The sequence below is a fragment of the Treponema sp. OMZ 798 genome (assembly GCF_024181385.1).
Classification (GTDB): domain Bacteria; phylum Spirochaetota; class Spirochaetia; order Treponematales; family Treponemataceae; genus Treponema_B.
The window spans coordinates 1845359-1960701 of sequence record NZ_CP051305.1; the positions used below are offsets into that span (position 1 = coordinate 1845359).

General features: G+C 37.6%; 93 protein-coding genes, 2 tRNA genes and 2 pseudogenes (1 of these 97 cut by a window edge). 14 read left to right on the forward strand and 83 right to left on the reverse strand.

From position 1 onward, the window contains the following. The 8 genes in view from E4O07_RS08615 to E4O07_RS08650 are tightly spaced (at most 54 nt apart) and all read right to left on the reverse strand, a layout consistent with a single transcriptional unit that may run on beyond the window. Positions 1-1733 carry the 5' portion of a hypothetical protein gene (locus tag E4O07_RS08615; RefSeq protein ID WP_253685043.1) on the reverse strand. The gene continues 217 nt to the left of window position 1, outside the view, so only the first 1733 of its 1950 coding nucleotides appear in the window; its start codon is at positions 1731-1733; the stop codon falls past the left edge of the window. Between the two features lie 11 nt (positions 1734-1744). Next, on the reverse strand, positions 1745-2158 hold the full coding sequence (locus tag E4O07_RS08620) for a J domain-containing protein (RefSeq protein ID WP_253685044.1): 414 nt from the start codon (positions 2156-2158) through the stop codon (positions 1745-1747). 3 nt (positions 2159-2161) lie between these two features. Continuing rightward, positions 2162-3301, reverse strand: coding sequence for an N-acetylneuraminate synthase family protein (locus E4O07_RS08625; protein ID WP_253685045.1), 1140 nt, complete (start codon positions 3299-3301; stop codon positions 2162-2164). 54 nt (positions 3302-3355) lie between these two features. Continuing rightward, on the reverse strand, positions 3356-4588 hold the full coding sequence (locus tag E4O07_RS08630) for an EAL domain-containing protein (RefSeq protein ID WP_253685046.1): 1233 nt from the start codon (positions 4586-4588) through the stop codon (positions 3356-3358). Positions 4589-4636: 48 nt separating this feature from the next. Continuing rightward, positions 4637-4987: a NusG domain II-containing protein gene (locus E4O07_RS08635; protein ID WP_253685047.1), complete on the reverse strand. Its 351-nt coding sequence runs from the start codon at positions 4985-4987 to the stop codon at positions 4637-4639. Beyond that, complete coding sequence (locus E4O07_RS08640) at positions 4971-5882, reverse strand: patatin-like phospholipase family protein (RefSeq protein ID WP_253685048.1); 912 nt, start codon at positions 5880-5882, stop codon at positions 4971-4973. The genes E4O07_RS08635 and E4O07_RS08640 overlap by 17 nt, the downstream gene beginning before the upstream one ends. Before the next feature lie 36 nt (positions 5883-5918). Continuing rightward, positions 5919-6668, reverse strand: a complete 750-nt coding sequence (locus E4O07_RS08645; RefSeq protein ID WP_253685049.1) for a glycerophosphodiester phosphodiesterase — start codon at positions 6666-6668, stop codon at positions 5919-5921. Positions 6669-6686: 18 nt separating this feature from the next. After that, positions 6687-7295, reverse strand: coding sequence for a LemA family protein (locus E4O07_RS08650; protein ID WP_253685050.1), 609 nt, complete (start codon positions 7293-7295; stop codon positions 6687-6689). A gap of 249 nt (positions 7296-7544) precedes the next feature. Here E4O07_RS08650 and E4O07_RS08655 point away from each other — a divergent pair, with 249 nt between their 5' ends. Continuing rightward, positions 7545-8228 (forward strand): NYN domain-containing protein, encoded by a 684-nt coding sequence (locus tag E4O07_RS08655; protein ID WP_253685051.1) that lies wholly within the window; start codon positions 7545-7547, stop codon positions 8226-8228. Between the two features lie 33 nt (positions 8229-8261). On the opposite strand, the gene E4O07_RS08660 is transcribed toward E4O07_RS08655, so the two are convergent. From E4O07_RS08660 to E4O07_RS08785, 26 genes and pseudogenes are all read right to left on the reverse strand, one after another. Further along, complete coding sequence (locus E4O07_RS08660) at positions 8262-9098, reverse strand: ABC transporter permease (RefSeq protein ID WP_253685052.1); 837 nt, start codon at positions 9096-9098, stop codon at positions 8262-8264. Beyond that, positions 9095-10159, reverse strand: a complete 1065-nt coding sequence (locus tag E4O07_RS08665) for an ABC transporter permease (RefSeq protein ID WP_253685053.1) — start codon at positions 10157-10159, stop codon at positions 9095-9097. Before E4O07_RS08665 ends, E4O07_RS08660 begins: the two co-directional genes overlap by 4 nt. After that, positions 10156-11694 (reverse strand): ATP-binding cassette domain-containing protein, encoded by a 1539-nt coding sequence (locus tag E4O07_RS08670; RefSeq protein ID WP_253685054.1) that lies wholly within the window; start codon positions 11692-11694, stop codon positions 10156-10158. The genes E4O07_RS08665 and E4O07_RS08670 overlap by 4 nt, the downstream gene beginning before the upstream one ends. A 24-nt stretch (positions 11695-11718) precedes the next feature. Next, a complete protein-coding gene (locus tag E4O07_RS08675; protein WP_253685055.1) occupies positions 11719-12756 on the reverse strand; it encodes a BMP family ABC transporter substrate-binding protein in 1038 nt (345 codons plus the stop codon). A gap of 604 nt (positions 12757-13360) precedes the next feature. Further along, complete coding sequence (locus tag E4O07_RS08680) at positions 13361-14029, reverse strand: hypothetical protein (protein WP_253685056.1); 669 nt, start codon at positions 14027-14029, stop codon at positions 13361-13363. 103 nt (positions 14030-14132) lie between these two features. Next, positions 14133-14735 (reverse strand): hypothetical protein, encoded by a 603-nt coding sequence (locus E4O07_RS08685; protein WP_253678249.1) that lies wholly within the window; start codon positions 14733-14735, stop codon positions 14133-14135. 4 nt (positions 14736-14739) lie between these two features. Further along, positions 14740-15114 carry a hypothetical protein gene (locus E4O07_RS08690; protein ID WP_253685057.1) on the reverse strand — a complete coding sequence of 125 codons (375 nt, stop codon included), beginning with the start codon at positions 15112-15114 and terminating at the stop codon, positions 14740-14742. An 892-nt stretch (positions 15115-16006) separates the two neighbouring features. Then, positions 16007-16333 (reverse strand): annotated as a pseudogene (locus tag E4O07_RS13510) (RHS repeat-associated core domain-containing protein); the annotation flags it as partial. Positions 16334-16471: 138 nt separating this feature from the next. Further along, positions 16472-17326 (reverse strand): ankyrin repeat domain-containing protein, encoded by an 855-nt coding sequence (locus E4O07_RS08700; RefSeq protein ID WP_253710342.1) that lies wholly within the window; start codon positions 17324-17326, stop codon positions 16472-16474. A gap of 446 nt (positions 17327-17772) precedes the next feature. Beyond that, complete coding sequence (locus E4O07_RS08705; RefSeq protein ID WP_253685060.1) at positions 17773-18426, reverse strand: hypothetical protein; 654 nt, start codon at positions 18424-18426, stop codon at positions 17773-17775. 118 nt (positions 18427-18544) lie between these two features. Further along, on the reverse strand, positions 18545-18784 hold the full coding sequence (locus tag E4O07_RS08710; RefSeq protein WP_253730552.1) for a transposase: 240 nt from the start codon (positions 18782-18784) through the stop codon (positions 18545-18547). 247 nt (positions 18785-19031) lie between these two features. Then, entirely contained in the window at positions 19032-19427 is a 396-nt protein-coding gene (locus E4O07_RS08715) for a transposase (protein ID WP_253730553.1), read from the reverse strand. Positions 19428-19809: 382 nt separating this feature from the next. Continuing rightward, on the reverse strand, positions 19810-22095 hold the full coding sequence (locus E4O07_RS08720; RefSeq protein WP_253685063.1) for an RHS repeat domain-containing protein: 2286 nt from the start codon (positions 22093-22095) through the stop codon (positions 19810-19812). A 69-nt stretch (positions 22096-22164) separates the two neighbouring features. Further along, a complete protein-coding gene (locus E4O07_RS08725; RefSeq protein ID WP_253685064.1) occupies positions 22165-22641 on the reverse strand; it encodes a hypothetical protein in 477 nt (158 codons plus the stop codon). Positions 22642-22655: 14 nt separating this feature from the next. Next, complete coding sequence (locus E4O07_RS08730) at positions 22656-24722, reverse strand: RHS repeat domain-containing protein (RefSeq protein WP_253685065.1); 2067 nt, start codon at positions 24720-24722, stop codon at positions 22656-22658. Between the two features lie 62 nt (positions 24723-24784). Continuing rightward, positions 24785-25354, reverse strand: coding sequence for a hypothetical protein (locus E4O07_RS08735; protein WP_253685066.1), 570 nt, complete (start codon positions 25352-25354; stop codon positions 24785-24787). A 10-nt stretch (positions 25355-25364) separates the two neighbouring features. Continuing rightward, entirely contained in the window at positions 25365-29654 is a 4290-nt protein-coding gene (locus E4O07_RS08740; RefSeq protein WP_253685067.1) for an RHS repeat domain-containing protein, read from the reverse strand. A 28-nt stretch (positions 29655-29682) separates the two neighbouring features. Continuing rightward, positions 29683-30240: a hypothetical protein gene (locus E4O07_RS08745; protein ID WP_253685068.1), complete on the reverse strand. Its 558-nt coding sequence runs from the start codon at positions 30238-30240 to the stop codon at positions 29683-29685. 1 nt (position 30241) lies between these two features. After that, complete coding sequence (locus E4O07_RS08750; RefSeq protein ID WP_253685069.1) at positions 30242-34384, reverse strand: RHS repeat domain-containing protein; 4143 nt, start codon at positions 34382-34384, stop codon at positions 30242-30244. A gap of 315 nt (positions 34385-34699) precedes the next feature. After that, positions 34700-35251, reverse strand: a complete 552-nt coding sequence (locus tag E4O07_RS08755) for a hypothetical protein (protein WP_253685070.1) — start codon at positions 35249-35251, stop codon at positions 34700-34702. Between the two features lie 166 nt (positions 35252-35417). Beyond that, a complete protein-coding gene (locus E4O07_RS08760; RefSeq protein WP_253685071.1) occupies positions 35418-36434 on the reverse strand; it encodes an IS5 family transposase in 1017 nt (338 codons plus the stop codon). A 42-nt stretch (positions 36435-36476) separates the two neighbouring features. After that, a complete protein-coding gene (locus E4O07_RS08765) occupies positions 36477-40172 on the reverse strand; it encodes an RHS repeat domain-containing protein (protein ID WP_253685072.1) in 3696 nt (1231 codons plus the stop codon). A gap of 138 nt (positions 40173-40310) precedes the next feature. Continuing rightward, the gene (locus E4O07_RS08770; RefSeq protein ID WP_253685073.1) at positions 40311-40646 is read right to left on the reverse strand and encodes a DUF3969 family protein; all 336 of its coding nucleotides are present in this window, start codon (positions 40644-40646) and stop codon (positions 40311-40313) included. Positions 40647-40679: 33 nt separating this feature from the next. Continuing rightward, on the reverse strand, positions 40680-42692 hold the full coding sequence (locus E4O07_RS08775) for an RHS repeat domain-containing protein (RefSeq protein ID WP_253685074.1): 2013 nt from the start codon (positions 42690-42692) through the stop codon (positions 40680-40682). Between the two features lie 196 nt (positions 42693-42888). Beyond that, on the reverse strand, positions 42889-43317 hold the full coding sequence (locus E4O07_RS08780; RefSeq protein ID WP_253685075.1) for a hypothetical protein: 429 nt from the start codon (positions 43315-43317) through the stop codon (positions 42889-42891). A gap of 1 nt (position 43318) precedes the next feature. After that, entirely contained in the window at positions 43319-44998 is a 1680-nt protein-coding gene (locus tag E4O07_RS08785; protein ID WP_253685076.1) for an RHS repeat-associated core domain-containing protein, read from the reverse strand. Between the two features lie 218 nt (positions 44999-45216). Between E4O07_RS08785 and E4O07_RS08790 the strand changes: the two genes are divergently transcribed. After that, on the forward strand, positions 45217-46233 hold the full coding sequence (locus E4O07_RS08790) for an IS5 family transposase (RefSeq protein ID WP_253685071.1): 1017 nt from the start codon (positions 45217-45219) through the stop codon (positions 46231-46233). 62 nt (positions 46234-46295) lie between these two features. On the opposite strand, the gene E4O07_RS08795 is transcribed toward E4O07_RS08790, so the two are convergent. From E4O07_RS08795 to E4O07_RS13515, 8 genes and pseudogenes are all read right to left on the reverse strand, one after another. Then, a complete protein-coding gene (locus E4O07_RS08795; RefSeq protein WP_253685078.1) occupies positions 46296-48893 on the reverse strand; it encodes a toxin TcdB middle/N-terminal domain-containing protein in 2598 nt (865 codons plus the stop codon). A gap of 25 nt (positions 48894-48918) precedes the next feature. Beyond that, positions 48919-49347, reverse strand: a complete 429-nt coding sequence (locus E4O07_RS08800; protein ID WP_253685079.1) for an immunity 26/phosphotriesterase HocA family protein — start codon at positions 49345-49347, stop codon at positions 48919-48921. 199 nt (positions 49348-49546) lie between these two features. Continuing rightward, positions 49547-49822 (reverse strand): hypothetical protein, encoded by a 276-nt coding sequence (locus E4O07_RS08805; protein WP_253685080.1) that lies wholly within the window; start codon positions 49820-49822, stop codon positions 49547-49549. Beyond that, entirely contained in the window at positions 49815-53330 is a 3516-nt protein-coding gene (locus E4O07_RS08810; RefSeq protein WP_253730555.1) for an RHS repeat domain-containing protein, read from the reverse strand. Before E4O07_RS08810 ends, E4O07_RS08805 begins: the two co-directional genes overlap by 8 nt. Before the next feature lie 94 nt (positions 53331-53424). Then, entirely contained in the window at positions 53425-53934 is a 510-nt protein-coding gene (locus tag E4O07_RS08815) for a hypothetical protein (RefSeq protein WP_253685082.1), read from the reverse strand. Continuing rightward, on the reverse strand, positions 53931-55331 hold the full coding sequence (locus E4O07_RS13450) for an RHS repeat domain-containing protein (RefSeq protein ID WP_305879945.1): 1401 nt from the start codon (positions 55329-55331) through the stop codon (positions 53931-53933). Before E4O07_RS13450 ends, E4O07_RS08815 begins: the two co-directional genes overlap by 4 nt. Positions 55332-55400: 69 nt before the next feature. Then, complete coding sequence (locus tag E4O07_RS08825; RefSeq protein ID WP_020963891.1) at positions 55401-55877, reverse strand: hypothetical protein; 477 nt, start codon at positions 55875-55877, stop codon at positions 55401-55403. Between the two features lie 599 nt (positions 55878-56476). Next, a pseudogene (locus E4O07_RS13515) lies at positions 56477-56755 on the reverse strand (RHS repeat-associated core domain-containing protein); the annotation flags it as partial. A 42-nt stretch (positions 56756-56797) separates the two neighbouring features. Between E4O07_RS13515 and E4O07_RS08835 the strand changes: the two are divergent. Both E4O07_RS08835 and E4O07_RS08840 read left to right on the forward strand, forming a co-directional pair. Next, positions 56798-57898, forward strand: a complete 1101-nt coding sequence (locus E4O07_RS08835; protein WP_253730556.1) for an ISAs1 family transposase — start codon at positions 56798-56800, stop codon at positions 57896-57898. 178 nt (positions 57899-58076) lie between these two features. Beyond that, on the forward strand, positions 58077-58679 hold the full coding sequence (locus tag E4O07_RS08840) for an ATP-dependent Clp protease proteolytic subunit (protein ID WP_253685085.1): 603 nt from the start codon (positions 58077-58079) through the stop codon (positions 58677-58679). Here the strand turns inward: E4O07_RS08840 and cbiB are convergent. The 9 genes from cbiB to rpmH form a co-directional block, all read right to left on the reverse strand. Next, positions 58638-59711 carry an adenosylcobinamide-phosphate synthase CbiB gene (cbiB, locus tag E4O07_RS08845; RefSeq protein WP_253685086.1) on the reverse strand — a complete coding sequence of 358 codons (1074 nt, stop codon included), beginning with the start codon at positions 59709-59711 and terminating at the stop codon, positions 58638-58640. The genes E4O07_RS08840 and cbiB overlap by 42 nt on opposite strands. Before the next feature lie 80 nt (positions 59712-59791). After that, positions 59792-60808 (reverse strand): hypothetical protein, encoded by a 1017-nt coding sequence (locus tag E4O07_RS08850; RefSeq protein ID WP_253685087.1) that lies wholly within the window; start codon positions 60806-60808, stop codon positions 59792-59794. Positions 60809-60818: 10 nt separating this feature from the next. After that, positions 60819-61898, reverse strand: coding sequence for a peptidylprolyl isomerase (locus E4O07_RS08855; protein ID WP_253685088.1), 1080 nt, complete (start codon positions 61896-61898; stop codon positions 60819-60821). A 26-nt stretch (positions 61899-61924) separates the two neighbouring features. After that, the gene (locus tag E4O07_RS08860) at positions 61925-62767 is read right to left on the reverse strand and encodes a DUF6675 family protein (RefSeq protein ID WP_253685089.1); all 843 of its coding nucleotides are present in this window, start codon (positions 62765-62767) and stop codon (positions 61925-61927) included. Positions 62768-62824: 57 nt separating this feature from the next. Then, on the reverse strand, positions 62825-63535 hold the full coding sequence (jag, locus tag E4O07_RS08865) for an RNA-binding cell elongation regulator Jag/EloR (protein WP_253685090.1): 711 nt from the start codon (positions 63533-63535) through the stop codon (positions 62825-62827). Positions 63536-63559: 24 nt separating this feature from the next. Then, positions 63560-65314 carry a membrane protein insertase YidC gene (yidC, locus tag E4O07_RS08870; RefSeq protein WP_253685091.1) on the reverse strand — a complete coding sequence of 585 codons (1755 nt, stop codon included), beginning with the start codon at positions 65312-65314 and terminating at the stop codon, positions 63560-63562. Between the two features lie 39 nt (positions 65315-65353). Further along, positions 65354-65575 carry a membrane protein insertion efficiency factor YidD gene (gene yidD, locus E4O07_RS08875; RefSeq protein WP_253685092.1) on the reverse strand — a complete coding sequence of 74 codons (222 nt, stop codon included), beginning with the start codon at positions 65573-65575 and terminating at the stop codon, positions 65354-65356. After that, complete coding sequence (gene rnpA / locus E4O07_RS08880; RefSeq protein ID WP_253685093.1) at positions 65572-65928, reverse strand: ribonuclease P protein component; 357 nt, start codon at positions 65926-65928, stop codon at positions 65572-65574. The genes yidD and rnpA overlap by 4 nt, the downstream gene beginning before the upstream one ends. Before the next feature lie 13 nt (positions 65929-65941). Further along, entirely contained in the window at positions 65942-66097 is a 156-nt protein-coding gene (gene rpmH, locus E4O07_RS08885) for a 50S ribosomal protein L34 (protein ID WP_044979600.1), read from the reverse strand. A gap of 294 nt (positions 66098-66391) precedes the next feature. On the opposite strand from rpmH, the gene E4O07_RS08890 reads away from it, so the two are divergent. From E4O07_RS08890 to amrS, 3 genes are all read left to right on the forward strand, one after another. Further along, complete coding sequence (locus E4O07_RS08890) at positions 66392-68095, forward strand: hypothetical protein (protein WP_253685094.1); 1704 nt, start codon at positions 66392-66394, stop codon at positions 68093-68095. A 164-nt stretch (positions 68096-68259) separates the two neighbouring features. Beyond that, a complete protein-coding gene (locus E4O07_RS08895; protein ID WP_253685095.1) occupies positions 68260-69369 on the forward strand; it encodes an L-threonine 3-dehydrogenase in 1110 nt (369 codons plus the stop codon). Between the two features lie 15 nt (positions 69370-69384). After that, the gene (gene amrS / locus E4O07_RS08900; RefSeq protein WP_253685096.1) at positions 69385-70272 is read left to right on the forward strand and encodes an AmmeMemoRadiSam system radical SAM enzyme; all 888 of its coding nucleotides are present in this window, start codon (positions 69385-69387) and stop codon (positions 70270-70272) included. Between the two features lie 28 nt (positions 70273-70300). Here the strand turns inward: amrS and E4O07_RS08905 are convergent, their stop codons facing one another. The 12 genes from E4O07_RS08905 to E4O07_RS08960 all read right to left on the reverse strand — a co-directional run bounded on the left by E4O07_RS08905 (position 70301) and on the right by E4O07_RS08960 (position 83684). After that, the gene (locus tag E4O07_RS08905) at positions 70301-70942 is read right to left on the reverse strand and encodes an MBL fold metallo-hydrolase (protein WP_253685097.1); all 642 of its coding nucleotides are present in this window, start codon (positions 70940-70942) and stop codon (positions 70301-70303) included. Positions 70943-70973: 31 nt separating this feature from the next. Next, on the reverse strand, positions 70974-72365 hold the full coding sequence (gene rpoN / locus E4O07_RS08910) for an RNA polymerase factor sigma-54 (RefSeq protein WP_253685098.1): 1392 nt from the start codon (positions 72363-72365) through the stop codon (positions 70974-70976). A 13-nt stretch (positions 72366-72378) separates the two neighbouring features. After that, positions 72379-73713 (reverse strand): TldD/PmbA family protein, encoded by a 1335-nt coding sequence (locus tag E4O07_RS08915; RefSeq protein WP_253685099.1) that lies wholly within the window; start codon positions 73711-73713, stop codon positions 72379-72381. Beyond that, on the reverse strand, positions 73710-75176 hold the full coding sequence (locus E4O07_RS08920) for a TldD/PmbA family protein (protein WP_253685100.1): 1467 nt from the start codon (positions 75174-75176) through the stop codon (positions 73710-73712). The genes E4O07_RS08915 and E4O07_RS08920 overlap by 4 nt, the downstream gene beginning before the upstream one ends. Positions 75177-75253: 77 nt before the next feature. Continuing rightward, on the reverse strand, positions 75254-75835 hold the full coding sequence (locus tag E4O07_RS08925; RefSeq protein WP_253685101.1) for a hypothetical protein: 582 nt from the start codon (positions 75833-75835) through the stop codon (positions 75254-75256). Then, the gene (locus tag E4O07_RS08930) at positions 75836-77113 is read right to left on the reverse strand and encodes an AAA family ATPase (protein ID WP_253685102.1); all 1278 of its coding nucleotides are present in this window, start codon (positions 77111-77113) and stop codon (positions 75836-75838) included. It abuts the gene before it with no gap. Between the two features lie 60 nt (positions 77114-77173). Further along, on the reverse strand, positions 77174-78625 hold the full coding sequence (purF, locus tag E4O07_RS08935; RefSeq protein ID WP_253685103.1) for an amidophosphoribosyltransferase: 1452 nt from the start codon (positions 78623-78625) through the stop codon (positions 77174-77176). A gap of 110 nt (positions 78626-78735) precedes the next feature. After that, complete coding sequence (locus E4O07_RS08940) at positions 78736-78906, reverse strand: hypothetical protein (protein ID WP_253677078.1); 171 nt, start codon at positions 78904-78906, stop codon at positions 78736-78738. 129 nt (positions 78907-79035) lie between these two features. After that, entirely contained in the window at positions 79036-80646 is a 1611-nt protein-coding gene (locus E4O07_RS08945; protein ID WP_253688133.1) for an ATP-binding protein, read from the reverse strand. A gap of 25 nt (positions 80647-80671) precedes the next feature. Then, positions 80672-81193: a DUF308 domain-containing protein gene (locus E4O07_RS08950; RefSeq protein WP_253685104.1), complete on the reverse strand. Its 522-nt coding sequence runs from the start codon at positions 81191-81193 to the stop codon at positions 80672-80674. Between the two features lie 86 nt (positions 81194-81279). Further along, positions 81280-82488: a DUF401 family protein gene (locus E4O07_RS08955; RefSeq protein ID WP_253685105.1), complete on the reverse strand. Its 1209-nt coding sequence runs from the start codon at positions 82486-82488 to the stop codon at positions 81280-81282. A gap of 8 nt (positions 82489-82496) precedes the next feature. Beyond that, positions 82497-83684: a MalY/PatB family protein gene (locus E4O07_RS08960; protein ID WP_253685106.1), complete on the reverse strand. Its 1188-nt coding sequence runs from the start codon at positions 83682-83684 to the stop codon at positions 82497-82499. 255 nt (positions 83685-83939) lie between these two features. Here E4O07_RS08960 and E4O07_RS08965 point away from each other — a divergent pair, with 255 nt between their 5' ends. Genes E4O07_RS08965 through E4O07_RS08975 form a run of 3 tightly spaced genes read left to right on the forward strand, consistent with a single transcriptional unit; the run spans position 83940 to position 86340 of the window. Further along, complete coding sequence (locus tag E4O07_RS08965; RefSeq protein ID WP_253685107.1) at positions 83940-84653, forward strand: DUF5058 family protein; 714 nt, start codon at positions 83940-83942, stop codon at positions 84651-84653. Between the two features lie 10 nt (positions 84654-84663). Then, positions 84664-85362, forward strand: a complete 699-nt coding sequence (locus E4O07_RS08970; protein ID WP_253685108.1) for a hypothetical protein — start codon at positions 84664-84666, stop codon at positions 85360-85362. Next, positions 85363-86340, forward strand: coding sequence for a dipeptidase (locus tag E4O07_RS08975; RefSeq protein ID WP_253685109.1), 978 nt, complete (start codon positions 85363-85365; stop codon positions 86338-86340). Between the two features lie 84 nt (positions 86341-86424). On the opposite strand, the gene E4O07_RS08980 is transcribed toward E4O07_RS08975, so the two are convergent. The 20 genes from E4O07_RS08980 to E4O07_RS09075 all read right to left on the reverse strand — a co-directional run bounded on the left by E4O07_RS08980 (position 86425) and on the right by E4O07_RS09075 (position 108642). Then, positions 86425-88872 carry a glycogen/starch/alpha-glucan phosphorylase gene (locus E4O07_RS08980; protein WP_253685110.1) on the reverse strand — a complete coding sequence of 816 codons (2448 nt, stop codon included), beginning with the start codon at positions 88870-88872 and terminating at the stop codon, positions 86425-86427. A gap of 15 nt (positions 88873-88887) precedes the next feature. Next, complete coding sequence (locus E4O07_RS08985) at positions 88888-89553, reverse strand: DUF4272 domain-containing protein (RefSeq protein ID WP_253685111.1); 666 nt, start codon at positions 89551-89553, stop codon at positions 88888-88890. A 70-nt stretch (positions 89554-89623) separates the two neighbouring features. Beyond that, positions 89624-90091: a GNAT family N-acetyltransferase gene (locus tag E4O07_RS08990; protein ID WP_253685112.1), complete on the reverse strand. Its 468-nt coding sequence runs from the start codon at positions 90089-90091 to the stop codon at positions 89624-89626. Further along, on the reverse strand, positions 90088-90333 hold the full coding sequence (locus tag E4O07_RS08995) for a DUF2281 domain-containing protein (protein ID WP_253685113.1): 246 nt from the start codon (positions 90331-90333) through the stop codon (positions 90088-90090). The genes E4O07_RS08990 and E4O07_RS08995 overlap by 4 nt, the downstream gene beginning before the upstream one ends. Positions 90334-90406: 73 nt before the next feature. Then, complete coding sequence (locus E4O07_RS09000) at positions 90407-91078, reverse strand: type II toxin-antitoxin system HicB family antitoxin (protein WP_371921973.1); 672 nt, start codon at positions 91076-91078, stop codon at positions 90407-90409. A gap of 40 nt (positions 91079-91118) precedes the next feature. Beyond that, positions 91119-91985: an Rpn family recombination-promoting nuclease/putative transposase gene (locus tag E4O07_RS09005; RefSeq protein ID WP_253685115.1), complete on the reverse strand. Its 867-nt coding sequence runs from the start codon at positions 91983-91985 to the stop codon at positions 91119-91121. Positions 91986-92313: 328 nt separating this feature from the next. Next, positions 92314-96588 (reverse strand): DNA-directed RNA polymerase subunit beta', encoded by a 4275-nt coding sequence (gene rpoC, locus E4O07_RS09010; protein ID WP_253685116.1) that lies wholly within the window; start codon positions 96586-96588, stop codon positions 92314-92316. 24 nt (positions 96589-96612) lie between these two features. After that, positions 96613-100116: a DNA-directed RNA polymerase subunit beta gene (gene rpoB, locus E4O07_RS09015; RefSeq protein ID WP_253685117.1), complete on the reverse strand. Its 3504-nt coding sequence runs from the start codon at positions 100114-100116 to the stop codon at positions 96613-96615. 148 nt (positions 100117-100264) lie between these two features. Beyond that, positions 100265-100654: a 50S ribosomal protein L7/L12 gene (gene rplL, locus E4O07_RS09020; protein WP_253677093.1), complete on the reverse strand. Its 390-nt coding sequence runs from the start codon at positions 100652-100654 to the stop codon at positions 100265-100267. Between the two features lie 116 nt (positions 100655-100770). Beyond that, positions 100771-101361 (reverse strand): 50S ribosomal protein L10, encoded by a 591-nt coding sequence (gene rplJ / locus E4O07_RS09025; protein WP_253685118.1) that lies wholly within the window; start codon positions 101359-101361, stop codon positions 100771-100773. A 2-nt stretch (positions 101362-101363) separates the two neighbouring features. Next, a complete protein-coding gene (gene rplA, locus E4O07_RS09030; RefSeq protein WP_253685119.1) occupies positions 101364-102044 on the reverse strand; it encodes a 50S ribosomal protein L1 in 681 nt (226 codons plus the stop codon). A gap of 1 nt (position 102045) precedes the next feature. Beyond that, positions 102046-102477 carry a 50S ribosomal protein L11 gene (gene rplK / locus E4O07_RS09035; protein ID WP_253677095.1) on the reverse strand — a complete coding sequence of 144 codons (432 nt, stop codon included), beginning with the start codon at positions 102475-102477 and terminating at the stop codon, positions 102046-102048. Between the two features lie 91 nt (positions 102478-102568). After that, positions 102569-103126 carry a transcription termination/antitermination protein NusG gene (gene nusG, locus E4O07_RS09040; protein ID WP_253685120.1) on the reverse strand — a complete coding sequence of 186 codons (558 nt, stop codon included), beginning with the start codon at positions 103124-103126 and terminating at the stop codon, positions 102569-102571. A 3-nt stretch (positions 103127-103129) separates the two neighbouring features. After that, positions 103130-103309: a preprotein translocase subunit SecE gene (secE, locus tag E4O07_RS09045; protein WP_002667596.1), complete on the reverse strand. Its 180-nt coding sequence runs from the start codon at positions 103307-103309 to the stop codon at positions 103130-103132. Positions 103310-103332: 23 nt separating this feature from the next. After that, positions 103333-103405, reverse strand: a tRNA-Trp gene (locus E4O07_RS09050). 46 nt (positions 103406-103451) lie between these two features. Continuing rightward, the gene (gene rpmG / locus E4O07_RS09055) at positions 103452-103622 is read right to left on the reverse strand and encodes a 50S ribosomal protein L33 (RefSeq protein WP_044977405.1); all 171 of its coding nucleotides are present in this window, start codon (positions 103620-103622) and stop codon (positions 103452-103454) included. A gap of 41 nt (positions 103623-103663) precedes the next feature. Further along, positions 103664-103736 (reverse strand) — tRNA-Thr (locus tag E4O07_RS09060). A 204-nt stretch (positions 103737-103940) separates the two neighbouring features. Then, complete coding sequence (locus tag E4O07_RS09065) at positions 103941-105350, reverse strand: hypothetical protein (RefSeq protein WP_253685121.1); 1410 nt, start codon at positions 105348-105350, stop codon at positions 103941-103943. Further along, complete coding sequence (locus E4O07_RS09070) at positions 105347-106486, reverse strand: HlyD family secretion protein (RefSeq protein ID WP_253685122.1); 1140 nt, start codon at positions 106484-106486, stop codon at positions 105347-105349. The genes E4O07_RS09065 and E4O07_RS09070 overlap by 4 nt, the downstream gene beginning before the upstream one ends. Continuing rightward, positions 106483-108642 carry a peptidase domain-containing ABC transporter gene (locus E4O07_RS09075; protein WP_253685123.1) on the reverse strand — a complete coding sequence of 720 codons (2160 nt, stop codon included), beginning with the start codon at positions 108640-108642 and terminating at the stop codon, positions 106483-106485. The genes E4O07_RS09070 and E4O07_RS09075 overlap by 4 nt, the downstream gene beginning before the upstream one ends. Before the next feature lie 176 nt (positions 108643-108818). Here E4O07_RS09075 and selA point away from each other — a divergent pair, with 176 nt between their 5' ends. From selA to E4O07_RS09095, 4 genes are all read left to right on the forward strand, one after another. Then, the gene (gene selA, locus E4O07_RS09080; protein WP_253685124.1) at positions 108819-110165 is read left to right on the forward strand and encodes an L-seryl-tRNA(Sec) selenium transferase; all 1347 of its coding nucleotides are present in this window, start codon (positions 108819-108821) and stop codon (positions 110163-110165) included. Between the two features lie 15 nt (positions 110166-110180). Continuing rightward, positions 110181-111809 carry an ATP-binding protein gene (locus tag E4O07_RS09085; RefSeq protein WP_253685125.1) on the forward strand — a complete coding sequence of 543 codons (1629 nt, stop codon included), beginning with the start codon at positions 110181-110183 and terminating at the stop codon, positions 111807-111809. Positions 111810-111811: 2 nt separating this feature from the next. Then, the gene (gene uvrC / locus E4O07_RS09090) at positions 111812-113722 is read left to right on the forward strand and encodes an excinuclease ABC subunit UvrC (protein WP_371921917.1); all 1911 of its coding nucleotides are present in this window, start codon (positions 111812-111814) and stop codon (positions 113720-113722) included. A gap of 859 nt (positions 113723-114581) precedes the next feature. Further along, entirely contained in the window at positions 114582-115334 is a 753-nt protein-coding gene (locus tag E4O07_RS09095; RefSeq protein WP_253685127.1) for a transposase, read from the forward strand. Positions 115335-115343 lie beyond the last annotated feature (9 nt).

A 115343-nucleotide genomic window follows, 5' to 3' on the forward strand; every position in this document is an offset into this window, starting at 1 on the left:
TTCCCTTCATTTGATTTTTTAAAATCCATATTTGCTTCATAAACCGGGAAACCGTCAGTGCGGCTTATAATAACCTGTATAACGGCAGCTTTAATAAGCGGATTTATATTTACCTCCCCGATAACACGCTCAAGATAATTTTGTGTACCGGCCTGCACTTTTATAAAGTCATCCTCCCTTATTCCCGATAGTTTATAAAATTCTTTATCCTCATCTATTCTTTCAGGCTTATTCTTTATATTTGAAATAAGGGATATATATTTATTTTCATTTTCAATATTATATAAAATAAATTCTTTTTTATTTTTAAGATGTAAAAACGGCGGATAGATTAAAACAAGAACAACAAAAACGCAGGTAATCAATGTTATCGCGCCTATAATTTTCAAGTGCATAAATTTTATCATCGGCCGTTCTTTTTTTAACTGCATAAATAATCTTATAAACATCAACATATATGGAAGGATAAACATTGCAGCCAATATATTATTAGCATAAAATAAAACATCAATAAGATTGTCTTTAATAAACAGTACATCCGAAAAATAATAAACCAATAATAAGCTATTTAAAATAAGAAACAGTATTTGAGCATATAGTTTTTGAAAGTGATAAGAAAAGAAAGATAAGATATAAATTTCCAAAACTAGAATTGCTAACGATAAATTTACTCTCGAAAAAATAAATATATTAAAAAAACAAACAATACTTGCCAAGTATCCGTATATAAATATATTATTAGGCAATTTTAAATATCTGTTTACATAGGCAAATAAAGAAATTATTATTGCAGCAAATAATAATTTTAATAAAATAGCCGTAACAGGCAGAAATTTAATGGAATCTTGAAAACCGAATTTAAATGAAAACATAAGAGTTGTCAGATACTCTCCTATGTATAGAGCAAATAAATTAATTATAAAAAAGAAAATAGGAACCCGCCACAAAAGAAGAAGGTCTCTTATATTTTTTTCTCTCCTTCTGCCGAATAAGAAACTGAATATAAAAATATAAAAAAGAGCGAATAAGGTTACTCCTATTACTAAAAGGACCAATGTCCTTTCACTTATAATTCTAAGACCCCAAATTTTTTTTACATTATAATGTTTATCCCATTCCGATGAAATACCTTGTGTGTAAGTATTTATTAAAGAGAGCAAAACAGGGCGTATATCGGCTCCATAAGATATCCTTATTGCAGGAATATCTTCCTTTAAATACTCTGTCAGCATATTATCACCGATAATGCCAAGACGATACAGAATAATATTATTATATTTAAAATCAACAGGAATATTTTGTTTTTGTAAAATTTCCTGTAAATCTTTTAACATCCATGAAGGCGAGGTCTTTTTTACAGCCCCGGCACTTAATACTGCTCTATCGGAAGGACCATCCGATAAAACAAATACAAGACTTGATTTACTTTCATTTATTTTTGAAATAAGTTTTTTTGTATTTTGAGATTCTATTATATCAATACTTTCAGGCAGTTCGGGAAAATCATTATCGGTGATTGCAATTATAACGCGTGTCTGAAAAAGCACATCTTTTAATTCTTTTGCAAAATTTTCTAAAAGATCTGTAGAAAAAGTTGACTCATTATTTTGATTCCTTGAAGCGGTAAACACAATAATGTTTTCGCTTTTAGGGCCCAGCTCATAAACGGTGTTTTCGGAATAGGCATCCTGTAAGAAAAAAAATAATAAAATAAAAAAAAGAATCCTTTTCAATTTATAATTCCTTATGAGTTTAAGTCTTTTTCCGATAAAATATTGCCTGTCTTAAACCAAGTTTCTATTTTACGATAAGAATTATTTATACGCCTTATTATCTTATTGGCTTCGGCCTGTTTTGCAGGCGAATCCTGAAAGTCAGGATGATGTTTTTTGATTAAGCGCTTCCATGATCTTTTACATTCATCAAGCGGTACTCCCGATAAAACATTTAAGACGGCAAAATCTTCTACAAGTTCAGGAGGAACAGGAACACGGTCTAATTCTTTATCTATCTTAGGCGGAGGCCGTCTTTCCATGCGGCCGCCCATTGTGCGGTAACGCCCGCTTGATCTTTGAGCAGCCGCTTCAAATGGATCTTCATCGGAGATAAGAGCATCCCGTAAAATATTTCCCATATCGTTATAATAATTCTTACTCATATCTTATTTCCTTTTAAGAAAATGTTCCATCAAAAGGCCTTCGCCTGACTTAACGTTTTTTTCTAAAACGGCTCCGATAAAATCATCGAACATATCAGGGGCCGCTCCCGGCGATAAGATTTTTTCCGTTCTCAAAATAGCAATATCCTTATCGCTTATTACATCCCCCTTTTTTAAATCTTGCATATAATGAATGGACCTATTTGTACGCCCGTAGTTTTTGCTTTCAGCCGGGCTTAATTTTTTTTCGCCGGAACCGATAACTTCATTTATAAGCTCTAAAGAATAGTTTAAGTTTTTTAAGTATTCTATAATCTCACCATAAGTTTTTTGAGACAAAGCTTTCAAAGTGCTGCACATCTTTTTGAACATTTCAGGCTCTAAAGCAACCGGATCATCCAAGCCCTTTTCCTTACGGGAAAGACAGATATGTTTTTCTATTATAAAACCGCCGGAAGCAAGCGTTAAGGACGGAACTAAAACAGGATCTAAAGAATGATCGCTTACTCCGCATGCAATATCGAAAACACGGCTCAAATTATCAACCAGGGAAATATTGTATTCTTTTTCGGGAGCAGGATAAGATGTAATACAGTGAAGGAGAGCTAAGTTCAGATTTTTATTTTCAGAGCGTAAAACATTTAAAGCTTTTTCAATATCTTTTAGAAGAGAAACTCCGCCGGATAAAATCATAGGGAAGTTAAACTTAGCACAGTATTTTAAAAGCTGCACATAATTAAGCTCAGGTGAAGCTATTTTTATAAAATCGGGTTTTAATTCGGCAAGCTCTGCAGCAGACCTAAGCCCGAAGGGGCTGGCCGAAAACAAAAGCTTTTTTGCCCGGCTATATTCTGCAAGCTCTTTGTAAAAAGCTATAGGAACTTCCAAAATTTTAAAACGTTCATAGAGAGGGATCCTGCCTGTAGGTAAATCTACATAACCCGTATTCGGGTGAAGAATTTCATCGGCATAAACAATTTGAAATTTTACGGCCCTTGCGCCGGCTTCCGCAGCCGCATCTATCAATTTTAAAGCCCTTTCAATAGAGCCGTTATGACTTGTTCCTATTTCGGCAATCGTGAGAGGATTTTTTACTGAAAAAATTTCCGAACCGAGTTTAAAGACTCCAGATTTTCCGCACATAATATAAAAAATCTTACATCAAATCTTAAAAAAAAACAAGAGAGCCTTATATTTTTATCCGGCATTTAAGCCTGATTCATAAAAGCATATACACAATATATATTTTCGATTTGGAATATTTTTTAAATTTACCGTAAAGGTACGGACGGGAAGCCTTGATACAATGGAAATATAAGCATCCGACAATAAATAGTTTTTTTCAGATGCAATAAACCTTGTTATATACCTATTTTCGATAATATTTAAACAATCCTCTTTTAACGAAAAGAGCGGATGGCGATTTGAATTCTCAAATTGAGCTTTTAATATTTTTTTTGTTACTTGTTTCCCTGCAAAATCAACCACAGATAAAGACTCAATCTCGGGATAAAGCTCAATAAAGTTTTCTAAACTATTTTTCATTCGGTCCAAGTCATCATAAACAAGATTATTTATGAGAAAATTCGACATTAATTCCATATTTGAACCTATGGACCTTTTTTTTGTGGAAGCCTCAAGTTTATATCTTTCAACCTTTGAAAGAATTTCGTAGGTTTTATCTTTTGCCTGATCTTCAAAAAACTTAAAATCACTCAGAGGCCGGCTTATTCCGAAACCTTGAAATAGTACAAGCCCTATATCGCAGCAACATTGAATCTCTTCAGCCGTTTCTATTCCTTCGGCTAAACAAACTGCTCCGGTCATATTTGCATACACATTAAGAGCAGTTACAATCGATTTTTTATAAAGGTCATCGTGAATATTTTGAATCAGACTGCGGTCGATTTTTATAATATCAGGATGAACATTAAGCAGCCTGTCTATATTTGATTCTTTAGAACCGAAATCATCCACTGCAATAACAAAACCTTGTTCACGGTATTTATTTACGGCCTCTGTAAGCAGGGCCATAGATAAAACCCTGGTTTCAAGAAATTCTATTCCGACTTCCCTAGGCTGAACCTTATTTTTATCCAATATATTCAAAAGAGCGTCATAGAAACTATCTTCCGTAGCGGTTTGGGCGTTTACATTTATGAAGAGAATTGATTTTGTGTTAGAACATGTCTTTGCAAAAATTTCAACAGCCTTTTTACAGCAAAGTATATCAAGCTCATAAATAAGATCTGCCTCAACAGCTGCTTTAAAAAGAGTTTCAGGCTCGATGATACAGCCGTCTATAGTAAGGCCCCGTGATAGAGCTTCTTCGGCAAATACATATCCTTTTTCGATGTTTATGATTGGTTGAAAAACGGTTTCGATTTTTTCTTCAGAAATAATTTTTTCAACATCAAAGAAATGACTCATTGCTATAAGATAATACTTATATAGTTTTTATTCAAGTATTATATGAGTTTATTTTTTTTCGACAGATAAAAAGACCTTATTCGGAAGGCAGGCATTCCAGTCGCCGTGTTTTTTTAATTTTGGAGCCGCTATACAGGTTTTATTTGAACACGTTGAACCGACAACAAAGGCTTCATTTTTTTCGATTCTGATACTTACAGGCCCTGTTTCACCCTCAACAGCAAAAGATATATCCGTATTCATAGGATATATCCAGTCGCCTTTTGGTGTCCGTACCAATAGATAGAGGGTAGAATTATCTGCAGAATATATAAAAAGAGCAATCGAAATTATAAATGCAGCAATTACGGCAAGTATTGCAACATCCAAGACTCTAATCTTATTAAAAAACTTTTTCACTTTTCAACCTTTTAGCAGTTTTTTTAGCCATACGTCTGCGGTTCAAAAAGCCTGGAAGTCCTTTTTGAAAAAATTCAAGGAGCTCTTTTTTATTATTCATGGTTATGGAGTATCCCATTTGAATTTGATAAAGAGGATCCGAAAAATCATGGGGAGCCATACCCGTATCAATATCAAGAATATGGGTTGGAGTATTGCGTACACTATAATCGGATCTTATCGAAGCTACCTCGAGACATCTTGTCAGAACTGCAATAGAAGAATCTATATCATCGTTCTTTATAACCTTAAAAGTTCCAAGAGTAACAGCCAAGATATTTTTAAAACCCTTTTCCTTGGCAATCCAAACAGGCGTATTATTTTTTACACAGCCGTCCACAAAAATTTTTCCGTTATGATTAAAAGGGGCAAAAAAACCGGGATAGGAGTATGAAGCCCTCATCGCATCGGCCAAAAACCCCTTATCAAAAACCGTTTCATTCCCGTCGGATAAATCCGTTGCATTACAATAGAAAGGAATTTTAAGCTGATCAAATGTTTGATAACATGAAAGCTTTTTAAAGAGGGTTAAACTTTTTTCGCCGGAATCGGCACCTTGATGAGAAATTAAATTATTTAAACCTGCTCCGATTTGCAAAAACTTTGTGAGCTTCGTAAGGCCGAAACCTAAATGAGATACATCCAGATAGTCGGTTAATTCAAAATCTTTAGAAAAGAAAGAAACCATCTCATCTACAGTCATGCCCGAGGCATAAAGCCCGCCGATAATTGCACCCATAGAACAACCGACAATACAACCAGGAAGCGGATATTCCAATTCTTCAAGAGCCTTAAACATTCCTATGTAGGCAAGGCCCTTTGCGCCTCCGCCCGATAAAACCAATGCCCATTTCATACTATAATTATATATCTATTTTTAAATTTATTCCAGCTATTTTTTAAGTAAATGTGAAATCTTGTCAGGATAATCCGTTATAATTGCATCCAAACCTGTGCTTAAAACTTGGGCATAGTCCGTTTGGATTGACCCGAACCATGCATTTACCCTAAGGCCTTCATTATGAAGCTCATCTACAAATTCTTTCGTAAGCCTATATGCAGGCGGATGATAACATTCTACGCCGTATTTTTTTAAATAAGCGGCAGGATGCAGATCCCACGAATCAACCAAAAAACCGCACACAATGGAAGGATCCAACTTTTTCATCCTCAAAAGACTTTCATGATTAAAGGAAGAAATAATACACTTTTCTTGAAGATTATATTTTTTTAAAAGAGCATATACTTTTTCCTCTATCCCCGGATATTCAAAGACACCTGTCTTTAATTCAATGTTGGAAATAATATTTTTATTCTTTATAAAATCAAAATACTCTTCAAGTGAAGGAATCTTTTCATCCAAGAGTTCAGCCGAATCCAATGACATTGAGCTTTTAAAATTTGCTGCGGCATTTATTTTTTTTAAGTCGACAAAAGAAAAATCCTTTACAAGGCCTGAAGCGTTACATGTTCTATCCAAGGTCTCATCATGGATTATAACGGGCACGCCGTCATAAGAGAGATGAACATCAAACTCTATTCCGTCAACACCTAAGTCCGCTGCTTTAGAAAAAGCAAGCATCGTGTTTTCGGGATATTGACTGCGAAAACCTCTGTGGGCAAAATTAAGAGTCTTACTCATAATAACGGCCTAACAAATTTAGAAGTTAACCTTGGGAGCAGTTGATGCCTGATCATCAGCCTTAAAATAAGCCTTCTCCCTAAATCCGTACATGTTTGCAATAATGGAACGCGGGAATTGTCTTATATAAACATTGTATGATTGGACGGCTTCGTTATATCTTTTGCGTTCAACTGCAATACGGTTTTCGGTTCCTTCAAGCTGGGTTTGTAAGTCCATAAAATTTTGGTTTGCTTTAAGCTCAGGATAGTTTTCGGTAATAACCAACAAGCGCTGTAAGGCGGCTCCAAGCTCGCTTTGAGCTTGTTGAAATTTTGCAAAGGATTCGGGATTATTTAAAACCTCATCGGAAACATTCATAACACCGCCGGCCTTTGATCTTGCTTCTGCAATATCGGTAAAAACCTTAGACTCATGTGCAGCATAGCCTTTTACGGTATTCACCAAGTTGGGAATTAAATCAAAACGTCTTTGATAAACATTTTCTACCTGACTCCACGCAGACTTTACATTCTCTTCTGCAAGGATAATGGAATTATATGTTCCTATAAAAAACCTATATAAGCCGAAACCTAAAACAAAAACAACAGCCAAAATAATCAATCCGGTTTTTAAACCCTTACTCATAACACCTCCATAAATATAAAAATAAGATATAATAATTTAACAAATTATAGACAAAAAGACAAGCTAGTTTAATATTGATATATTAGAGTAAATAGACAAAAACAATTTTATTTTTGCACTATATAATTTCAGTTTTTTATATAAATTTCCTTGACAAAATGACAATACTGTAGTAATATGATAATAGCTTAACGCAACACCCTTTCTTTCTTGAAGGGTAACGGACCGCTCATGTAGCGGTCTTTTTTTATGGGAGAAAAAATGTGTGTCAAAAAACGTGTGACTTTTTATGTTGATGGTTTCAATTTTTACTATGGATTAAGAAGATCTGAAACAGCCGATAAAAAATGGGGAAATGCATATTGGATCAATATCGTAAAGTTATTTCAAGGCTTCATATCAAATGACGAAGTTATTGAAAAAGTTATTTATTTTACCGCGACTCCATTGAATTCACAAAAAAGCAGCAGGCAAAGTGCATTTTTAAATGCAAATAAAATGTTAAATGGTGATCAATTCGAAATTGTTCGAGGTAAATATCTTGAAAAACATATACAATGCCCTTATTGTAACAGTGATATATCAAAACCTGAAGAAAAGAAAACGGATGTAAATATATCTATACGCATGATCAACGATTGTATAAATAAAAGCACAGATTCATTAGTCTTGGTAAGTGCTGATAGTGATTTAATCCCTCCGCTTGAATTAATCAAAGAAAATTTTCCGTCTATGAAAATAAAAGTGCTATTTCCTCCATCAAATTATAGTAATGATATTGCACATCTGCTTGCAGCATGGAATAAAAAACCTGTTTTGATGAAAAAAAGCTACAAACGATTTGAAAATTCCATTATGAATGATTGTATAAATAAAGATTCAAAAAAATATGAAATTCCAAAAGAGTGGAAATCAAAGCAAACCAAGCCCTGATAATATCTTTATTTTGGCATATACTGAATTTATTTATTTTTTTCTAACGGAAGGTGCTGCAATAAAAAAGATAAGAGCTACAAGATAAGGAAAGGATAATAAAATACCGGACGGAATTTTTACGGCACCCTGCATTATGTTCACGGCATATTCAGCCGCAGAAAAAAGTAAGACAGCTAAAGTGCATAAAAGAGGATTTTTATTTCCCAAAAAGATTGCAGCCAAGGCTGTCCAACCTCTTCCCGCACTTATATTGGGCGTGTAGGCGGCAAGACGGAACACAAGGGTTGATCCGGCGCAAGCTGCAAAAAAACCGGCAAGCGTCCATGAAAATATTTTATATTTATCGGGATTTATTCCGCGGGCAATTAAAACATTCGGAGCTTCTCCTGAAAATTTTAAATTTATTCCCTTGGAGCTGTATTTTAAAAATAAAAAGATTACAACAGCTAAAATTAAACCTGCAAAAAACGGATTAAGATTATTTACGGGATTAAGATGGGAAGAAATTTCAAAGTCTTCAAAGGAAAGCGCTCCGCCTTTTTTTAAAAAAAGCTCGGAAGCCCAAGGAACAAAGCCTGCTGCAAAGAGGTTTAAAGAAAGCCCGGTCAAAAAAGAATTGGCCCTTGTTTTAACGGTAAACAAGGCAAGCAAATAAAGAATAAGAGAGGTCAAAAGAATAGAAGCTATAAAACCTAAAAATGGATTACCGCTTATTATGGTTATAAGAGCGCAAAAAAATGCCGAGAGAATAACGGCGCCTTCCATAAAAACGGCAAGAGAGCCAGCATATTCGGTAAGAAGGGCTCCTAAACTTAAAAACAAAAGAGGTGCCGAGATTTTTAAGATAACCAAGACGGCTTCAATCATATTCCCTTCCTTTTTAAAAGAAGCATCTTAATGCGTGAAATATTTTTACTCAATCTTGAAGTCAAGCGCAGGCTTAACAAGTTTGCAGAAATAAAAAGAAAAACTACAGCCTGTAAAAATACGGCCGTATCAAAAACCAAAGAACCTGACATTACGGCAGCATCGGAAGCGCTTTGTATCCAAGAGTATAAAAAGGCTGCCGGGATAAGGGCAAAGAAACTATTCTTTGCTACGAGGGCAACGGCAAGGGCCGACCATCCCATTCCGGAAGAAAAAGATAAGTGACAGATATACCAAGTTCCCGTAATTGCAAAAAAACCGGTTAAACCGTGAAGACCGGCAGAAATTCCCATTCCTGCAAGAGGCGGAGCATAAACGGAAAAACCTGCAAACTTGGAAAACTCAGACGCCGTTCCTGAAAGCCGCAAACGGTAGCCCCACTTTGTTTTAGCAAAAAAAATAATAAAAAACAAAACCAAAATAATAGAAAACACAAAAGAAATATTCAATGAAGAAGGCGGCAAAAAAGTTTTAAGCTGAAAGGCTTCTTTTATTGGAGGCAGGGCCAGTAAATTACCCGATGTATCCCGCAAAGGATTACCGATAAGATAATTTACAACAGGCAGGATAGCCGCAGAAATTAAAAAAGAAGTTAAAAGCTCATCCGCATTAAATTTAATTTTTAAAAATCCCGAAAAAAGACCGATTAAGCTGCAAGCAAAAAAAACGATAAAGCCTGTAAGAACAAGCTGCACGATCGGCTCTGCCAAAGTATGCTGTAAAAGAATTCCGGTCAAAAGACCCGCAAAATATATTTGCCCCTCGCCGCCCAAATTAAAACAGCCGCATTTAAAAGCAAATAAGGAACCGGAGGCCGCAAACAACAAAAGGGATGTTTTGTTCAGCATGTTTCCAAAATACCAAACGGAAGAAAAGGGTTTTAAAAAAAATTCCGACAATGCTTCTTTAGGATTTTGCGAGCCCAGAGAAATAAAGATAATTATTACCAAGGTACCGAAAAAAAATGCAGCTCCCGAACTTAAAAATTTATACCTTCTCAATTTTCTTTTCCTAAAAAATAAACGGCATCAAAAGCATTTTTATAAGAAGCCGTATCGAATTCTTTTGTCAATATTACAATGGTTCGGCCTTGCTCTGCAAGAGCCCTAAACTTATTCATAAGAAGCTCCGTGCTCAAAAGATCCAAGCCCCATGCAGGTTCTGCAGCTATTATAATTTCAGGATTTTCTGAAAGACAGCGAGCCAATATCAAACGCTGGAGCTGTCCTCCCGACAGGGAACCGGCCAAACGGTTTTTATCGGCACTTATATTTTCAGCTTTCAATAAGGATAAAATAAATTCATCGGAATTCTTTTTATCAAAAAAATTATTTTTAAAACGGTAACAATTTAAAACTTCTTCAACTGTAAGATTTGCATCAGCGCCGCGTAAATTTCTATCAGATGGAATAAAACCTATTTTATTTTTTAGAAGAAGGGAGGGAGTAATTTTTTCGCAGTTAAAAACTTTTTTTTCATTTCCCGGATTTTCAATTACAATATTGCCTGTATGATGCCTTTTATTTATATCGGTATTCTTGGCGTCAGACATTCCCGAAAGAATATCTTCCAAGTATTCGATACCACTGTTAGGGAAGCCTACAATTCCGGTAATACTTCCGCATCCTGCTTTAACTTGAAAATTTTTTATTTCGTAACCGAAACCGGAATTAAAAGAAATACAAAAACCGAAACCGCACTTTTTTTCTTCAATATTTTTCTCATGAAGTTTTTGTATTTCTTCTTCAGATTTTAAAAATTTATCGCCTGAAAATATTTGCTTTTTTATAAAAAGTTCAGCCTCATCATTATTCCCTAAATCTTCCGTTAAAAAAGAGCCTTGCATTTTTCCGTTTTTTAAAACCGAAATTCTATCGGCAAAATTTAAAGCTTCTTCAACCTTATGAGTAATAAGCACAGTACCTATTTTTTCTTCGATACATGTTTTTTTTAATACCGAAAAAAAATCCTTCCGCTCCTTATCGGTAAAAACGGAAGCCGGTTCATCTAAAATTAAAAACTGAGGATTAGTATAAAGGGCAGAAAACATTGCAGTGTAAAATCTTTTATCTGCAGAAAGATTTTTTATCTTTGCATTTAAGTCCAAGTCAACATTCCATTTTGACTTTAAACTTTCTATTTTTTGTTTTTCGGCACGGAGGTTTATAAGGGATAAAAAGCTCTTCTGTTTTGTGCCAATCATTATATTTTCAAAAACACTTGCATTTGCGGCAAGACGAGGATGCTGATGAACAATTGCGACTCCTGCATTTAAAGCATCGTTAGGGGAGTTAAAATTAAAAACCTTATTCGCTATCTTGATGGAACCACTCGTCGGAGAAAGAAGACCCGAAAAAATATTTACCAATGTAGATTTTCCGGCCCCGTTTTCTCCGAGCAGGGCGTGAATTTCGGAAGTGTAAAATTCTATATTCACATTACTCAAAGCGGCATTTTTATAGACCTCGCCGGTTTGTTTGTTTTCCGTTTCATAGATCTTATAAATACCGCTTAACTCGGCCGTCGTCTTTTTCACTTCACAAAACCCAATTTTAAAAATTTATTTTATAGACAAGTCCAAAGAACCGTCAGCTATTTTCTTTAGCATTTCATCTTGTTTTTTTCTGATTTCTTCTGGGACGGTTTGCATATAAATTTCATCATCAGAAATAAAATTTACATAACCTTCTTTGATGCCCAAGGTAGAAGGGACTCCTTCTTTTAGCTTCCCGTCGATGAAGTTTAAAATCTGCTCATAGGCAAGCTTTTTTTGCTTCATTTCGGAACTTGAAATTACATAGCCCTTTGCTTTTGCATAGCCGTTATTATCGAACCAAGAAACATAGAAGCCCAATTCTTTTGCAGCGGCAAGAACTCCCTGATTTGCACCACCTGAAATAGGCATTATTACATCAGCTCCGTTTTTATACATTGCACGGGCAAGTTCGGCACCCTTCGCCGCATCATACCAGTTTCCTACGATTTTAAAATCAACGGTAAATTCGGGATCGGCAGCTTTGGCACCTTCAAGGAAGGCAGGCAAAATTATATTCATCATTGCAGGATATTCTTGCCCCGCTATAAGCCCTATTTTTTTTTCGGGATTTGCAAACTCCATCTTGCTTAAACTTACCAAGGCAGAAATATAGCCTGCTATATAAGCCTGTTCTCTTTGATTGTATCTAAAGGTAGTAATCATGGGTTTACCTTCGGCATAGGCATCCAAAAGCAAAAACTTTTGATTGGGAAATTGCTTTGAAATAGGAGCGATGATGCCCGGCATGGCGGGATTGGAAGAAACAATCAAATCATATTTTCCGTCCACAGCTAGGGAAGTAAGCTTCGTTCCCCATTCTGCCTGATTGGTTCCGGCTTCCAAAATCTTCAAGTTTACCTTTTTACCGGTTCCGATTGCAGAAGCAACAGCTTCTTCTACACCTGCAGCCAACATATCGTAAACCGGACTTTCAGCCCTGACACCGGGAACAAAAACCGCAATACCGATTTCTTTTTCTTTTTGTATATTTTCAGTTTTTGCACATGAAAAAAGGCTTAAAAGAAAAGAAGCAAATAAAATAAAATTAAAAATCTTTCTCATGGTTGACAATATAACAAAAAAGAGAAGATAGTGCAAGATAGGAAGAGTATTTTTATAGTTAGAATTCTAAGTCGAATCTTCATCTTGGTATCATCTTCGGAACAAATACAAGTTGCAAAAAATATTTATTATTCCCAACCGAGGTGATAATATAAAAAATCATTAGAACAAGCATAAAAGCCGTTTTACTGCGTATAAAATTCACTACTAAATATCTCCAATCCTATTTTTAATTTTCCAAATTGTCTCTTTTTCTTCCTATAAAAATATAATAATTAGTCCAAAAGAAAATTCATGATATTAATTAGTAATAAATAGTTTTGTTTTCATAACCAAAACCATTTATTTTAACAACGAACAAAAATCAGCTTTCATCAAACATATGATCATATGTCAATATTACAATGCATATTCCAAATTTTTTCATACCTTTTCTCCATTATTAAAATTGATTAGTCAAAATATTTACAATATTTTACTCCTCGCAGTTTATAAAATATTCCTATCTTCAAAACGACTGCTTAAAGGCCGGTCAATCGCTGTCCGAAAAATGAGATAGTTAGGTTGTGAATACAAATAAGGCTTTATTTTCATAATATTTTTCTCATGTAAGCAAATCATCCGACAACGATGTTTTAAAATAATTTATGTATAGTTTTTTAAAAGCATCTAACTGCTCTTTCGACATTTTTTTTAATACCCCTGAGTTAATTATTCGAATCATTATTTTTTTTTGTTCTTCTTCTTCTAAAGGCGAACTTTCAGTAAACGGAATGACCGATTTATTTCTTTTAAATTTCTTCCAATTTTCTATTATATGCTCCACATCACGAACATGCATAACCATACTTGATATTTGTAACAATGGATAACTTTTTTCAAAAAATAACCGTTTTTTACTATTGCAAAAACCCAATGTATCATTATAATAGCAATATCCTACACTTACAAGTTCGTCCCAATGTTTTTCAAGACCATTTAATAACCGTATTTGAAATTTATTATGAAAATGTCGATATAAAAGGCTTACAGAACTATCTGCTACCAAGGCTGTAAGCATCAGCCATGAATTTTCTACAGTTTTTTTCATATACCATGACACAACATCAGATGTATAGACTTCATCATATAAAATATAATCACTTAAAACTGATGGAAAAAACGCATTCGGTACTGCACGTGTAGGATATCCATCAACCATCACGATTGGCGTATCTTCCGTAACTTCCATCATTTTATCCGGAGCTTGTATTTTTTTTATAAAATTCTTCATAAAAACTATATTATGATTTTTTAACGGCCTTAATCTTTTTATAACTTCGTTATATGATCCGAATAATATGCTAGGTATTTTCATTTAAATATTCCTATATTTTTTATAATCTAGTGAATTTAATTCCACATATTGCAAACATATTTTCTTCAAATGTTTTTCCTTCTCCTATTCGATATAAAAGCCGATCCTTTTGTGGAACAAATTGATTAAAATAGTAATATAATTGCTTAGCCCACATATAAGTCTCAGGATTAGCAGTATCTCCATACACAATATTAGCATACTTTTTATTACATATACGCAAATAAAATGGTTGATTCATTCCTCGTATATCAGAATATTTTTTATGATTATTATTCGATATTAACCTTAGATTGATTTGTTTACTAATAATATGAAATTCATCTGAGGTCAATTTACCTATTAAATTATGTTGAGAGTTTGAATTAAAAAAAACAATACACTTTTCATAGTTTTTTGAAGCAACAAAAACAAGGTGCCAATAAAATTTATTATTATTTTCACTGATTCTTGCAGGAACACCTATTTCATAAAATTCCCATATATCATTACTATTAAAATAAGATTTAAAAAAGACATTTGCTTTATCATCATTAGCAATTAAATAAGGAAGATCAAACCCATGTAATACGTCAAAACATAGTATAAACATAATAATAATTAATGAATAATATTTTTTCATCGCATTATTCTCCACATTTCCATTCTTCTTTTAGTAGCATCTTTTGATCGTATAGGAATAATTTCACCACAGTATCATAAGCATGTGTTAATTCATGAGCAATAATTCCGACTGGATATAAGAGCGTACCTAAATCAATATACTTCACATCGGACGAAAAGTAAATATCAGAATCAATCATATAAAAGACTCTTCCTTTCCTTGCCATTAAGAATCCCGAACCTTTCTTATAACTTTTATTATTGCATAAAACATAAAAGTAAACAAGTATCGGTATAGCGCTTTTCATGGCTTTGCTTTCGCTTCGGTATCTTTCCGCAGAAATTGCTGTCCGAATGAGATAGTTAGGCTTTGGATAAATGCAAAGTTTTGTTTTCATTGCTTATTACTTTTCTTTTGCTTCATTTTTTTCGGACATATTTTTTCTCTCTTATTTAAGGCTTCAAAATTTTGATTTTCTATCTTTTTCCATAAACAATCCATAAATAATACTAATGGCTATGGTATAAATATATACAAAAAACTCACTATTATTCCTTCTGGGAAATATTAAAATAGCTCCTACCAGAATCAAAATAAATTCACAAATCTGTTTTAGTATATATATAATTTTTCTTAACTTCGTATCAGGATCATAGATATATAAAAATTTTCTATTAAATAACTCACCAAGCCATACTCCAAAAGAAACAAAGGTATATGATAGTGAAAATATAATTACTAACACTAATACTATATGCATAAGCAACACCTCACTAATAGTTTAAATTTTCGGTATGTGTAAGAATTGGCTTACCATCACTATCTTCTCTTTCACGTTTATAGATGTTGGTAGTTCTACTTCCGGAATTTTTTATACCTGAACTATCACTTACAACTTCTAACTCTGTATTTATTTCTATTTTCATTCCTGATTCATATCGTAAAATTTCTTTACTACCTATATAAAGACTGGCAATAGTTAAAGCACTCTTTATAGCTCCACTTAATATTGGGCCACCTATACAACCTAATATGCTTTTAAATATTAGTCCAGATGTTATCGCATAACCTATATCAGCACCAAAATTCATATCTTCTGCTAATTTATTACCAGTTTCAGTATCCTTAATCAAAAAAGAATAATTTATAGAATAATGCTCAAAAATTTTTCCATTTTCCATATAACTTGTATAACTTATGGTAGAAGTATACTTATATGCATCAGTTTCTGTATTAGTTATATTTATTTGAATGAAAGGCTCATCAATAGTGCCTTTACCGGAATGTTTAGTTTCTCTCCCATCCGGATCGGTATACTTAATCGGATTATATAGCTCGAAGCTGCGCTGCGAATCCCCCGCATAATGGTAAACATGTAAGTTTATAACATTAAACACGCCTCCCATACCCGGCAAGTTTTCATTATGCTTTTTAGCCTCATCGTTTACTGGTGCCTTGGGTATATAATCATTTAACGCCGGATCCCCACTTAACCACCTACTATACTTCGGATCAAGATACCTCGCTCCATAGTAGTATAATCCTGTTTCTTCGTCAAGCTCTTTCCCCGTAAACCTAAACGGTAACTTATCTAACCCTGCAGCAACTTCCTCTATCAGCCCTGCGGGCTGCTTTGCAAGGAAATTATTATACGTCGTCAAAAACAGCATAGCAGTTTTTGACTTGTAAGTCCACAACTCTATTTTTAGTAAGCATGTTTTTATTTTAATTTTATAATTTATATTATTTTATATTTAAAATTTTTCAAGCATTTCCTCATAATTATCAGGATAGGTATATTTTATATGATACTTCGTGCTGTCAGGAATAGGCGTTGCATAATAGTCGACACCCTGTCTTTTAAATTCGGCGATTATATCCTGTTTTAATTTATATTCTTTACTATCTAACGGAAATATCCAAGATTGCTCACGTAAGATATTTACTGGATATATTTTTTCTTGCCCTGGTCTATACAAATTCTTATCCCGCACAGGATCATAGCATGGTTTAGTTATATCAGCATGACATTCTGCTATAAGATAATGAGCAATGGTATATCTCTTCAACTGTAAAGCGAGACTTGCAGCAGTAGTACTTGCATTTCGCTGTGTATTGATATAGGCTCCATTATTAATCAGCAGCTCCACCAATTGCTTACTATCTCCCGTAGATATTGCATTCATTAATACAGTTATTTCGTCATAAGATTCTTCCAAATATGGAATATTCGGATCTGCACCAGATTTTAATAATAGTTCCGTATATTTAATATTTTCATTTATATCAATGCTTTTGTCTTTCCAGCGCTTGCCAACAGCTAAATACAGAGGCGTGTTATTCGATGCACGTTGCATAAGATCAGGATCAGCTCCGTTTTTAAGTAATATTTCTGCTGAATTATACTTACTGTTTGCAATTGCCCAATACAACAAAGGCGTACCATAAAGGGGCTCACGGTAATTTATCAATTCTTTGTGTTCAGAACAAATCTGATCTATTTTTTTTATATTTTGCGAATTAACTGCTTTTGCTAAATCCCATGCAGGAGTATCCTTAAAAATATTAACCGATATGGACGGATCAGCAGAATTAAATGAATTTCCCATCGAACCTATTATTTTTACACTTAGCCAACCTACCGTATATAGTGTTACAGGGTTAAAAATAATAATGAGACATATAAATGAACATAATAAAATAAAAATAATTTTTGAAGTATTATATTTCATATTTCACCGACATAATTATAAATTATTTTATACTCATTTGCAAGCTTTAAAAACATATCTTTTTTATTTTATTGCCCTATTTTTCTTAATTACGTTGAATTATATCTAATCCGCCAAAAGAAGATTGAAATCTTTTCTGTTTCTCCATTTCATAAGCACTATCAGTGAAAATAATGTTCTTTAATCTTAAACGATTTTTACTAAAAGACACAAATAACATCAGCCTTGTCTTTTTTGTCATTTCACAATCCCTCGACTTAGTTCTTATACTTTAACTAATATTGTCAATTGGCAAAAAAATTATTCTCCATATTGTTCAAAAATTAGTTAGTCCAAAACCAAATGTATCTGTTGTCGATTTTACTCTGTACAATATAGCCATTGTGATTATTTTTAATTCCCAAATTTACTAAGGACTCCGCATAATCCAAATAATCTTTCTCCTCAATTTTATTTAATATTTCATCGAGAGTTTCATTAGTGCCGTATATAACTTCTTGTTTATATAAGATATTATCTTTTGAAAAAATAGTACAACCTTTCTTTAACTCCGGATTAAAATATTCCATCAAATAGGCTATAACATAATCCTTTTTATTAACAATAAATTTTTCATCATCTTCAGTAAAATTTCTTAAATCAAAAATAAACACTTCTATTTTATCTCTGCGCCCGCCGATGAAAGGCTCATAAATATGTAAACACAAAAGCATTTCACATTCATAACCTACATAACTATAATTATGAGGAATACAAATATGATTATTTTTTTGAGGCGTTAGATTGAATTCTTTTATATCGGAATGATTATTATTTACAAACAACAGCTTTATTTTGTCGAAATCTTTTACAGAACTATAATTTCGCCATATAATTTCTCTTTTACTGCAACCTGAGAGAAATAGAATTATAGCAATCAAGTATATTTGTAACCCAATGATATTCTTTTTTCTTTTATGATAAATCTCCATACTCATAATATTTTGCTCCTCGCAGTTTATAAAATATTCCTATCGTCAAAACGACTGCTTAAGGGCCGGTCAATCGCTGTCCGAATGAGATAGCTAGTTCGTAAATAAACGCAACGGGATGTCTTCATATCTTAGTTATTTCGATTTTTTTTTTACTGTTACTGATTTTTTGTTTTTTACTAAGAGGTTTCCCTCTTGCTCCTCTTTCACAAATTTGCTCTTCTATTCCTTTCGCTTTTAAAATCCTGTCTATTTCTTCTCCTATATAGGCACTATCTGCGTATAATCTTTCATCTTCTTTTTCAATCAAATTTTTTAACTCTCTACTATCATGAACATTGGCTGCTGTTACCGTCGCTTTCAATATAAGCTTACTTTTTTATCTACTTTTATATGATCTTTATAACCGTAATAATTACGTTTATGCTTCTTTGTCCACCTCGCATCACAGTCTTTTTGCGATAATTTTGCCTTATTTTGTTTTTCTTGCCATTGTTCAGGGATTTTTCCGTTTTTGATTTGTTCATTTTCATCTTTGCTGTTATGCTGTATCGGAGCTACTATTGTCGCATCTATTATCGTTCCCTCTTTTCCTATTAAGTTATTTCTAGCTAATTCTTTTCCAAACTTTTCAAATAACTTTTTGATACTCTCGCTTCAATGAGTTTTTCTTTAAAAAGCCATATTGTTTTTGAATCGGGTACTTTATCTTTTAATTCCAATCCTAAAAATCTCATAAAGGATAGCCGATCGTTTATTTGATATTCCGTTTGATCATCACTTATGTTGTATAATTTTTGTAAGATTATTATTTTAAACATCAGTACATAATCGTATGCAGGTCTTCCGCCTAAACCTTTTGGCTCTTTGGTTAATGCTTTTTTTAATAGTGGTTTGAATATTTCCCAATTTATTTTTTCGTTTAATTTTTCAAGACTATCTCCTAACTTGCTTAATACTCTTAAACGATCTTCTTCATCAAATAAGTTATTAATACTATTTATCAATAACTCATCACTCCTATATTATCCGTAAATAAAAAAATGTACAAAAAGTAGCTGAAACTATTCCTAAACCAACAAAGCTCCACATATATCTATTAAAGCCTGCCGTATTAAAAATAATAAATAAATACACAACTAAATGTATAAAGCCTAAAGCAAGTATAAAAATTTGAAACCTCAAAGTATTTTTTATATAATTAAACAAAGTCTTTTTACCGCAAATAAGTATTCCAAAATGTATCATCAGCATACATGAATATATGAATAACATAAACAGTGTATCGTATACATTACTTTTATTTATTATTCCAAAAATAATTAAATAAATATAAGTAATCAACAAATAAATAAGCATCATATAAATATATTTTTTTGAACCGATCATTTACATCATTTCCTTAATCGTTTTTAATATTTGTTGTTTGATATCATCAGGGATTGAATCTAGATTTTTAATAGTATCAATAATTTCTTTTAGTTGTTCTGCGCTACGGCTTTTTTCTCCATGTTTAATAATTTTAAATCTTGCAAAGCCTATAAAATTGACACCTCCACCAATTATCCCTGCATTAATACCTGAAATTTCATTTGATTCCATATCAAAATTTATGCCAATACCTACACCTACATTAGCTTCTGTTCCTGTCAAACTCGCATTAAAAGAAATCCTAGTAGAACCTATACCTGGAAGGTCATCTATGTTTTTACCCTTAGTAACTGAATAAGAAGGAGTTAAAAAAGTATGAAGTTGTGCTTCAACACCTACACCAAAGCCGCCTGTCATAACAAGAGCAGAATTACCATTATCATCCCATGCTATTCCAATATTTAGTGAACCGCCAATGACAAGTTTAGCACCAACACCACCTAAAGTGAGTATATGAATATCCCGTCCATCCGGATCGGTATACTTTACCGGATTATTCCCAGCATAATGATACACATGCAAGTTTACCGTGTTGTATACCCCGCCCAGTCCCGGTAAGTTCTCATTATGCTTTTTCGCTTCATCGTCAATAGGAGCCTTGGGTATGTAATCACTCACTGCCGGATCCCCACTCAACCATCTTGAATACTTCGGATCAAGATACCTTGCCCCATAATAATACAACCCCGTCTCTTCATCAAGCTCCTTTCCCGTAAACCTAAACGGTAACTTATCCAACCCTGCAGCAACTTCTTCTACCCACAATTCTCCGTAGGGTGTATATTCTATATGTTCGTATTGTTTACCTTTCCAGTCAGTTACAAATTGTGCGCTTCCTAAGTGGTCGCTGTGGTAGTAATATCTTTTAACTTTTTGTTCCTCATTATCTCCCTGGTTATCCGTATGCGTCATCGCTGTTACAAGGCGGCTGTTACCCACAAATATGTGTTTGTGTACTCTTAAACCTTGAGGGTTATTTTGGTCTTGTGTCGGTATGTGTATCGTAAAAAAATTATTAAAATAAAGCGTTTCACTTCTTCCCTCGTCAGTGTATTTTAAGGCTCTTTGGCCATCTTCGCCGTATCGGTAGTGCACGGTAAAGTTTCGGTCACTTGATTTTGTTAATAGGTTACGCTCGTTCCATGTGTAGTTGCGCCTGTAGGCAAATAGGTCTTGCGGGTTTGACTGTTCCGTTTCTTTTGGTGCGTCAAGCCCGAAGCCGTAGTCTGCGCCATAAACATCTTGTTCTTCAAAGTATGAGTATGTAAATACAAACTCTTCTTCGTCTGTGAATGGACCGTCTTTTTCTGCCGTTATGTTGCCGTTTGCGTCATAGCGGTAATAGCGGGTTCCGGCTCTTATTAAACGGTGTGCATAAGCCGGGTCGTATTCGTAGTCGAGGCTGTAATCAAGTTCAGCTTTGGGGTATGAGTTCCCTTGAGAGCCGGGTATGTTTGTGGTGCTTAATTTTTCTTTCATGTTGCCTATGCCATCAAAGGCAAAGGTTTGTTTATATTTTGCAATGCTTACAGGTGTTGTTCCAGAGCTTTTTTTAGCCTTGTATTGGTTACTTGTACCCTCTACACCTATAAGCTGATACAAGTTGTCGTATGTGTAACTCTGATTTGTTTCATACGTGCTTGCGTCGTTATTATAACCTAGTACGTTTCCTACAGGGTCAAATGAGTACTTTATTTTTTGAAAGACGTCTTGAGTTTGGTTATTCTTTGTTTCTATCGAGTCAAGCCATCTTCTTTTCTCATCGTATTTGTATCTTGTTTCTACTCCGTTTCCGTAGCGTATGTAAACTCTTTGTGCGTGTTCGTCATCTTTTGAAAATATGCGGGCATCTCCTGCGTCGCTACGCAAAAATAAATGCTCGACGTATACCAGATACGCCTCCGCTTTATTTTTACTAGGCTCCTTGTATCTGCTCCACCTATTTTCAAAAGCCATTGTTTTTCCGCTTTCTACCGTAAGCGGAAAAACCTCCGATAAGTTGTTTTTATTTAATAATAACTTTCTTTTGGCGGACTGCTGCATTTTGTTTATTATTATCATAAAGAAAACAAAATGCGGCACCGCGCTTTTCAGAGCTCCGCTATCGCTTCGGTATCTTTCCGCAGAAATTGCTGCGGAAAGATGTACAGCAAAAGCAATTTTGATAAATTGCTTTTGCTCCCTTACAATCGCTGTCCGAGTGTTGATATGGTTAGGTTGGTTGAATAAATAACTAATCTTCATTTAAATAAGTCCTTTAATTTATTTAAATCCATATATCTTGACTTATCAAATAATTACTCAGAACAATGTTCAATTTTTCAATAAATCATTTCGCAAATCATATACAGTAATATCTTCATTTTTGATATATATGATTTCATCTTTAGTAATAATTTTATATTTAATATCATACTTTCCTATCTTTTTATTTTTTTTAATAAAATCAATTGTATATTCTTTATATGACCCCCAGGAAGCACTTGAAAACGGTATTTCGATCAGAAGCTCAATATCATGATTATTTATATCTCCTATTTTTAATGGAAATTCTCCATACCGGCATTTACCGATCAATATATAAAAATTATTATAAATATATAAAATTTTATTTCCTGAGCCATAATATAAAAGAGGTTCTTGGTAAGACAGTACAAGAATATTTTTATTATGATTAAATAAGACTATCTGTCTTGCAGAATCAAAAATATTTTTTGTATATATACAATATGCTATAAATATAAAAAATAAAAACACACTTATAATAAATAAAAAAACAATCCTTTTCATTATTCCACCTTCTTTTATTTTGACCTTAGGATGATATTATATCCATATAAACTTCGCGTATACTGATAGTCATTTTCTCCATACTTAGGAGCAGGGCCATACACACTTCCAAACACCTTATACATACCAACTCCCCAAAGGCCTTTAGCATGTAATGCCCCAGCACCTTTTTGAAAATCATCAAATTCCATACCAAAAAGAGCAGCATTCATTCCTGCTAAAATATTGCCAGCTTCTCGTAATGTTACATATTTACCGTGAAATAAAAAACCATGATATGAAAAACCTTCATGGCCAGGGTATTGTGTTTTTATATCAAATTCTTTATTAGGAAGAGATAATCTGAAGGTCTTATCTTTTCCATATGATTCCGCTTTTGCATGTAGATCATCAATATAAGCATCTATAGATTCTCCTAAGATCAATTTACCAACTGGTTTATTGGTATCGGGGCTAATAAAGGCATCCCAAAACAGAGTTTCACCAACTACTTTCCATGGATTTTCATTATCAATAACACTCTCTTTTGACAATGGTCCTTCAATATTTTCATAAACGCCATTCCCGCTCCATTGATAGATATTCAAATCTCCATCATTAATCACATTTCTAACTAGGCCATCTTGATCTATCCATGTAGATCTCCCATCTGGATCCACATACTTAATAGGGTTATTGCCCGCATAATGATACACGTGTAAGTTTACAACGTTAAACACGCCACCCATTCCTGCAAGTTTGGACGGATCCGTTCCCGAAGAAGGAATGTACTCACCTAATGCCGGATCTCCTGACAGCCACCTACTATACTTCGGATCAAGATACCTCGCTCCATAGTAGTATAAACCTGTTTCTTCGTCAAGTTCCTTGCCTGTGAACCTAAACGGTAATTTATCCAATCCTGCTGCTACTTCTTCAATCCATAACTCTCCGTAAGGTGTGTATTCTATATGTTCGTATTGTTTACCTTTCCAGTCAGTTACAAATTGTGCACTTCCAAGGTGGTCACTGTGGTAATAGTAACGCTTTGCCTTTTGCTCATCGTTGTCGCCTTGGTTATCCGTATGTGTCATCGCGGTTACAAGCCTTGAGTTTCCTACAAATATGTGTTTGTGTACTCTTAAGCCTTGAGGGTTGTTTTGGTCTTGTGTGGGTATGTGTATCGTAAAGAAGTTATTAAAGTAAAGCGTTTCGCTTCGCCCCTCGTCTGTGTATTTAAGAGCCCTCTGTCCGTCTTCGCCGTAGCGGTAGTGTACGGTAAAGTTTCGGTCGCTTGATTTGGTTAAGAGGTTTCGCTCGTTCCAAGTGTAATTTCTTCTGTAGGCAAATAGGTCTTGCGGGTTTGATTGTTCCGTTTCTTTAGGTGCGTCAAGACCAAATCCGTAGTCGGCACCGTATACGTCTTCATTTTCAAAGTATGAGTATGTAAATACAAACTCTTCTTCATCTGTAAAAGGTCCGTCTTTTTCGGCTGTGATATTGCCGTTTGCGTCATAGCGGTAATAGCGGGTTCCGGCTCTTATTAAACGATGGGCATAAGCCGGGTCGTACTCGTAGTCGAGGTTGTAATCAAGTTCAGCTTTGGGATACGAGTTCCCTTGAGAGCCGGGTATGTTTGTGGTGCTTAATTTTTCTTTCATGTTTCCTATGCCATCAAAGGCAAAGGTTTGTCTGTATTTTGCAATGCTTACAGGTGTTGTTCCAGAGCTTTTTTTAGCCTTGTATTGGTTACTTGTACCCTCTACGCTTATAAGCTGGTAAAGATTATCGTAAGAGTATGTTTGTTTTGTTTCATAAGTACTTGCATCATTATTATAGCCTAGGACGTTTCCGACAGGATCGAATGAGTACTTTATTTTTTGAAAGACGTCTTGAGTTTGGTTATTCTTTGTTTCTATTGTATCTAGCCAACGCCGTTTTTCATCTCCAATCTTTTTGCTGCATGGGCTTTTTCCAGGCGGTGTTTTTACGCTCTCGCTCCAAAAACCGCATTTGATTAAACACACCGCAAAAAGTATTTTTGCTTCAATCGCTGTCCGAATGAGATAATTAGACTGTTTAAATAAATGACTATTTTTCATAAATTAAAAATATATTATCCGCTAAATCGCTCATTAAAAAGTTACAAATAGAATGAATACAACTATACCGTCGGAATCCATCGCTTATAGCGCATTTCTTGTTTAAATGGAATATAATGATTATAATTTTTTTCCGTTCCATCTTTGTATATTATATCCATGTTTATATGTATTTGAATCTTTTTATCGATCTTCTCATCAAGAGGAATCTTTGAAAACCTAAAACTAAGTCCGTCTTTAAAAATACTTATTTTTTCATGGAGGAGATTTGGAATGTTGGGCGGATTATAAATTTCAGGGTCACCCTTTTCTAAGTATCTAATAAATGCAATTATAAATGGTAGAAGAGATTTTTTCTCACCCCCATATGAAATAATTTCCAGTTCCTTTATTCTGACATACTCTACTTTTCCTCCAGATGAACGATAAAGCACCTCAAAATGTATCCATAGGTCATACGGTGATTTCATAACTATACGAAAGAGAGAGTTATATGACGTAGGCATAAATTGCATATTTACAGAAGTTCCGCTATCTTTATCAGCAAATTCATATTTAGGATTATCCACTACATAATCAAAAAAGATCATCTTTGCGCCAATCAATACAATCGAAGTTAATAGTTTAAACATATCTAATCTCCTATTCCAAATTATTTTGTTTTATATAGTTTTTTACAAGGTTTTCAATTTCATTTTTTGCTTGATCTTTTGAAATCTTTCCCTCATCAAAGTCATTATAAATATTTTTTATTGAGTTTTCCAATTCAGTAGGCATTACTTGGTTATTTGCCGTTCCATTTCCCCACTTAAGCCATGGAGAAACATCTTTTACAGAATGTTTGATGACTCCCGAAACACCGCTGGGAGAGGCCTTATCAAAAGTCCCTTGATTCAGTGAATCAGTAACTAATTTACCATTAGAATCATAAACAAATTGGCATCCTTCAAATACCGTTCCTGTAGCACCTCTATAATCCTTATTGGAGCCTCGCGCACCTAACACAAGTCCTCCTAGTCTGTTCATTACTGTATCATCCCCAGACAAGTTATGAGTACCTGTATTCCCCCAGTCTGAAAAGAGTCCTAGCTTTACCAACTTATCCATAGTATCTCTATCTGAAGGTGCTAATCCTGCTTGATTGTCATTTCTTGCTAAATGCTCAGCCTTCGAAGGTCCTGCAGCATCAATAATACCTATTGTTAATAATAAAGCATTTACACCCCAAACCACAACAGCAGTAACTACTACAACAGATTCCCCATCCGGGTCAACATACTTCACCGGATTATTCCCTGCATAATGATACACATGAAGATTGACGGTATTAAACACCCCTCCCATTCCGGGCAAGTTCTCATTATGCTTCTTAGCTTCATCATTTATCGGTGCCTTGGGTATATAATCATTCAACGCCGGATCACCGCTTAACCACCTACTATACTTCGGGTCAAGATACCTTGCTCCATAGTAATACAATCCGGTTTCCTCGTCAAGTTCCTTACCCGTAAACCTAAACGGCAGTTTGTCTATTCCCGGTGCAGTCTCTTCAATCCAGAGCTCGCCGTATGGTGTATATTCTATATGTTCATATTGTTTACCGCGCCAGTCTGTTACAAATTGTGCACTGCCGAGGTGATCACTGTGGTAATAATATCTTTTAACTTTTTGCTCTTCGTTGTCGCCACTGTTATCGGTGTGCGTCATCGCGGTTACAAGACGGCTGTTACCTACGAAAATATGCTTATGCACACGTAAGCCTTGCGGGTTATTCTGGTCTTGGGTTGGTATGTGTATCGTAAAGAAGTTATTGAAGTATAAGGTTTCGCTTCGGCCCTCATCGGTGTATTTAAGAGCCCTCTGTCCGTCTTCGCCGTAGCGGTAGTGTACGGTAAAGTTTCGGTCGCTTGATTTGGTTAAGAGGTTTCGCTCGTTCCAAGTGTAATTTCTTCTGTAGGCAAATAGGTCTTGCGGGTTTGATTGTTCCGTTTCTTTAGGTGCGTCAAGACCAAATCCGTAGTCGGCACCGTATACGTCTTCATTTTCAAAATAGGAGTATGTAAATACAAACTCTTCTTCATCTGTGAAAGGTCCGTCTTTTTCGGCTGTGATATTGCCGTTTGCGTCATAGCGGTAATAGCGGGTTCCGGCTCTTATTAAACGATGGGCATAAGCCGGGTCGTACTCGTAGTCGAGGTTGTAATCAAGTTCAGCTTTGGGATACGAGTTCCCTTGAGAGCCGGGTATGTTTGTGGTGCTTAATTTTTCTTTCATGTTTCCTATGCCATCAAAGGCAAAGGTTTGTCTGTATTTTGCAATGCTTACAGGTGTTGTTCCAGAGCTTTTTTTAGCCTTGTATTGGTTGCTTGTTCCTTCTACGCTTATCAGCTGGTAAAGGTTATCGTATGTGTAACTCTGACTTGTTTCATACGTGCTTGCGTCGTTATTATAACCTAATACGTTTCCGACAGGGTCAAATGAGTACTTTATTTTTTGGAAGACGTCTTGGGTTTGGTTATTTTTGGTTTCTATTGTATCTAACCAACGCCGCTTTTCGTCGTACCTGTATCTTGTTTCTACTCCGTTTCCGTACTTTATGTAGACGCGCTGTGCGTGTTCGTCATACAGTATTTTATCGACGTAGGAGTATTCTGCCGTACCTTTTGATGAGGTCTTTACTCCGCTAACTCCACTTAGCTGTCCGCCTTTGTCGTAAGAGTAAGTTATTGTTTCTCCGTCGGGATACTTCATGCTTTGCATTCTTCCAAGGTAATCGGAGCGGTATTCAAAACTCGCCGTTTCAGGACTGCTTCCTGCTCCGTAGCGGTTTATGGTTCTTGTTTCGCTTACTACCTCGTTCAAGTTTCCGTAAGTGTAGTGAGTCTCTCCCGTTTCATCTTTTTTGTAGACTATTTGCCCCGCTCCATTTTGTCCCGGCGCTCCGTATTTATATTCTATGTCTTGGCTAAAAGGATAGTCTGTCTTTATTATGCGGTCAAAGCCGTCGTATTCATATCGTATTTCGGCAGCTTTGTTTTTTAATACCGAATCGGTTTCCGCTTGAACTCTTCCTTTATCGTCGTATATCCATTCTTTTTTGCCTGTGTCTTTGCTTTCTAAACTTATCCGTCGTCCGAGCATATCGTAGTTTACTGCCAATAGGTTATCTTTGGCATCGTAGGCTTTTAGCATTTCTCCTAGTACAGAGTATTCGTATCGGGCTTTGGTAAGTAAGGTATTGTTTTTGTCCAGCCTCTCTACTTCCCTAATGTTTCCTCTTGCATCTTTTTTACTTATGCTTACGTTTTCTTTTGGGTCGGTTGTTTTTGTTATTTGTAAAGAAGAATCTATCGAATACTCCGTTTTTTGTTTGTGTCCATCGGGCAGTATTGTTAAGATGTTCCTGTCTATATCGTCATATTCGTATTTTGTGCCGTTTCTTATCTTCGTAAAATCGTTTAGTTCGTAAAAGGATTCAAGGGCTTGATAAGAGTTTTTACTTGATAGTTCTTGTTCTAAATCTCCTCCGTAAAAGAAGGGCATTCCTTCTTCTATCTTTCGTCCTGCTTCATCATAGTTTATTGCACTTGAAATATTCCAGCCCGTTTGGGTTTGATCATTCGTTCCGTCGACATACACTTCTCCTTCTTTGGCCGTGTAGCTTATGCGTCCTAGACCGTCGTGAATTACTATTGTTTTCATTACACCGCTGTCTTTTGCTTCGGTGCTTATTTTGTTTTCGGTTACGGTGTACCAAAAGGAATCTTTTGGAGTAATGTATGTGTATTTTGCATAAGGAGTTTTTCCTGGTCCGATGATTTTTTCGGTGTCTTTGTCTCTTTCAAAGTCGTAGGGGCTTCTCACCTCTGTTACCCGTCCAAAGTTGTCGTAACTGTAGGTCATGAAGTTTCCTGCACTGTCTGTTTCTTCTACCTTTACCCCTAAGGCTGTATTCCATTTTATTGTGCTCGTGTAAGATTTATCTCCTTTAGAGCTTATTTCTTTTATTTCGATAGGGTATATGCCGTCAAGGTATTTGTATTCCGCTTTTTTACCTGTCGGGCTTGTTACCGCTTTTATGTTTCCTTCCTCTGTCCATTCTATGCGGTTTACAAGATATGCTCCATGAGATGTGTATTGTTTTAACTCCGTTAAGGTCCCTGTTCTGCTGTCGTATGCGCCCTCCCTTTTACGCAAAAGAGTTCCTGTCTTTCCGTGCAGGACATGTATTTTTTCGGGGTGGGCTTTAAAGTACGCTTCTTCTCTTCCGCCTTTCCAATATGTTATTTCTGCTATGATATCGTCGTTTGTGTTTGTTACCTCTCCCTTATCGTAAAGTTTTGTAACGTTGCCGTATTTGTCGTAGTCGTATTCGCTTTCGGTTTTTATTTCGTTGTAGTTTTCTCGTATTGTGTTAGTTTCTTTTTTTATTCTTGCATGGGGTGCTGTGTCTATCTCGTATTCTTTTATTGAGTATACTTGGTTTCCGTTTTTTATAGTTTCTTTTGAAAATATACACGCCGTCTGCGGCGTCGCTTCAAAAAAATTAATCCTCAACGTACATAAAGTACGCCTGCGGTTAATTTTTTCTCGCTCCTTGCATCCAACATGTCTATTTTCAAAAGCCATTGTTTTTCCGCTTCCTTTCGTAAGCGGAAAAACCTCCGGTAATATAATTCTATTTAGTAATAACTTTATTTTGGCGGACTGCCGGTATTTGTGTACTATCAATATTATGCAAAGGTACACAAATACCGGCATCGCGCTTTTCGCTCCAATCTTTTTGCTGCACTTGTCTTCACGGGCAAGGATCTTCCCTCCGGTCAGAGCTTGCTTTTTGCTTAAACAAACCGCAAAAAGGATTTTTGCTTCAATCGCTGTCCGGAGGAGAAAGAGATAATACATTTTTTTTGATACATAGTTCTTTTTCATATTTTTTCTGTTATATATTTAATAATCGTTATATTATTAGTGAAATTATAAAAAAAGGAGTAGCTATTATGTATTTCATAAAAACAATAAGTAAAACAAAGAAAAATAAATAAGTTAGTATAAGAAATCTCATTATTACATCTTTTTCTTCATTAATATTTTCATAAAAATAAAATTTCATAAAAACAAACCAGTATATTGAATATGGAATATTTATCAGAGAAGACCCCGACACCTCTAATAAAATTGATACGACAGGATTCAGAAACCATATAGCTAAACAGGCTTTTATAATTGTTATAGAAGCCAAATTATTTATCTTAAATAATTTTTTATTCAATAGTAATAATACAAGCAATAATATAGTAATCATAACTTTACGTAAAAAAATACTAAGAAAAATAAAAGTTAATTTATACCAATCTCCCTGTACAAAATGCAATAACTTTAATACAGCAGTTAAACAAGCGGGAAAAATAAAACTAGCCATAATAAATATTATAACAAACCAATACACCGCATATGTATTCATTTTTTTAATAGATAATTTATCAAGAACACATCCTTTTATAAAATTTTTTAACATACTAATAGTCTCCTAGCTTCAATTCATTTATCTTCTTTTTTATATCTGCAATTTCTATTTCTATATTATCTAACTCGGCTTTATTTGATGCATTTATAGCTTTCATCTCTCGTATTTCCATTAACTTAGTAAAAATAGAAGTATTTACTTCATTTCCAGTGGTTTGCATATTTTCAGCATAATAAGCATCTACAAGATATCCACTTAGTGCATCAACATCAATATTAATAAAAAAAGCAATTAGCATCATATTAAACGATCCACTATTACTCATAGCCGCATTGATACTATTATCAAAGATATCATAAAAATTAACGAAATCATTTATTTCTTTATAAACTGAATTAAATGCGATATCATATATTTCTCCTTTTTTTCTATTAATCTCATGATTAATTTTAATAATTTTATCTTGGACTTGATGTTTCATTTCAATATATTGATTTAAATTTTGCACTAAACATTTCCATTTTGCATTAAGTATTGCAGTCGCTGTCTGCTTCCCATCCGGATCAGTATACTTCACCGGGTTATTCCCCGCATAATGATACACATGTAAGTTTACCGTGTTGTACACCCCGCCCATACCTGCAAGTTTGGCCGGATCTGTGCCAGGAGAAGGTATATAATCATTTAACGCCGGATCGCCTGACAGCCACCTACTATATTTCGGATCAAGATACCTAGCCCCATAATAGTACAGTCCTGTTTCTTCATCCAGCTCTTTCCCCGTAAACCTAAACGGCAGTTTATCTAATCCTGCGGCAACTTCTTCTATCCACAATTCCCCGTAGGGTGTATACTCTATGTGTTCGTACTGTCTACCTTTCCAGTCTGTTACGAATTGTGCGCTGCCGAGGTGATCTGAATGGTAGTAGTACCGTTTTGCTTTTTGCTCTTCATTATCGCCTTGGTTGTCGGTATGCGTCATTGCCGTTACAAGGCGGCTATTACCCACAAAGATATGTTTGTGTACACGTAGTCCTTGAGGGTTGTTTTGGTCTTGGGTTGGTATGTGTATTGTGAAAAAGTTATTAAAGTATAAGGTTTCGCTTCGCCCCTCGTCTGTGTATTTTAAGGCTCTCTGTCCGTCTTCGCCGTAGCGGTAGTGTACGGTAAAGTTTCGGTCGCTTGATTTTGTTAAAAGGTTCCGTTCATTCCAGGTATAATTTCTTCTATACGCAAAAAGGTCTTGCGGGTTTGATTGTTCCGTTTCTTTAGGTGCGTCAAGCCCGAAGCCGTAGTCGGCACCGTATACGTCTTGTTCTTCAAAATAGGAGTATGTAAATACAAACTCTTCTTCGTCTGTAAAAGGACCGTCTTTTTCTGCTGTGATATTGCCGTTTGCGTCATAGCGGTAATAACGGTTGCCTGCTCTTATTAGGCGGTGTGCATAGGCAGGGTCATACTCGTAATCTAAGCTATAATCAAGTTCTGCTTTTGGATACGAGTTCCCTTGTGCACCGGGTATGTTTGTGGTGCTTAGTTTTTCTTTCATGTTTCCTATGCCATCAAAGGCAAAGGTTTGTCTATATTTTGCAATGCTTACAGGTGTTGTTCCAGAGCTTTTTTTAGCCTTGTATTGGTTACTTGTACCCTCTACGCTTATAAGCTGATACAGGTTGTCGTAAGAGTATGTTTGTTTTGTTTCATAAGTACTTGCATCATTATTATAGCCTAGGACGTTTCCGACAGGGTCGAATGAGTACTTTATTTTTTGAAAGACGTCTTGGGTTTGGTTATTCTTTGTTTCTATTGTATCTAGCCAACGCCGCTTTTCATCGTATTTGTATCTTGTTTCTACTCCGTTTCCGTATTTTATATACACTCTTTGTGCGTGTTCGTCATATAGGATTTTATCGACGTAGGAGTATTCTGCCGTACCTTTTGATGAGGTCTTTACTCCGCTAACTCCACTTAGCTGTCCGCCTTTGTCATAGGTGTAAGTTATTGTTTCTCCGTCGGGGTACTTCATGCTTTGCATTCTTCCAAGGTAATCGGAGCGGTATTCAAAACTCGCCGTTTCAGGACTGCTTCCTGCTCCGTAGCGGTTTATGGTTCTTGTTTCGCTTGTTACCTCATTGAGATAGCCGTACCTGTATCTTGTTTCTCCTGTTTCGTCTTTTTTATAAATTATCTGACCCGCTCCATTTTGTCCCGGCGCTCCGTATTTATATTCTATGTCCCGGCTAAAAGGATAGTCTGTCTTTATTATGCGGTCAAAGCCGTCGTATTCATATCGTATTTCGGCAGCTTTGTTTTTTAATACCGAATCGGTTTCCGCTTGAAGCCTTCCTTTATCGTCGTATATCCATTCTTTTTTGCCTGTGTCCTTGCTTTCTAATGCGGTTCTTCTTCCAAGCAAGTCATAGCTTACCGATAAAAGATTATTCTTTGCATCATATGCTCTAAGCATTTCTCCGAGGACGGAGTATTCGTATCGTGCTTTGGTTAATATAGTATTGTTTTTATCTAAGCGTTCTACTTCCCGTATGTTTCCTCTTGCATCTTTTTTACTTATGCTTACGTTTTCCAATGGGTCGGTTGTTTTTGTTATTTGTAAAGAGCTTTCTATCGAATACTCCGTTTTTTGTTTGTGTCCGTCAGGAAGTGTAGTTAAGATGTTCCTGTCTATATCGTCATACTCGTATTTTGTGCCGTTTCTTATCTTTGTAAAATCGTTTAGTTCATAAAACTGTTCTACACCTTGATATGATGAGATGGTTTTTAAATTGTTTTCTAAATCCCCTCCGTAAAAGAAGGGCATTCCTTCTTCTATCTTTCGTCCTGCTTCATCATAGTTTATTGCACTTGAAATATTCCAGCCTGTTTGGGTAGAATCGGCTGTTCCTTCGATGTATACTTCTCCCTCTTTTGCTGTGCAGCTTATTCTTCCTAAGCCGTCGTGGGTTACTATTGTTTTCATAACCGCCGTATCGTCGGCTTCCGTGCTTATTTTGTTTTCGGTTACGGTGTACCAAAAGGAATCTTTTGGAGTAATGTATGTGTATTTTGCATAAGGAGTTTTTCCTGGTCCGATGATTTTTTCGGTGTCTTTGTCTCTTTCAAAGTCGTAGGGGCTTCTCACCTCTGTTACCCGTCCAAAGTTGTCGTAACTGTAGGTCATGAAGTTTCCTGCACTGTCTGTTTCTTCTACCTTTACCCCTAAGGCTGTATTCCATTTTATTGTGCTCGTGTAAGATTTATCTCCTTTAGAGCTTATTTCTTTTATTTCGATAGGGTATATGCCGTCAAGGTATTTGTATTCCGCTTTTTTACCTGTCGGGCTTGTTACCGCTTTTATGTTTCCTTCCTCTGTCCATTCTATGCGGTTTACAAGATATGCTCCATGAGATGTGTATTGTTTTAACTCCGTTAAGGTCCCTGTTCTGCTGTCGTATGCGCCCTCCCTTTTACGCAAAAGAGTTCCTGTCTTTCCGTGTAAGACCTGTATTTTCTCAGGGTGTGCTTTAAAGTATTTCTCTTCACTCGCCCCCTTCCAATATGTTATTTCCGCTATGATATCATCATTTGTGTTTGTTACCTCTCCCTTATCGTAAAGTTTTGTAACGTTCCCGTATTTATCGTAGTCGTATTCGCTTTCGGTTTTTATTTCGTTGTAGTTTTCTCGTATAGTAGTAGTTTCTTTTTTTATTCTCGCATGGGGAGCTGTGTCTATCTCGTATTCTTTTATTGAGTATACTTGGTTTCCGTTTTTTACAGTTTCTTTTGAAAATATACACGCCGTCTGCGGCGTCGCTTCAAAAAAATTAATCCTCAACGTACATATAGTACGCCTGCGGTTAATTTTTTCTCGCTCCTTGCATCCATCATGTCTATTTTCAAAAGCCATTGTTTTTCCGCTTCCTACCGTAAGCGGAAAAACCTCCGGTAATATGATTTTATTTAGTAATAACTTTATTTTGGCGGACTGCTCAATTTTGTTTTTTAGCATTATGAAGAAAACAAAATTGAACACCGCGCTTTTTAGGGCTACGCTGTCGCTTCGGTATCTTTCCGCAGAAATTACTGCGGAAAGATGTACAGCAAAAGCAATTTTTATAAATTGCTTTTGCTCCCTTTCAATCGCTGTCCGAAAGATGAGATAGTTGGGCTGTGAACAAATTCTAAGTTTTGGTTTCATAATATTTTTAATACTTAGTTATTTAATTAAATAGTTTTTAATTTTACCTCCAAGTTTTCTGTATTTTGACAGCCGTAGTTTTATACTACCAAATCAAATCTAAACCATTTACACAATTTATTTTATTGTGTCATCAAAAATTTAATAAAACTTTCAATAATGCTATCAACATGAATATATTATACATGATGATGATAAAAATATAAGTATTTTTTTTATATAAATCTCTGAAAACCAGTGCTCTAAATATTAGGAATATACTTCCTATTACCATTAAGAATAAAAAAAAGAATATTTGCTCAATCATCATTTACCTCATTCAATTAATTTTTTTATAAACCTAATCTCTTCTTTTAATTCCTTTATTGCTTTATCATTCCATGAATATGATGTTAAACTTCCATCCCATGCAGTAGTAAATTCTACATCTCCTTTTTCTGTTAATTCTGTCATCCGAAATTTTGCAAATTTATATAATGCCGAAACATTTTCATGACTATTAGAGGTAAGTTCTCCACCAACTAATCTGTCTATTATTTTTTCCATACCTATCCCATTATTATCGGATAGTTGAGAATATATATCGTAAGCTGTTAATATCATTGAAATAGCACCAAGTACTTTTCCCGCTACTTTTAGAAATTTTGCATTGCTTCCCAAAAAATCAGCTACAGTTTTTGAACTTCCAGCTATAGAAGTTAAATCAATAAGATGAGAACCTATATTTTTTAATTTTTCTATACCGTCATTTGAATTAATTGTTTTAAATCCAAATATATAATTTATGCCTTTAGGAATAAAAGAACCAAATGGTATAAATCCATATGCAGCTTCAAAACTTCCTTCAATAACTGATAGTGAAGACATATAAATATATCTATTATCTGATACTTTAGGGCACCTCTAAAAACCTATTTTTTAGTGTACCTATTTATTATTTTAGTAGCTTTTTTATAAATTGTCTAGTGTAAAACTTGGATTCTTTATCTTAGTTCCCTTACTTTTCATTTTATTACCTATATGCTCCCTCATTTTATTTCTTTAGATAGCAATATCGACATAAGTTGTATGTTAAGTTCATCATTATTATCGAAAATGTTGCACGAGCTAATCCTATCGTTCTTACATATATACCTTTCATTGAGTTTGTCATAAAGCCAAATACATGTTCTACTCTCGCCCGTATTTTTGATTTTTTTCTGTTACTGATTTTTTGTTTTTTACTAAGAGGTTTCCCTCTTGCTCCTCTTTCACAAATTTGCTCTTCTATTCCTTTCGCTTTTAAAATCCTGTCTATTTCTTCTCCTATATAGGCACTATCTGCGTATAATCTTTCATCTTCTTTTTCAATCAAATTTTTTAACTCTCTACTATCATGAACATTGGCTGCTGTTACCGTCGCTTTCAATATAAGCTTACTTTTTTTATCTACTTTTATATGATCTTTATAACCGTAATAATTACGTTTATGCTTCTTTGTCCACCTCGCATCACAGTCTTTTTGCGATAATTTTGCCTTATTTTGTTTTTCTTGCCATTGTTCAGGAATTTTTCCGTTTTTGATTTGTTCATTTTCATCTTTGCTGTTATGCTGTATCGGAGCTTCTACTATTGTCGCATCTATTATCGTTCCCTCTTTTCCTATTAAGTTATTTCTAGCTAATTCTTTTCCAAACTTTTCAAATAACTTTTTTGATACTCTCGCTTCAATGAGTTTTTCTTTAAAAAGCCATATTGTTTTTGAATCGGGTACTTTATCTTTTAATTCCAATCCTAAAAATCTCATAAAGGATAGCCGATCGTTTATTTGATATTCCGTTTGATCATCACTTATGTTGTATAATTTTTGTAAGATTATTATTTTAAACATCAGTACATAATCGTATGCAGGTCTTCCGCCTAAACCTTTTGGCTCTTTGGTTAATGCTTTTTTTAATAGTGGTTTGAATATTTCCCAATTTATTTTTTCGTTTAATTTTTCAAGACTATCTCCTAACTTGCTTAATACTCTTAAACGATCTTCTTCATCAAATAATCCTTTTTGTTTCATACCTCATTTTATCATCTTTTTAATCTTTTTTAAAGGGGGTTTTTAGAGGTGCCCTTTATATGATTTAGGCGTTTTCCCATCCGGATCAATATACTTAATCGGATTATTCCCCGCATAATGGTACACATGCAAATTGATGGTATTAAACACCCCGCCCATTCCCGGCAAATTCTCGTTATGTTTCTTAGCTTCATCATCAATAGGAGCCTTTGGTATGTAGTCGTTTAGTGCCGGATCCCCACTCAACCACCTACTATACTTCGGATCAAGATACCTCGCTCCATAGTAGTAAAGCCCTGTCTCTTCATCCAGTTCTTTACCGGTAAACCTAAACGGTAACTTATCCAACCCTGCTGCAACTTCCTCAACCCAAAGTTCACCATACGGCGTGTATTCAATATGCTCATATTGTCTGCCTTTCCAATCTGTTACGAATTGTGCGCTTCCTAAATGATCGCTGTGGTAGTAGTAACGCTTTGCTTTTTGTTCGTCGTTATCGCCTTGATTATCCGTATGGGTCATGGCGGTTACTAATCTTGAATTCCCTACAAAGATGTGTTTATGCACCCTTAACCCTTGAGGGTTGTTTTGGTCTTGGGTGGGGATGTGTATTGTAAAGAAGTTATTAAAGTAAAGCGTTTCGCTTCGCCCCTCGTCTGTGTATTTAAGCGCTCTTTGCCCATCGTCTCCGTAGCGGTAGTGGACTGTGTAGTTTCTGTCGCTCGATTTAGTTAAGAGGTTACGCTCGTTCCATGTGTAGTTACGCCTGTAGGCAAATAGGTCTTGCGGGTTTGTTTGCTCGGTTTCTTTAGGAGCGTCAAGCCCGAAGCCGTAGTCGGCACCATAAACATCTTGTTCTTCAAAGTATGAGTATGTAAATACAAACTCTTCTTCATCTGTAAAAGGTCCGTCTTTTTCGGCTGTGATATTGCCGTTTGCGTCATAGCGGTAATAGCGGGTTCCGGCTCTTATTAAACGATGGGCATAAGCCGGGTCGTACTCGTAGTCGAGGTTGTAATCAAGTTCAGCTTTGGGATACGAGTTCCCTTGAGAGCCGGGTATGTTTGTGGTGCTTAATTTTTCTTTCATGTTTCCTATGCCATCAAAGGCAAAGGTTTGTTTATATTTTGCAATGCTTACAGGTGTTGTTCCAGAGCTTTTTTTAGCCTTGTATTGGTTACTTGTACCCTCTACGCTTATAAGCTGGTAAAGATTATCGTAAGAGTATGTTTGTTTTGTTTCATAAGTACTTGCATCATTATTATAGCCTAGGACGTTTCCTACAGGGTCGAATGAGTACTTTATTTTTTGAAAGACGTCTTGAGTTTGGTTATTCTTTGTTTCTATTGTATCTAACCAACGCCGCTTCTCATCGTATTTGTATCTTGTTTCTACTCCGTTTCCGTAGCGTATGTAAACTCTTTGCGCGTGTTCGTCATAAATGATTTTATCTACGTAAGAGTATTCAACCGTTCCCTTTGACGAGGTTTTTACGCCGCTCACTCCCTTTAACTGTCCGCCTTTATCATAGGTGTAGGTTATGGTTTCTCCGTCGGGGTACTTCATGCTTTGCATTCTTCCAAGGTAGTCCGAGCGGTATTCAAAAGAGGCTGTTTCAGGATTAGTTCCCGCTCCGTAGCGGTTTATTGTTCTACTCTCTTTTATTATCTCGTTTAATTCGCCGTACTTGTAATGTGTCTCTCCCGTCTCATCTTTTTTGTAGATTACTTGCCCGGCTCCATTTTGTCCCGGCGCTCCGTATTTATATTCTATGTCTTGGCTAAAAGGATAGTCTATTTTTATTATTCTGTCTAGTCCGTCGTATTCATACCGTATTTCGGCAGCTTTGTTTTTTAATACCGAATCCGTTTCCGCTTGAAGCCTTCCTTTCTCATCGTAAATCCATTCTTTTTTGCCGGTGTCTTTGCTTTCTAATGCGGTTCTTCTTCCAAGTAAGTCATAACTTACCGATAAAAGGTTATCCTTTGCGTTGTATGCTCGCAGCATTTCTCCTAATACAGAGTATTCGTATTTTGCCTTTGTGAGGAGGCTATTGTTTTTATCTAAGCGTTCTACTTCTTTTATATTTCCCCGTGCATCTTTTTTGCTTATGCTTACGTTTTCCAATGGGTCGGTTGTTTTTGTTATTTGTAAAGAAGAATCTATAGAGTATTCCGTTTTTTGTTTATGTCCGTCAGGAAGTGTAGTTAAGATGTTTCTGTCAATATCGTCATACTCATATTTTGTTCCGTTTCTTATCGTTGTAAAATTATTTAGTTCATAAAACTGTTCTATCGCCTGATACGATGAGACGGTTTTTAAATCGCTTTCTAAGTTTCCTCCGTAAAAGAAGGGCATTCCTTCTTCAATCTTTCGCCCTGCTTCATCATAGTTTATTGCACTTGAAATATTCCAGCCTGTTTGTGTTTGCTCATCGGTTCCGTCTACGTACACTTCTCCTTCTTTTGCTGTGTAGCTTATTCTTCCCAGACCGTCATGGAGTACTATTGTTTTCATAACCGCCGTATCGTCGGCTTCCGTGCTTATTTTGTTTTCGGTTACGGTGTACCAAAAGGAATCTTTTGGAGTAATGTATGTGTATTTTGCATAAGGAGTTTTTCCTGGTCCGATGATTTTTTCGGTGTCTTTGTCTCTTTCAAAGTCGTAGGGGCTTCTCACCTCTGTTACCCGTCCAAAGTTGTCGTAACTGTAGGTCATGAAGTTTCCTGCACTGTCTGTTTCTTCTACCTTTACCCCTAAGGCTGTATTCCATTCTATTGTGCTCGTGTAAGATTTATCTCCTTTAGAGCTTATCTCTTTTATTTCGATAGGATATATGCCGTCAAGGTATTTGTATTCGGCTCTTTTACCTGTCGGGCTTGTTATTGCCTTTATGTTTCCGTCCTCTGTCCATTCTATGCGGTTTACAAGATATGCTCCATGCGACGTGTATTGTTTTAATTCCGTTAAGGCTCCTGTTCTGCTGTCGTATGCACCCTCCCTTTTACGCAAAAGAGTTCCCGTCTTTCCGTGCAGGACATGTATTTTTTCGGGGTGGGCTTTAAAGTACGCTTCTTCTCTTCCGCCTTTCCAATATGTTATTTCTGCTATGATATCATCGTTTGTGTTTGTTACCTCTCCCTTATCGTAAAGTTTTGTAACGTTCCCGTATTTATCGTACTCGTATTCGCTTTCGGTTTTTATTTCGTTGTAGTTTTCTCGTATTGTGTTTACTTCTTTTTTTATTCTCGCATGGGGAGCTGTGTCTATCTCGTATTCTTTTATTGAGTATACTTTATTTCCGTTTTTTATAGTTTCTTTTGAAAATATACACGCCGTCTGCTGCGTCGCTTCAAAAAAATTAATCCTCAACGTATCAAAGATACGCCTGCGGTTAATTTTTTCTCTCTCCTTGCATCCAACATGTCTATTTTCAAAAGCCATTGTTTTTCCGCTTCCTACCGTAAGCGGAAAAACCTCCGATAAGTTGTTTTTATTTAATAATAACTTTCTTTTGGCGGACTGCTGACACTTGTGCACTATCATAATTATGTAAAAGTACACAAGTGTCAGCACCGCGCTTTTCAGGGCTACGCTATCGCTTCGGTATCTTTCCGCAGAAATTACTGCGGAAAGATGTACAGCAAAAGCAATTTTTATAAATTGCTTTTGCTCCCTTGCAATCGCTGCCCGAGTGAGATAGTTGGGTTGTAAATAAATGCTAAGTTTTACTTTCATAGTTTTTTCTTTTATGTGAACTGTTTATCAATTAGTTCTTAATTTTACCTCTAAGCTTTTTTTCTCATATAATATCATATTTCAATCGGTTACACAATTTATTTTACAGAATCATTTTTTACATCCCTTTTCTTATTATTAAAATCCATCTTGAATACCCATAGTTAGCCAACGCACATTAGAATACTCATTATATTCGGATAACAGCAATAAGGTTTGTTCTTTTAATTCATGTAATTGAGATTCCAATTCATTAGGAAGTAGCGATTCAAAATCTTCTATGTAATGACACTCTATTAACAAATCATTTATTTTCTTATTAAATTTATATTTTTTATGCATACCCACTGGGAGGATGGAATTAACTTCATTTATGGTTATCTTTTTGTTAATGACAGCTTCAAGTGTTCCTAGTATAATAACTAAAAACATTTTCTCATCATACTTTTCATTAGTTATTTCTGTTATTTTCATTTTTATAAGTCTCCTTAAGCATAAATTACTTAATTATCTCGTGCTCCATCCATCTATAACTTTTACATCGAAAACTTTTTTGGATTCACTTTCAAAGTAATGTATAGAAATTTTATTTCCTGCCTTATCATAACCATTCTTAAATACCTTTTTCCAGTTACCTGGTTCAACTTTGCGTAAGTTATCTAGTAACTTACCGTTATTTACTTTATTCACCAGTGTTTGACCTCGAATTGCTTGAAATCCTTTAGGATATTTTGGAGCATCTTTTATTGATTTATAAATATTTTTTATTGTATTGTCAGATTTTGTAACAGCCTTCGTAACATCATAAACATCGTCAACTCTGTTTATAGCTTTTGAAATACCAGCCGCTATATTATCACTATTCTTAACAACTTGCTTTGTAAGACCAACAATTTCATCACTGTGCTTGACAAGTTGTTTAGTTGCTTTACCGCCTTTACCAACGGCATCACCAATGATAGGTATCATAGATGCAAAGCTAAGTCCAGCACTTACATAATCTCCACGACCTAAAGAGATAACACCGTTTATTCCATCAGCGAATTCTCCAACGCCGGGAATAAGACCTATAGCATCAAGACCTCCTTGAACCCAGTCAAGCCAATCTTTTCCGTCGGGGTCTGAATATCTGATCGGATTATTTCCACTATAGTGATATACATTTAGATTAACTGTATTATAAATGCCCCCAGAAGCTCCATCATAATCTTTGGAAATATAATCATTTAACGCCGGATCGCCACTCAGCCACCTACTATACTTCGGGTCAAGATACCTCGCTCCATAGTAGTATAAACCTGTCTCCTCGTCAAGCTCCTTACCCGTGAAGCGGAAAGGTAACTTGTCCAACCCCGCAGCGACTTCTTCAATCCAGAGTTCGCCATACGGCGTGTACTCTATGTGTTCATATTGTTTACCTCGCCAGTCGGTTACGAATTGTGTACTACCAAGGTGATCACTGTGGTAGTAGTATCTCTTTGCCTTTTGTTCGTCGTTATCTCCATGATTATCCGTATGTGTCATCGCTGTTACAAGGCGGCTGTTACCCACAAAGATGTGTTTGTGCACTCGTAAGCCTTGCGGGTTGTTTTGGTCTTGTGTTGGTATGTGTATCGTAAAGAAATTATTGAAGTAAAGCGTTTCGCTTCGGCCCTCATCGGTGTATTTAAGAGCCCTCTGTCCGTCTTCGCCGTAGCGGTAGTGGACTGTGTAGTTTCTGTCGCTTGATTTTGTTAAGAGGTTGCGCTCGTTCCATGTGTAGTTACGCCTGTAGGCAAATAGGTCTTGCGGGTTTGTTTGCTCGGTTTCTTTTGGTGCGTCAAGCCCGAAGCCGTAGTCGGCACCATAAACATCTTGTTCTTCAAAGTATGAGTATGTAAATACAAACTCTTCTTCATCTGTAAAAGGTCCGTCTTTTTCGGCTGTGATATTACCGTTTGCGTCATAGCGGTAATAACGGTTACCTGCTCTTATTAGGCGGTGTGCGTAGGCAGGGTCGTATTCGTAATCTAAGCTATAATCAAGTTCAGCCTTGGGATAGGAGTTTCCTTGTGCACCGGGTATGTTTGTGGTGCTTAGCTTTTCTTTCATGTTGCCTTCTTTTGAAAATATGCGGGCAATTACTGCGTCGCACGGCAAAAAAGTGTCCTCGACGTATACCCGATACGCCTGCGGTACTTTTTTGCCTAACTCCTTATACTTACCTCGCCTATTTTCAAAAGCCATTGTTTTTCCGCTTCCTAACGTAAGCGGAAAAACCTCTGATAAGCTGTTTTTATTTAATAATAACTTTCTTTTGGCGGACTGCTGCATTTTGTTTATTATTATCATAAAGAAAACAAAATGCAGCACCGCGCTTTTCGCTCCAATCTTTTTGCCGCATTTATCTTCACAGGCAAGGCTCTTCCCTCCGGTCAGAGCTTGCTTTTTGATTACACAAACCGCAAAAAGGATTTTTGCTTCAATCGCTGTCCGAGGGAGATGGTTGGGCTGTGAAAAATATATTTTTTTAGTTTTCATATATCACATCTCAATACTAGTAATGTCTATAAAATAAAACTAATTTTATAATTAAGACATAAACAAATAGATCAAATTATATTATTCCCAATATTCAATCTCTCGATATGTGGTAGAGAACAAAACTCCATCAGAAAAAAAATTTTCTTCAATCCAATTACCGTATTTATTATGTTTTACAATTTTACCACCAATACTACTTCATGTTTTTTAAACTATAATTTTCATAATCTTTTATATCACAAATTTCGCATTGCTTATTTTTTTTTATGATATAATCAAGTATCATAAAAATTTTTCTCTTTTCAAATGGTAAAATAAGTAAAAACAATCTTTTATTTGTTGCAAAAATTAAATATACACCTAACATATAATATTCTACCTTATATATTTCTGTATAAGGAACCTTTACAGAAATCGAAAAAAAACAATAGTAGAAACTATCACAATCTATTTTATAAAAAATACCAAAATTCAATATCAGCAATAATAAAAGACAAGTTATGATTATCCTGTCTTTTATGGAAGTTAATTGAAAATTACATATAAATGCACATCCTATAGTGATTTCAGTTAATGTTACAATCAATCCGTATATTTTAGGATATAGTATTACTTTTTTCATTTTACCATCCCCAACCTTTAAACTTATAATCAACATAATAACTAGTAGTAGTACCAACTACAGTTCCTGCAATAGTCCCTGGCACAGTTCCAACTCCACCTGACAGAGCCGTAATGCCTATAGAAACTAATCCGCCTGCTATAAACCCAGAGGCTGTTGAAGCTGCATTTCGAATAAATCTTTTTCCAGCGGCGAGAAAACTCTTTTTACTAATACCAGTATATATCGAATCTCCTATTCCTAATACAACTGATGCTACAATTAGTTTTTTACTTATATCTTTAAATGTATTTCCCCATTTAACAAATTTAGGATCAGGCAATGTCCTCATAGGAATTTGGGTAACGACATATTCAGGCAGACCAAAGCTATTTCCAATTCCAGCATATGGACTTGTCCATGAAGGAGCTCCAAAAGCAAAACAAGCCCCCGCTGCACCATCAAAAAAAGCTTGAACAGTAGAAATAGCAGAATTTGAAGTATTAAATATATTTTCAGTTTTCTTCCCAACAACTTCACCTGGTTGTAGCGTACGAGGGTCTCTATCAAAACCGGATTTTTCTTTCCAATCATCTCCATACAAACCATATAATGTATCCCCTTTTTCTGCAGTGTAGGTTCCATCTCCATTATTAATCCACATTCCGGTAGGATCTACATATTTAATCGGGTTATTTCCGCCGTAATGGTATACATTAAAGTTTACAGTATTATATATACCGCCCTCTCCTACAGAAGAACCAGCCATATAATCATTTAACGCCGGGTCTCCTGACAGCCACCTACTATACTTCGGATCCAAGTACCTTGCTCCATAATAATACAGTCCAGTCTCTTCATCCAGCTCCTTTCCTGTAAATCTGAACGGCAGTTTGTCTAATCCTGCGGCAACTTCTTCTATCCACAATTCGCCGTAGGGCGTATACTCTATATGTTCATACTGCCTACATTTCCAGTCGGTTACGAATTGTGCACTTCCCAAATGGTCACTGTGGTAATAGTAACGCTTTGCCTTTTGTTCGTCGTTGTCGCCTTGGTTATCCGTATGGGTCATGGCGGTTACTAATCTTGAGTTTCCTACAAATATGTGTTTATGCACCCGCAAGCCTTGCGGGTTATTTTGGTCTTGTGTCGGGATATGTATCGTAAAGAAATTATTAAAGTAAAGCGTTTCGCTTCGGCCCTCATCGGTGTATTTTAAGGCTCTTTGCCCGTCGTCTCCATAGCGGTAGTGCACGGTAAAGTTGCGGTCACTTGATTTTGTGAGTAAATTTCTCTCATTCCATGTGTAGTTACGTCTGTAAGCAAATAGGTCTTGCGGGTTTGATTGTTCCGTTTCTTTTGGGGCGTCAAGGCCGAAGCCGTAATCGGTGCCGTAGACGTCTTCATTTTCAAAGTATGAGTATGTAAATGCAAACTCTTCTTCATCAGTAAAAGGTCCGTCTTTTTCGGCTGTGATATTGCCGTTCGCATCGTATCGATAGTAGCGGTTTCCGGCTCTTATTAACCTGTGTGCGTAGGCAGGGTCATACTCGTAATTTAAACTATAATCAAGCTCAGCTTTGGGATAGGAGTTTCCTTGGGCACCGGGTATGTTTGTGGTACTTACCTTATTCCTCATGTTGCCTATGGCGTCAAAGCTGAATGTTTGTTTATATTTTGCAATACTTACCGGTGTCATACCGAAGCTCTTTTTACCCTTGTATTGGTTGCTTGTTCCTTCTACGCTTATAAGCTGGTACAGGTTATCGTAAGAGTATGTTTGTTTTGTTTCGTAAGTACTTGCGTCATTATTATAGCCTAGGACGTTTCCTACAGGGTCGAATGAGTACTTTATTTTTTGAAGGGCACCTCTAAAAACCCCCTTTAAAAAAGATTAAAAAGATGATAAAATGAGGTATGAAACAAAAAGGATTATTTGATGAAGAAGATCGTTTAAGAGTATTAAGCAAGTTAGGAGATAGTCTTGAAAAATTAAACGAAAAAATAAATTGGGAAATATTCAAACCACTATTAAAAAAAGCATTAACCAAAGAGCCAAAAGGTTTAGGCGGAAGACCTGCATACGATTATGTACTGATGTTTAAAATAATAATCTTACAAAAATTATACAACATAAGTGATGATCAAACGGAATATCAAATAAACGATCGGCTATCCTTTATGAGATTTTTAGGATTGGAATTAAAAGATAAAGTACCCGATTCAAAAACAATATGGCTTTTTAAAGAAAAACTCATTGAAGCGAGAGTATCAAAAAAGTTATTTGAAAAGTTTGGAAAAGAATTAGCTAGAAATAACTTAATAGGAAAAGAGGGAACGATAATAGATGCGACAATAGTAGAAGCTCCGATACAGCATAACAGCAAAGATGAAAATGAACAAATCAAAAACGGAAAAATTCCTGAACAATGGCAAGAAAAACAAAATAAGGCAAAATTATCGCAAAAAGACTGTGATGCGAGGTGGACAAAGAAGCATAAACGTAATTATTACGGTTATAAAGATCATATAAAAGTAGATAAAAAAAGTAAGCTTATATTGAAAGCGACGGTAACAGCAGCCAATGTTCATGATAGTAGAGAGTTAAAAAATTTGATTGAAAAAGAAGATGAAAGATTATACGCAGATAGTGCCTATATAGGAGAAGAAATAGACAGGATTTTAAAAGCGAAAGGAATAGAAGAGCAAATTTGTGAAAGAGGAGCAAGAGGGAAACCTCTTAGTAAAAAACAAAAAATCAGTAACAGAAAAAAATCAAAAATACGGGCGAGAGTAGAACATGTATTTGGCTTTATGACAAACTCAATGAAAGGTATATATGTAAGAACGATAGGATTAGCTCGTGCAACATTTTCGATAATAATGATGAACTTAACATACAACTTATGTCGATATTGCTATCTAAAGAAATAAAATGAGGGAGCATATAGGTAATAAAATGAAAAGTAAGGGAACTAAGATAAAGAATCCAAGTTTTACACTAGACAATTTATAAAAAAGCTACTAAAATAATAAATAGGTACACTAAAAAATAGGTTTTTAGAGGTGCCCTGAAAGATGTCTTGGGTTTGGTTATTCTTTGTTTCTATTGTATCTAGCCAACGCCGCTTTTCGTCGTACCTGTATCTTGTTTCTACTCCGTTTCCGTACTTTATATACACTCGCTGTGCGTGTTCGTCATATAGGATTTTATCTACGTAAGAGTATTCAGCCGTTCCCTTTGACGAGGTTTTTACGCCGCTCACTCCCTTTAACTGTCCGCCTTTATCATAGGTGTAGGTTATGGTTTCTCCGTCAGGGTATTTCATACTCTGCATTCGCCCAAGATAGTCCGAGCGGTATTCAAAGCTTGCAGTTTCAGGATTAGTTCCCGCTCCGTAGCGGTTTATGGTTCTTGTTTCGCTTACTACCTCGTTTAAGTTTCCGTAAGTATAGTGCGTTTCTCCCGTTTCATCTTTTTTGTAGACTATTTGCCCCGCTCCATTTTGTCCCGGCGCTCCGTATTTATATTCTATGTCATGGCTAAAAGGATAGTCTGTTTTTAGTATGCGGTCAAAGCCGTCATACTCGTATCTTATTTCGGCAGCCTTGTTTTTTAATACCGAATCCGTTTCTGCTTGCAGCCTTCCTTTCTCATCGTAAATCCATTCTTTTTTGCCGGTGTCTTTGCTTTCTAATGCGGTTCTTCTTCCAAGCAAGTCATAACTTACCGATAAAAGATTATTCTTTGCGTCATATGCTCTAAGCATTTCTCCGAGGACGGAGTATTCGTATCGTGCTTTGGTTAATATAGTATTGTTTTTATCTAAGCGTTCTACTTCCCGTATGTTTCCTCTTGCATCTTTTTTACTTATGCTTACGTTTTCCAATGGGTCGGTTGTTTTTGTTATTTGTAAAGAGCTTTCTATCGAATACTCCGTTTTTTGTTTGTGTCCGTCAGGAAGTGTAGTTAAGATGTTCCTGTCTATGTCGTCATACTCATATTTTGTTCCGTTTCTTATCGTTGTAAAATCGTTAAGCTCATAAAACGCTTCAAGGGCTTCATAAGAATTTTTATTTACCAGTTCTTGTTCTAAGTTCCCTCCGTAAAAGAAGGGCATTCCTTCTTCCGTCTTGCGTCCGGCTTTATCATAGTGTATTGTACTTGAGATGTTCCAGCCCGTTTGGGTTTGGTCAGCGGTTCCGTCGATGTACACTTCCCCCTCTTTTGCTGTGTAGCTTATTCTTCCTAACCCATCGTGAATTACTATGGTTTTCATTACGGCGCTGTCTTTTGCTTCGGTGCTTATTTTGTTTTCGGTTACGGTGTACCAAAAGGAAGATGATGGAGTAATGTATGTGTATTTTGCGTAAGGAGTTTCACTTGTGTCGTAGGGGCTTCTCACCTCTGTTACCCGTCCAAAGTTGTCATATTTATAGCTCATGGTGTTGTTTGCGGCATCGGTTTCTTTTAGCTTTACGCCTAAGACGCTGTCCCATTCTATTGTGCTTATATAAGCCTTATCCCCTTTCGAGCTTATCTCTTTTATTTCAATCGGGTAGATACCATCAAGGTATTTGTATTCACTTCGCTTTCCGGTCGGGCCTGTTAGCGCTTTTATGTTCCCTTCAGCCGTCCATTCTATGCGGTGTAATAGATACGCCGACTGCGTTGTGTATTGTTTTAGTTCGGTTAAGGCGCCGGTTCTTGCATCATAGCTTCCTTCTCTTTTTCGTAAGAGCGTTCCGGTCTTTCCGTGTAAGACTTGTATTTTCTCAGGGTGTGCTTTAAAGTATTTCTCTTCACTCGCCCCCTTCCAATATGTTATTTCCGCTATGATATCATCATTTGTGTTTGTTACCTCTCCCTTATCGTAAAGTTTTGTAACGTTTCCGTATTTGTCGTACTCGTATTCGCTTTCGGTTTTTATTTCGTTGTAGTTTTCTCGTATTGTGTTTACTTCTTTTTTTATTCTCGCATGGGGAGCTGTGTCTACCTCGTATTCTTTTATTGAGTAGATGGTGCTTCCGTTCTTTACCGTTTCGCGTTTTACCATGCCTTTACGGTAGTAAGAGTCGATATAATATTCCGTTTCAGTTACAGTGCCTATTGCGTTTTTACTTTTTACGGTTTTAAAGCCGTAGAATTCTTTTTCGGCTCTGTTATAATAGCCGTCTTCGTAAGTGTAATGGGTAGTATACTCTTGTTCTTTTGAAAATATGCGGGCATCTCCTGCGTCGCTACGCAAAAATAAATGCTCGACGTATACCCGATACGCCTCCGCTTTATTTTTACCAGGCTCCTTGTATCTGCTCCGCCTATTTTCAAAAGTCCTGTCAGTGGGGCTGTTTAGTAATAACTTTATTTTGGCGGACTGCTCAATTTTGTTTTTTAGCATTACGAAGAAAACAAAATTGAGCATCGCGCTTTTCGCTCCAATCTTTTTGCTGCACTTGTCTTCACAGGCAAGGCTCTTCCCTCCGGTCAGAGCTTGCTTTTTGATTACACAAACCGCAAAAAGGATTTTCGCTTCAATCGCTGTCCGATTAGAATTTCCAACTGTGTAATTTTTACCCTGCAATAATTTATCCATCTAAGTATCTATCTATGCAACAATATTATTTACATATTTTCGTCCAAGTATTTATCCCCATCAACCTATCGACAACATGCTCCCTGTCCCAAACAGCAGTTACTTCTAGTCCAAGACATTCATCCTTTGTTGCTTTCCTTATTTTTCCTTTATAATAAATTTCAAAATTCCCAGGTTTAAGAATATCTTCAATAAAAGTTTGTGGGGTCCAAGCATCTCCGTCATTGTCAAAAGGAATGTTTCCTACTTTCGGCCATACACCATCGGATAAAACATCTTTATATACTCCTACATAAAAATCTATATTTTTAAAATCAGGTATATCATACATATCATTAGCTCTTGCTTTTGCTGTAGCCAATCGCTCTCTATGCAATCTCCCAAATGCAAATGTTCCATCTGGTAATGGTATTGCATAAATATTTCCAAGTTTTTCTCTTTGTCTCTTTGCCATAGTTTTAAAACTCCTTATTTGCTTGATTTATATAATATAATCGATTGGGATTATTCTGACTAATACCATTAATAGCGTTACCAGATGTACCTCAACAGTTTTTATCACCTAGTTTTAATTTTATATACAGGTATTGAAATAATTTCTTAAACTTCAATTTGTCATTTAAATAAATAATATATCAATACTTTTTTAGGATTCATCCAAACAATGTTTTAATTAACATAAAAAAACAAATCAAAAAAATAAGAATAGCTGCAACTAATCCTTTAATAGTAGAAGGTAATATCTTATCATTATCACGGTCATCTTGAAAATCCAAATAGAAACTAGGAAACATACAGCCTCCCATAATAGTACCCAATAAATAATATAAAATAGCCGAGTCTCTATATTCAATCATACATAATACGATTAAAATCAAACATGCTATTAAAGCAATATAAAAACAAACTCGGGCGATATGTCTATTCATTCAAAGTTTCCTCTCTTTCAAATTTTAATATTTCTTTCATAACATAATCAGCCATCTGTGAAGCAGCTCCTGGAGCCATTTTTTCACCAAAATATCCTTCTACAAAATCTTTGTATAATTGCTTTCTTAGTCCATCAATTGTTTTTAATGCACCCCGCCGCCCTTTCATATAATACAAGCCGTTTTTGCCCACAGAAATACTAATTAGACTACCTAATTTTTCACACCCTTTCTTAATGCCACTACCAGCTAATGAAGATAAAATTACTACTGCAAAACCTTTAGCACCCTCAATATAATTACCATTAGAAAGATTATCAAAGCTCAGCAGTATATCAGCAGCAGTACCAATAGTTCCCGTAATTGCCGCCAATTCAGGCTGTCCAATAGCTAGGAAGAGCAATGTAGCAGTTCCAGAATTTTCACTTGCAAATTGCAGCGTTTCAATATATATGCTATATCCGCTCTTTACCATTTGATCAATTTTAGCTAAAACCTCATTTGCCATTTCAAATTGAGGATTTAATGGATAATCTAATCGATTCATTGAATAAATTGCTTTATTTAGATTATAATTAAACCATCCTTTAATAAAATTGATTATATCCCGTCCATCCGGATCCACATACTTAACCGGATTATTTCCCGCATAGTGATACACATGCAGATTGACGGTATTAAACACCCCTCCCATTCCCGGCAAATTCTCGTTGTGTTTCTTCGCTTCGTCATCAATGGGAGCCTTTGGTATGTAATCGTTTAATGCAGGATCCCCGCTTAACCACCGACTATACTTCGGATCCAAGTACCTTGCTCCATAGTAGTATAAACTTGTTTCTTCGTCAAGTTCCTTGCCTGTGAACCTAAACGGTAATTTATCCAATCCTGCTGCTACTTCTTCAATCCATAACTCTCCATAAGGTGTGTATTCTATATGTTCGTATTGTTTACCTTTCCAGTCGGTTACGAATTGCGCACTGCCAAGGTGATCACTGTGGTAGTAATACCGCTTTGCTTTTTGTTCTTCGTTGTCTCCATTGTTATCCGTGTGCGTCATTGCAGTTACTAATCTTGAATTTCCCACAAAGATGTGTTTGTGCACTCGTAAGCCTTGCGGGTTGTTTTGGTCTTGTGTCGGTATGTGTATCGTGAAAAAGTTATTAAAGTATAGCGTTTCGCTTCTTCCCTCGTCAGTGTATTTTAAAGCTCTTTGGCCGTCTTCGCCGTAGCGGTAGTGTACTGTGTAGTTTCTGTCGCTTGATTTGGTTAAGAGGTTTCGCTCGTTCCATGTGTAGTTTCTTCGATAAGCAAATAGGTCTTGAGGGTTTGTTTGCTCGGTTTCTTTAGGTGCGTCAAGACCAAATCCGTAGTCGGCACCGTATACGTCTTCATTTTCAAAGTATGAGTATGTAAATACAAACTCTTCTTCATCTGTGAATGGCCCATCTTTTTCTGCCGTTATATTTCCGTTTGCGTCATAGCGGTAGTATCGGTTGCCTGCTCTTATTAGGCGGTGTGCATAGGCAGGGTCATACTCGTATTGAAGCAAGTAGTCAAGTTCAGCTTTGGGATAGGAGTTTCCTTGGGCACCGGGTATGTTTGTGGTGCTTAGCTTTTCTTTCATGTTGCCTATGCCATCAAAGGCAAAGGTTTGTCTGTACTTTGCAATGCTTACAGGTGTTGTTCCAGAGCTTTTTTTACCCTTGTATTGGTTGCTCGTTCCTTCTACGCTTATCAGTTGGTACAAGTTGTCGTATGTGTAACTCTGACTTGTTTCATACGTGCTTGCGTCATTATTATAACCGAGGACATTTCCAACTGCATCAAAGTTATATTTTATTTTTTGAAAGACATCTTGGGTTTGTACGTTTTTTGTTTCTATCGAGTCAAGCCATCTTCGCTTTTCATCGTACTTATATCTTGTTTCTACGCCGTTTCCATACTTTATATATACCCTTTGCGCGTGTTCGTCATATAGGATTTTATCTACGTAAGAGTATTCAGCCGTTCCCTTTGACGAGGTTTTTACGCCGCTCACTCCCTTTAACTGTCCGCCTTTATCATAGGTGTAGGTTATGGTTTCTCCGTCAGGGTATTTCATACTCTGCATTCGCCCAAGATAGTCCGAGCGGTATTCAAAGCTTGCAGTTTCAGGATTAGTTCCCGCTCCGTAGCGGTTTATGGTTCTTGTTTCGCTTACTACCTCGTTTAAGTTTCCGTAAGTATAGTGCGTTTCTCCCGTTTCATCTTTTTTGTAGACTATTTGCCCCGCTCCATTTTGTCCCGGCGCTCCGTATTTATATTCTATGTCATGGCTAAAAGGATAGTCTGTTTTTAGTATGCGGTCAAAGCCGTCATACTCGTATCTTATTTCGGCAGCCTTGTTTTTTAATACCGAATCCGTTTCTGCTTGCAGCCTTCCTTTCTCATCGTAAATCCATTCTTTTTTGCCGGTGTCTTTGCTTTCTAATGCGGTTCTTCTTCCAAGCAAGTCATAACTTACCGATAAAAGATTATTCTTTGCGTCATATGCTCTAAGCATTTCTCCGAGGACGGAGTATTCGTATCGTGCTTTGGTTAATATAGTATTGTTTTTATCTAAGCGTTCTACTTCCCGTATGTTTCCTCTTGCATCTTTTTTACTTATGCTTACGTTTTCCAATGGGTCGGTTGTTTTTGTTATTTGTAAAGAGCTTTCTATTGAATACTCCGTTTTTTGTTTGTGTCCGTCAGGAAGTGTAGTTAAGATGTTCCTGTCTATATCGTCATACTCGTATTTTGTTCCGTTTCTTATCGTTGTAAAATTATTTAGTTCGTAAAACGCTTCAAGGGCTTGATAAGAGTTTTTACTTGATAGTTCTTGTTCTAAATCTCCTCCGTAAAAGAAGGGCATTCCTTCTTCTATCTTTCGTCCTGCTTCATCATAGTTTATTGCACTTGAAATATTCCAGCCTGTTTGGGTAGAATCGGCTGTTCCGTCGATGTACACTTCCCCTTCTTTTGCTGTATAGCTTATTCTTCCTAAGCCGTCGTGAATTACTATGGTTTTCATAACCTCTTTTGAAAATATGCGGGCATCTCCTGCGTCGCTACGCAAAATGAGCTCGACATATACCCTTTCCCCGCCACGGATGGCGGTGGTTTTAGCTTTGAGAGTTTTGCGTATGCAAAACTCTGAGATAAAAAAGGTACAAGGATGTACCTTTTTTATCGGTCTATTTTCAAAAGTCCTGTCAGAGGGAATTTTAGATCGCGATAGTTTTTTATTTAAGTACCTTTGAGCGGCGGACTGCTGACACTTGTGTATTATCATAATTATATAAAAGTACACAAGTGTCAGCACCGTGCTTTTCAGGGCTCCGCTGTCGCTTCGGTATCTTTCCGCAGAAATTACTGCGGAAAGATGTACAGCAAAAGCAATTTTGATAAATTGCTTTTGCTCCCTTTCAATCGCTGTCCGAAAGATGAGATAGTTAGAATGTGGATAAATGTAAGGTTTTGGTTTCATTGTTTTTATATTTATCGTAAAAGTTTTATCAACTAGTTTTTAATTGTATCTCCAATTTTTTTGTTCTCTCCTACAATTAATATCATATTTCTTCCTATAGAAATATAATAATTAGTCCAAAAGAAAATTCATGACGTTCATCAAGGTCTCGCAAATCTAAATACAATAATCTATCTTTTAAATTCCAACACGGTAGCATATCCTTATATAACACCCATCCCTCTCCTTCTACATAACGAGCAGCTTCAATTTCATTTAAATGATATGCGCCGTATTTCTTTACCAATGTAGAAATAATTTTATTTTTTAGCTTTTCAGGTATTGGTCTACTTTGAGTTCTATCAAAACCAATATATAACTTCTGTTTAAGAAAATCATAGTCTACAGTACAGAATACCTCTGTCCAAAAGGTGCCGTATTTAAATGACTGTACATAATAAGTGCCTGCCTCCCAGAAGCCCCATTTTTTATACAGTTGATATAATTCCTCATATGATTTAATAGATTTAAAATCATAATGTATTGCATCATATAGTATATGATACCTTTCAGTACAAGAACTAAAACTGAGTACAACCACAAATAATAACACAATTTTTTTCATTTTTTCCATGCTCCAAAATCCCATCTTCGATAATTTATCCCAAAAGCATTTGATGCATTAGGAACTTCATTATTGCCTGCACCTTTAAAAACATCTCTATTAGTATCTAAAGTCCTTTCACTTATCATTGTACCCCCATAAAAAAAAGCTCCATATTTTGAACTCCCTCTCAAAAAATTACCCTGCTTTATAGTAAATATACCTTGTTTATTTTCTGTAACTACCTGTGTATGGCTCATTTTATTATCTTTTGTTCCATTAGGCGTTCCCGTATCCATCAAAATTAAATCACCTGGAGAAATATTTTTTTTATCAACTGCAACTGTATTTTGCATCAAATCATGTGCTGCAGTTGAAGACAAAACATCTTTTTTATATTTTTCTGGATCAGAATATTTATTATCAGATGAATTATATGTTCCAGAATTATTTTTTATATTGAGAGGTAAAGAATTTTCTGAAGCAAAATCAATAAGAATACTTAATGCCAGATCTTCACAAGTAAATCTTTTTTTATTTTTTTCATATTCAGATATTTTTAAAGAAATATAATCTTCATATTTTTTTTGAAATTCTGAATTCCATTCATTTTTAGCATCCCACATTCCCGTAGGATCAGTATATTTAATCGGGTTATTTCCGCCATAATGGTATACATTAAAGTTTACCGTATTATATATACCGCCCTCACCAACAGAAGAACCTGCCATATAATCATTCAGTGCAGGATCCCCTGACAGCCATCTACTATACTTCGGATCCAAGTACCTAGCCCCATAGTAGTACAACCCCGTCTCTTCATCCAGCTCCTTCCCCGTAAACCTAAACGGCAGTTTGTCTATTCCGGGTGCCGTTTCCTCTATCCACAGCTCTCCATACGGGGTATACTCTATGTGTTCATACTGCATACCATTCCAATCGGTTATAAACTGTGCACTTTGCAGATGGTCTGCGTGGTAGTAGTATCTTTTCTCTGTTTGTTCTGTTGTGTCGCCGTTATTATCAGCGTGCGTCATTTCTTTTGAAAATATGCGGGCATCTCCTGCGTCGCTACGCAAAAATAAATGCTCGACGTATACCCGATACGCCTCCGCTTTATTTTTACTAGGCTCCTTGTATCTGCTCCACCTATTTTCAAAAGTCCTGTCAGTGGAGCTGTTTAGTAATAACTTTCTTTTAGCGGACTGCCGATACTTGTTTATCATTATAATATAAAAGTAAACAAGTATCGGCACCGCGCTTTTCAGGGCTCCGCTATCGCTTCGGTATCTTTCCGCAGAAATTGCTGCGGAAAGATGTACAGCAAAAGCAATTTGTATAAATTGCTTTTGCTCCCTTACAATCGCTGTCCGAGTGGTGATATGGTTAGGTTGGTTGAATAAATAACTAATCTTCATTTAAATAAGTCCTTTAATTTATTTAAATCCATATATCTTGACTTATCAAATAATTACTCAGAACAATGTTCAATTTTCCAATAAATCATTTCGCAAATCATATACAGTAATATCTTCATTTTTGATATATATGATTTCATCTTTAGTAATAATTTTATATTTAATATCATACTTTCCTATCTTTTTATTTTTTTTAATAAAATCAATTGTATATTCTTTATATGACCCCCAGGAAGCACTTGAAAACGGTATTTCGATCAGAAGCTCAATATCATGATTATTTATATCTCCTATTTTTAATGGAAATTCTCCATACCGGCATTTACCGATCAATATATAAAAATTATTATAAATATATAAAATTTTATTTCCTGAGCCATAATATAAAAGAGGTTCTTGGTAAGACAGTACAAGAATATTTTTATTATGATTAAATAAGACTATCTGTCTTGCAGAATCAAAAATATTTTTTGTATATATACAATATGCTATAAATATAAAAAATAAAAACACACTTATAATAAATAAAAAAACAATCCTTTTCATTATTCCACCTTCTTTTATTTTGACCTTAGGATGATATTATATCCATATAAACTTCGCGTATACTGATAGTCATTTTCTCCATACTTAGGAGCAGGGCCATACACACTTCCAAACACCTTATACATACCAACTCCCCAAAGGCCTTTAGCATGTAATGCCCCAGCACCTTTTTGAAAATCATCAAATTCCATACCAAAAAGAGCAGCATTCATTCCTGCTAAAATATTGCCAGCTTCTCGTAATGTTACATATTTACCGTGAAATAAAAAACCATGATATGAAAAACCTTCATGGCCAGGGTATTGTGTTTTTATATCAAATTCTTTATTAGGAAGAGATAATCTGAAGGTCTTATCTTTTCCATATGATTCCGCTTTTGCATGTAGATCATCAATATAAGCATCTATAGATTCTCCTAAGATCAATTTACCAACTGGTTTATTAGTATCGGGGCTAATAAAGGCATCCCAAAACAGAGTTTCACCAACTACTTTCCATGGATTTTCATTATCAATAACACTCTCTTTTGACAATGGTCCTTCAATATTTTCATAAACGCCATTCCCGCTCCATTGATAGATATTCAAATCTCCATCATTAATCACATTTCTAACTAGACCATCTTGATCTATCCATGTAGATCTCCCATCTGGATCCACATACTTAATAGGGTTATTCCCCGCATAATGATACACGTGTAAGTTTACAACGTTAAACACGCCACCCATTCCTGCAAGTTTGGACGGATCCGTTCCCGAAGAAGGAATATACTCCCCTAATGCAGGATCACCTGACAACCACCTACTATACTTCGGATCAAGATACCTAGCTCCATAATAGTATAATCCCGTTTCCTCGTCAAGCTCTTTGCCTGTAAACCCACGGCTTACGCATGAAAAAAAATAGCCGATATTTAAAGTATGAAAACATTAAAAGAATATTTTAACGAACTTAATGATAATCGTCAGTCGGGCAAAGTAAAACATCTAATCAGCGAAATATTGGTAATAGCACTGTGTGCTGTTTGTAGCGGAGTTCAAACTGTATTTGAAATAGGGGAATTTGCCGAAGTAAAAAAGGATTGGCTAAAAAATGAGGTAGGACTCTTGTTAGAAAATGGAGTTCCTTCGCACGACACCATAGGAAGAGTCCTTGCGATGATTAATCCCAAACAATTTCAAAGCCTTTTTATCTCGTGGATTGAACAATCCCTTAATATTCCAACAGGTTCATACATTCACATTGACGGAAAAACATTACGTGGAAGTGCAAGTGAACAAAGGAGAGGTATTCATTTGGTAAGTGCATTCGCTCACGAAGCGGGAGTTGTATTAGGACAAATAAAATGTGCTGAAAAATCGAATGAAATCACAGCAATTCCTGAACTCCTTAACCTTTTAAAACTAAAACACTCGATAATTACTATAGATGCCATGGGGTGTCAAAAAGAAATAGCGAAAGAAATCACAAAGAAAAAATGTGATTATGTATTGGCTCTAAAAGAAAATCAGCCGGCAGCGTATAATGATGTAAAAGATTATTTTTCTATAGAAGATAAAGACTTTCAAAACACACTTTTAAGATTTGAAACCTTGGATATAGGGCATGGCAGAGAAGAAAAAAGAGAATACTTTCTTTCAACTAATATAAACTGGTTTGCAGATAAGAATAAATGGGCAAATTTAAAGAGTTTTGGAATGGTCAAAAGCACTGTAAGGTGCAAAGGCAAACAATACAGTGAAAAGCGTTACTTTATTAGCAGCATAGAGGATATAAATGAGTTTGTAACAGCTGTAAGAACACATTGGACAATAGAAAACACTTTACACTGGTCGCTGGATGTAATATTTAGAGACGATGAATGTCAAATTCGAGAAAAAAATACTGCTGAAAACATAGCAATTTTAAGGAGGATTTGCTTTAATCGAATAAAAATGTATCAAAATGGTAAAACTCTGAAAAGGAAGAAAATGCTTTGTACTTTTGATGATTCATTTAGGTTTAATGTTTTATTTAGCTAAGGAATTCATGCGTAAGCCGTGTCAAAAATGTCAATAATTTATGTTAATAATAATTATAACAAAAGTAAATAATAATTTTATTGAAAAACCGGCAAAAATCGGCAAAGCATACCCCTGTACAATAGTTTAAATTTTTTGTATATTAGTTTTCGTAAACGAAAAAATTTTAGGAGCTTACATGAACTTTATAAATGAAACAAGCGAAAACAAAAAAAATAAAACTGACGATAATGATGCTTTGATGCAAAAATTTCTTAATACACGCCAGATAATTTTGGCAGGAGAAATAAATAAAGAACTTTCCGAAAAAATTGTACGCCAGCTTTTGCTCATGGAATCCCTTTCTGCAACAAAGCCTATATACATTTATATCGATTCTCCCGGAGGAGATGCCGATGCAGGCTTTGCAATCTTCGATATGATAAGATTTATCAAGGCTCCGGTATACACAATAGGCATGGGCCTTGTTGCCAGTGCCGCCTCTATCATCCTTCTTGCAGCAAGCAAGGAACGCCGTTTCGGAATGCCTAACAGCCACTACCTCATCCATCAGCCCCTATCAGGCATAAAAGGCGTTGCAACCGAAATTGAAATACACGCTAAAGAACTTGAAAAGATGAGAGTCAAAATCAATAAGCTCATCGCAGAAGAAACAGGTACTGATGAAAAAAAGGTTGCAAAGGATACCGACAGGGATTGTTGGCTAAATGCCGAAGAATCCGTAGAATATGGTCTTATTTCAAAAATAGCTAAAAACCGAAAAGATATCCCTGAAAAGTAATAGCGCATAAAGCCCAAACAGAAGAAGCTCGGATGCATACATTAACTGTATGCATCTTTTTATATCCTCATCTTCAATTTCAAAAAACTCATCCCCTATAAACGGTTTATCGACAAGAACTCCGCCGTAATAATTCGGGCCGCCTAGCCTCAAACCTAAAAGCCCTGCAGCAGCACTTTCAGGATGAGCGGAATTAGGGCTTGAGTGCTTTCTGCAATCCCGCCGCCAAATCTTAAAACCCGTTTTTATTACAGCTAGTTTTGACATTATTTTGCTTGAAGCTTTCTTTTGTGAGCCGTCTTGCCCCTGCTCTCGCAGTTTACAAAAAAAAGAACCTGCAAGAATGAGCAAGGCCGAAAGTCGGGCCGGAAGATAGTTTACAAGGTCGTCAATCTTTGCCGGAAAAAAACCTAAGTCGGCATATTTTTCATTTTTATAACCGAGCATAGAATCCATAGTATTTACAGCCTTATAGGCAATTCCTCCTGCAGGACCTAAAAGCATCATAAAAAACAATGGGGCTATAACACCGTCGCTTGTATTCTCGGCAATGGTTTCAACACAGGCACGGCTAACACCCTTTTTATCCAAAGACTCCGTATCTCTCCCTACAATATTCGCAATCTGCCTTCTGCCTTCTTCAAGACTTATCCGAAGAGCCTTAAAAACTTTTATAGATTCTTTTTGAAGGCATCTGGCTGCAAGGCAGGTATAGCTGACCCACACGGCAAAAATAAGGTATAAAACCTTGTAAGGATATAATAATTTTAAAAAGAAAAAGACAAGGTAAAAAGTAAAACCAAGATTGAAAACAACTATTAAAAGTCCTGCAAACTTTAAACCTCTATGAGACCTAAAACAAAAACGGGCAAGGGCTTCTTCTTTTTTTATCAAGCTCCCAATAGATTTTACAGGATGAGGAAAAGAATAAGGGTCGCCCAAGATAAAATCAAGAATAATTGCAAAAAATAGAACAAAAAAATTAAGATGCGAAAAAATAAAATCGGAAAGATTAAAAAAATTAAAATTCATTTTAACTTATGACGCTAATCTAAAACAAAACCGTCCTGCCTTTTTAAAGCCAAGACGGTTTTTTTATAAACAAAAACAAATTATTTTTCTTGAAGGTATGAAGCCTGAATCCAGCCTTTTTTTTGCTTGTTTTGTACATAGTACCATTCTGTTTGAGAGCCGTCACTTTCAGCAATGACAACCTTCTTTACAGCAGAAAGAATGGTGTCGGCCTTTACAGATGCCAATATCCTTACATCTCCGTCTACAGTAGGAATACTTAAAAGATCAATATCTTGTTTTGCTGTAAATTTTTTGTCAACTTTTTCGGCTTCAAGCTTCTTTAAAAAAGCAGTCTCAGCATCCATCACTTGAGCAAGATTTTGTAAAATTGCTATATCATCACTATATCTGGAATTCATTTCAATAGCGTTTTGAAAAAGCTCGGCTCTGCTTGTTTCACTTTGAGTTTCCATTGCAATTTGCGCAAGAACCATAGCATCGACACTCGGCGTTTCAAGCTCAACAGTTTCCCGTTTTAAATACTTTTCCTTTACTATCCACGATGTTATCAACTCAGGACAATATGCTGCAATTTTTACGAATTTAGTGTTTAGGCTATCTTTATAAACAGCAACAATAAAATATTGAGGTATGATTTCATCTGTGACTGCCGTTAAAGAATCCGATTTGTATAGGACCGTATCTGTAGAAGAAATAAAGGCCGGCACTGTATTCGGCTCATAGCAATAGTCTTGAATCCAATATTCTTTATCTTTTAAAGAAATATGAAAGAATACACGCTTTTGTCCATCAGTTCTTTGAGCTTCTTTTTTTTCTCCGAGATATAAGGCTTTATCTCCCAATGAAGCTTCTGCCGTCCATTTCATTTTACCGTCCTCGGTCTCGGTATAAAGCCCTGCACGATGAACATAGATAACACCCTCTACTTTTAAATCTACCTCAGTTTCTTTAGAGGGTTCTTTTGATACATCATCTGTTTTTTCAGTTTTTACAGGATCGGATTTTTCACTTACATTTTCTTTTGCACAAGACACAAAAACAAATAGTGAAACACACAATAATAAAACAGCTTTTTTAATAAAATTTACTCTCATAAATAACTCCTTATTTTATATTCAATAATTCAAGTTCAAAAACCAAATAGGCATTGGGAGGTATAACTCCGCCTGCACCGGCTTCACCATAGGCAAGATGCGGCGGAATAATGATGATCCTTTTTTCTCCAAGTTTCATCTTAGAAGCTTGAGAGTCGAAGCCCGGTATAACCTGCCCTACTCCTACGGGGAAATCTAAGGGTTTGTGCATATCTGAATCATCAAAGACTTTTCCATTTTCTAAAAGAGAGCCCTTATATTTCATTTTTAAAGTTTGTCCCTGCTTTGGGGTATCTCCCTTACCTTGTTTTATAACAAAGGAATATACCCCGTCATCATCCGGCTTTGCAGGAGGATACTTAGTTTTAATAAGATCTTCCATTTTCTTTACAAGGGCCTCTGCTCTGCGCTTTTCACTTTCCTTAGTTGCTGCAAGATACTTGTAAAAAGCTTCTTGATCAGCTTTAAAAGATTTTGCCTCATCGCCGGTTCTTATAATTTTGATCGTTTTCATTTTATCGCCTTGTTGAACTGCATCTACAACATTTTGACCTTCAACAACCCGTCCAAAAACGGTGTGCTTACCGTCAAGCCAAGGAGTTTCAACATGGGTAATAAAAAACTGAGAACCGTTAGTACCGGGGCCTGCATTAGCCATCGATAAAACACCCGGGCCGTCATGTTTTAAACTTTCAACAATTTCATCAGGGAATCTATAACCGGGACCTCCCGAACCTGTTCCGGTAGGATCGCCGCCCTGAATCATAAAATTTGCTATTACTCTGTGGAAAGTTAGACCGTCATAAAAGGGTTTTCCCTTTGCAGCATCAAGAGTTCCTTCTGCCAATCCTACAAAATTGCAGACCGTTAATGGAGTCTCTTTGTAAAAAAGCTTTAGAACAATCAAGCCCTTATCCGTATCTATAGCCGCATAGAGACCATCTTCTTTTAAAGCTTCTATATCCTTTAAACTACTCATATTTTTATCTCCTTTTTCTGAGTTAGAATTTGTTATTATAATAGCAGCAGCCGTTCCGGCAACTAAAATCATAAACACAATTGCTATAACCATGATCCAAAGTTTTTTCATTTTCATTATTTCCTAAATTATCAGAATTATTTTTTTTTGGTACTATATTCAATACCTTGCTCGGCACATTTATATTCATCCATAAACCAATTATACACAGCCATTAACCTCGACGAAAAAGCTCTTTTTATCCTGCCGCCTATAAAGGGTATTGTAGGAAATTTTGCGGTACTTAAACAATGTATTAGAATATAATCGTCAAGATCATATACAGCCAAAGACAAGGCCATTGCATCAGGCTGAAGGGCTATAAGACGCACATCGGGATGAGTGATCTTCTGGGTATTTACACATATCATACCGAAACCCTTATCTTGTTTTAAATATCGGTATTTATAAATAAAATCTCCAAAGGTTGCATCGATTTGACGGGCAAAAATTTGCAAACCGTCAAATTCCTCATTTAAAGGATCGTCTATACGTTCATAAACAACACCGCTCGAAGTTTTTACTTCTTTTACTGCATGGGAAGTCAAATAAAGGGGCCTCATCTCCTGCATACTGTTTGAAAAGTATTCAATACCTTCAAGTCCCGAAATATGACGCAATATTTTGGACACATCAGGCTTATTTGGACCTTCTTTTTTATACAAAGATATAAATTCGCCCAAAAAAGCGGGTTTATTTTTCGACAATAAAGGCGACATTTTTTCCGAAAGAGCTGAAACAGGCTGCATTTCGGGTTTCATATTTGAAGCTCCATATTTGAGCTTAATTATTTCTTTTTTTTGAATAAGCTCGGAAGCTATCTTTGGATCAAGGATATCTGAGAGTCTTTTTTCAATACTACGTGTATCTACATCATTGTTTGAAAAAATCGGAAACAGGCAGACTGCAAAAAAAATGAACAGCGTTTTAATTTTTTTCATAAAAATCTCCTAAAATTCATGATTACCTCTACGAGGCATTGAGCCCACCTGCTATACTTATATACCTTTGTAGAACACGCGAACCTGTTTATATAAACCACTTCCCTCGCTTTTGGTTTCAATATCATTTACGGCATTTAGGGTTGTGTGTATAATTCTGCGTTCATAAGGGTTAAGAGGTTCCAAAAGCTGAGATTTCTTTGTCATGCGCACCTTATCGGCAACATCATAGGCCATACGGATAAGAAGCTCTTCCCTCCTCATTCTATAGCTTTCACAATCTACCGATACGCGTGCACCTGCATGACCGATAACTCCGGCATATACATTTGCCAATAGCTGTATAGAGTCAAGATTTTTACCCTTCTTACCTATAAGCATGGCGGCATCTTTAGAGTTAATCCTATAAGCAAAATGCTTTTTGTCGCAAGCAATTAATGAAACGGAAGAATCATAACCTATCTTTTCAACAAGGGTCTGAATAAAGAGTCTTGTTTTTTCGGCTCCTTCAGAAATATCTTCGGCAGTTCTTAAATCATTATCTTCTTCAAGTTTTTGATCATCTTCAGACTGTTCGGAATTATTTCTCATGTTAGCCCGTAAAGACTCATCAACATGTACCCGTATCTTTGCATGGCCTTTCTTAAACAAAGAATTTTTTTGAATTTCCAAAATTTCAACATCAAACTGATCTTTTTCGAGACCGAGCTTGGCTACCGCAATATCGATAGCTTCACGCTCTGTCTTTCCTTCAAATTCATATATCATATCTATCTCCTAGTATCAAAATAATTATTCTTTGTGCTTCATGGACTTATTTATTATAAGCTGCTGTAAAAGCATCAAAATATTGGAAAAAGTCCAGAACAATAAGAGTCCCGAAGGTGCATTATAAAAAAGGAAGAAAAAGAAAATCGGCATAAAATAAAGCATTATCTTCATAGAAGGATTTTGCTGAGACTGTCCCGGTGTTTGTGTCAACTTACCGTGCAGAAGTTGAGACCCTGTGTAAATGATGGGCAGCAATCTCAAATCCGTCCAATTTAAAAACGGAATAGTAAAGCCGAATTTCAAAATACTGTCTCCTAAAGAGAGATCCGGTATCCAGCCGGGAATAAAGCTGGCTCCTCGGAATTCAAAATAGTTATTGAATAATCCGAACATTGCAAACAAGAAGGGAAGCTGAATAAGAAGAGGAAGACAGCCGGATGCCGGATTATAACCTGCTTCTTTATAGAACTTGACCATCTCTGCGTTGAGCTTTTGCGGATTATTCTTATACTTCTGCTGCAGCTCATTAATCTGAGGCTGAAGCTCCTGCATACGTTTTGTTGCTTGTGAACTTTTTTTGGTCAGCGGGAAAAAGATAATGCGCATAAAAAGAGTAAGCAAAAGGAGGGCAACACCCCAGTTAGGAATAATTTTATAAAAAATTTCCATAATGAATTTTAAAACTCTTTCCAAGGGAGCTAAAAAACCGGTTGAAGCGGCAAGCCCGTCTATTCTTAAATTTTCATAACCGTAATTATTTGCGGCCGGAGAATTATAAGAATTTAATATCTTTTCGGAACTCGGACCTATATAAACCCTGTATTGATCATAGGCTGCATTCCCCACAATCGGCTGCCTTGAAATAAAAAACTGCGAATTGTGAAGCTTTGCACCGTCTTGTTTTATACCTGAAAAGAACATTTTTTGAATCGGATCTTTAGGGATAACTATAAAGGAAAAGTACTTACCTGAAACGCTTACCCATGAAGCCAAATCGTTTACAGCCTTTGTTTTCCCATCGGTAATGCCTCTATCTTCTCTTTTCTTTTCATTTGCAAAATAAGAAAGAGCCCTGTATTCATACTTATCGTTTACCTTATCCCATTCAGGACCTATCTGGGGAGCGCTCCTCAAAGTATAGGCGCTGTCACCAAAGGCCAAACCTCTCATTCCGTCTTTTCCGTCGATAGTTACCTCCAGGGTGAACATATAATCGCCGGGAATAAAGGTGTAGCGTTTTGCAAGCGTAAACACGGATTCCGAGCCGTCTGCATTTTTTATCTTTATATCTCTATAAAAGCCGATCTGCTTTCTTCCGTCTTCAAGCTTGTCTTCTTTTACATTAAAAAGAAGATCCACAGCCTGAGCCTCAGGCCCGCCAAAGGCAAGAGAAAGAGCTCTATTTTTTTCGGTAACATTATCTATCATTTCGACACGCTCGTCGCTTCCGGCTGAAGCATGTTCTTTCAATTTATAAGAAATAATGTCGCCGCCCTTGTTTGTAAAAACAGCTCTGATAATATCGGTTTCGACTACATAGGTTTCCTCTCTGGAAGGAAAAACGGAATCTGCAGCAGCTTCAATCATCAAACTTGAAATTTGATTTGAAGATGATTGAAAGGTATTTTCAGGTGAAGCAGCATTTTGCCCCTGATCCTTTGCAACAGGTTTTTGGGGAACATTATACTCGGCGGGGAAATATTTTTGCTGAATATACATCCAGCCTCCAAGAACAAGCATTGATAGCACAACAGCCAATACGGTATTTTTTTTCAATTCTAACTCCTAAATTTTAACCCTACAGGTTAATCATCATTATGGAACAGGGTCGTACCCTCCCTTAAAAAAAGGATTACACCTCAAAATCCTAAGTAAAGCCATACCGGTACCTTTAAACGGGCCGTATTTTTTTATACTTTCGATGGCATACTGAGAACAGGTAGGTTCATACCTGCATGCAGGCGGAAAATGAGGAGAAATAGCCTTTTGATAAAAGATTATACAAGCACACAAAAAACTTACTAAAAGTTTTCTCATAAAGCCTCATCATTATACATTTTTGCTTCTGAAAAGAGGGTGGTAAGTTGTTCTAAACGGAGAGAGTAAGAGTCCTTCTCTGAAAAAACCAGCAGGATAAAATCGTTTCCCGTTTTTAACCTATGTTTTATATGCCTATAGGCCTCTTTTGATATTCTCCGAGACCTGTTCCGCATCACTGCGGAACCGAAACCTCGTCGAAAAGTACATAAAAATCGATTGTACTCCAATCCATTAGGCAGAATGAACAAACTCACTCCTTTTAAGCTCAGTTTAAGGCCTTTTTGAAATACAGCCTTAATACGTGATCGATCTTTTAACCGTTCTTCTCCGGAAAATGTAAAATTACTCACTTAAGAGAGAAAATTAGAACGGTTTTTTTTCGTCGGAAGCTGAAAGCTTGCGTCTGCCCTTTGCTCTGCGGCGGCTTAAGATAGCACGTCCGCCCTTTGTTTTCATAAGTGCACGGAATCCGAAGCGTCGAACCCGTTTTGTTTTACTTGGTTGATATGTCCGTTTCATAAACTAGACTCCTTATATTGTAGAATGGGGTTTCCATTCAAAGATTTCAATACAATCCCGTTAAGGATAATACACATTAAAGATTGAGGATTATATCAATTAAGGGGATAAAAGTCAAGAGTGCTGAATATTCTTAATATTTTAAAATATCGTAGTATTGACTTTTTCGGGGGGGGGGTATAATGGAAGAGAGTTTTCATATTTTGCAATAAGGCTGTTTTCTAAACGGATTTATGTAAAAGTGTGAAAGCTCATAAAATCATAATCCTGCAGAATGCAGAGCAAGGAGTTTTTATGAAACATAAGAATTTTGTTTCAATGGCCGCACTTTTAATTTTAGTTTTAAGTGCCGTATTTTTGGTTACAGCTTGTCCTACTGGAACAGGACCCTCAAGCGGCAGCAATTCGGGAGGAACGCTAACCCCGCCAGCCGTCAGTGCAGAGGAAACCGAGTTGACAGCACTTTTAGGAAAAATAAGTTTAGATAAAACTATTATTACCGCTGCCTCTGAAAGTATTACAATTTCCAATTTACCCTCAGTACCCGAGGTAAGGGCTGACATAGCTTCAAATAACATCGAACTTATCGAATATGAAGCACCTAATCAGTTGAAGGTCAAAGCATTACCTACGGAAACCGCAGATGTAAAAATTACTATTACCCTAACAAAAAACGGTATTTCAAAATCAAGGGATTTTACCGTAAAAGTATTTAAAAGCGGAGATACCCCCACAGAAGATGACTATTTCAATACCTTAACTATTCCCACAACGGTAAGCGACGATTTTGATCTACCTAAAGAATTAAAAAATACAGAGAGCACAGCAATTACTTGGTCAACTGAAAATGAAAATATCATAAAAATTGAAAACTCAGGAACAAATCCAAAGGCCCTAATTGCGTTTGATATTGTAGAACGTAAAGTTAAACTTAAAGCAACAGTAAACGGAAAATCAAAAAAATTTGAAGTTACAGTTTTACCTGTTGTAAAGATTGAAATTAACAATGGTCCGAACGATAAAAAAGTTTATGAGTTTACACAAAACGGTATAACTATAAAAGAATTTCAGGATGATAAGCTTTTAAGAGGTAATCTGTACTCATACACATTAGATGACACAAATAAACAAATTACCGTAAGACTGACATCTGCTTTTTCACCTGAAGGCACATGGATTACCATTGAAGAATACTATAGTCTTATGACAGACATGAATATTACTGCTCTAAAAAATCAGTTGGAAGGCATTGATGCTCTTTTGAGTAAACCCACTATAAGTATCGCGGAGACAAAAGAAGTTCTTAAAAACTTTTCTCATGAAGATATGTCAGGATACACTGATGAAGAATTTTTTAACGAATTCCTAAAAGACGCCCTTGATATGGAATATAATGAATTTACAGCTCTTTCCCCTCAAGAACAAACAGAGAAAATAAAAGCCGTACTTATAGAAGAAAAAAAAGAAATAGCTATGAGTGTAGGATTACCTGAAAATGCATCAACGGAGGATATATTAGCTGAATTTAAAAAACAATTTCAACAACAAGCCGCTCAACAGATAAAAGAAGCCAAAGAACCTCACACCTATTCTTACTCTATAAGAAAAGACTCGGAAGGCAAGCTCTACTTTGGAACAACCGAAGTTTACAATCCTTCAAAAGCTTGGTATGAAAATAGAGGGCATTGGGATTATCATCCGGCATCTTCTGAAACCTCTTGGATTTCCGATATGTATGCAAGGAAATTACCTAATGGAATAATCAAAAGCGATTTATCAATACAAGAAGATCAAGGAGGGCACTATAATCACAAGCACTACAGAGGCACAATCACAGGAAGCGGTCCAGACTATACCTTCAACGGCAGCCGAGAAGATAATCCCGGAGAACAAATAACTGCAACAATTACCGATAACAAAAATGGTACTATAAGAGTAAAAGTTACCTCAGGAGGAACAGCTGAGTCAACATTAACTTTTAGAGGACATTCCTTATAATGTTTTATAGTTAAATATTATCTATAAATTAAAAAAATTAAAGCCTGCTTTTAAGTTTTTCTTAAAAGCAGGCTTTTTAACATCTAGTACATAAAATAAAAATATGATAAAATTAAAAATAGATTTTTTGGCAGGAATACATACTGCAAAAAAAAGGAGATAGTATGACTAAAAGAAAAATTTTGGTTACCGGTTCACTCGGACAGATCGGAAGTGAATTGGTTATGTTTTTAAGAAAAGAGTACGGAAACGACAATGTTATAGCTTCCGATATCGAAAAAAAAGATGTACCCAAGGTTATCGGAAGCGGTCCCTTTGAAAAGCTCGATGTCCTTGACGGCAAAAAAACTCTTGAGGTTTGCAAAAAATATAAGGTCAACACGATAATCCACCTTGCGGCCCTTCTTTCAGCCGTAGCAGAAAAAAATCCCCAATTAGCCTATCAAATTAACCTTACAGGTTTACACAATATGTTGGAACTCGCAAGAGAACAAAAATATTCTCTTTTTGTACCAAGCTCAATAGCAGCCTTCGGCCCCTCAACCCCTGCCGATAAAACTCCGCAGGATACGATTCAAAGGCCGACCTCAATGTACGGCGTTACAAAGGTTGCGGGAGAACTTTTGTGCGATTATTACCACCAAAAATTCGGCGTAGATACAAGGGGCGTACGCTTCCCCGGCCTTATTTCCTATGAGGCCCTCCCCGGCGGAGGAACCACCGACTATGCAGTTCATATCTATTATGAGGCCTTAAAGAATGGAGCCTATACATCCTTTATCAAAAAGGGAACCCTCATGGACATGATGTACATGCCCGATGCCCTAAACGCCATCTTTAAACTTCTTGAAGCCGATCCTAAAAAATTAAAGCACAGAAATGCCTTTAATATCACGGCTATGAGCTTTGCTCCCGAAACAATCGCTGCCGAAATCAAAAAGCATATTCCCAAATTTAAGATGAGCTATGAGGTAGACCCTGTTCGTCAGGCTATAGCAAATTCTTGGCCTAACTCCCTCGATGATTCTTGCGCCAAAAAAGAATGGGGATGGAAGCCCAAGTACAACCTTGAAAGCATGACAAAGGATATGCTCGAAAAATTGAGCGAAAAACTCGGCATTGAGCTCCCCAATGCAAAACCTTCTGCAATAAAGGTAAGCAGCGCTAAGGCTCCTGCCGCTAAAAAGCCTGCCAAACCTGCAGAAAAGACTTCTAAAACAGCCGCTAAAAAGCCGGCAGCCAAAACCGCCAAAACAACTGCAAAAAAGAAGTAAGTTTTTAAGAGGGCTATGAAAGAAGCGGAATTTTGGAAAAAAGAATCTTCAATTTTAAAAAATGAAGACGATAAAATACGCTGCCTTTTATGCCCTCATAGATGTCTTATAAAAGAGGGCCGGCTTTCCCTATGCCTTAGCCGAAAAAACATAGACGGAAAACTCTATGCCTTAAACTACGGCAAGGTTTTGGGGGCCGCCCTCGACCCGATCGAGAAAAAGCCTCTCTATCATTTTTATCCTTCTTCCTATATCTTCTCGGTAGGAACCTTCGGCTGCAATTTTGACTGCCGATTTTGCCAAAACCATTCCCTTGTTCATTCCGCTCCGCCGGAAGAAAAAACAGAAAAAAACACAGATACGGTCAGCCCCGAAGAACTGATTAGGGCCGTTTTAAAAACTCCCTCCATAGGCATAGCTTTTACTTATAACGAGCCTACGGTTTGGTATGAGTATGTTAAGGATGTGCTTCCGATTGCAAAAGAAAAAGACTTAAAAACCGTCCTCGTAACAAACGGCTTTATCGAAGAAGAACCCTTAAACGGAATCCTCCCTATGGTTGACGCAATGAATATCGACTTAAAATCTTTTTCCCCTCAATTTTACACCGAAATCTGCAAGGGAAAAATAAAGCCCGTAATAAAAACGATCCGAAGTGCGGCCTCAAAAGTTCATGTAGAAGTTACCTGCTTGGTAATCGAAGGCTTTAACAGCGGCGATGAGGAAATGGAAGCCCTCTCTCAAATGCTTTCAAAAATAAGGCCCGATATCCCCTTACATATTTCGGCCTTCTACCCTGCCTACAAGATGAAGGATAAAAGGCCCACAAGACCCGAAACAATCAGGCACCTGTGTAAGATAGCTCAAAGAAATTTAAAATATGTTTATCCGGGGAACATTTAATCGATTCTTGAGCACTTAAAAACCGGCTCTAAATCTTTTCTATCCATACCCTTTCAGCCCCTATCGAGGTATTTGAGCCGTGCCCGGGATAGACGGTAGTTTCATCAGGGAGCTTTAAAAGGAATTTCAGTGAAGCCTTTATTTTTTGATCGTCCCCGCCTAAAAGGTCTGTTCTTCCGTGGGAGCGGTAAAAAAGGGTATCGCCCGAAAAGAGCACCTTTGCTTCTTCATTCCAAAAACAAACCGAACCTTCGGTATGCCCGGGAGTGTGTAAAACCTTAAAACCGTTTACAAGGTCTCCGTCTTTTAAAAAGCCTGTCGGCTCGGGAAAGTCGTATTTTAAAGCCTTTATATATCTTTCGGCGCGGATTTGGCTAAAACAAGCAATGTGTTTTTCCTTTCCGTTTTGCCCCAGATAACCCGCATCCGCAGGGTGGATCCATAAAGAAGAACCCGGATATTTTTGCATAAGTTCGGGTACGCCGCCCACATGGTCAAAATGTCCGTGGGTTAGCATTATTTCGAGTCTTTCGGCATTTTTACTTTTTAGGTAATCCATCAATTCCTCATCCGTGCCGCCCGGATCAACGAGGAGAACCGTTTTTTTGTCTAAGGGAAGAGCCCAGGTCTTTACAAAAAGCGGGCCGGTATAGATCTCCGTAATTTCCATATCTTTTTTATACGGCAATTCGAGAAAAATGTCAATTGCGATGATAAGATGAAGGAAGTCCTATTTCTTTGCGGTACTTGTTGACCGTTCTTACGGCAATATCGATTCCGCGTTCCTTTAAAATTTGAGAAATGCGGGCATCGGTTTTTTTTTCGGTATCGGATTCGATGATTTCTCTTATGGCCTTTTCTACATAGTCTTTTGATAGCCCGCTGCTCACTTCAGGCGAAAAGAGGTCCTTAATTTCAAAAAGCCCCCATTCGCATCTTATATATTTTTGGTTTGAAACTCTCGAAACGGTAGAAGGGCTCAAGCCAACAATTTCCGCAATGTCGATTTGTTTTAAGGGCTTTAAGTAGCCGGGCTGCATCTTTTCGTTTTCTCCTCCGGAAGAAGGTTTACACGGGCGGCCTAAAAAAAAGGCTTCTTGAAAATTGACCAAGGCAGTTAAAACCTTGAGTATGGTCTGATTGCGGTAGGCAAGTACGCTCATAAAAAGAGAGGCCTTGTTTAAAAAGTCTGAAGCCTCTTTCCTTTCTTCCTTTGAACCGGAATTTTTTATCCTTTCATATTCGGGCGAAATTTCAAGGGCGGGAATTTCTTCGTCATTGATTATAATCTTAAATTCATTTCCTTCCCGTTTTATTTCGGCTATGGGCGTAATAAATTTTTCGCCGTCCGTTCCGCGGGAATAAGCAAGGCCGGGCTTAGGGTTTAAGGACCTTATCAATTCTGCAAGTTCTTCCGCAGTTTCAAAATCTATAATGATTTTTTTTTGAGCAAGTTTTTTTATAAAAAGTTTTAAATCGGAAATAAAGGAAAGAACTTCGTAATGTTCCTTTATTATCTTTACGCAAAGGGAATGTATGTTTTTATAAATGTCAAGGATTTCGTGAGTTTTGGGAGACTCGCAAAGGATTCCGGCCTGTACAATAAGGGATTCTTTAAAGCCGGAACAGGCACAGCCTATGGGTTCAAGCCTCCTGACAATATTAAGAGCTTTTTTTATTTCTGTATGCGTTATTTTTTTTTCGGTAAGAAGATCGGCAAAGAGCTCTTCAAGAGGAACCCAATAAAAACCGTTATGATCCAAATTTTGAATGATGAGCATTGCCGCATCTAAGACATACTCGTCTGCAATCGATTCTCCGGCCTGTTCAATGAGATGAGCCTGCAAGGTCTTGTGGGAATCATCTTCGATGCTCTCCAAAAAACTTTGGTGCTTATCCCCTTCTTCCGAAGATGCGGCACTCACTCGCGAAGAGGTCTTAAAAATAAGGGCCGGATTCCGTTTTACTTCCTTTATTACCTCTTCTTGAAGCTCTTCGCTCGATAGACTAAGCAGGGCAACAGCATTTAACATCTGCTGGCTCATCACCATTTTTTGAGATAGAATCTGCTGCTGCCTTTGCTTTAATAACATTTATTTTTTTACCTTATAGCGTACAGTTAAAATCTTTTACCAAGATGCCGGGAAGTGAGGCACCTCCGGTACTTCTGCTTCCGTAAGTACTTGTGTTTGCAAAGATTCGGCTTTCCTTTGTTACGGCTAAGAGGTTTTCTCCGAACATATTGTACAAGGATTCATCCCATCTCATGTCGGCAATGGGAGCAACGATTTTTCCGTCTTCAACCCAAAGACAGGCAAAGCGGGTCATTCCCGTAACTCTGGCCGAAGAGGTATCGCTCCAGTTTAGATAGTTAAAGTTGGAGATATAAATTCCCGTACCCAGCTCTTTTACGGCATCCGCTTCGTTTAAATCTCCGGTTCCGATAACGATCGATCGCATACTCTCACTTAAAGGGGCACCGTTGGATTTTACACCGTATTGGGTTTCGGTTCTTAAACTGACCAAGGTATTTTTAAGCTTACCTTTTTCGATGATGCTTAATTTTTCGGGAGCCAGTTCTCCGTTCGAGTTAAAGGCAGGTTCGAGTCCGAGAGAAAAATCCTGAGTCAAATTAAACTTATCCGAAAAATGCTCTCTTCCTTCTTTTAAAGCAAGATAGGCGCTTGAGCCCTGCTGCATACTCCTTTCGCTAAAACCGTTCCACGAGAAAAAGTCTGTTACGTCGATAAGGGCATCGGCACTTATAAAGGCCTTGTATTTTCCTGGGGCTAATTTTTTTTGCGGAGTGTGCAAGATTTCCAAGCCTTTTCGGGCTTGCTCAATCTTTGAAAGGTACTGCTCATCGCTCCATTCCGTTCCCGAATAAAGAGATTTTATACCGCGCCCGTTTTCGAGCCATACCGAATAATCCAAGACAAAGGTTTCGGTTTGAAACCAGTGAGTCGCTCCGGCCGAGGTAATAACACCCTCGCAAATAATCCCTTGAGAATAAAGGCCTGCAAAGTCGAGGTCTTTAACAGTGGATAAGATAATCTCCGGTATCTTGTCTTCGGGCAAGAGCTTCCCTGTATATATCGCAGAAGAAGTATCGGAAGATTCAGGAATTGATTGATACTTATCCTCTGGAAGGAGCATTATAGAATCTCTCGCCTCTTGAAGAGCATCGGCCGCCATCCTCTTATCCTTTCCCATATTCATCTGAATACCGAAACTGAAATTGTGGGTGCGGTTCTTTTTCCAAAAGGTACAATAAAAATAGCCCTGATCTACTGTTCCGTTTTGGCGTACCTTAGCCTTGCTAAAGCGCATAAAGTAGGTCTTTTCGCCCGAAAAGGAAATCGAAATTTTTTCTCCTTCAAGCAATTCCGAAAGCATAAAATCGGCAATCGATTCAAAATATTCTTTAAAACTCATTTTCATTTTCCGCCTCCAAAAACTTCTACATCAGAAAATGCGCAAACGGGACTTGCGTGTCCGACCTGAATAACCTGATTGGGTTCTCCCTTTCCGCAGTTGGGCGTTCCGTATACATGGAAGGTGGATTTGTCTCCTACTGCACAGAGGTTTCTCCAAAAGTTTTGAGATACTCCGCGGTAGTTCGGGTCGCGCACGGTTTTGGTGATTTTTCCGTTTTCGATTAATTGGCCGTATTCGCAGCCGAACTGAAATTTATTGCGGTAATCGTCTATCGACCATGAGCGGTTCGAGGTCATAATAATTCCTTTTTCGATAGAAGAAATTATTTGATCAAAGCTGCTGGTTCCCGGCTCGAGGTTGAGGTTTGCCATCCTGTCGATAGGCGGGCGGTTCCACGCGGTTGCTCTTTGGTTTGCGACCATCTTATCAGGCTGAACGGTTTTGCCCGCATAGAGGCGGCCTGCACTTTCGAGGCTGCCCAAGGCGCAGACTAAGATTCCGTCCTTGATGATAAAGGTCTTCTTTGCCAGAGCCCCCGTCTGGTCGGCAGCAAAGGTTGCAAGCTGATATGGAATTGTCGGATCGTAGCAGATATTCATAAGCTTTGAGCCGTACTGAAAGCTGCCGATGTCTTCGGGCCTTATAAAACTGCCGCCTGCAAAGTTTCTTTCATCTCCCAAGATGCGGTCAATTTCCAAGGGATGGCCGACACTTTCGTGAATCTGCAAAAGCATTTGGTCGGGCATAAGGACAAGGGTGCGCCTGTCGGAAGGACAGGGTTCTGCTCCCAAAAGCTCTATTACCTCATTCCCTACCCTCTTGGCTTCTGCCTTAGATTTGGCAAAGTTTAAAAATTCATAGCCGCCCTGAAAGGTGCGGGCTCCGTATCCGTTATAGGAACGTCTTTGAATTATGTCTCCGCGGCGGGCAGCAGCTCCCAAGCCGGAACCGATCCTGTAAAAATCCTGTAAGATATTGGCTCCCTCAGAGCTTAAAAGCTCGATTTGCTCTTCTTCCAACTCCACATAGGCGTGGGTATCTATAACCTCATCCGAAACTTTTAAAATATCGCATATTTCAAAAAGGTAATCGAAAATTTCGGTTTTGGAAGGGCGGGTCTTTTTACCCCTAAGGGTTTCGTATTTTAATTCCGTATCGGGTCTGACATTTTTGTCAAAATCGGCAATTTTAAAGGCTGAAGCGGTTTGAGCGGCATTAAAGGCTTGACGGGCAGCTTCGCCGGCTCCCTGAGGAGTCAGATTCTGGGTTGCCCCATAGGCAATGTGCCCATTATATAAGACTTCAACCATAAAACCCTGATCGGCCGAATAGCCGGAAGACTCAAAAGCTCCATCCTGAGCCGCAAAGGAAGTTCCCCTTGTGCGGTGAATGCGTAAAGTTACAAGGTCCGCCTTAGGAACGGCATTTTTTGCAGCTTCAAGCAGGCTTTCTGATGTATAAATCATATTTCCCCCTAAATAATTACTAATAGATATTATATCAAAAACCTTAAGATTTTGCAATTGAAATTTTAAAATCTAGACTATGACACAGAAACGGTACTCTCCAATTTTTTATAATCGAATTCTGTCTCATTGATAGTATAAACTTTATCAAAAAACACTTTATACCTATAAAAATCTTGAATGAGATGTTTTTTACCGGATAAAGCAGCTATTGAAGAACCAATTCTATTTATTGATGAATTACGATCCTTTTCAAAAGACTCATTTTTATTTTTATTATATACAAGAATATAACTACAATCTTTTCTTATTTCGCTTAATGTAGTGTTAAGAATATCAGCCAAAATTAATAAACTTTCACTTATTTTACTGCGTATTTTTTCTTTTTCAAGTTTAGAAGTAATATCCCCATTTTTAAATTCTATAAAAACCAATTTATTTTCTTTTCGGTAAAGAACATCATTTGATCTAAAACATCCCTCAGATAAGCCTTGATAGTTTTTTATAATACGATTTACATATTCATCTTTTATTTTATCAAAATCATATACCTCGATAGATAAATTACTTAGATAAATTTTATTGGCAGAATCATAGGAGGTATTTTTCAATGTTGTTTTAAAATTATAGTCTTGTTCTAAAACTTGAAAATTCAACATTTAATTATCGGAAATACTTTTTAAGCTTTCCAGCTCCTGTAATGGTTTATATAACAAATTATAAATAGGCTCTAAATCATCTGAAACATCTTTCATATTTATTAGACCATCTTTGATTTCTTCCGTTAAATAAAATTTCGGATTGTATATTTTCTCTTTTTTGGAATAAACCTCTATTGCATGAATAAAATAAGGGCTGTGAGAACTAATAAGAATATGCATCTTATATTCTTTTTGCAAAAGTACTATTATTTTGGCCAATACTATTTGCCATTCGGGATGTAAATGAATCTCAGGCTCATCAAGAATCAAAGTTCCTTTTTCTTCCAAGTAACCGTTTAAAAGCAAAGTTTTTATTATCGTAAAAGTCTTTAACCCTGTTGATAAATTTGTTAAACTTATTTCCCGCCCGTCCGAATCACTTACAAAAGATAAAACACCCGACTCCTGTCTTACCAAAGAACCATCACAAACATTATTTAATTCCACGTAGATATTTTTTAAATTATCTTCTACCAATAAATCATTTACAGCTTTTTGAACAGAAAGATTATTATTATCTTTCTTATTATTTTGTTCTTCAAATCGAGTGTAGAGTAACTTTCGTTCAATATTCGCTCTATGTGAAATTGGATTAATATACCTAGATGATAAAGCACTGTCCAAAACAAAAGGGTCATCAATATAAATAGCCTCATGTGTTAAATTAAGAGGATTTTCCAATTCGATAATTATATTATCTTTTATTGTTATATTTACAGTTTTATCCTTAATCTGAAGGTTTATAAAAGCTTCTTTTTTGCCATTAAGATTTTGAATTTGTCCTTGAAATTCGGACGTAAATAAATTTTGTAAGATTTTTTTATTTATATCTGCCTGAGAAAGTGTCAAAATTGAAATAATGCGGTTTATATCAATTCCTTTATTTTTAGTAAAACCATGACCGAGGTTTTTCGTTATTATATCTATGGCTATCTTTTCAGTAATATTTTCTTTATTCTTAAGAAGTTCTCTTATTGTATTTCTTATTTGCCTTAAACTTACTTCCGGGTATTCAATAAAAAAATCTAGTGAAGACATTTTAAAAACACTATCAATATTATTTTTAAGAACTTCTTCCGATTTTTTTTCAACATTATAAAAACTGTTAAAAATACAATACAAAGTCTTACTTATGGTGCTCTTTCCCGTATTGTTTAATCCTGCTATAAGAGTTATTGAATTTAATTCTATTGAGGCTTTTTCTATTTTTCCTACATTGGAACAATCTAATCTCATACAAATACCTATTTTACTATATCGGCTGATTTTTAAATATCTTTAAAACCCAAATAGAGCCTACTCAAAGCTATTTTTGTCGGCAGCGCCGCTGACATCGACGGGGTACTTACCGTCAAAGCAGGCACAGCAAAAATGGGTGTTTGCTCCGGCATCCTTCATAGCTTTAAGCATACTTTCTTGGGATAGGTAAACTAAGGAATCGGCTCCGATGTGCTCTCTGATTTCTTCAACAGATTTTTTGTGGGCGATTAGGTTTTCGGGGTCTCCCATGTCTACTCCCATAAAACAGGAGTAACGCACCGGCGGAGAAGCTATTCTGATGTGTACTTCTTTGGCACCGGCACTCCGCAGCATCTTGATTAAGGGCCCCATGGTGCTTCCGCGGACGATGCTGTCGTCAACCACTATAATGCGTTTTCCTTCGACAGCTTCGGAAAGAATATTGAACTTCATCGCAACACCTTGGTCGCGCAATTTTTGGGTAGGCTGAATAAAGGTGCGTCCTATGTAGCGATTTTTTGAAAAACCCTCATCATAGGGAATGCCCGATTCTTGGGAATAGCCTATGGCTGCCGACCGCGATGAGTCGGGAATGGCTATAACTATGTCGGCCTCGACGGGGGAGTTTTTTGCAAGCTCCTTGCCGAAATTTACCCTTGACATGTGAACCGAAGCCTTGTTCCAAACCGAGTCGGGACGGGCAAAGTAGACGTATTCAAAGATACATGGAGAAAGCAGCTCCTTAGGGGGAAGCTGCATACAAAGCTCTGCTCCGTTATCGACCAACTTTAAAATTTCTCCGGCTTTTACCTCGGTAAAATCCTTGCAGCCCAATGTTAAAAGAGCGCAAGACTCACTTGCGGCAATCGATACTCCGTCTTGAAAGCTGCCTACACAAAGAGGACGAAAGCCCCAAGGGTCCCTAGCGATGTAAATGCCTTCAACCGTCAAAACGGCAATAGAAAAAGCTCCTTCCCATTCCCGCATACATGAGGCGATGCGTTCTGTCCAAGAATCTCCCTTGGCGGCGGCAAGCATCATAATCATAACTTCGGTATCCGAGGTAGAAGAAAGCCCTACTCCCCCTTCCAAAAGTTTTTGCCGCAAATACGGAGCGTTTACAAGGTTTCCGTTATGAGCTAGGGCTATGGGCCCATGCATGGTTTCAATATAAAAGGGCTGAATGTTTCCCAAAGAAGAAGAACCTGTAGTCGAATAGCGGGTGTGGCCTATCGCAGCATAGCCTTGAAGGTTCGATATATCGTTTTCGGTAAAAATGTTGGAAACAAGGCCCGGCTTTTTAAACACGCGGATGTGTTTTCCGTTTGAAACAGCCATCCCGGCAGCCTCTTGCCCCCTGTGCTGAAGAGAAAAAAGAGCATAAAAAACCGAGCGGGCAGCATCATCCAGTCTTTCGGGGTTTTCGGTCTTAAAGGATTTTGAATCCCAGACAGCCGCAATTCCGCATTCTTCCCCTAAACTCGATTTAAATATATTTTCCATGCTCATCTTACCCTCCTAAAATTCGATAAAATTTAAATGCTCGTAAAACGAGAGAGGGAGACTTTCCATAAAATATAAAAAGTCTCCCTCTTTAGCCTCGTTAAAAAACAGTCAGATTAATGAAAGTCTTTCGGCCTTCTTTCAACTCGTTTACATTTCGGGCATTCTGCAATATTTTTAATCTTACCGTTATCGACCATTGTTTTCAATACGATTTCTCCGCCGCAAGGACAATTAAATTTTTGAGTTGCAGCAGCAGTTCGTGAGTTTTTACTTGCACCAGCCATATCTGCCTCCTAGCAAAATATTTATAGATTATAGTTATATCAACCGAGTAAGTATAAAAAAAAACGGATTTTATGTCAAGAGATAGAAAGAATATAAATTTGCGTAAAATTTTTATCCTAAGTTAAGGCTTAAATCTCTTCGATCAACCACTCCCCGACAGTCTTTTCTTCCGGATCAAAGCCGGCACCGATAAGCACGATTTTTTTGTTTTCAGCCTTGAATCTTTCGGCATAGTTTTTTTCTTTGATTTGTTTTAAGGCGGCTTCGGCACCTTCTTTTAGTTTAAACTCAAATATGTAAATTGCACTGTCTGTTTTTATGACTGCATCAGTTCTGCCGTTAGCAACAGGTATTTCAAGCTCAATAAACTGCCCCAAGAGGGCAAAGACCAAGTATACGCAGACCTGAAAATTATGCTCTCTCAAGGCGATGCTTTCACCGCTCTCTTTTTTTACGGTATCATAGGGGAGACTTGCCATTATCGACTTTAACCTTTGCATAAACTCTTCTACCCTTCCCGCAATTATATCCCTATAAAATTGGGCTATGCAAAAAGGTCCTTCCGCATAGACTACATTGCAATAATTGGGGAAAAGATTGTATAAAAAACCGTATCTGACTTCATCGTTAGGAAAGCCGAGCCTGTAAAGCTGCAAGAGCTTATCGTAACCCTTAATCGTCAAATAACCTGCCTGAAACAATACGGGGATTTCAGAACCTGCTTCGGCCCTGTAATCGGATAGACCGGCCGAGGTCATCTCCACATTGCCGTCAAGGTTGGGAATGTGATAATCGCTCCGCTTTAAAGAATTTACCAAAAATGTGGGCGTTCCGGTAGCAAACCAATAATATTCAAATTGATTTCCGAAAAATACATTAAGTAAGCTGAAAGGATTATACATTCTTTCAGTATCGGGAGAAAAACAATAGCCGTCATATTTTTGCTGTAAGGTTTTGATACAGGCCTCATAGCTTAATTCGTTGGCTTGGGCCAGGGCTTTTATTTCGGGCTCGAAGGTTTTTAATAATTCGGTATGAGTTATTCCGCAGATGCCTGAAAATTGAGGAGTTAGACTTATATCGTTTAAGTTGTTTAGATCGCTGAATATGCTCACCTTGCTGAATTTTGTCACCCCCGTCAAAAAGGCAAGGCGTATATATTGGTCGGCTGTTTTGATGACACCGAAAAATCCCCTTAATATTGTCTTATAAATTTCGTTTAGAGCATCGTCTTTCCACATAGTTTGAAGAAGGGGTTTATCGTACTCGTCAATCAAAATAACGGTCTGTTTTCCCGTTTTTTTATATGCACGGTAGATAAGGCCGAAAAAGCGTTCCGAAAGAGTGTTTTCCGAATTAGAGCTGCCGTAAACTTCTTCCCACCTGCAAAGATGATTATTTAGGACACTTTCAAGATCTTCCCTTGTTTCATACTTTGCAAGATTAAAATCCAAATAGAGTACGGGATATTCCTGCCAGATTTCCCTTTTACCCTTTTCGGTTTCTTCAAGCTTTTCGATTGCGAGGCCCTTAAACAGTTCTTTTTGTCCCAAAAAGTAGGCTTGAAGAGTAGAAAGAAAAAGGCTTTTTCCAAACCGCCGAGGACGGCTTAAAAAATAAACACGGCCTGTAGAGGCTAATTTATAAACATAGCCGGTTTTATCGACATAGAGATAATTATCATCACGCAATACCTTAAAACTCTGTACGCCGATAGGAAGTTTGCGGCTAAAATCCATATCCATACCTTACCTCGAAAGAAAACTATCCCCTTTTCTTCAAAATCAGGAAAAGCCAAATACTGCTTACTCCGTTTACCAAAAAACCGAAACCTATCAAACTAGCAAAAAGACCTGAAATGCTTGCAGGATTAAAAATACCTGAAAGACCTATTAAGCAAACGATGCCTGCAAAAATCAGCCAAAGCCACCACAGCCTAACACCTGCGCTTTTTAAATCGAATGATTTTTTAACCTCAACGGCTCCCAAGCAAATCAAAAAGAGGCCGAGGACAAGCCCGATAAGACCGAGAACTGCGCTTGGATTTACCAGACAAAAAAGCCCCAATCCTATTAAGATGATACCCAAAACCAAAAAGGAATTCATCTTGATCGAAAAAAACTGATAAATTTCGATAAGGCCGTAAACGATTAGTGAAATACCGACAATGGTCACAATAATTCTTGTTATACTGTCGGGGTTAAAAATACATACAATCCCCAAAACCGTAGACATTACGGCAATAGCCAAAAAGATCATAGAATAAGACAATTTTTTTTCAGACATATATACTCCAGATACTTTTAATGATAATATCTTTTCAATTTTTTTTCAAGCGCAATAATACATCAAAATTTCAAACAATGATAATATTAAAATATATATCGGATCAAAATATAACTATAGAGAGAAGCAATAATTATAAAAGAAAGCACGATAGGCAGAGTCTTTACAACCAACGATAAAAATGAAGTTTTATAATGTTCTGTTATGATTGCCAAACATATATGAGTGGGCGATACCTGCATTGCGATATAGCATATACTCATAAACAAAACAAGTTCTCCAAGACCTGCACCGGGTATGGCCGAAAAAGCTAAAGGCAGCATCATGGCTATCATGGCCTGACTGCCTGCAACTATTGTTCCCAGAAAAATTATTATTGAAAACACAGCAGTAATAGGAATAGGGAGAATTCCAAAAACTTCGGGTAAAGTTTCAATAACATGACTATATTCCAATACCGCTTTAAAAATCATAACAACGATTACTGTAAGAAGCATTTTTGCTTCAAAAGCTTTAACTGCAAATTTTTTTAATTGGGATAATGTAAATTTATGAATAAACATCATTAAGAATATTGCAGGCAAAACAGCATAAAAAACTTGAATTTTTAAAACAAGAATTAAGATAGTTGTAAGACCGATAGGCCACAGAGCCTTAAAAAACGAATAGACGGCATCTTTTTTATTTTGTTCGTTCTCTGCGGTCTTATTCTTGGGTATTTTTTTTACATAAAATACAAAGCCCAGTAAAAAAAGAACAAAAACCATCGGCAGCATACTTACAACAAATGCAGTCATATCCACCCCGGTAAGTTTTAAGGCTAAAAGTATGGCTGCATAGGTAGGCATAAACAATTCCGATATATGTCTATAATAGCTGGTCACAAAAGTTTTTTCATTAGCATTAAGATTATCATCCGCGGCGGCATCCACTATCGGAGCGGCAATAAGTACCGCTCCGGGAGAGGGCAGCAACCCTACTATAAAGGGAGCAGCCATAGCATTTACACGTTTGGAATGAAACATTTGTTCAAGCGATATTTCAGCAAGCATAAGCATTTCCTTGTCTTCCATCATACGCTGTAAGTATGTAATGATATAAAAAGCAAGCAAAAGATATATTGTTTGAGAATTTAAAGAAGCACTTCTTGCCATTTTTATAAATTCCAAAAAAGGAATTTTATATAAAATCACGGCTAAAATCACAGCAATGAGTATCGCTTGATAAAGAGGACGCTTAAAAGTCAAACCCAATACAATAGCCAAAAATATTACCGCCAAATAAATTAATTCCATACAGTATCCTAGAATCCTTTTTTCTTTAATGCACCACCAAGCATTTCCAAATGCTGTTCTAAAATTTTAGTAGGACAAGCTACATTGATTCTTTCGAAGCCGTCTCCTTCAGAGCCGAAAATATAACCTTCGTCAGTAAAAAATTGCGCTTCATTATGCATAAAATCTTCCAAAGCTTTATTATCCATTCCAAGAGCCCTAAAATCTATCCATTGAAGATAAGTACCTTCAATGTACCTGCTTTTAAGCATTGGAAAGTTGGAATCAAAATAATTTTTAACCAGCTTTTGATTGGTATCAAGAACAAGCAGAAGCTCATCAAGCCATTTATCGCACCGGGTATAAGCTATTTCGCAAGCTTTAAGCCCGAGAGCATTCACACTCGAAGACCTCATCTTTTGAAGGGTTTCATAATACTTGGTTCTAAGATTTTCATTTTCTACAATTATATTTGATGTAGCAAGGCCGGCGACATTAAAGGTCTTTGAAGGAGCCGTTGCCGTGATGGTATTTGCACCTATCTCTTTTGAAATACTTGCCATAAGAGTATGTTTATAGCCGGGCATTATAAGATCATTCCATATCTCATCGGAAAAAACAATTACATTATTCTCCAAGGCTATTTCAGCCAGTCTTTTTAATTCTTCTTTTTTCCATACACGGCCGACAGGATTATGAGGAGAACAAAAAATCAAAAGTTTATTTTTCGGCTGCTTTGCAAGGCTTTCAAATTTATCGTAATCGATTGTGTAATAGTTATCCTTATCACATAAAAGAGGACAATTTACAAGCTCCCGCTCATTCATCTCAATTGCCATGGAAAAAGGATAATACACAGGGCGCATAACGATTACTCCGTCTCCTTTTTCCGTAAAGGTATTTACGGCAGCAAAAAAAGCATTTACAACTCCGGGTGTCTGCATAATCATTTCGGGACTTACACTGTAATCATGTTTTCGTTTAAGCCAATTTATTACGGCATTGTCATAATCTGCATACCGCATAGAATAACCTAAAATCAGTCTATCCAAATAACTTTTTAAACCTTCAATTATTTCCGGCGGATTTTTAAATTCCATATCGGCAACTGAAAGAGGTATTACTCCTTCAGAAACATTGGGATTCCACTTGTACATAAGCTCCCATTTGGCAGCTCCAATTTTTTTTCGTGATAAAGTATTTACAAAATCATACATAATTCATCTCCTAATAGTTAAGGGTCTAATCAATAGTATACAGTAAATAATTTATTTTTACAAGAATAATTTTAAAAAACTTTACAATTATTTTATTTTTCCTTGACAAATCTTGAAAGCTGATGTTATAATGATGCATATAGTTAACAACCTTAACTATTTATATCTTTATGTGTCGCTGAACTTTATAAAATTCTAATATACCTTTTCGTTTTACTGCCCAAAAATTTTGTAGAGTCAGACTAGGAGGTTTTTATGGATACAATTACGATTGTAAACGGAACTGTGTGGGTTTTTGCTATCATATTGACATCTTTCGTCATAATTCAAGCAGCTATATTTTTAAAAAAAGCATTAAGCTTTAATAAAAAACATCAGCTGCTCACGAATGAAGAGGTAAAGATATCGATAAGAACCGGAATTTTTTCGATTATCGGACCCGGTTTTTCTGTAATGATAGCAACATTGACAATTATGGCCATGCTGGGATCAGGAGCAGCATTTATGCGCATTGGAGTTATCGGCTCTGCAAGTTATGAATTAATGTTAGCCGGAATTGCAGCAGATGTTTTGGGCATTGAACTTACAAGCGCTAATATAACGACCGGTGTTTTCATTTTAGTTCTCTATGCAATGATTCTCGGAAGTGCACCTTATTTTATCAACTGTTTTTTCAGCCTAAAACCAATGGAACGCTCTTTGATAAAAAATAAAAGTATTGAAGGAAGTTTTGCAAAAATAGTCGGTTTTATCGCATCGATAGCGCTTATAGGTTATTTTGCTATCGATAATGCACGCAAAGGAAAAGTCGAGGCCATTGTAATGCTTATAACAGGCGGAATAACTATCTTACTGTCGATGTATGCAGAAAAATCAAAGAAAAAATGGATTTATGAATGGATGCTGGCAATTGCTTTAGTTGCAGGACTAGGCAGTTCTATTATTTTAACAGAATTTATTTTTAAATAGGAGAAGATTTATGGAAAACACTAATGATTTAATGGTTACTGATTACGAAAACAAATTTATCATCGATATTCACAGATGGGGAAGGCTTTCAATGCTGATAGCCCTTATACTTTCATTCTTGCCCATAGGATATATGTATTTTATAAAAGGCTGGACTGAAAGTGCCTCAGCTTTTGCAAGTGTAACTATTGCAATATCATCATTCGGTATAGGAATGTGGTTGACTGAACCGATGAGCTATTTTCCCGTACTTGGCAGTGCAGGTACTTATATGAGTTACTTTGCAGGAAATGTTTCAAACATGAGGGTACCGGTAGCTCTTTCAATTCAAAATGCACTTAAAACAGATGTAACTGAACCTCGCGGTAATATAGCAACTATCATTGCAGTTGCAGCTTCCGTATTTGTAAATCTGTGTATTTTGCTGATTGTAGTTATTATAGGACAAAATCTTCTCGCTATTTTTCCGCAAGTAGTGCTTAAATCTTTTAAATATGTTTTACCTTCTTTATTTGGGTCGGTAATTGTAATGCGGTTTAGAGGGCAACCAAAAAGAGCCGTCAAATATTTTATTCCAACAGTTATTACATACTATCTGGTAAGATTGATACCCGGAATAGGAACTTTTAAATTAGCAATAGTTATCGCCGGAACTATCATATACGGCTACATATTTCACAAAATTGAGAAAAATAAAAAGGCGGAGTAAATGAACTATATCGATCTGCATTGCGACACTCTCATGATGACATGGAAAGAAGAAGAAGGAGAAACAGTTGTTTCCAATAAATCTTTTTCCGTAGATTTTGAAAGGTTAAAAAAATCAGGAGCCTTTGCACAGTTTTTTGCTATTTTTATGTTAACCGAATCTATATTTGATTTTTTAAAAAGACCCGTAATTTCAGATGACGAATACATTGAAAGTTTACTGTCTCAGATAAAAAGAGGTATAGAAAAAGTTGATTATGTAAAAATATGCAAATCTTATGATGAGCTTTTAAAAAATAAAAGTCAAAACATAATATCTGCATTTTTAACCCTTGAAGACGGAAGATCCGTAAACGGTAATTTAAAACGCCTTGATCATTTCTATGAAAAAGGTATTAGACTAATAACCTTAACATGGAATGACGAGAACTGCATAGGATTTCCCAATTCAAAAGATCCCGAAATCATGAATCGCGGTTTAAAACCCTTTGGAATTGATCTCATAGGGCGTATGAACGAATTGGGAGTCATAATTGATGTAAGTCATCTTTCTGATGGAGGTTTTTATGATGTAGCCAAACACTCAAAAAAACCTTTCACCGCATCCCATTCAAATTCGCGCATGTTAAGCCCCCATACAAGAAACATGACCGATGATATGATAAAGGTGTTGGCGAATAAGGGCGGAATCATGGGTCTCAATTTAGGACCGGAATTTTTAAATGAAGATATAACCTGTAAGGACAGTACAGTAAGCTTAATGGTTAAACATCTAAACCATCAAAAAAATGTAGGCGGAGTAGAAGTTCTCGCACTTGGTTCAGACTTTGACGGAGTTTTCGGCAATCTGGAAATAAACAGTTGCGATAAGTATTATCTTCTTTTTGATGCGCTAAAAAAAGACGGATGGACGGAAGATGAAATCGAAAAAATGGCATATAAAAATGCTGAAAGATTTTTAAAAGATGTTCTTAAATAGAGCTATACATTAAATTCATTTAAAAAAATTAAAAGCGTCCGTTTATTTTAAACGGACGCTTCTTTATTAAAAACATTTTATATTTTAAACATTTACTTTCTCAAGCTTCCAAATTTCATCGACGTAGTTTTGAATAGTCCTATCCGAACTGAACTTTCCGGATCTGGCTATGTTCAAGATACATTTTTTAGCCCAAGCATGGCGGTGATAATAATCGCTTATAATCTGTTCGTGGACTTTTTGATAGCTCTTAAAATCTGCAAGAATATAATAGGTATCGGGCCGCTGTCCTTCAACACCATGTATGAGAGAATCGTAAAGTCCTCTAAAGGTCTGCTCTCCCGGCAGGGTGTAGGTTCCGTCAATCAGCTGATTTACAGCCTTTTCAAGCTCTGGATTTGCGGCAAGATATTCTCTCGGATTATAGGTGTTTTCCTTATCCATCTTTAAAATCTCTTCAGCTTTAAGTCCGAAGATAAATTCGTTTTCGGCCCCGGCCTCTTCGACAATTTCGATATTAGCCCCGTCAAGAGTGCCAATTGTTAAGGCCCCGTTAATCATGAATTTCATATTGCCCGTACCGGAAGCTTCTTTTCCGGCAGTCGAAATTTGTTCCGAAATGTCGGCAGCAGGGAAGATCTTTTCTGCGGCGGAAACGCGGTAGTTTTCGACAAAGACAACCCTCAATTTACCTGCAACCCTGTGGTCATTGTTTATTCTGTCCGCAACCGTATTGATGAGCTTTATTATCTCCTTTGCACGCCTATAGGCTGCTGCAGCCTTTGCCCCGAAGATAAAGGTTCTCGGAATGGGATCATAGGAAGGGTCATTTATAATTCTGTTATAAAGGGTCATTATATGGAGAATGTTCAATAACTGCCTTTTATATTCGTGGAGGCGTTTAATTTGAACATCATAGATAGAATCCGGGTTGATAAAAATTCCCTGATTTTTTTCAAGGTATTCGGCAAGGCGTATCTTATTTTTATGTTTGACCTCAATAAAACCTTCCAAAAATTCCTCATTATCTATAAAGGCTTCAAGCTTTTTTAACTCTTCCAGATTAGTTATCCAGCCTGAACCTATGTACTTTGTTATAAACTCGGAAAGCAAGGGGTTGGCGGTCAAAAGCCAGCGCCTTTGAGTTACTCCATTGGTTTTATTGTTAAACTTGTGAGGATAGAGGTCATAAAAATCGGCGAGTTCCTTGTGCTTTAAAATCTCGGTGTGAAGAGCTGCAACTCCGTTTACCGAAAAAGCTCCTACTATAGCAAGACGTGCCATGTGAATTTTTCCGTCGGCCATGATTGCCATATTGTTATGCTTTTTCCAATCGCCGGGATATTTTTCGTAAAGCTTTGCTAAAAAGCGTCTGTTTATTTCTTCGACTATTTGATAAATTCGCGGCAAGAGCTTTTGAAAAACTTCTATCGGCCATTTTTCCAAGGCCTCAGCGAGAATAGTATGATTGGTATATGCAAAAACTCTCTTTGTAATATCCCAAGCGGCATCCCATTCAAGATGATAATCGTCCATCAAAATACGCATGAGCTCAGGGATTCCCACAACAGGATGGGTATCGTTTAGCTGGATTACTACATAGCCGGGGAGCTTGGTAAAGTCCGTTCCTTCTCTATGTATAAAGGAGCGTATAATATCCTGCAAGCTTGCGGAAGTAAAAAAGTACTGCTGCTTTAACCGCAGGTTCATTCCGGGCGGGCCTGAATCATTGGGATACAGAATACACGAGATGCTTTCGGCATCTATCTGTTTTTGAAAGGCACGGTTATACTCCATGCTGTTAAAAAGAGGAAGGTCAAAGCCGTCATCGGAAGAGGCCTCCCAAAGGCGCAAGGTGTTTACCGTCTTGGTGCCGTAACCGACAATCGGCATATCGTAGGGGGTTGCAATAATTTCTTCTGCTCCGTTTAGATCATAATAAAGCTTTCCGCTTTCGGAGGTTCGGGACGAAGGGGTGCCTCCAAAGTAAACCTTGACACTCAAATCGGAGCGGCGCACCTCCCAAGGGTCTCGGGCAAAGAGCCAGCGGTCGGGATATTCTACCTGATAGCCGTTTTCGATTCTTTGCTCAAACATTCCGTACTTATAGCGGATGCCGTAGCCGTGCCCGGGATAGTCAAGGGTTGCAAGGGAGTCCAAAAAGCAGGCAGCAAGCCTTCCCAAGCCTCCGTTTCCCAAACCGGCATCGGGCTCTTCATCTTCGATGATAGAAAGAGGCTCGGCTATTTCATCCGTAATTTCTTCGATGGTTTTTCGAATGCCCATATTGTTTATATTATTGATCAAGGCCCGCCCCATCAAAAACTCGGCCGAAAGGTAATACATCCTTCTTACCCCGGTTTTCTCTTGAGCATTCATGGTTTTAATCCAGTTGGATTGAACAAGTTCCATAACCGTACTGGCTACGGCATCATAAATCTCCCGGCGGGTAGCCTTATCAAGGCTCTTACTGAAATTCCTTTTTAAGCGTCTTATTACGGAATCCTTTACATCTTCTTTTGAAATAACCAAACTTCTTACCTCCTTTTATGTATCCATAGAAATCTCGAACCAATCTTCTTCATCAGAAATAAGCCATTCAAGCCCGCGCCTTCTTTCCATTAAAACTTCGGGATTCAAATCTTTTATTTCCGTTTTAGGCTTTAATCTTTTTTCTTCCGTTGCCCAGTGGTATCTATAATGAAGATCAAGCATGTCCAATATTTCTTCAATATCGCGCAGCTTACAAAGAGACTTAAATTCCCTTTTACTTTCTCTATCGCCCACTGTTGTTATGGCTTTTTGTACATCACAAATATCATTGGGATGGGAAATGTCTTCAACCAGCCCCAATGCCCATAAAAGCGCCCAGTAAGCTTCATAAGTCCACCCCACATCAACTGCATCCTGTTCGGTATAAGTACCGTCAAAAAGTCTTTTTTCTTTTTCCAATAAAAGATTTTGAACGCCGTATTTTTCTAAAAGAATAGAAAATAATTCTTTTGACTCTTCATAGTCTTGTTCATTACAAATATCTTCTGCCAGCTGAATAGACAAAAGAGAAGCTATAGCTCTTTCGCATATCTTATCTAAGGATTTTAATTTAACCTCTTTAGATGAGGGCAAGAGAGGCAAGGCTTCAAAACAAGCTATCCCCATACCCTTTATCTTTGCATTGGATTTTTCTCTACGCAGTTCGGGATCAATACACATAAAATAACCTCATTACATTTATTGTATGTCTTTTTTTTAATAAAATCAAGCCTTTTATTAATTGAGTACTTTACAGTTTTTTAACCACAAATCTTAGACAAGTATCAAAACCGATATTTTTATAGAAAAACTTTGCTTCCTCGTTGAGTTCCCAATGGCTTAATTCTATTTGTGAGGCACCTTCTTGAACAGCAATTTTTTCGATTTCTTCCATAAGGGCCTTACCGAGGCCTTTCCGCCTATATTCGGGATCTATGCCGATTTGATCGATATGTATTCCCCTATAAGCCTTCCTAACAGGATTTTCCTGATAATCCCGAATATAAAATAAGGCATAACCGGCATCCTTTCCATCACAAGAAACAATACAGCAAAACCAATTATCCTCTTGTAACTGCTTTTTTAAAAATTCTACCGTTGAATCATAAGAAAAGGGCTTAAAATACTCAGGATACAATCTATAATGAAGTTCATGTACATCCTTATTCATTAATGCAATCTTCTCGGCCTCTTTTGATAATCTAAAACTTAAATTCATAGTTTCATCCCTAACATATACTCCTCAAAACAGGGAGGAGTATCATCAAAATCCGGAGTCATCCAAATTTTACCTTTCAAAATCCCAAGTCTGCGTTTTGGCTTCTTATCCTTTAAATTATTTTTCTTACTCATTGCCGTATTTTTTAAACTATCTGCGATTATATAAAGAAGCTGAAGTTTCTGTTCATAAGGTATTTCTAAAACCTGTGTTTCTAACTGAGAATACTGTTCATAAGACATAAACATACCTCCACTAAATTATTATAACACAAATATAAATTTTTGTATCTAAATTTAACATATTTTAATAAGATCAAACCATTCCGCTTAATCGTTTTTCCATTCTTTCTATAGCCCTGATATGAATGCGGTCATGCCAAATAGTTCTTCGAATTACTTTTTTAACTGTCCAATCCTCACTCTCATTACGATAAAGTTTATTGCCATCTTTTAGATATTTTTCCTTTAGTTTTTCTATGAATTCTATGCGGTTGAGCCGGAGCTCATCATCTATATTCATTTCAGTACCGATTTGATTTAAATAGTAGTTTTGCACCTTAACAATATGACGATATTGATCATTAATTGTACAATACACATCACCGTAAAAAGTTTTCCGCTTCATCGTAATATCAATCAACGATTTTCTCTTCATTTTTTTATATATTTCCTCAGTTTTTTTTCCGGAAATTAGAACCTTATCACACCAAAAGATAAAATCTTCTTTTTTATCAAAATCAAGCAGCTCCGAATCGAATATAATATCGGAATCTGCATCTTGAATACATAAATCGGATTTTTTTATTTCTTCATTTATTTGCATATCGATATCGGTTTCAAGATTAAGCCATTCATTATATAAAGTTATTTCTTTACTGACTTTACCCCCAGCCTCTTCCAGTGTCTTCCCACGGATATAAGCTCCCGGCAAATCAATTACCCAGCCAAGAAAACCTAAGCCATTGGTTTCATAGATTATGTGCATCATAGCCTCCTTTTCCTAAACACGAGCTTATCTTAATTAATCATAGTTTTTCTATTTCATCAAGACTTAAACCGGTTGCTTTTACAATGGAATCTAAGCTAAGCCCCATTTCAAGTAAATTCTTTGCAGTTGCAAGCTTGTTTTGGTACACCCCTTTATTAATACCATACTCAACACCCTCTTGATAACCTACATGTTTCCATGAAGCTTTATCATGTTCATATTTCATTCGGTTTTCATAGAGCCATTTTTCTTTTGGATCTTGCAACATTACTTCTATAGTTTCATTAGCCTTTATCATCATCGGCGATTCCTGTGCCAGCATTTTTCTCACCTCCGGATTATTTGTCTTGATAAATCTTAGCCAGTTATACAGCTTCTTTTCATTTTCATTTTCTTCAGTGGTTTCATAATCTTCTTTTACTTTGGCTAAATTTAAAAAGTGGATTTCAAACTCATCAGAAAGCTTATCATTTAGGTGCTTTTCGACTACATTGTATTCACTGTGTAAAAGCGTATTTAAATCAAAGCCCTCACCCACTATGTTTATTGTAATACATTTGGGCAGTTTTGTATACACTTCACCTGTTTTTAAGTTTTCCGTGTACATTTTAGCCCAATAAAAAATAGTGCGCTGGACAAATTCGCTGTTCCACCTGTTCTGAATTTCGATGTCTATAATGGTGTTGTTATTCAGGCGTAATTTTACATCTAAAACACCTGTTTTATCGCCTATGGCATCCTTATGAAACTCTTTATCCAAGAGTTCCAAGCCTGCAATATCCTCCGAGGGAATATCTAAGATGCATTCCAATAAATCTTGTAGGACATCTTTGTTTTCATCCACTCCGAACACTCGCTTAAAAGCATAGTCATTGCGGAGAGTAATTTTAAACGGTTGCATCATATCAACCTCCATAAAAATGATTTAAAAAGGAGAAAAAAAATTCCTCTTTCATAATTATTATAGAGATTGTTTATATATAGATAGTAAGATTGTAAAAAAAAAGTTATACTTTTTTAAAATAAGTGAATTTTCAAAAGGATGAAGCCAAATCCTTTTGTTTCAATCTCAACTAAAGAGCTATCCAAATTCTATGGTAATTTGCGGGATTCCAAAGGGCAGCGAGCCCTTTGGCAGCGCGAGAAAGAGAGGGGGTTATAGGGGGAGTACACCCAACGAAGTTTCGAGGTGAAAACTCTGCTCTGAACGGGGTTGTCTCTCCCCCTAGATTTTAGATATCATCCAAAAAGTTTTCTTCTTCGATAAGTTCTTTTTCTTCGAGAGCTTGGGCAGCTTCGGCTTCAAGCCTTCGGCGCTCTAGGATTTCGTTCATCTGAACATCCAGATCGCTCTTGTTCTTATCGAAAAGTTTAATATCGCGGTACTGCTTCATACCTGTTCCGGCAGGGATTAGGTGACCGATAATTACGTTTTCCTTTAAGCCGCGAAGTTCATCGGATGAACCTGCGATAGCGGCATTTGTAAGAACCTTTGTGGTCTCTTGGAACGAAGCGGCCGAAATAAAGGAGTCAATATTTAAGGCAGCCTTTGTAATTCCTTGGAACATGGGACGGGCAACGGCAGGCTGACCGCCTTCTTCTTTAACCCTCTTATTTTCCTCATGGAAGCGGTACTTATCTATCTGCTGGTCAAAGATAAACTTGGTATCTCCAACCGAAACAATCTTTACCTTTCGGAGCATCTGACGGACGATTATACCCACGTGTTTATCGTTGATGGTAACGCCCTGAGCATCGTAAACTTCCTTGATTTCCTTCATCAAGTAGTTTTGAAGGGCATTTTCACCGAGAATATTTAAAATATCGTGCGGATCAAAGCTGCCGTCACACAAGGGTTCTCCGGCCTTTACAGTATCGCCGTCACGGACAAGCATCCGTTTTCCGATAGGAACAAGGTGCTTTACATCATGGCCGTACTCGTCGCGGACCATAATAGTTCTCTTACCCTTGAGCAAGCCCTTTTTAATGGTAACAACACCTGCAATTGCGGCAAGAACAGCAGGAGACTTAGGCCTTCGAGCTTCAAGGAGTTCTGAAACTCGCGGAAGACCTCCGGTAATATCCTTTGTCTTTACCGACTCTTTTGCTATCTTTGCAAGAATTGCACCGGCTTTAATCTCCTGACCTTCTTCAACCAAGAGCTGAGCACCTCCGGGAAGGAAATAAGAATCCTCACCTACAGTGTTACCTGATTCATCCGAAATAAAGATACGCGGCTGCATCTTATCGAAATGAGCATCGCTTATTCGCTTTTCGACAACGCCTGTTTCTTCGTCGGCTTCTTCCTTTAAGGTTGTACCGGGAAGAATGTCTTCAAAGCGGACAAAGCCGTCATATTCTGCCAAAATGGGGTCGGCAAAGGGGTCGAAGGTACCTACTGTTTCTCCGGCCTTTATAACATCATTTTCTTTTACTACAACCTCTGAGCCGTTTCTTATCTCTATTGTCTGTTCTTGACCAATCAAATAGATAATATTATCTCTGACTTCGGCAATAGCTATATTTTCGGAAAGCACTTCCTTTCCGTTTTTTAATGTATAAAGAGGATTTCCTTTTACAACCCTCATTCCTGTACTTACAAGCGGAGTTTCACCTTTTTTAAGAGCGTACTCGTTCAGTACCCTGCTGAAAGTAAACTCGCCCTTTCTTGTAAAGAGGAAATTTCCGTTTTTAAGAATTACATAGGAACCCTTTATGCCTCGAACGATGATAGAATAATCGTTAAATACTATTCTGTTCTCTTCAACGTTTTTAGAAGCCGTACCGCCCTCATGGAAGGTACGCATCGTAAGCTGGGTACCGGGCTGACCGATGGACTGGGCGGCGATGATACCTACAGCCTCCCCTATTCGGACAATTCGGTTTCGGGCCAAGTCTCTGCCGTAGCACTTAACGCAAACACCGTGCTTGGATTCACAAGTTAAAACGGTGCGGAGCTTAACGGTTTCAACACCGGCTTCTTCTATCTTTTTAGCAACCTCATCAGTAATGTACTCGTTTACATCGATGAGGAGCTCTCCCGTAATGGGATGGATAACCCTCTCCAAGGTGTATTTTCCTGCAATACGCTCGCTCAAGGATTCACGGATTTCGTCCCCGCGCTTGATTGCGGCATATTCGATTCCGTTAATGGTACCGCAGTCTTCTTCGTTTACGACTACGTTTTGAGCAATATCTACAAGACGCCTTGTCAAGTAACCTGCGTCTGAGGTTTTAAGAGCCGTATCGGTCAAACCTTTTCGGGCACCGTTGGTCGAAATAAAGAATTCCATAACGTTTAAGCCTTCTTTAAAGTTTGATCTAATCGGAAGCTCGATGATGTCGCCTGTAGGCTTGGACATAAGACCTCGCATACCTGCCAGCTGGTTTATCTGATCCTTATTACCTCGGGCACCTGATGTAGCCATCATGTGGATGGTATTAAAGCCGCCCTTGTCTTCTTGCAGGCGGTTCATAAGAATCTCTTTAAGGTTGGAGTTTGTCTTCTGCCAAACGTCAACTACACGGTTATAGCGTTCTTCTTGAGTAATATGGCCGCCCTTGTATTGGTTATAGATTTCCAAAACCTCTTTGTTGGCCTTTTCGAGCATTCCGGCCTTTTCAGGCGGAATAATCATGTCTTCCATACTCAAGGTTGCACCGAAATAGGTAGCATACTTATAGCCTACAGCCTTGAGCTTGTCCAAAAGCTGTACAGCCAGCCACGGGCCCTTATCCTTAAAGACATCTTCTATGAGTTTTCGTATTTTTTTATCGTTTAAAGCATCGTTTGTAAAGGGAACGCCTTCAGGCATTTCTTCATTAAATAGAATTCTTCCCGGTGTAGTTCTTACTTTTTCAATTTTGCCCGGTTCTGTTTCATAGTCGATTAAAACAGGTTCCTGCCAGCCTACGGCATGACCTTCTGCCGCCATCAAAACTTCTGCAACAGAAGAATACCGGCGCTCCTTTTTACCCTCAGGCAGAGCCCTTTCCTTTGTAAGATAGTAAAGACCTAAAACCATGTCCTGTGTCGGGAAAACTATTGTTTTTCCGTTTGCAGGGTCGAGGAGGTTCCGGGCTGAAAGCATAAGGGTCCAGCATTCCATCTGGGCTGCCTGTGTCAACGGAACGTGGATAGCCATCTGGTCGCCGTCAAAGTCGGCGTTAAAGGCCTTACATACAAGAGGATGAAGGCGGATAGCCTTTCCTTCTACCAAAACGGGTTCAAAGGCTTGAATACCCAAGCGGTGGAGGGTCGGAGCACGGTTTAAAAGAACGGGGTGCTCGCTTACAACCTCATCAAGAACTGCAAAAACCTCGGCAGCTTCCTGTTCTACAAGGAGTTTAGCCTTTTTTATATTCGAAACAACTTCCTTTTGAACGAGTTTTTTCATTATAAAGGGCTTAAATAGCTCCAAGGCCATCTTGGTGGGAAGACCGCACTGCCAGAGCTTAAGCTCGGGGCCTACAACAATTACGGATCGGCCTGAGTAGTCGACACGCTTACCTAAAAGGTTTTGGCGGAACCGGCCCTGTTTTCCCTTTAAAAGATCCGAAATGGACTTTAAGGGGCGGTTTGAAGCTCCCTTAATAGCCTTTTTGCGTTTTGAGTTATCGAACAAGGCATCAACGGCTTCTTGAAGCATCCTTTTTTCGTTTCTGATGATGATATCGGGAGCCTTTAATTCCATGAGCTTGCTCAAACGGCTGTTTCTGTGGATTACCCTTCGATATAAGTCGTTAAGGTCTGAGGTTGCAAAGCGTCCTCCGTCAAGCTGAACCATGGGGCGCAAATCGGGAGGAATAACCGGAATAACATCCAAAATCATCCATTCGGGTCTGTTGCCTGAGGCTCTGAAATTTTCGACTATTTCGATTCGGCGCAAAAGGCGCTGGTCGCTTTTTGCACCCTTTTCAATCATCTTAGCCCTCAATTGATCTGCAAGTTCATCCAAATTTATGTTTTGAAGGAGGGTCTTAATAGCTCCTGCACCCATACCGGCCGTAAAGGCGGCTCCGTAACGCTCGTGAGCATCCCTGTACTCATCCTCGGTTAAAAGCTGCATGGGTTCCAAGTCGGTATCGTTTGCATCGATAACGATGTATTTTTCGTAGTATAAAACCGACCTTAGGGCTGCCACCTGTAAGTTGAGGAGGAGTCCCATTCGGCTGGGAACGGATCTGTAATACCAAATGTGAGAAACGGGGGCAGCCAGTTCTATGTGACCCATACGTTCACGGCGGACCTTGAAGTGAGTAACCTCAACACCGCAGCGGTCGCAGATAACTCCCTTATAGCGGATTGACTTAAACTTTCCGCAAAAACATTCCCATTCCTTTGTGGTTCCGAATATTCTTTCGCAAAACAAACCGTCCCTCTCCGGACGCAAGGTTCGGTAATTGATTGTTTCAGGCTTTTTTACTTCTCCATAGGACCATGCCCTGATAGTGTCGGGTGAAGCAAGCCTTATCATCAAGCTATCAAAATCCTGTATATCTCTCATAATCTCTCCCTCTCCTTACTTCCGTTAAAAGTTAGTACTTGTTTTTTCGCGTTTGATTAGCTCTTCATCCCTTTCGGTCAAAGGAATCTGCTGACCCTTTGCATCATAGATTGTAAAGTCGAGAGCTAAACCTCTTAATTCCTGGACCAATACGTTAAAGGATTCGGGGATTCCTGCGGAGCTTGAAGGCTCGCCCTTAACGATGGATTCGTATATCTTGGATCGTCCGTGCATATCGTCGGACTTGATTGTAATAAGTTCCTGCAAGGTATTGGCAGCACCATAGGCTTCGAGGGCCCAAACTTCCATTTCTCCCAAGCGCTGACCGCCGAATTGGGCCTTTCCGCCCAAGGGCTGCTGGGTAACGAGAGAATAAGGACCGGTAGAGCGGGCATGCATCTTGTCGTCGACAAGGTGGGCCAGCTTTAAGAAGTAGATAACGCCGACAAAAACCTCGTTTTCAAAGAGGCGGCCTGTTAAACCGTCGCGGAGTTTTACCTTGGAGCTCGCCGGATAGCCGGCTTCTTTAAGTTTGGCTTCAATCTGCTCCATGCTGGGTGACTCAAAAACGGGAGACTCGTACCATTCGTCGAGTTTTAAACCGGCCAAGCCAAGTTCGGATTCAAGAATCTGGCCGATATTCATTCGTGAGGGAACACCGAGCGGGTTTAGACAGATATCGAGCGGAGTTCCATCTTCCATGTATGGCATATCTTCTTCGGGGAGAATTCTGGCTACAAGGCCCTTGTTTCCGTGGCGGCCTGCCATCTTGTCTCCCTCGCGGAGTTTTCGTTTTGTGGCGATTAAGACCTTTACAACCTCATCTACGCCGGGACTCAAGTCGTCCCCCTGATTCCTCTTTAAGCGCTGAACATCTATAACCGTACCCTCGGTTCCGTGGGGAACGCGCAATGAGGTATCCCTAACTTCCTTAGCCTTTTCACCGAAAATAGAGTTAAGGAGCTTAAACTCAGGAGTCGTATCGCTTTCGCTTTTCGGAGTAACCTTACCGACAAGGATGTCGCCGGGCTTTACCTTAGAGCCTATGCGGATAATACCTTCGCTGTCAAGGTCGTCCAAGCTCTTTTCGGACTTGTTCGGAATGTCGCAGGTCATCTTTTCGGCACCGAGTTTTGTTTCGCGGACATCGGTTGAAAGCTCTTTTATATGGATAGAAGTAAACATATCTTCCTTTACGACCCTGCGTGAAATTAAGATAGCGTCTTCATAGTTATAACCGTTCCAAGGTACGAAACCTACAAGAATGTTGCGTCCTAGGGCCAATTCTCCGCTATAGGTTGCAGGTCCGTCTGCGATGGGCTGACCTTCTTTAACCGTGTCTCCTACATTGACGATGGGCCTTTGATGGTAGCAGGTCTCCTGGTTTGTTCTTTGATATTTTAATAAGGTGTATTCGTCCTTATCTTCCTTATTTTTTCCCCTTTCGGGGGCTATGATAATCGTATCGGAAGAAACATACTCAACCTTTCCCGGCCTCTTTGCCTTTATTAAAACGCCCGAATCATAGGCGCACTTTTTTTCCATACCTGTTCCGACACGCGGAGGCTCGGGGAAAACAAGGGGAACAGCCTGACGCTGCATGTTGGAGCCCATGAGGGCACGGTTAGCATCGTCGTGCTCAAGGAAGGGGATTAGAGAAGCCGAAACGGATATAATCTGTTTGGGCGAAACGTCCATGTATTGAATATCTTTAGGGCTTATTGAAGTATAGTCGCCAAGTCTTCGGCACGAAACCTGATCAGTATTAATCTTTCCGTCCTTTCCGATAGCGGAAGAAACCTGACCGATAAAGTATTTGTCTTCATCCATTGCAGACAAGTACTCAATTTCGCGGGTAGCAACCCCGTTTACAACCTTTACATAGGGGGCCTCCAAAAAGCCGTATTCGTTTACTCTTGCATAGTTTGCCATAGAAACGATTAGACCGATATTCGGGCCTTCAGGGGTTTCAATCGGACACATTCTTCCATAGTGAGTATAGTGAACTTCTCGGACCTCGAAACCGGCTCTGTCGCGTGAAAGACCGCCGGGACCTAAGGCGTTAAGACGGCGTTTATGAGTAAGCTCGGCCAAAGGGTTTACCTGATCCATGAACTGGGATAACTGGCTTGCACCGAAGAATTCTTTTATAGCTGCAACGATGGGCTTAATCGAAATTAAGTCCTGAGGCTTAATGGTATCCATCTCCTTGGAACTCATCCTGTCGCGGGCAATGCGTTCCATTCTGGAGAAGGCTTTTTTTAGAACATCGGTCATAATTTCGCCGACCGAGCGAATTCGCCTGTTGCCTAGATGGTCGATATCGTCAATACTCTCTTCACCTATGTAAACCTTTATCAAAAATTTCATGGTCTTAAATATATCTTCTTCGATTAAGGTTGTACCTTTCACATCATCAGAGTAGTCGAATTTTTTATTTAACTTATATCGGCCGACCTTGCCTATATCGTACCTGCGTGCAGTAAAGAACATATTGTGAAGATCTTCTTTTGCATTTTCGTAAGTAATGGGGTCTCCGGGACGGATAACGCTGTAGACTGCATTTAGGGCATCTTCAACAGTAGGCTCATCATTTACTGCAGGATCGGGAGTGTACTTAATTTCTTCCCTTTCAAAGCAGTTGATGATAATCTGAGAGTCTAAGGACTCCTTTGCCTTAAAGTCTATTATAGTAATCTTTTTAACGTCATTTTGAATTAAATCGTCTATGTTGTGGGGATGAATTTTTTCTCCGGCCTGATGCATTTTACGTTTTTCGCCGTCTTCACCCTTTACAAAAACATCCCTTGCCAGTACCTGACCGATCAATTCTTCGTACTCAGTCCTGTCTGAAGATATTTTTGCAGTTTTAGTTTTATAGAAAAGGTCGATAATTTTTTCCCGCGTATCATACCCGAGAGCTCGTAAAAAAATCGTACCTAAAATTCGCTTTTTGCTGTCAAGCTTTGCATAAATAAGCTCTTTTTTCTGATCTATTTCAAATTCAAGCCATGTTCCGCGGTAGGGAATAATGCGGCTTGAGTAAACTCCCTTTTCATGCGAAAAGATAACACCCGGCGAGCGGTGAATCTGAGAAACTACAACCCGTTCCGCTCCGTTTATAATAAAGGTTCCTCTTTCCGTCATCAAAGGAATATCGCCCATGTAGATATTTTTGCGGCGTATTTCTTTGGTTTCTTTGAAGAACAAGTCTATTTCGGCTTTTAGGGGAACAGAATAAGTAAGCCCCTTTTGTTTGCATTCAATTTCGGAAAATTTAATACTATCGTAATCGAGAGAATAGGATAGATATTGCAAAGCCATGTCTTCATTTATACTTTCGATAGGAAAAGTTGTATGGAATACCGATTCTAAGCCCTCAATCTCGGTCTCATCTGTCTTTTTTTCTTTGTTTAAAAATTTATTGTAAGATTGAATCTGAATATCGATGAGGTTTGGAAGCTCCATAAAATTCGGAACATCCTTACCGTAATACCTTCGATCTATTTTTTGGCCTCTTGCAAACATCCCTTACCTCCCAAGTTTATATTTAATCACAAAAAGACTTCCTGAAATTTCATACAGGAAGTCTTAGAGAAAATTCATTGTTTATGCTGCGGTGTTCTTTTTTGAAAAAAACACTGCAATGTCCGGCATAAAGCCGGTATTTTGCTTATTAAGCAATTTCAACTTCACCGCCGGCTGCTGTAATAGCTTCCTTAATTTTAGCTGCTTCTTCTTTAGAAACATCTTCTTTAAGGACTTTCGGAGCTCCTTCAACAAGCTCTTTAGCTTCTTTCAAGCCGAGACCGGGAATAACGTTTCGAACTTCCTTAATAACACCGATCTTTTTACCGGGATCAGCAAGGCCTTTAAGAGTAACAGTAAATTCTGTTTTCTCTTCTTCAGCGGCTGCACCTCCGGCAGCTCCGCCTGCAACTACTGCAACGGGAGCAGCGGCTGTTACACCGAATTTTTCTTCCATAGCTTTGATAAGCTCAGAAAGTTCGAGAATCGTTTTTTCGCCGATTGCTTCAATAATTTGTTCGTTTGTTAATGCTGCCATATTATCTTCTCCTTAAAATTTAGATTTTTGTGCTTTTAGCACATTAAGCAGACAGGGGGTCAGCTTTTGAAGCCTGACTGCTTAAAATATAAGCGTAAAACAGCTTATTTATAGGTTTAAGCCTCAGGAGCTGCATCAGGAGCAGTCTCGGCGGGCTTTTCTGCCTCTTCCTTAGCGGGTTCAGCTTGAGCTTCAGCCGCAGGTTTAGTATCTCCCTTATCCACAATCGCCTGTAAGGTACGTACAAACTTGGAAGTTGTAGCATTGACTGTAGACATAAACATTGCAATAAGATCCTTTTTGCCGGGAAGTTTTGAGAATGCCTCGATTTGTTTAGCATCGTAAACTTCTCCGTCAACTACAGCACCCTTAATTACAAGGGCGGGAGCATCTTTTGCATATTCAAACAAGGTTTTTGCAGCCATATTTGCATCTTCTGCAACCATAGCCAAGGCTGTAGGTCCAGTTAACCAAGAATCTACATCCTTAATGTTTGCATCTTCAAATGCAATGCGTGCAAAGTTATTGCGTACAACCTTGTATGAGCAAGCATTTTCTCTGAGCTTTTTGCGGAGTTCAGTGATTTGCTCAACCTTTAAGCCTCTGTACTCGGTAAAAATAAAAGAGGAGGAGGCCTTTACATCGTTTTTGATGCTTTCAATCGCTTCTGTTTTTTGGCGATTCGGATTTTTTGTTCTTAATGCCATTTTTACTCTCCTACCTTATAATCAACCCAAACACCGGGGCCCATTGTCGAACTAATAGATACGGATCTGATATAGTCGCCCTTTGCATCAGCAGGCTTTTTTCTCATCGTTTCGTTAATAAGAGCCTGTACGTTTTCTGCAATCTTGGCAGAATCCATAGATACCTTTCCGACAGGGAGATGAACAACTCCGCCCTTATCGGCACGGAATTCTACACGGCCTTTTTTAAGCTCATTGATAGCGCTTGCAATATCCGTGGTAACTGTTCCTGTCTTGGGGTTAGGCATTAAGCCTCTGCGGCCGAGCACCATACCTAAGCGTCCTACATCCTTCATCATATCGGGGGTAGCAACTGCAATATCGAAATCGAGCCAGCCGCCCTTTACCTTTTCAATGTATTCCGTAGAACCGGCATAAGCTGCTCCTGCCTCAAGAGCTTCTTTTACTCTGTCATCCGTACAAAAAACCAAAACCTTTTTTTCGCCCTTAAACTGATGAGGGAGAACAAGGGTATCTCTAACGCTCTGTCCCTTACCAAGGGTCAAACTTACATGAACTTCAACCGTTTCATCGAATTTGGCATATTTAAGCTCTTTGACAATATCAACAGCCTTGGGAAGCTCGTAGGATGCTGCAGAATCATACTTTGCAAGTGCATTTTTGTAATTTTTTCCGTGTTTCATACTAGCGCTCCACCTCTACACCCATACTTCGTGCAGTTCCTGCAATAATTTTCTTTGCAGCTTCAATGTCGTTTGCATTGATATCGGGCATCTTTGTTTTTGCGATTTCTTCCAATGCGGCCTTTGAAAGTTTTCCAACTTTTGCAGTAACCGATGCGGCAGAACCTTTTTCAATCTTGCAGGCTTTTTTGATTAAAACCGATGCGGGCGGTGTTTTAAGGATAAAAGTAAAACTCTTATCGGCATAAACCGTGATAACAACGGGAACAACCAAACCGGGCTCCATAGATTTTGTACGGTCATTGAACTGCTGTACAAACTGGGGTGCACTTACACCGTGCGGACCTAGAGCCGGGCCTACAGGCGGCGCAGGAGTTGCTTTTCCTGCGGGACACTGAAGTTTAATCTGTGTCACAACCTTTTTCTTTGCCATCTTCTCTCCTTCCGGTACAAACGGAGGTCTCCCTCCTCCCGTAATATACAATTAAAGCGCAGATACCGAAGCACTGCACCTTGTTTAAAATTTAAATGATTTCGGCTTGAGACATTTCGACTTCAACCGGTGTAGTACGGCCGAAAATCGCTACCATAACTCTTAACTTGTTTTTATCTGCCATAACCTCATCGATGACGCCGGTAAACGAGGCAAAAGCACCTTCGATGATTTTGACATGCTGTCCTTCACTGAAATTTTGAATAACGCGGATATTCTTGTCGCCTTTAATTTCTCCGGTTTTTTGCAAGATTTCCTTTGCTTCTTCGGAAGAAATAGGCTGCGGTTTTTCATTTCCTGCCGTGCCCAAGAAACCTGTAACACCTTGAATTTTGCGGATTTCGGAGCAAACACTTTTCCAGCCGATATCGGGAAGATTCATTTCTACAAGCATGTAACCGGGAAGAAACTTTCGCTTAACGTTGCGTTTTTTTCCGCCCTTATTTTCAATTACAAGCTCTTCAGGTATTTTTATATCGGTAACAAAGTCTGCAGAAATAATTCCTTTTTCTATAAGAGTACGTATTGTTCTTTCAATCTTATTCTCATAACCTGAATAGGTATGAAGAATGTACCAAGCCTTAGCCATTACTTAAAATATCCAACCCACACAAGCTATAAAGAAGGCATCGAGGCCTCCGAGAAAAACAGCTACAATAAGGGTAGAAATCAACACTACTTTTACCGAAGATCCTACTTCAGAAGCTGTAGGCCAGACAACTTTTCTAAGCTCTCCTATACATTCTTTCCAAAAAGTTCCAATTTTAGCCATAAAAACCTCGTTTTTTAAAATTACAGGCCAGGAAGGACTCGAACCCTCAACATTCGGTTTTGGAGACCGACGCTCTACCATTGGAGCTACTGACCTAATTGAATCTAAGCCCGCTGCCTTAAATCGTCACGGACTTATTCGACTACTTTATCTTTGTTTCCTTATGCAATGTATGCTTGCGATCAAAAGAACAATACTTCATCAATTCAAGTTTACCTTGAATATTTTTTCTGTTCTTAGATGTAGTATAATTCTTTCTTTTGCATTCGCTGCATTGAAGAGCTATGAGCTCCACAGCTGTTTTCTTAGCCATTACTTTACCCTCCGCAAAATTCTAGGTCATCGTTTCCGAAAAGCTCCCGAGCAGAATTGAACTGCTGACCCCAACCTTACCATGGTTGTGCTCTGCCGACTGAGCTACAGGAGCAAAATACCCATAAAACAGGTTCAGGCATTTTATCAAATAGAGTATTTTTTGTCAATAGCTTGATGAGGAATATATAGTAAAATATAAATAAAGAAGTTAAATTTTAAGGGTTAAACAAACAAAAAGGTGCAGTCAAATTCTTTTAAAGATTTTACTGCACCTTACATATTTTGCACCGTAGGTCAGCAGGCAAAAAGTAAGTTTCTAAAACTTATAAACCTCTAAAACCTTCAATACATATGACAATTTTTCGGCATAATAATTGATTTCGGTTTCTTCTAAGAGATTTTTTGCAGCGTATAACTCGTGAATACTGCTTTTCCCCTGCTTATAAAGCTCTTCGGCGAGGGTAAAGTACTTTTTTTGAATTTCAAGGACGGATTTTGACATTTCGGATATAAACAAGGCTCTTTCTATATTTTTTAATCCCTTATTTTTTTCTTCATCAATGCTATTCTTTAAAAAAGCCTCATCCAAAGAGTTAATTTCTTTTAAAATTTTGAAATTTTTGTTCAGCCTAAAATCATCATGTATGGGAGAGAGGTTTATCCTAAAATTCATGGATACCGACCATTTGAGCGTAGGATTATCCTTCCAATAGCCCATGAAGGCAGCCGGAAAAGACGGATAATTTTCTTTAGAAGGAAGCACATCAGCACCAAGCGAGAAAAAAAGACGTGGAATCCTGCTGTTAAAATTTTGAACCGACTGCATCCAAGAGACCTCATGCCGCAAAAGACTCAGCTCATCTTCGGCAGAAGCCTCTCTTTGAAGATAAAAAGCAAAATTTTCAAAAAAATCAAGCCAAGAATCCATATCTTCGCTCAAATCACTAAAAGATAAACCCATAGCTTCTATTTCGTTCATAAGAGCTTGATAGCTTTGTTCAGTTTGAAACAGTAAAATTTCCTCTTGCCGGATTTTTTTATTTTTTTCGGAAAAATCCAAAACAGATAACTTTCCTTGAGAAAATAAAATTTCATTTTTTTCTTTTTCTTCAATGTTCCACTTTTGAACATTTTTCAAAAGCTCTATCTTTTTCCTTAAGATTTTTTCCGAGCTTATGGCCGAAATCATTTTTATGATCAAGGCTTTTTTGTTATTATCTCTTTCAAGTATGAAAAGCTGCTTTTTCCTTTGATGAAGGCCTAAGTCTTGTTTTACAAAATCGGGCAGGGCAGAAGGCGCCATAAACCAAAGCGGAATACTTAGCCCCGCCGAGGAGCTAAATTTATAGGCGTAGTCCGGCTTATTATCAAAAAAGATTCCGCACGATTGCTTACCTGTGAGATTAAGGTTCATGCCCAAAGGAAGCCTTTGACTAATCCCCAAAGATGAAGCAAGATCAAGAGCATGATAGCGCTTATCAAGTTCGGTACCTGAAAAGGAAGTATTTAAATCAAGATACGGAAGAGGAACCCAAGTTGAAAATTCCGAAAACAAATTCATTTCATTCAGCTTGAAGTTCAATTCCATTTTTTTATATTGTTGATTCTTTTTGATAAGGGGATCTACCCTGTCAAAAAACTCTTTTATTCCAACTTCCATTTTTACTTCAGCATGAGCTGAAAATAAAATAAGACCCCAAATTATACTTAATAAAAACTTTTTCATTTTACCTCCAATCTTTTTAGTATAAATGACAGGATAGAACCTGTTTCGGTGATTATTGATGCCTCGGCATCCAATCCCACCTTTAGAAAATGAGCAATACCTTTTTTATCAGGCAAGGTGTTTCCATCCAATTTTACAAAGACAGCATATTCGGAACTTTTTGAACCTAAGAAAACATCGGGAAGGATGGTTTCCACCAGCCCGTCAAGGCTGCCGAATTCGTGATGAGGAAAGGCGGGAAATTTTAAACGAACCTTCATATCTTCTCTTACAAGTCCCGCCTTTGAAGAAGGAAGTCTTAGCACAACCCGAATGTTTTCACTTGAGGAAGGCACAATCTTTAATATTTCCTGTCCGCTAAAAACATTATCCCCGCAGTTAAGGGATGAAAGTTCCTGCACCTCTCCCGAAATCGGAGCATAGAGGGTAAAAAGTTTTAAACTTTCTTCTATCTTAAAAAGGGAGTTGCGTAAATTTTCTTTTTGAAAATCTAAGCTTTCTTTTTCGCTGAGAAGAGAATGGAAAAAAGAATTTTTATACTGATCCAAGTCTCTTTTGCTCTTTTCAATATTTAAATTGAGCAGTTCAAGTTTTTGATTTGCCAAACTGAAATATGGAAGAGCTTTTTCTTCTTCAAAAATTCTGGAGTTTAGCTCCAGAGCTTTTTCCAAATTAGTTTTTACCGAAAAATAATTCTCCATACGCTTATAAGCTATTTCCCTTTCAACAGGAACGAGCATTAAGTCTTGTTCAGCACTTTCGATGCAAACTTGCGCATCCTTAATTTTTTGTTCGGTTTTAAGGATCAGAGCTTCGAGGTTCTGTCTTTCTTTTTGAGCAACCGTGTTGTCAATACTTAAAAGGAGAGTACCTTTTTCGACATATTGACCTGAGGTAAAGTAGATGTTTTGTATTTTTCCTGCCGTAAAGGTTTTTACAAAGGAAACATTTTCTATAGGGCGTACCATTCCTGATGCCCTTACAACCTCTTCTTTTTTTCCCAAAAAAAGCCAGGCGATTGTACAGACCGCAAGGAGACAAATAATTGAAATTACCGAGCTGAAAATTCCCGTTTTTTGCTCTTGAAGCACTTCGCCGGTATAAGTTAAATCTTCAACATACAGAATGGATTTCATGCTACCACCTCCTCTACACTATTTTGTGTTTCCCACAATCTTGAATACACACCGTCTTTTTCGAGTAAGTCTGCGTGGGATCCTGTCTCGGCTATTTCCCCCTTATCGAATACGAATATTTTGTCGCAGTCCTTAATGGAGCTTAATCTGTGGGCAATAATTATCGAAGTGCGGCCCATAGTAATCTCTTTTAGGGTATTTAAAACTTCCGATTCCGAAATTCCGTCCAAGGCCGATGTAGCCTCATCTAAAATCAGCATGGAAGGATTGTGTAAAAGGATGCGGGCAATGGCTATGCGCTGCCTTTCTCCTCCGGAAAGGGTTGTACCCTGCTCCCCGACAAGAGAGTTGTACCTGTCCGGAAGAGCATCTATAAATGAAGAAGCACCTGAAACCTCGGCAGCCGAAATCATCCGCCTATAATCACTGTTTCCCGAACTCCAATTTATATTTTCCGCGACGGTTCCCGAAAACAAGAGAATGTCTTGAGGAACATAACCTATTTGCTTACGGTAAGAATCGTTTTTTAGATCTTTTAAATTTATATCGTCTATAAAAATATCTCCTTCTTGTGCAGAGTAAAATTTCATCAAAAGCTTTGCAAGGGTGGTCTTGCCTGAACCTGAAGCCCCGACAAAGGCGACCCTTTCCCCGGGGTTTATACTCAAATTTATGTTCTTTAAATTTTTTGAATGAAAATCGTAGCTGAAGGATAGATTCTTTATATCGATCTTACCTGAAAGTCCTCCCAATTCAATTTTTCCCTTGTCCAGATCTTCTTCCGTTTCTTCATCAAAAATTTCGGCAAGACGCTCGGCAGCAACATAGGCCTCTTGAAGCTGGGGCTGAAGGGTTAAAAGCCTTGCAAGAGGATCCAAAAAATAACCTGAAAGAATTACAAAGGAAATCAACTGACCTAAGGACATTGAACCGTTTAAGATGCTCAAACTGCCCAACCAATAAATAGCCAGTGTTCCGCATCTTCCGATAAAATTTTGAAGGCTGTTTTGATAATTTGAAAAAGATGCGAGTTTGATACCCTTTCGGACAGCGTTTACGATTTTAAACTCGGCTCTTTCAAGGGCCTTAGGTTCGGCACCCAAGGCCTTGATTGTAGCTATTCCGTTTAGACTTTCAACGATGCAGGCATGTTTTTCGGCCTCGGCGGCAGCCCGGGCCCTTATCATTTTTTGATAAGGCCTTGCATACAGCCACACCAAAACAGAGCTTACAAGCACAGGTACCAGGGCTGCAACAAGAAGATTTGACCCGAGGGAAATTAAAAAAATTGCTCCGAAAATAAGCATCAAGGAGTCTAAAACGACGGTCAGGGCTGTAGCGGAAATAACCTGCCTTATGGTAACCGTATCGTTCATCCTTGCAAGAAGCTCGCCGGTCTTTTTTTTGGTAAAAAAACGCATCGGTAAGTGAAGAACATGCTCAAAATATCGATAAACCAGAACCGTATCAATCTTATAACTCATATTCATCAACAGCTGATTTCTGGCCAAGCCCAAAAGGCTTCTAAAAACAATTACGCCCAAAAAACCTATCGAAAAACCTGTAAGGGACTCTCTCAAATTGGAGCTAAGAACCTCATCAATCAAAAATCGAAAATAAAACGCGCTAATAATACCCAAAAAAGATAGGATAACACTCGCAATTAAAATTTCCGCACATATTTTTTTGTGAGATCTTAAAATAGGCAAAAATCTGCTTAAGCCCTTTGATGAAGAATCTTTTTCGGAAAAATCCGGATAGGGCAAGAGTATAAAAAACACCCCTGTCCAATTTTTTTGAAAAACCTCTATGTTTATTTTTTTATATCCTTCGGAAGGATCTGCCAAATAAACATAGTTTGAATCCGATTTATAAACGACAAGATAATGGTTATCGCTTCCCCTTATCATATGAGCGATAAAAGGCGTGGGGATGTTTTTTGGAATTTCTTTTGATTCCGAAACAGCCCCTCGGCATGAAAAACCTAAGGTCTCGGCAGCATTAATTATTCCCAGTCCTGAGGTTCCTCTTTTACCGCTTTGAAGCAGCTTTCGTATCTTGCCTATATCGATCGGCTTCCCATAATGCCTGCATATATTTGCAATACATGCAGCACCGCAATCTTCGCGGTTTTTTTGTAAAATTATATTTTTCATATCTACCTCTCTATAATTCTTATAGTTTTTTTTTGTAATCAATAGTAATTTTTTAAATATGAGACAAAAAAAATTATTTAATTTGAAGATATAAGTAGATTTTACCGGCTCAAGTTTGCAGACACCCCAATTTCCCCTTCCTTGACAAGAGAGGCTTTCTATTCTATACTTCCCCCATGGCAAAAGAAAATTCAAATCCGCTTGCAAGAATTCCGCAAGTCGAAAAACTTTTAAACGAAGATATATTGAAAAACACGGCAGCTCTTATCGGAAGGCCATTTGTCGTAAAAACGGCCTCAGAGTATTTGGAAAACATACGCAAAAAGGCAAGGGCCGGAGGCGAGGTGCCTTCACTTGAGGCTTGTGCCGAAGAGATAAACAAGCTGTGCAGGCCCATAATCCGCACAAAAATCACACCCGTAATAAACGCAACGGGAATCATTCTGCATACAAACCTAGGCCGCTCTCCCCTCCCTCAAACAGTTTGGGATAGGGCAAAGGAAACCGCCTCAGGCTATTCTTCTATTGAAATGGATTTACGCGACGGCAACCGCGGAAAGAGGTTCGAGTTTTTAAACGACTGCATGAGCCTTTTGACCGGAGCCGAAGATGCCCTCATATTGAACAACAATGCGGCGGCGGTTTTTTTAATGCTGAAGGCCCTCGCAGGCGGAAAGGAAGTTATAGTTTCCCGCGGCCAGCAGGTTCAAATAGGCGGAGGTTTCCGCATTCCGGAAATTTTGGAGATGGCAGGCTGTAAACTCGTCGAGGTCGGCACGACAAATATCACAAGCCTTAAAGACATTCAAAAAGCAATAAACGAAAACACGGCCATGGTGCTCTGGGTTCACACCTCAAACTACAAGATACGCGGCTTTACGGAACAGCCCTCCGTTTCCGAAATCAAAAGCATCCTTCCGCAAAACATAATCCTTGCAGTAGATCAGGGCTCCGGAAACCTATCTTTAAATGTTCCCGAAGAACCGACAGTTTCTTCTATCATAAAAGAAGGAGCAGACCTTGTTTGCTTTTCGGGAGACAAGATTTTGGGCGGCCCTCAGGCAGGCTGGATTGTAGGAAAAAAGGAACTCGTTCAAACCGTAGCTAAAAATCAGCTCATGCGTACCTATCGCGTAGGACGGGCTGTCGCAAGCCTCATGCAGGAAAGCCTCATCCTCTATTTAAACGGTGGGGAGTCGGCAGCTCAAAGAGCCATCCTTTTAGACCAAAAGAAAATAAAGAAGCGTGCCGAAAAAATCATTTCAGGCATAAAAAACGGAGCGGGCGAATTGGTTCAAAAAAACTTTTCTCTCGGAGGAGGCAGCACTCCGGACACGGGATTCAGCTCTTGGGCCGTAAAACTAAATACTAAAACGCCTTGCGAAAAACTAAAAAAACTTTTGCGCGAAATGCCGATTCCGATAATAGGCTTCATCGAAGAAGATTCTTTTTATATTCATCCTGCAAGCATCGAAGAAAAAGATGATGAATATGTAATAGAATCTTTGAACAAGTGTTTGTAAGTATAGGAGGAGCTTATGCTTGATTTGTCCAGAAAACTTCCCATAGGTGTTCAAAGTTTTGAGGTCATGAGAAACGATAAATTTATCTATGTAGATAAAACCCAATTTATTTTTCGGCTGGTACATTCAAATCGAGTTTACTTTTTAAGCCGTCCCCGCCGTTTTGGAAAAAGTCTTTTTCTTTCTATGCTCAAGGCCTATTTTTTGGGGCAAAAAGAACTTTTTAAAGGATTGTATATCGAAAAAGCGGAAGAAGAAAGGAACCTAAAAACAGGCGAAGCAAGCTGGCAGAAATATCCTGTTCTTTATTTTGATTTTAACACAAAAAATTATATAAAAACCGAATCGCTTATAAGTATTATAAACTTGCATCTTGATTTGATAGAAGAAACCTATAATCTCAAAAAGACATCAGGCGATGTTGAGCTCAGGTTTATGCAGATAATTTTATCTCTTCACAAGCAGACAGGCAAACAAGTTGTTATCCTTGTCGATGAGTATGACAAACCTCTTTTGCAAACCATGGAAGTAAACGAAAATTTGAATGAAGAATACCGCAACATTCTCAAAGCTTTTTATTCGGCGATAAAGACTTGCGACCAGTATATAAGATTTGCTTTTTTAACAGGAGTTACAAAATTCAGCAAGGTAAGTATTTTCAGCGATTTGAATAATCTAAAAGATATAAGCATGCTGAACGATTATGCAGAAATTTGCGGCATTACACAAAATGAGATGGAAACCGTTTTCAATGTAGAAATTGAAAAGCTTGCAAAAGTCAATAATATGAGCATGACTGAAACACTAAAAGAACTAAAAAATAGCTATGACGGTTATCTCTTTACCGGCGGCGGACAAGCTGTATATAATCCTTTTAGTATTCTAAATACCTTTGACTCTTGTGAGTTTAAAAACTATTGGTTTGCAACAGGTACTCCGACTTTTTTGGTAAACTATCTAAAAAAAACACAATATAATATTCAGGATTTAGACGGAAAGATAGAACTTGACGAAGCCGGTTTAACTGATTATAGAGCTGATTCGGCTTCTCCGATTCCTATTCTTTTTCAGGCAGGATATTTAACGATCAAAAGCTATAATACAAAATACAAACTTTATACATTGGGATTTCCTAATGATGAAGTACGCTATGCTTTTTTAAATAGTCTCCTCCCGGCCTACTCAAGTCTGGATTCAACTACAACAGCCTATTCGATTAAAGAATTTTCAAAAGATATTGAGGAAGGAAATGCCGAATCTTTTATGCAAAGGCTGAAAGCGATAATATCGGGTATCCCGTATGATAATTTTGGTACTAATTTAAACGAAGAAAAAATTAAACTGAGGGAGCAAAACTACCAAACGGCAGTCTATCTTGTATTTAAGTTGATGGGGCAATTTGTCGAAACGGAAGTTCAATGCTCAACAGGCAGGGCTGACTGTGTGGTAACTACAGAAGATAACGTCTATGTATTTGAATTTAAAATTGACGGATCAGGAACTGCCGAAACGGCATTAAATCAAATAAAAGAAAAAGCATATACCGAGCCGTACAATACAGGGAATAAGAAAATCATTGCAATAGGTGTAAGTTTCGATCAAACCTTAAAAACCATCAAAGAATGGATCATTGAAAAATTATAAATATGGAAGAACCTTTATCTATCGAAAAAAACACCATTCGCGAAAAACTTCATGCGGTTGCTCTCTCGGCTCCGAAAACGAGCGGGGTTTATCTTTGGAAGGATAAGGCAGGGACGGTCATCTATGTGGGAAAGGCAAAGTCGCTTAAAAACCGCCTGAGTTCTTATTTTACATCGAACAGGGATATTAAAACCCGCATCCTCGTTTCGCGTGCCGATTCAATCGAGTACATTCAAACCGATAACGAGTATGAGGCCCTCCTCCTGGAAAACACACTAATCAAAAAACACAAGCCGAGGTACAATATAAATCTTAAAGACGGAAAAACCTATCCCGTCTTAAAATTAACCAATGAAGAATTCCCGAAAGTTTACCGCACGCGGAACATTAAAAATGACGGCTCAAAATATTTCGGGCCCTTCCCCAATGTTTCGGCAGTCGATATGTTCCTGACCCTGATAAAACATAATTACACCCTGCGCCAGTGCAAGCGGCTAAAAAAGCGTGATACGCCCTGCCTCTACTTTCATATCGGAAGATGTAAGGCTCCATGCTGCGGCAAGATAAGCGCAGAAGAATACGGAAAAGAAATAGAAGAAATTACCCTCCTTTTAGACGGAGATGTAGAAAGCGTGGTTTTAGCCTTAAAAGAAAAAATGAAAGAGGCCGCGGAAAAAAAAGAGTTTGAAAAGGCGGCCCGTCTCCGTGACGGAATACAGGCAGTCTATGCTCTCCGCGGACAAAACATAGTTCAGGACATGGATCCCGAAAGCCGCGACTATATTGCCTGGGCCTTTGAAGGGACCATGATCAGCATAGCGGTTTTAAAGATGAGAAACGGCCGCCTCGTCGGGAGGGATCTTTACCGCTCGCACAGCTTAAAAGAAGAAGGCGAAATACTATCCGAGTTTGTATCGGCTTATTACGTTTCGGCAAACGAGGTTCCGCCTAAAATCTTTATTCCTCAAGCCGCCGACGGAAACGCCCTCATCGAAAAATGGCTTAACGAGGAGCTGCACGCAAAGACAAGGATAAGCATCATTCCTTTAGAGGAAATCGAAGAAGCGGCGGACAAAACACCGGAGTACACAGCCAAAGAGCCGCCCGATCTTTCTCAGGCTGAGATTAAACACCACAAGGCCGCCTTGAAGATGGCACGCTTTAATGCAAAAGAAGATGCCCTGCGCCGTCTAAGAGAACAAGGAGATTTTGCGGCAGTTGAGGACTTACAAAAAAGGCTTAACCTCCCCTGCCTTCCTCAGCGTATCGAGGGCTTCGACATTGCTCACCTCGGCGGAACCTTTACTGTGGCCGCCCTTATTTCTTTTAAAGAAGGAAATCCGGATAAAAAGAATTACAGGATATTCAGGCTGAAAAACACAGACGGCGTAATCGACGACTATGCTTCGATGAGAGAGGTAATAGCCCGCCGATACACCCGCCTTGTAAACGAGGGAGCCGACCTTCCAGACCTAATCCTGATAGACGGAGGCTTGGGGCAGGTAAATGCGGCGAGCAAAATCATAAAAGCCCTGGACCTCGGAATTCCGGTTATCGGCCTCGCCGAAAAAAACGAAGAAGTTTATTTTCCGCATAATTCAGAGCCCCTAATCCTCCCGAGAAGAAGCGATGCCCTCCGCCTCCTCCAAAGAATACGAGATGAAGCTCACCGCTTTTCGAACACCAGAAATAATAAACTCAGGCGGGCAAACAAACTCAAAACCGAATTTGAAAACCTCCCCCACATCGGCAAAAAAAGAGCCCATGCTTTGTTAAAAGCCTTCGACAATATGGAAACCTTAAAAACGGTAACAGCACAAGCTATTGCAGAAGCCGTAAAGATTTCTTTAAAACAGGCAGAAGAGGTATTGGGGGCGATTGAAAATGTACATCCTGTACATTTTCAATCTTAGAGTTTTGCTGGCAGCAAAACTCTCCAAGGTTGGAACTAGTCAAACCGAAGCTTGAGCTGCGCAAAGATAAAAACTAAGCTTTGGTTTCATTATAAAGAATTTCAGCCATGGGATCCGATCCGCAAAGTTTTTTAATTTCTTCAATAGGTTTAAGAAATTCATTAGTATTTTCCACAAACTTTTTTAAAGAAAAAACACTATTTGCTCCCTCAGAATAAAGCAATAAAATTTCTTTACGGGAATTAAGAATATCTACGCGGACTTTATAATTTTTTTGTAGTTTGCAAAAACTTCCAAAAGTTTATTTAAAACTTCCTCCGGCTTGGAGTTTTTGTTCTTTTCAAAAATGCTTCAATTAATCGCATTTAAAGAAGCATTTTCTTCCTCAGATTCAGGCTTCGGCAGCTTATTAATTACAAAATTCAGTTCATTGGATGAATACTCAAGCCAATAAGAAACATGGGCAAGAGTATCACGGCAATTCCAAATTATAGGAAACGACAAACCTTTGCCTATAATTACAAAACACAGAGGTATCTCTTCTTAAAAAAAGAATTATTCGGGAAAGAGAATTAGGTAAAACTGCAGTATCTTGATACCGAAACCGAATTACCGTATAATAGGTACAGGTGTTACGGCCTGAACACTTGGATTGATTTATCGGCTTTAAATAAAACATCTTGGCGGCTTCATAATTCGGGTGAAAGTTTACTTGACTCAAGAACAAGGAAGACATGTCCTAAAGCAAAAACAATACCTGGAAAAATGGAAGATTCAGAACAAAAAATACTTAAAACAATAAAAGGGCACCTCTAAAAACCCTCTTTAAAAAAGATTAAAAAAGATGATAAAATGAGGTATGAAACAAAAAGGATTATTTGATGAAGAAGATCGTTTAAGAGTATTAAGCAAGTTAGGAGATAGTCTTGAAAAATTAAACGAAAAAATAAATTGGGAAATATTCAAACCACTATTAAAAAAAGCATTAACCAAAGAGCCAAAAGGTTTAGGCGGAAGACCTGCATACGATTATGTACTGATGTTTAAAATAATAATCTTACAAAAATTATACAACATAAGTGATGATCAAACGGAATATCAAATAAACGATCGGCTATCCTTTATGAGATTTTTAGGATTGGAATTAAAAGATAAAGTACCCGATTCAAAAACAATATGGCTTTTTAAAGAAAAACTCATTGAAGCGAGAGTATCAAAAAAGTTATTTGAAAAGTTTGGAAAAGAATTAGCTAGGAATAACTTAATAGGAAAAGAGGGAACGATAATAGATGCGACAATAGTAGAAGCTCCGATACAGCATAACAGCAAAGATGAAAATGAACAAATTAAAAACGGAAAAATTCCTGAACAATGGCAAGAAAAACAAATTTGTGAAAGAGGAGCAAGAGGAAAACCTCTTACTAAAAAACAAAAAATCAGTAACAGAAAAAAATCAAAAATACGGGCGAGAGTAGAACATGTATTTGGCTTTATGACAAACTCAATGAAAGGTATCTATGTAAGAACGATAGGATTAGCTCGTGCAACATTTTCGATAATAATGATGAACTTAACATACAACTTATGTCGATATTGCTATCTAAAGAAATAAAATGAGGGA

What these genes read in the sequence shown, in the direction of transcription:
- secE (WP_002667596.1), bottom strand. Translation starts at nt 103,309, where the DNA reads ATGGCTAAAATTGGAACTTTTTGGAAAGAATGTATAGGAGAGCTTAGA.
- E4O07_RS08770 (WP_253685073.1), bottom strand. Translation starts at nt 40,646, where the DNA reads ATGAAAATAACAGAAATAACTAATGAAAAGTATGATGAGAAAATGTTT.
- E4O07_RS08755 (WP_253685070.1), bottom strand. Translation starts at nt 35,251, where the DNA reads ATGTCTTCACTATCAGTTATTGAAGGAAGTTTTGAAGCTGCATATGGA.
- E4O07_RS08745 (WP_253685068.1), bottom strand. Translation starts at nt 30,240, where the DNA reads ATGTTAAAAAATTTTATAAAAGGATGTGTTCTTGATAAATTATCTATT.
- E4O07_RS08655 (WP_253685051.1), top strand. Translation starts at nt 7,545, where the DNA reads ATGGGAGAAAAAATGTGTGTCAAAAAACGTGTGACTTTTTATGTTGAT.
- E4O07_RS08720 (WP_253685063.1), bottom strand. Translation starts at nt 22,095, where the DNA reads ATGAAGATTAGTTATTTATTCAACCAACCTAACCATATCAACACTCGG.
- jag (WP_253685090.1), bottom strand. Translation starts at nt 63,535, where the DNA reads ATGATATATGAATTTGAAGGAAAGACAGAGCGTGAAGCTATCGATATT.
- E4O07_RS08950 (WP_253685104.1), bottom strand. Translation starts at nt 81,193, where the DNA reads ATGTCTGAAAAAAAATTGTCTTATTCTATGATCTTTTTGGCTATTGCC.
- E4O07_RS08895 (WP_253685095.1), top strand. Translation starts at nt 68,260, where the DNA reads ATGACTAAAAGAAAAATTTTGGTTACCGGTTCACTCGGACAGATCGGA.
- E4O07_RS09000 (WP_371921973.1), bottom strand. Translation starts at nt 91,078, where the DNA reads ATGCACATAATCTATGAAACCAATGGCTTAGGTTTTCTTGGCTGGGTA.
- E4O07_RS08685 (WP_253678249.1), bottom strand. Translation starts at nt 14,735, where the DNA reads ATGAAAAAATATTATTCATTAATTATTATTATGTTTATACTATGTTTT.
- E4O07_RS08740 (WP_253685067.1), bottom strand. Translation starts at nt 29,654, where the DNA reads ATGAAAAAGAACTATGTATCAAAAAAAATGTATTATCTCTTTCTCCTC.
- E4O07_RS08960 (WP_253685106.1), bottom strand. Translation starts at nt 83,684, where the DNA reads ATGTATGATTTTGTAAATACTTTATCACGAAAAAAAATTGGAGCTGCC.
- E4O07_RS08735 (WP_253685066.1), bottom strand. Translation starts at nt 25,354, where the DNA reads ATGTTTAAACTATTAACTTCGATTGTATTGATTGGCGCAAAGATGATC.
- E4O07_RS08955 (WP_253685105.1), bottom strand. Translation starts at nt 82,488, where the DNA reads ATGGAATTAATTTATTTGGCGGTAATATTTTTGGCTATTGTATTGGGT.
- E4O07_RS08860 (WP_253685089.1), bottom strand. Translation starts at nt 62,767, where the DNA reads ATGAAAAAAATTAAAACGCTGTTCATTTTTTTTGCAGTCTGCCTGTTT.
- rpmH (WP_044979600.1), bottom strand. Translation starts at nt 66,097, where the DNA reads ATGAAACGGACATATCAACCAAGTAAAACAAAACGGGTTCGACGCTTC.
- E4O07_RS08800 (WP_253685079.1), bottom strand. Translation starts at nt 49,347, where the DNA reads ATGGCAAAGAGACAAAGAGAAAAACTTGGAAATATTTATGCAATACCA.
- E4O07_RS08640 (WP_253685048.1), bottom strand. Translation starts at nt 5,882, where the DNA reads ATGAAATGGGCATTGGTTTTATCGGGCGGAGGCGCAAAGGGCCTTGCC.
- E4O07_RS08790 (WP_253685071.1), top strand. Translation starts at nt 45,217, where the DNA reads ATGAAACAAAAAGGATTATTTGATGAAGAAGATCGTTTAAGAGTATTA.
- E4O07_RS08920 (WP_253685100.1), bottom strand. Translation starts at nt 75,176, where the DNA reads ATGATTTATACATCAGAAAGCCTGCTTGAAGCTGCAAAAAATGCCGTT.
- E4O07_RS08970 (WP_253685108.1), top strand. Translation starts at nt 84,664, where the DNA reads ATGGAAAACACTAATGATTTAATGGTTACTGATTACGAAAACAAATTT.
- E4O07_RS08990 (WP_253685112.1), bottom strand. Translation starts at nt 90,091, where the DNA reads ATGAATTTAAGTTTTAGATTATCAAAAGAGGCCGAGAAGATTGCATTA.
- E4O07_RS08705 (WP_253685060.1), bottom strand. Translation starts at nt 18,426, where the DNA reads ATGAGTATGGAGATTTATCATAAAAGAAAAAAGAATATCATTGGGTTA.
- E4O07_RS09065 (WP_253685121.1), bottom strand. Translation starts at nt 105,350, where the DNA reads ATGAAAAAGTTTTTATTAAGTATAATTTGGGGTCTTATTTTATTTTCA.
- E4O07_RS09005 (WP_253685115.1), bottom strand. Translation starts at nt 91,985, where the DNA reads ATGATGCAACCGTTTAAAATTACTCTCCGCAATGACTATGCTTTTAAG.
- E4O07_RS08940 (WP_253677078.1), bottom strand. Translation starts at nt 78,906, where the DNA reads ATGGCTGGTGCAAGTAAAAACTCACGAACTGCTGCTGCAACTCAAAAA.
- cbiB (WP_253685086.1), bottom strand. Translation starts at nt 59,711, where the DNA reads ATGAATTTTAATTTTTTTAATCTTTCCGATTTTATTTTTTCGCATCTT.
- rplK (WP_253677095.1), bottom strand. Translation starts at nt 102,477, where the DNA reads ATGGCAAAGAAAAAGGTTGTGACACAGATTAAACTTCAGTGTCCCGCA.
- E4O07_RS08765 (WP_253685072.1), bottom strand. Translation starts at nt 40,172, where the DNA reads ATGAAAGTAAAACTTAGCATTTATTTACAACCCAACTATCTCACTCGG.
- E4O07_RS08780 (WP_253685075.1), bottom strand. Translation starts at nt 43,317, where the DNA reads ATGAAAAAAGTAATACTATATCCTAAAATATACGGATTGATTGTAACA.
- E4O07_RS08630 (WP_253685046.1), bottom strand. Translation starts at nt 4,588, where the DNA reads ATGAGTCATTTCTTTGATGTTGAAAAAATTATTTCTGAAGAAAAAATC.
- rpmG (WP_044977405.1), bottom strand. Translation starts at nt 103,622, where the DNA reads ATGGCTAAGAAAACAGCTGTGGAGCTCATAGCTCTTCAATGCAGCGAA.
- E4O07_RS08690 (WP_253685057.1), bottom strand. Translation starts at nt 15,114, where the DNA reads ATGAAAACAAAACTTTGCATTTATCCAAAGCCTAACTATCTCATTCGG.
- E4O07_RS08725 (WP_253685064.1), bottom strand. Translation starts at nt 22,641, where the DNA reads ATGAAAAGGATTGTTTTTTTATTTATTATAAGTGTGTTTTTATTTTTT.
- selA (WP_253685124.1), top strand. Translation starts at nt 108,819, where the DNA reads ATGGCAAAAGAAAATTCAAATCCGCTTGCAAGAATTCCGCAAGTCGAA.
- E4O07_RS13450 (WP_305879945.1), bottom strand. Translation starts at nt 55,331, where the DNA reads ATGAAGATTAGTTATTTATTCAACCAACCTAACCATATCACCACTCGG.
- nusG (WP_253685120.1), bottom strand. Translation starts at nt 103,126, where the DNA reads ATGGCTAAGGCTTGGTACATTCTTCATACCTATTCAGGTTATGAGAAT.
- E4O07_RS08945 (WP_253688133.1), bottom strand. Translation starts at nt 80,646, where the DNA reads ATGGATTTTAGCCGCAAACTTCCTATCGGCGTACAGAGTTTTAAGGTA.
- rplL (WP_253677093.1), bottom strand. Translation starts at nt 100,654, where the DNA reads ATGGCAGCATTAACAAACGAACAAATTATTGAAGCAATCGGCGAAAAA.
- E4O07_RS08825 (WP_020963891.1), bottom strand. Translation starts at nt 55,877, where the DNA reads ATGAAAAGGATTGTTTTTTTATTTATTATAAGTGTGTTTTTATTTTTT.
- E4O07_RS09070 (WP_253685122.1), bottom strand. Translation starts at nt 106,486, where the DNA reads ATGAAATCCATTCTGTATGTTGAAGATTTAACTTATACCGGCGAAGTG.
- E4O07_RS08680 (WP_253685056.1), bottom strand. Translation starts at nt 14,029, where the DNA reads ATGAAGAATTTTATAAAAAAAATACAAGCTCCGGATAAAATGATGGAA.
- E4O07_RS08785 (WP_253685076.1), bottom strand. Translation starts at nt 44,998, where the DNA reads ATGACACCGGTAAGTATTGCAAAATATAAACAAACATTCAGCTTTGAC.
- E4O07_RS09085 (WP_253685125.1), top strand. Translation starts at nt 110,181, where the DNA reads ATGCTTGATTTGTCCAGAAAACTTCCCATAGGTGTTCAAAGTTTTGAG.
- E4O07_RS08625 (WP_253685045.1), bottom strand. Translation starts at nt 3,301, where the DNA reads ATGTGCGGAAAATCTGGAGTCTTTAAACTCGGTTCGGAAATTTTTTCA.
- E4O07_RS08660 (WP_253685052.1), bottom strand. Translation starts at nt 9,098, where the DNA reads ATGATTGAAGCCGTCTTGGTTATCTTAAAAATCTCGGCACCTCTTTTG.
- E4O07_RS08775 (WP_253685074.1), bottom strand. Translation starts at nt 42,692, where the DNA reads ATGAAAACTAAAAAAATATATTTTTCACAGCCCAACCATCTCCCTCGG.
- purF (WP_253685103.1), bottom strand. Translation starts at nt 78,625, where the DNA reads ATGAGCATGGAAAATATATTTAAATCGAGTTTAGGGGAAGAATGCGGA.
- E4O07_RS08730 (WP_253685065.1), bottom strand. Translation starts at nt 24,722, where the DNA reads ATGAAAAATAGTCATTTATTTAAACAGTCTAATTATCTCATTCGGACA.
- E4O07_RS08890 (WP_253685094.1), top strand. Translation starts at nt 66,392, where the DNA reads ATGAAACATAAGAATTTTGTTTCAATGGCCGCACTTTTAATTTTAGTT.
- E4O07_RS08850 (WP_253685087.1), bottom strand. Translation starts at nt 60,808, where the DNA reads ATGAGAGTAAATTTTATTAAAAAAGCTGTTTTATTATTGTGTGTTTCA.
- E4O07_RS08815 (WP_253685082.1), bottom strand. Translation starts at nt 53,934, where the DNA reads ATGAAAAAAATTGTGTTATTATTTGTGGTTGTACTCAGTTTTAGTTCT.
- yidD (WP_253685092.1), bottom strand. Translation starts at nt 65,575, where the DNA reads ATGAGAAAACTTTTAGTAAGTTTTTTGTGTGCTTGTATAATCTTTTAT.
- E4O07_RS08975 (WP_253685109.1), top strand. Translation starts at nt 85,363, where the DNA reads ATGAACTATATCGATCTGCATTGCGACACTCTCATGATGACATGGAAA.
- E4O07_RS08925 (WP_253685101.1), bottom strand. Translation starts at nt 75,835, where the DNA reads ATGTTGAATTTTCAAGTTTTAGAACAAGACTATAATTTTAAAACAACA.
- E4O07_RS08995 (WP_253685113.1), bottom strand. Translation starts at nt 90,333, where the DNA reads ATGTCTTATGAACAGTATTCTCAGTTAGAAACACAGGTTTTAGAAATA.
- E4O07_RS08835 (WP_253730556.1), top strand. Translation starts at nt 56,798, where the DNA reads ATGAAAACATTAAAAGAATATTTTAACGAACTTAATGATAATCGTCAG.
- rplJ (WP_253685118.1), bottom strand. Translation starts at nt 101,361, where the DNA reads ATGGCATTAAGAACAAAAAATCCGAATCGCCAAAAAACAGAAGCGATT.
- amrS (WP_253685096.1), top strand. Translation starts at nt 69,385, where the DNA reads ATGAAAGAAGCGGAATTTTGGAAAAAAGAATCTTCAATTTTAAAAAAT.
- E4O07_RS08650 (WP_253685050.1), bottom strand. Translation starts at nt 7,295, where the DNA reads ATGAGTAAGGGTTTAAAAACCGGATTGATTATTTTGGCTGTTGTTTTT.
- E4O07_RS08760 (WP_253685071.1), bottom strand. Translation starts at nt 36,434, where the DNA reads ATGAAACAAAAAGGATTATTTGATGAAGAAGATCGTTTAAGAGTATTA.
- E4O07_RS09095 (WP_253685127.1), top strand. Translation starts at nt 114,582, where the DNA reads ATGAAACAAAAAGGATTATTTGATGAAGAAGATCGTTTAAGAGTATTA.
- E4O07_RS08840 (WP_253685085.1), top strand. Translation starts at nt 58,077, where the DNA reads ATGAACTTTATAAATGAAACAAGCGAAAACAAAAAAAATAAAACTGAC.
- E4O07_RS08965 (WP_253685107.1), top strand. Translation starts at nt 83,940, where the DNA reads ATGGATACAATTACGATTGTAAACGGAACTGTGTGGGTTTTTGCTATC.
- E4O07_RS08805 (WP_253685080.1), bottom strand. Translation starts at nt 49,822, where the DNA reads ATGAATAGACATATCGCCCGAGTTTGTTTTTATATTGCTTTAATAGCA.
- E4O07_RS08915 (WP_253685099.1), bottom strand. Translation starts at nt 73,713, where the DNA reads ATGAAAATGAGTTTTAAAGAATATTTTGAATCGATTGCCGATTTTATG.
- E4O07_RS08645 (WP_253685049.1), bottom strand. Translation starts at nt 6,668, where the DNA reads ATGAGTAAGACTCTTAATTTTGCCCACAGAGGTTTTCGCAGTCAATAT.
- uvrC (WP_371921917.1), top strand. Translation starts at nt 111,812, where the DNA reads ATGGAAGAACCTTTATCTATCGAAAAAAACACCATTCGCGAAAAACTT.
- E4O07_RS08675 (WP_253685055.1), bottom strand. Translation starts at nt 12,756, where the DNA reads ATGAGAAAGATTTTTAATTTTATTTTATTTGCTTCTTTTCTTTTAAGC.
- rplA (WP_253685119.1), bottom strand. Translation starts at nt 102,044, where the DNA reads ATGAAACACGGAAAAAATTACAAAAATGCACTTGCAAAGTATGATTCT.
- E4O07_RS08795 (WP_253685078.1), bottom strand. Translation starts at nt 48,893, where the DNA reads ATGGATAAATTATTGCAGGGTAAAAATTACACAGTTGGAAATTCTAAT.
- rpoC (WP_253685116.1), bottom strand. Translation starts at nt 96,588, where the DNA reads ATGAGAGATATACAGGATTTTGATAGCTTGATGATAAGGCTTGCTTCA.
- rpoB (WP_253685117.1), bottom strand. Translation starts at nt 100,116, where the DNA reads ATGTTTGCAAGAGGCCAAAAAATAGATCGAAGGTATTACGGTAAGGAT.
- E4O07_RS08855 (WP_253685088.1), bottom strand. Translation starts at nt 61,898, where the DNA reads ATGAAAAAACTTTGGATCATGGTTATAGCAATTGTGTTTATGATTTTA.
- E4O07_RS09075 (WP_253685123.1), bottom strand. Translation starts at nt 108,642, where the DNA reads ATGAAAAATATAATTTTACAAAAAAACCGCGAAGATTGCGGTGCTGCA.
- E4O07_RS08750 (WP_253685069.1), bottom strand. Translation starts at nt 34,384, where the DNA reads ATGAAACCAAAACTTAGAATTTGTTCACAGCCCAACTATCTCATCTTT.
- E4O07_RS08905 (WP_253685097.1), bottom strand. Translation starts at nt 70,942, where the DNA reads ATGGAAATTACGGAGATCTATACCGGCCCGCTTTTTGTAAAGACCTGG.
- E4O07_RS08810 (WP_253730555.1), bottom strand. Translation starts at nt 53,330, where the DNA reads ATGAAACCAAAACCTTACATTTATCCACATTCTAACTATCTCATCTTT.
- E4O07_RS08930 (WP_253685102.1), bottom strand. Translation starts at nt 77,113, where the DNA reads ATGAGATTAGATTGTTCCAATGTAGGAAAAATAGAAAAAGCCTCAATA.
- E4O07_RS08700 (WP_253710342.1), bottom strand. Translation starts at nt 17,326, where the DNA reads ATGGGAAATTCATTTAATTCTGCTGATCCGTCCATATCGGTTAATATT.
- rpoN (WP_253685098.1), bottom strand. Translation starts at nt 72,365, where the DNA reads ATGTTATTAAAGCAAAGGCAGCAGCAGATTCTATCTCAAAAAATGGTG.
- E4O07_RS08985 (WP_253685111.1), bottom strand. Translation starts at nt 89,553, where the DNA reads ATGTGTATTGATCCCGAACTGCGTAGAGAAAAATCCAATGCAAAGATA.
- E4O07_RS08620 (WP_253685044.1), bottom strand. Translation starts at nt 2,158, where the DNA reads ATGAGTAAGAATTATTATAACGATATGGGAAATATTTTACGGGATGCT.